The 115343-nt window shown below is 74.2% G+C and carries 92 protein-coding genes, 2 pseudogenes and 2 riboswitches (2 of these 96 cut by a window edge); of the genes and pseudogenes, 58 read left to right on the forward strand and 36 right to left on the reverse strand.

The window, feature by feature from the left end:
• From ACFWIC_RS09860 to ACFWIC_RS09885, 6 genes are all read left to right on the forward strand, one after another.
• Positions 1-7590, forward strand: partial view of a ricin-type beta-trefoil lectin domain protein gene (locus ACFWIC_RS09860; protein ID WP_380517422.1) — the 3' portion only. 225 nt of this gene lie to the left of the window's left edge; only the last 7590 of its 7815 coding nucleotides appear in the window; its start codon lies beyond the left edge, outside the window; it ends in the stop codon at positions 7588-7590.
• A gap of 43 nt (positions 7591-7633) precedes the next feature.
• Positions 7634-9076 carry a WD40 repeat domain-containing protein gene (locus ACFWIC_RS09865; RefSeq protein ID WP_380517425.1) on the forward strand — a complete coding sequence of 481 codons (1443 nt, stop codon included), beginning with the start codon at positions 7634-7636 and terminating at the stop codon, positions 9074-9076.
• A 294-nt stretch (positions 9077-9370) separates the two neighbouring features.
• A riboswitch (cobalamin riboswitch) is annotated at positions 9371-9576 on the forward strand.
• Positions 9577-9595: 19 nt separating this feature from the next.
• Positions 9596-10660, forward strand: coding sequence for an ABC transporter substrate-binding protein (locus tag ACFWIC_RS09870; RefSeq protein ID WP_380517428.1), 1065 nt, complete (start codon positions 9596-9598; stop codon positions 10658-10660).
• The gene (locus ACFWIC_RS09875) at positions 10657-11736 is read left to right on the forward strand and encodes a FecCD family ABC transporter permease (RefSeq protein ID WP_380357609.1); all 1080 of its coding nucleotides are present in this window, start codon (positions 10657-10659) and stop codon (positions 11734-11736) included. The genes ACFWIC_RS09870 and ACFWIC_RS09875 overlap by 4 nt, the downstream gene beginning before the upstream one ends.
• Complete coding sequence (locus ACFWIC_RS09880; RefSeq protein ID WP_380357606.1) at positions 11733-12551, forward strand: ABC transporter ATP-binding protein; 819 nt, start codon at positions 11733-11735, stop codon at positions 12549-12551. Before ACFWIC_RS09875 ends, ACFWIC_RS09880 begins: the two co-directional genes overlap by 4 nt.
• Entirely contained in the window at positions 12548-13288 is a 741-nt protein-coding gene (locus ACFWIC_RS09885) for a ferredoxin (RefSeq protein WP_380517433.1), read from the forward strand. The genes ACFWIC_RS09880 and ACFWIC_RS09885 overlap by 4 nt, the downstream gene beginning before the upstream one ends.
• Positions 13289-13447: 159 nt before the next feature.
• Here the strand turns inward: ACFWIC_RS09885 and ACFWIC_RS09890 are convergent, their stop codons facing one another.
• On the reverse strand, positions 13448-14308 hold the full coding sequence (locus tag ACFWIC_RS09890; RefSeq protein WP_355400393.1) for a CbtA family protein: 861 nt from the start codon (positions 14306-14308) through the stop codon (positions 13448-13450).
• Positions 14309-14325: 17 nt separating this feature from the next.
• On the reverse strand, positions 14326-14550 hold the full coding sequence (locus ACFWIC_RS09895; RefSeq protein ID WP_329875685.1) for a CbtB-domain containing protein: 225 nt from the start codon (positions 14548-14550) through the stop codon (positions 14326-14328).
• A gap of 61 nt (positions 14551-14611) precedes the next feature.
• Positions 14612-14698: riboswitch (cobalamin riboswitch) on the reverse strand.
• A 176-nt stretch (positions 14699-14874) separates the two neighbouring features.
• Between ACFWIC_RS09895 and ACFWIC_RS09900 the strand changes: the two genes are divergently transcribed.
• On the forward strand, positions 14875-15483 hold the full coding sequence (locus ACFWIC_RS09900; RefSeq protein WP_380357598.1) for a histidine phosphatase family protein: 609 nt from the start codon (positions 14875-14877) through the stop codon (positions 15481-15483).
• Positions 15484-15726: 243 nt separating this feature from the next.
• Here the strand turns inward: ACFWIC_RS09900 and ACFWIC_RS09905 are convergent, their stop codons facing one another.
• Positions 15727-17316 carry an FAD-binding oxidoreductase gene (locus ACFWIC_RS09905; protein ID WP_380517437.1) on the reverse strand — a complete coding sequence of 530 codons (1590 nt, stop codon included), beginning with the start codon at positions 17314-17316 and terminating at the stop codon, positions 15727-15729.
• Positions 17317-17678: 362 nt separating this feature from the next.
• On the opposite strand from ACFWIC_RS09905, the gene ACFWIC_RS09910 reads away from it, so the two are divergent.
• The 5 genes from ACFWIC_RS09910 to ACFWIC_RS09930 all read left to right on the forward strand — a co-directional run bounded on the left by ACFWIC_RS09910 (position 17679) and on the right by ACFWIC_RS09930 (position 25806).
• On the forward strand, positions 17679-18200 hold the full coding sequence (locus ACFWIC_RS09910; protein WP_329875677.1) for a MarR family transcriptional regulator: 522 nt from the start codon (positions 17679-17681) through the stop codon (positions 18198-18200).
• A gap of 211 nt (positions 18201-18411) precedes the next feature.
• Complete coding sequence (locus tag ACFWIC_RS09915; protein WP_380517440.1) at positions 18412-18879, forward strand: hypothetical protein; 468 nt, start codon at positions 18412-18414, stop codon at positions 18877-18879.
• 86 nt (positions 18880-18965) lie between these two features.
• A complete protein-coding gene (locus tag ACFWIC_RS09920) occupies positions 18966-19832 on the forward strand; it encodes an NmrA family NAD(P)-binding protein (protein WP_380517443.1) in 867 nt (288 codons plus the stop codon).
• Positions 19833-20201: 369 nt separating this feature from the next.
• Complete coding sequence (locus tag ACFWIC_RS09925; RefSeq protein ID WP_380517445.1) at positions 20202-24275, forward strand: Pls/PosA family non-ribosomal peptide synthetase; 4074 nt, start codon at positions 20202-20204, stop codon at positions 24273-24275.
• 145 nt (positions 24276-24420) lie between these two features.
• Positions 24421-25806, forward strand: a complete 1386-nt coding sequence (locus ACFWIC_RS09930; protein ID WP_380517593.1) for a M1 family metallopeptidase — start codon at positions 24421-24423, stop codon at positions 25804-25806.
• A 97-nt stretch (positions 25807-25903) separates the two neighbouring features.
• Here ACFWIC_RS09930 and ACFWIC_RS09935 read toward each other — a convergent pair whose 3' ends face one another.
• Positions 25904-27226: a DUF3533 domain-containing protein gene (locus tag ACFWIC_RS09935; protein ID WP_329951721.1), complete on the reverse strand. Its 1323-nt coding sequence runs from the start codon at positions 27224-27226 to the stop codon at positions 25904-25906.
• 161 nt (positions 27227-27387) lie between these two features.
• The gene (locus ACFWIC_RS09940) at positions 27388-29058 is read right to left on the reverse strand and encodes a carbohydrate binding domain-containing protein (RefSeq protein ID WP_380357586.1); all 1671 of its coding nucleotides are present in this window, start codon (positions 29056-29058) and stop codon (positions 27388-27390) included.
• Between the two features lie 388 nt (positions 29059-29446).
• Between ACFWIC_RS09940 and ACFWIC_RS09945 the strand changes: the two genes are divergently transcribed.
• From ACFWIC_RS09945 to ACFWIC_RS09965, 5 genes are all read left to right on the forward strand, one after another.
• On the forward strand, positions 29447-30826 hold the full coding sequence (locus ACFWIC_RS09945) for a serine hydrolase domain-containing protein (protein ID WP_380357583.1): 1380 nt from the start codon (positions 29447-29449) through the stop codon (positions 30824-30826).
• 436 nt (positions 30827-31262) lie between these two features.
• Complete coding sequence (locus tag ACFWIC_RS09950) at positions 31263-32156, forward strand: GNAT family N-acetyltransferase (protein ID WP_380517449.1); 894 nt, start codon at positions 31263-31265, stop codon at positions 32154-32156.
• The gene (locus ACFWIC_RS09955) at positions 32153-33007 is read left to right on the forward strand and encodes a lysophospholipid acyltransferase family protein (RefSeq protein WP_380517452.1); all 855 of its coding nucleotides are present in this window, start codon (positions 32153-32155) and stop codon (positions 33005-33007) included. Before ACFWIC_RS09950 ends, ACFWIC_RS09955 begins: the two co-directional genes overlap by 4 nt.
• A 228-nt stretch (positions 33008-33235) precedes the next feature.
• A complete protein-coding gene (gene pip / locus ACFWIC_RS09960; protein WP_329951725.1) occupies positions 33236-34189 on the forward strand; it encodes a prolyl aminopeptidase in 954 nt (317 codons plus the stop codon).
• Between the two features lie 213 nt (positions 34190-34402).
• Entirely contained in the window at positions 34403-36001 is a 1599-nt protein-coding gene (locus tag ACFWIC_RS09965) for a lipase family alpha/beta hydrolase (protein WP_380517455.1), read from the forward strand.
• Between the two features lie 60 nt (positions 36002-36061).
• Here ACFWIC_RS09965 and ACFWIC_RS09970 read toward each other — a convergent pair whose 3' ends face one another.
• The gene (locus tag ACFWIC_RS09970) at positions 36062-36682 is read right to left on the reverse strand and encodes a MarR family winged helix-turn-helix transcriptional regulator (protein ID WP_380517457.1); all 621 of its coding nucleotides are present in this window, start codon (positions 36680-36682) and stop codon (positions 36062-36064) included.
• 94 nt (positions 36683-36776) lie between these two features.
• Between ACFWIC_RS09970 and ACFWIC_RS09975 the strand changes: the two genes are divergently transcribed.
• The 4 genes from ACFWIC_RS09975 (at position 36777) to murQ (ending at position 40967) form a co-directional block, all read left to right on the forward strand.
• On the forward strand, positions 36777-38033 hold the full coding sequence (locus ACFWIC_RS09975) for an MFS transporter (protein WP_380358208.1): 1257 nt from the start codon (positions 36777-36779) through the stop codon (positions 38031-38033).
• An 86-nt stretch (positions 38034-38119) separates the two neighbouring features.
• Complete coding sequence (locus ACFWIC_RS09980) at positions 38120-39121, forward strand: YdcF family protein (protein ID WP_380358205.1); 1002 nt, start codon at positions 38120-38122, stop codon at positions 39119-39121.
• A 100-nt stretch (positions 39122-39221) separates the two neighbouring features.
• A complete protein-coding gene (locus ACFWIC_RS09985; protein ID WP_380517460.1) occupies positions 39222-39902 on the forward strand; it encodes a DUF6445 family protein in 681 nt (226 codons plus the stop codon).
• Positions 39903-39974: 72 nt separating this feature from the next.
• Positions 39975-40967 carry an N-acetylmuramic acid 6-phosphate etherase gene (murQ, locus tag ACFWIC_RS09990; protein ID WP_380517463.1) on the forward strand — a complete coding sequence of 331 codons (993 nt, stop codon included), beginning with the start codon at positions 39975-39977 and terminating at the stop codon, positions 40965-40967.
• Positions 40968-40975: 8 nt separating this feature from the next.
• Here the strand turns inward: murQ and ACFWIC_RS09995 are convergent, their stop codons facing one another.
• From ACFWIC_RS09995 to ACFWIC_RS10020, 6 genes are all read right to left on the reverse strand, one after another.
• Positions 40976-41488 carry an isochorismatase family protein gene (locus ACFWIC_RS09995; RefSeq protein WP_380358198.1) on the reverse strand — a complete coding sequence of 171 codons (513 nt, stop codon included), beginning with the start codon at positions 41486-41488 and terminating at the stop codon, positions 40976-40978.
• 185 nt (positions 41489-41673) lie between these two features.
• On the reverse strand, positions 41674-41910 hold the full coding sequence (locus tag ACFWIC_RS10000) for a hypothetical protein (RefSeq protein WP_329875645.1): 237 nt from the start codon (positions 41908-41910) through the stop codon (positions 41674-41676).
• Positions 41911-42103: 193 nt separating this feature from the next.
• Positions 42104-43378 (reverse strand): sugar ABC transporter permease, encoded by a 1275-nt coding sequence (locus ACFWIC_RS10005; protein WP_329875643.1) that lies wholly within the window; start codon positions 43376-43378, stop codon positions 42104-42106.
• Positions 43375-44163, reverse strand: coding sequence for an ATP-binding cassette domain-containing protein (locus ACFWIC_RS10010; protein WP_380517468.1), 789 nt, complete (start codon positions 44161-44163; stop codon positions 43375-43377). Before ACFWIC_RS10010 ends, ACFWIC_RS10005 begins: the two co-directional genes overlap by 4 nt.
• Positions 44164-44432: 269 nt before the next feature.
• Positions 44433-45527 (reverse strand): substrate-binding domain-containing protein, encoded by a 1095-nt coding sequence (locus ACFWIC_RS10015; protein ID WP_355408976.1) that lies wholly within the window; start codon positions 45525-45527, stop codon positions 44433-44435.
• 339 nt (positions 45528-45866) lie between these two features.
• Positions 45867-46952, reverse strand: a complete 1086-nt coding sequence (locus tag ACFWIC_RS10020; RefSeq protein WP_380517471.1) for an AraC family transcriptional regulator — start codon at positions 46950-46952, stop codon at positions 45867-45869.
• 212 nt (positions 46953-47164) lie between these two features.
• On the opposite strand from ACFWIC_RS10020, the gene ACFWIC_RS10025 reads away from it, so the two are divergent.
• Positions 47165-48079, forward strand: coding sequence for an MBL fold metallo-hydrolase (locus ACFWIC_RS10025; RefSeq protein WP_380358185.1), 915 nt, complete (start codon positions 47165-47167; stop codon positions 48077-48079).
• An 88-nt stretch (positions 48080-48167) separates the two neighbouring features.
• Here the strand turns inward: ACFWIC_RS10025 and ACFWIC_RS10030 are convergent, their stop codons facing one another.
• Both ACFWIC_RS10030 and ACFWIC_RS10035 read right to left on the reverse strand, forming a co-directional pair.
• On the reverse strand, positions 48168-49007 hold the full coding sequence (locus tag ACFWIC_RS10030) for a hypothetical protein (protein ID WP_380517474.1): 840 nt from the start codon (positions 49005-49007) through the stop codon (positions 48168-48170).
• 134 nt (positions 49008-49141) lie between these two features.
• The gene (locus ACFWIC_RS10035) at positions 49142-49927 is read right to left on the reverse strand and encodes an NAD(P)-dependent oxidoreductase (RefSeq protein WP_380517477.1); all 786 of its coding nucleotides are present in this window, start codon (positions 49925-49927) and stop codon (positions 49142-49144) included.
• A gap of 71 nt (positions 49928-49998) precedes the next feature.
• Between ACFWIC_RS10035 and ACFWIC_RS10040 the strand changes: the two genes are divergently transcribed.
• Entirely contained in the window at positions 49999-50895 is an 897-nt protein-coding gene (locus ACFWIC_RS10040) for a LysR family transcriptional regulator (protein WP_380358179.1), read from the forward strand.
• A 472-nt stretch (positions 50896-51367) separates the two neighbouring features.
• Positions 51368-55264 (forward strand): amino acid adenylation domain-containing protein, encoded by a 3897-nt coding sequence (locus ACFWIC_RS10045; protein WP_380517480.1) that lies wholly within the window; start codon positions 51368-51370, stop codon positions 55262-55264.
• A gap of 176 nt (positions 55265-55440) precedes the next feature.
• On the opposite strand, the pseudogene ACFWIC_RS10050 reads toward ACFWIC_RS10045, so the two are convergent.
• From ACFWIC_RS10050 to ACFWIC_RS10060, 3 genes and pseudogenes are all read right to left on the reverse strand, one after another.
• A pseudogene (locus ACFWIC_RS10050) lies at positions 55441-55779 on the reverse strand (ArsR/SmtB family transcription factor); the annotation flags it as partial.
• Positions 55776-56219, reverse strand: a complete 444-nt coding sequence (locus ACFWIC_RS10055; protein WP_329875623.1) for an SRPBCC domain-containing protein — start codon at positions 56217-56219, stop codon at positions 55776-55778. The pseudogene ACFWIC_RS10050 and the gene ACFWIC_RS10055, both read right to left, overlap by 4 nt.
• Positions 56220-56322: 103 nt before the next feature.
• Positions 56323-56697, reverse strand: coding sequence for a hypothetical protein (locus ACFWIC_RS10060; RefSeq protein WP_380358168.1), 375 nt, complete (start codon positions 56695-56697; stop codon positions 56323-56325).
• Positions 56698-57059: 362 nt separating this feature from the next.
• Here ACFWIC_RS10060 and ACFWIC_RS10065 point away from each other — a divergent pair, with 362 nt between their 5' ends.
• Positions 57060-58712, forward strand: coding sequence for a ubiquinol-cytochrome c reductase cytochrome b subunit (locus tag ACFWIC_RS10065; protein ID WP_329951742.1), 1653 nt, complete (start codon positions 57060-57062; stop codon positions 58710-58712).
• Between the two features lie 80 nt (positions 58713-58792).
• On the opposite strand, the gene ACFWIC_RS10070 is transcribed toward ACFWIC_RS10065, so the two are convergent.
• Positions 58793-59206: a cytochrome C oxidase subunit I gene (locus ACFWIC_RS10070; RefSeq protein ID WP_329875617.1), complete on the reverse strand. Its 414-nt coding sequence runs from the start codon at positions 59204-59206 to the stop codon at positions 58793-58795.
• 330 nt (positions 59207-59536) lie between these two features.
• On the opposite strand from ACFWIC_RS10070, the gene ACFWIC_RS10075 reads away from it, so the two are divergent.
• From ACFWIC_RS10075 to ACFWIC_RS10120, 10 genes are all read left to right on the forward strand, one after another.
• Positions 59537-59974 carry a hypothetical protein gene (locus tag ACFWIC_RS10075; RefSeq protein ID WP_355404557.1) on the forward strand — a complete coding sequence of 146 codons (438 nt, stop codon included), beginning with the start codon at positions 59537-59539 and terminating at the stop codon, positions 59972-59974.
• On the forward strand, positions 59971-61068 hold the full coding sequence (locus tag ACFWIC_RS10080; protein ID WP_380517485.1) for a polyprenyl synthetase family protein: 1098 nt from the start codon (positions 59971-59973) through the stop codon (positions 61066-61068). The genes ACFWIC_RS10075 and ACFWIC_RS10080 overlap by 4 nt, the downstream gene beginning before the upstream one ends.
• Before the next feature lie 126 nt (positions 61069-61194).
• Positions 61195-61863, forward strand: a complete 669-nt coding sequence (locus tag ACFWIC_RS10085; RefSeq protein WP_329875611.1) for a cupin domain-containing protein — start codon at positions 61195-61197, stop codon at positions 61861-61863.
• Positions 61860-63089 carry a hypothetical protein gene (locus ACFWIC_RS10090; RefSeq protein ID WP_380517488.1) on the forward strand — a complete coding sequence of 410 codons (1230 nt, stop codon included), beginning with the start codon at positions 61860-61862 and terminating at the stop codon, positions 63087-63089. Before ACFWIC_RS10085 ends, ACFWIC_RS10090 begins: the two co-directional genes overlap by 4 nt.
• Complete coding sequence (locus tag ACFWIC_RS10095) at positions 63086-64219, forward strand: hypothetical protein (protein WP_380517491.1); 1134 nt, start codon at positions 63086-63088, stop codon at positions 64217-64219. Before ACFWIC_RS10090 ends, ACFWIC_RS10095 begins: the two co-directional genes overlap by 4 nt.
• A complete protein-coding gene (locus ACFWIC_RS10100) occupies positions 64216-65070 on the forward strand; it encodes a hypothetical protein (RefSeq protein ID WP_380517494.1) in 855 nt (284 codons plus the stop codon). The genes ACFWIC_RS10095 and ACFWIC_RS10100 overlap by 4 nt, the downstream gene beginning before the upstream one ends.
• Before the next feature lie 40 nt (positions 65071-65110).
• A complete protein-coding gene (locus tag ACFWIC_RS10105; RefSeq protein WP_329875603.1) occupies positions 65111-65656 on the forward strand; it encodes a hypothetical protein in 546 nt (181 codons plus the stop codon).
• A 48-nt stretch (positions 65657-65704) separates the two neighbouring features.
• Complete coding sequence (locus ACFWIC_RS10110; RefSeq protein WP_380517497.1) at positions 65705-67471, forward strand: asparagine synthetase B family protein; 1767 nt, start codon at positions 65705-65707, stop codon at positions 67469-67471.
• A 96-nt stretch (positions 67472-67567) separates the two neighbouring features.
• Complete coding sequence (locus tag ACFWIC_RS10115; RefSeq protein WP_380517499.1) at positions 67568-68911, forward strand: aldehyde dehydrogenase family protein; 1344 nt, start codon at positions 67568-67570, stop codon at positions 68909-68911.
• Positions 68912-68982: 71 nt separating this feature from the next.
• Positions 68983-69315 carry a hypothetical protein gene (locus ACFWIC_RS10120; RefSeq protein WP_380517502.1) on the forward strand — a complete coding sequence of 111 codons (333 nt, stop codon included), beginning with the start codon at positions 68983-68985 and terminating at the stop codon, positions 69313-69315.
• A gap of 31 nt (positions 69316-69346) precedes the next feature.
• Here ACFWIC_RS10120 and ACFWIC_RS10125 read toward each other — a convergent pair whose 3' ends face one another.
• Positions 69347-70996, reverse strand: coding sequence for a PQQ-binding-like beta-propeller repeat protein (locus tag ACFWIC_RS10125; RefSeq protein ID WP_380517505.1), 1650 nt, complete (start codon positions 70994-70996; stop codon positions 69347-69349).
• Positions 70997-71156: 160 nt separating this feature from the next.
• Between ACFWIC_RS10125 and ACFWIC_RS10130 the strand changes: the two genes are divergently transcribed.
• Positions 71157-71798 carry an NAD(P)-binding domain-containing protein gene (locus tag ACFWIC_RS10130; RefSeq protein ID WP_355404538.1) on the forward strand — a complete coding sequence of 214 codons (642 nt, stop codon included), beginning with the start codon at positions 71157-71159 and terminating at the stop codon, positions 71796-71798.
• Positions 71799-71955: 157 nt separating this feature from the next.
• On the opposite strand, the gene ACFWIC_RS10135 is transcribed toward ACFWIC_RS10130, so the two are convergent.
• Together ACFWIC_RS10135 and ACFWIC_RS10140 are read right to left on the reverse strand one after the other, a co-directional pair.
• A complete protein-coding gene (locus tag ACFWIC_RS10135; protein ID WP_380517508.1) occupies positions 71956-77496 on the reverse strand; it encodes an amino acid adenylation domain-containing protein in 5541 nt (1846 codons plus the stop codon).
• Positions 77493-82703 (reverse strand): amino acid adenylation domain-containing protein, encoded by a 5211-nt coding sequence (locus tag ACFWIC_RS10140; protein WP_380517511.1) that lies wholly within the window; start codon positions 82701-82703, stop codon positions 77493-77495. Before ACFWIC_RS10140 ends, ACFWIC_RS10135 begins: the two co-directional genes overlap by 4 nt.
• A gap of 487 nt (positions 82704-83190) precedes the next feature.
• On the opposite strand from ACFWIC_RS10140, the gene ACFWIC_RS10145 reads away from it, so the two are divergent.
• Positions 83191-83628, forward strand: a complete 438-nt coding sequence (locus ACFWIC_RS10145; protein ID WP_329951756.1) for a YchJ family metal-binding protein — start codon at positions 83191-83193, stop codon at positions 83626-83628.
• Positions 83629-83661: 33 nt separating this feature from the next.
• Here the strand turns inward: ACFWIC_RS10145 and ACFWIC_RS10150 are convergent, their stop codons facing one another.
• Both ACFWIC_RS10150 and ACFWIC_RS10155 read right to left on the reverse strand, forming a co-directional pair.
• The gene (locus ACFWIC_RS10150; protein WP_380517514.1) at positions 83662-84633 is read right to left on the reverse strand and encodes a polysaccharide deacetylase family protein; all 972 of its coding nucleotides are present in this window, start codon (positions 84631-84633) and stop codon (positions 83662-83664) included.
• A gap of 443 nt (positions 84634-85076) precedes the next feature.
• A complete protein-coding gene (locus ACFWIC_RS10155) occupies positions 85077-85736 on the reverse strand; it encodes a TetR/AcrR family transcriptional regulator (protein WP_380361913.1) in 660 nt (219 codons plus the stop codon).
• A gap of 187 nt (positions 85737-85923) precedes the next feature.
• On the opposite strand from ACFWIC_RS10155, the gene ACFWIC_RS10160 reads away from it, so the two are divergent.
• Positions 85924-87042, forward strand: coding sequence for a serine hydrolase domain-containing protein (locus ACFWIC_RS10160; RefSeq protein WP_380361915.1), 1119 nt, complete (start codon positions 85924-85926; stop codon positions 87040-87042).
• Between the two features lie 341 nt (positions 87043-87383).
• On the opposite strand, the pseudogene ACFWIC_RS10165 reads toward ACFWIC_RS10160, so the two are convergent.
• Positions 87384-87554: pseudogene (locus ACFWIC_RS10165) on the reverse strand (MerR family DNA-binding transcriptional regulator); the annotation flags it as partial.
• A 313-nt stretch (positions 87555-87867) separates the two neighbouring features.
• On the opposite strand from ACFWIC_RS10165, the gene ACFWIC_RS10170 reads away from it, so the two are divergent.
• The 9 genes from ACFWIC_RS10170 (at position 87868) to ACFWIC_RS10210 (ending at position 93234) form a co-directional block, all read left to right on the forward strand.
• Positions 87868-88122 carry a hypothetical protein gene (locus ACFWIC_RS10170; RefSeq protein WP_355404528.1) on the forward strand — a complete coding sequence of 85 codons (255 nt, stop codon included), beginning with the start codon at positions 87868-87870 and terminating at the stop codon, positions 88120-88122.
• Position 88123: 1 nt separating this feature from the next.
• Positions 88124-88645, forward strand: coding sequence for a DUF6879 family protein (locus tag ACFWIC_RS10175; RefSeq protein ID WP_329951761.1), 522 nt, complete (start codon positions 88124-88126; stop codon positions 88643-88645).
• Positions 88646-88654: 9 nt separating this feature from the next.
• Positions 88655-89503, forward strand: coding sequence for a helix-turn-helix domain-containing protein (locus ACFWIC_RS10180; protein ID WP_380517518.1), 849 nt, complete (start codon positions 88655-88657; stop codon positions 89501-89503).
• A gap of 159 nt (positions 89504-89662) precedes the next feature.
• On the forward strand, positions 89663-90097 hold the full coding sequence (locus tag ACFWIC_RS10185; protein ID WP_380517521.1) for a hypothetical protein: 435 nt from the start codon (positions 89663-89665) through the stop codon (positions 90095-90097).
• A complete protein-coding gene (locus ACFWIC_RS10190) occupies positions 90094-90750 on the forward strand; it encodes a hypothetical protein (RefSeq protein ID WP_355404520.1) in 657 nt (218 codons plus the stop codon). The genes ACFWIC_RS10185 and ACFWIC_RS10190 overlap by 4 nt, the downstream gene beginning before the upstream one ends.
• The gene (locus ACFWIC_RS10195; protein ID WP_380517524.1) at positions 90714-91556 is read left to right on the forward strand and encodes a hypothetical protein; all 843 of its coding nucleotides are present in this window, start codon (positions 90714-90716) and stop codon (positions 91554-91556) included. The genes ACFWIC_RS10190 and ACFWIC_RS10195 overlap by 37 nt, the downstream gene beginning before the upstream one ends.
• Positions 91553-92101 (forward strand): GNAT family N-acetyltransferase, encoded by a 549-nt coding sequence (locus ACFWIC_RS10200; protein ID WP_380517527.1) that lies wholly within the window; start codon positions 91553-91555, stop codon positions 92099-92101. Before ACFWIC_RS10195 ends, ACFWIC_RS10200 begins: the two co-directional genes overlap by 4 nt.
• Before the next feature lie 7 nt (positions 92102-92108).
• Positions 92109-92720 (forward strand): GNAT family N-acetyltransferase, encoded by a 612-nt coding sequence (locus ACFWIC_RS10205; protein ID WP_380517530.1) that lies wholly within the window; start codon positions 92109-92111, stop codon positions 92718-92720.
• Positions 92707-93234, forward strand: coding sequence for a 2'-5' RNA ligase family protein (locus tag ACFWIC_RS10210; RefSeq protein WP_329951768.1), 528 nt, complete (start codon positions 92707-92709; stop codon positions 93232-93234). Before ACFWIC_RS10205 ends, ACFWIC_RS10210 begins: the two co-directional genes overlap by 14 nt.
• Before the next feature lie 48 nt (positions 93235-93282).
• On the opposite strand, the gene ACFWIC_RS10215 is transcribed toward ACFWIC_RS10210, so the two are convergent.
• A complete protein-coding gene (locus tag ACFWIC_RS10215) occupies positions 93283-94185 on the reverse strand; it encodes a carbohydrate kinase (RefSeq protein ID WP_380517533.1) in 903 nt (300 codons plus the stop codon).
• A gap of 499 nt (positions 94186-94684) precedes the next feature.
• On the opposite strand from ACFWIC_RS10215, the gene ACFWIC_RS10220 reads away from it, so the two are divergent.
• The 4 genes from ACFWIC_RS10220 (at position 94685) to ACFWIC_RS10235 (ending at position 98596) form a co-directional block, all read left to right on the forward strand.
• Positions 94685-96226, forward strand: a complete 1542-nt coding sequence (locus ACFWIC_RS10220; protein WP_380517536.1) for a M1 family metallopeptidase — start codon at positions 94685-94687, stop codon at positions 96224-96226.
• A gap of 630 nt (positions 96227-96856) precedes the next feature.
• Positions 96857-97378, forward strand: coding sequence for a SigE family RNA polymerase sigma factor (locus ACFWIC_RS10225; protein WP_329879245.1), 522 nt, complete (start codon positions 96857-96859; stop codon positions 97376-97378).
• Positions 97365-98255, forward strand: coding sequence for a hypothetical protein (locus ACFWIC_RS10230; RefSeq protein WP_380517539.1), 891 nt, complete (start codon positions 97365-97367; stop codon positions 98253-98255). Before ACFWIC_RS10225 ends, ACFWIC_RS10230 begins: the two co-directional genes overlap by 14 nt.
• A gap of 92 nt (positions 98256-98347) precedes the next feature.
• A complete protein-coding gene (locus ACFWIC_RS10235; protein ID WP_329879247.1) occupies positions 98348-98596 on the forward strand; it encodes a hypothetical protein in 249 nt (82 codons plus the stop codon).
• Positions 98597-98763: 167 nt separating this feature from the next.
• On the opposite strand, the gene ACFWIC_RS10240 is transcribed toward ACFWIC_RS10235, so the two are convergent.
• From ACFWIC_RS10240 to ACFWIC_RS10250, 3 genes are all read right to left on the reverse strand, one after another.
• The gene (locus ACFWIC_RS10240; protein WP_380517542.1) at positions 98764-100398 is read right to left on the reverse strand and encodes a sigma-70 family RNA polymerase sigma factor; all 1635 of its coding nucleotides are present in this window, start codon (positions 100396-100398) and stop codon (positions 98764-98766) included.
• Between the two features lie 213 nt (positions 100399-100611).
• Positions 100612-101655, reverse strand: a complete 1044-nt coding sequence (locus tag ACFWIC_RS10245) for a CAP domain-containing protein (protein WP_380517545.1) — start codon at positions 101653-101655, stop codon at positions 100612-100614.
• A gap of 139 nt (positions 101656-101794) precedes the next feature.
• Positions 101795-102718, reverse strand: a complete 924-nt coding sequence (locus ACFWIC_RS10250) for an RNA polymerase sigma-70 factor (protein ID WP_380361930.1) — start codon at positions 102716-102718, stop codon at positions 101795-101797.
• Between the two features lie 300 nt (positions 102719-103018).
• Here ACFWIC_RS10250 and ACFWIC_RS10255 point away from each other — a divergent pair, with 300 nt between their 5' ends.
• Positions 103019-103444 carry a dihydrofolate reductase family protein gene (locus ACFWIC_RS10255; RefSeq protein ID WP_380517551.1) on the forward strand — a complete coding sequence of 142 codons (426 nt, stop codon included), beginning with the start codon at positions 103019-103021 and terminating at the stop codon, positions 103442-103444.
• A 66-nt stretch (positions 103445-103510) separates the two neighbouring features.
• On the opposite strand, the gene ACFWIC_RS10260 is transcribed toward ACFWIC_RS10255, so the two are convergent.
• Entirely contained in the window at positions 103511-104005 is a 495-nt protein-coding gene (locus ACFWIC_RS10260) for a GNAT family N-acetyltransferase (RefSeq protein WP_380517554.1), read from the reverse strand.
• Between the two features lie 336 nt (positions 104006-104341).
• On the opposite strand from ACFWIC_RS10260, the gene ACFWIC_RS10265 reads away from it, so the two are divergent.
• The 5 genes from ACFWIC_RS10265 to ACFWIC_RS10285 all read left to right on the forward strand — a co-directional run bounded on the left by ACFWIC_RS10265 (position 104342) and on the right by ACFWIC_RS10285 (position 108737).
• Positions 104342-105886, forward strand: a complete 1545-nt coding sequence (locus tag ACFWIC_RS10265; RefSeq protein WP_380361934.1) for an ATP-dependent DNA ligase — start codon at positions 104342-104344, stop codon at positions 105884-105886.
• Between the two features lie 235 nt (positions 105887-106121).
• Positions 106122-106367, forward strand: a complete 246-nt coding sequence (locus tag ACFWIC_RS10270; protein WP_329879252.1) for a ferredoxin — start codon at positions 106122-106124, stop codon at positions 106365-106367.
• A gap of 142 nt (positions 106368-106509) precedes the next feature.
• Positions 106510-107724, forward strand: coding sequence for a cytochrome P450 (locus tag ACFWIC_RS10275; RefSeq protein WP_380361937.1), 1215 nt, complete (start codon positions 106510-106512; stop codon positions 107722-107724).
• 340 nt (positions 107725-108064) lie between these two features.
• Positions 108065-108226, forward strand: a complete 162-nt coding sequence (locus tag ACFWIC_RS10280) for a hypothetical protein (protein ID WP_329879254.1) — start codon at positions 108065-108067, stop codon at positions 108224-108226.
• Positions 108227-108335: 109 nt separating this feature from the next.
• Positions 108336-108737, forward strand: coding sequence for a hypothetical protein (locus ACFWIC_RS10285; RefSeq protein WP_380517559.1), 402 nt, complete (start codon positions 108336-108338; stop codon positions 108735-108737).
• A gap of 219 nt (positions 108738-108956) precedes the next feature.
• On the opposite strand, the gene ACFWIC_RS10290 is transcribed toward ACFWIC_RS10285, so the two are convergent.
• The 4 genes from ACFWIC_RS10290 to ACFWIC_RS10305 all read right to left on the reverse strand — a co-directional run bounded on the left by ACFWIC_RS10290 (position 108957) and on the right by ACFWIC_RS10305 (position 110956).
• Positions 108957-109844, reverse strand: a complete 888-nt coding sequence (locus tag ACFWIC_RS10290) for a hypothetical protein (protein ID WP_380517562.1) — start codon at positions 109842-109844, stop codon at positions 108957-108959.
• A 103-nt stretch (positions 109845-109947) separates the two neighbouring features.
• Positions 109948-110232 (reverse strand): DUF427 domain-containing protein, encoded by a 285-nt coding sequence (locus tag ACFWIC_RS10295; protein ID WP_329879257.1) that lies wholly within the window; start codon positions 110230-110232, stop codon positions 109948-109950.
• Between the two features lie 98 nt (positions 110233-110330).
• Positions 110331-110567: a DUF6296 family protein gene (locus tag ACFWIC_RS10300; protein WP_329879258.1), complete on the reverse strand. Its 237-nt coding sequence runs from the start codon at positions 110565-110567 to the stop codon at positions 110331-110333.
• A gap of 152 nt (positions 110568-110719) precedes the next feature.
• Positions 110720-110956 carry a DUF2277 domain-containing protein gene (locus ACFWIC_RS10305; RefSeq protein WP_380517566.1) on the reverse strand — a complete coding sequence of 79 codons (237 nt, stop codon included), beginning with the start codon at positions 110954-110956 and terminating at the stop codon, positions 110720-110722.
• A 145-nt stretch (positions 110957-111101) separates the two neighbouring features.
• Here ACFWIC_RS10305 and ACFWIC_RS10310 point away from each other — a divergent pair, with 145 nt between their 5' ends.
• Positions 111102-112364 (forward strand): MFS transporter, encoded by a 1263-nt coding sequence (locus ACFWIC_RS10310; RefSeq protein ID WP_380517569.1) that lies wholly within the window; start codon positions 111102-111104, stop codon positions 112362-112364.
• A 50-nt stretch (positions 112365-112414) separates the two neighbouring features.
• Here the strand turns inward: ACFWIC_RS10310 and ACFWIC_RS10315 are convergent, their stop codons facing one another.
• The 3 genes from ACFWIC_RS10315 to ACFWIC_RS10325 all read right to left on the reverse strand — a co-directional run.
• Positions 112415-112966: a gamma carbonic anhydrase family protein gene (locus ACFWIC_RS10315; protein WP_355407326.1), complete on the reverse strand. Its 552-nt coding sequence runs from the start codon at positions 112964-112966 to the stop codon at positions 112415-112417.
• Between the two features lie 191 nt (positions 112967-113157).
• Complete coding sequence (locus ACFWIC_RS10320; protein WP_380361523.1) at positions 113158-114507, reverse strand: serine hydrolase domain-containing protein; 1350 nt, start codon at positions 114505-114507, stop codon at positions 113158-113160.
• Between the two features lie 280 nt (positions 114508-114787).
• On the reverse strand, positions 114788-115343 hold the 3' portion of the coding sequence (locus ACFWIC_RS10325) for a DJ-1/PfpI family protein (protein WP_380517573.1). The gene runs 11 nt beyond the window's last position; only the last 556 of its 567 coding nucleotides appear in the window; its start codon lies beyond the right edge, outside the window; it ends in the stop codon at positions 114788-114790.

The raw sequence follows: 115343 nt of genomic DNA on the forward strand, positions 1-115343 counted from the left end.
TGGCCGGTCGAAGCCTCGGCCACGGTCCGGCTCGGTGCCGCCGGTCCGGCGGGCACGCGGCCGGCCCCGCCGCGCTCCGCCGATGCCGGGGACAAGGTGCGGGCCGGCTCCACTCCGGTCCTCGTCGGCCCGGCCCCGGCCCCGGCCGGTGAGCGGCCGAACACCGCGGCCGAGGCGCAGGCCGGCGCAACCGGTACGGACCGTACGGACGGCGCCGCAGGTACGCCGTCCTCGGTCGACGTCAGGGTCGCCGATCGGGCGAAGACCCAGGCGGCCGGCGTCGACGGCCTGCTGGTCGGCCTGGCCCGGAGCGACGGCCGCAGCGAAGCGGGCGACGTCTCGGTGAGCCTGGACTACGCTTCGATCGCCCAGGCCTACGGCGGCGGCTGGTCGTCCCGGCTGCGCCTGGTGGCCCTTCCGGCCTGTGCCCTGACGACGCCCCAGGTCGACGCCTGCCGTGTCCAGGCCCCGGTCGAGCACACCAACGACCCGGCCGCCCGGAGGATCAGCGCGACGGTGACCCTGCCGGCCGCCGAATCCGGGACCGGTTCCGCCGCCCGCAACACGACCGCGTTCGCGGCGCCGTCCTCGGACCAGGCCGGCCCGGCCTCCTCCCCCGTGGTGCTGGCGGCCGTCTCCGGCACGGAGGGCTCGCAGGGCTCGTACAACGCGACCTCCCTGTCGTCCTCGGGGTCCTGGGCCCAGACCGGGTCCGGAGCGTTCACCTACGGCTACCCGGTCGCCATGCCCCCGTCGCTGGCCGGTCCCGTTCCCTCCGTCGGTCTGTCGTACAACTCGCAGGCCGTCGACGGACACACCTCCGCCCGCAACTCCCAGGCCTCCTGGATCGGCGACGGCTGGTCGTTCAGCCCCGGCTACATCGAGCGCTCGTACAAGGCGTGCCGCAACGCCGGCGTGGAGGACTCCTCCGACCAGTGCTGGGCCGGGTGGAACGCCACCCTGTCGCTCGGCTCGCGCAGCGGCGAACTGGTCCGCGACGCCAACGGCGTGTACCACCTGCAGAGCGACGACGGCACCAAGGTGGAACGCCTCACCGACGCGTCCAACGGCCTGTGGCAGGGCGAGTACTTCAAGGTCACCACGCCCGACGGGACCGCCTACTACTTCGGTCTCAACCACGCGCCCGGCACCACGGCCGACAGCGCCACCAACAGCGCCTGGGGCGCGCCCGTCTACCACCCCAACAGCGGCGACCCCTGCTACACCGCCGCCAAGGGCAAGAACTCGCTGTGCGGCCCCAACCAGGTCGGCTACCGCTTCAACCTCGACTTCGTCGTCGACCCGAACGGCAACCTGCAGCGGTTCGACTGGGCCACCGAGACCAACCACTACAACCGGGGCTACGGCCAGGCCCTCCACGGCGGGGGCACCGGCGAGCTGACGCCGTACACCCGCGGCGGGTACCTGACCAGGATCTCCTACGGCTACAAGCTCGACGACGCCAAGGCCGGCCGCGAGCCCTCGGCCCGGGCGGTCTTCGACACCGCCGAGCGGTGCGTCGTCTCCGACACCACCTGCCGGCCCGAGAACCTCAGCACCGGCACCGCCACCAACTGGCCGGACGTGCCGTACGACCTGGCCTGCCAGTCGAACTGGACGACCAGCGGCACCGGCGCCAACGTCTGCAAGATCGGCTCGCCGACGTTCTGGTCGACCAAGCGCCTCGCGAAGATCACCACCGAGGTCCGGACCGCCGCCGGCTGGCGCGGCGTCGACCGGTACGAGCTGAAGCACCTGTTCTCCGACGCGGGCGGCAGCATCGACCCGGTCACCGGTGCCTCCGGCGACCCGAAGAACGCCGGTGCCGTGCAGTCCGTGATGTGGTTCTCCGAGGTCAGGCACACCGGTCTGGACACCACCGCGGGCGGCAGCGGCGAGGCCCCCCTGGACCCGGTGGTCTTCACCGGCAAGGAGTTCGACAACCGCGTCGACGGCCCCTCCCCGGCCGCGCCCGCACTCTACCGGCCGCGGATCGTCGCCGTCCGGACCGAGAGCGGCGCGTACATCACGGTCACCTACCGCGACCCCGAGTGCTCGCGGGTCAACGGCACCATGCCGGCCTCGGCCGCCGACAACACCAAGGCGTGCTACCCGGTCCACTGGAACACCCCCGGCTCCTCCGAGCCCACGGCGGACTGGTTCCACAAGACCCTGGTCTCCAAGGTCACCGTCAACGACATCACCAACGCCGGCTCCCTGCCCCAGGTCGTCCAGTACGCCTACGGCCCCGCCGCCTGGCACCGGGACGACTCGGACCTGACGGACGACCGGTACCGCACCTGGAACGACTTCCGGGGCTTCCGCACGGTGACCACCACGTCCGGCGCCGCGCCCGACCCGGTCACCAAGAGCGTCACCGCCTACCTGCCGGGCATGGACGGCGACTACACCTCCGTCACCGCCACCCGGCCGCCGGCCGACATCAGGAACTCGCTCGGCGAGCGAATACCCGACAGCCCCTGGCTCGCGGGCATGCCGCTGGAGACCTCCACCTACACCGGCGCCGACGGGACGGTGATCGCCAAGTCGCTCCCGGACGCCCCCACCACGGTGCCGACCGCGAACCGCAGCCGCACCGCCTGGACCTCCAGGAAGCCCGCTCCCGGGGAGACCCCTCCCCCGCTGTCCACCCTGCCCGACCTGGTCGCCCGCAAGGTGAAGACCACCGGCGGCCGCAACCTGTCGCTGCTGTCCGACGGCGTGACCTGGCGGACCACCCGGAGCACCACCGAGTTCGACGACCTCGGCCGCCCCTGGAAGGTCAACGACAAGGGTGACGTCAGCGTCCCCGCCCACGAGACCTGCGCCACCACCACCTACGCACCGGCCCCCGCGGCCAACCCGGCGTTGATCCTCGCCCCGAGCGAGAGCGTCAGCGTCTCCGGACCGTGCGCCACCGCCACCAGCGCCAACACGCTCAGCCACAAGCGCTTCGTCTACGACGGCGGCGGCGACATCAACGACCCGGGCGAGTACGGCCGCCTCGGGCAGAACGGCACCACGCTGGGCATGGTCACCGCCACCCAGTCGGTCAAGTCCTACGACGGAGCCGGGCGGCCGGTCTTCCAGACCCTCTCAACCGAGAGCGTCGACGGGTACGGCCGGGTGGTCGGTCACCGGGACACCGCCGGAAACCTCACCACCACCAGCTACACCCCGGCCACCGGCATCCTGCCGACCGAGGTGTCGACGACCAACCCGCAGAACTGGACGGCGACGAGCACCGTCTCCCCGTCCCGCGGGCTGATCACCCGGGCCGTCGACGTCAACCACCGGATCACCGACTCCGCCTACGACGCGCTCGGCCGCCTCACCCGGGTCTGGCTGCCCGGCCGCAAGAAGGACGACGGCAAGAGCCCCGACCGCACGTTCGAGTACGCGATCCACGGCACCGGGATCAAGCCTGCCGCATCCAGCGTCACGACCCGGACGCTGCGGGAGAACGAGACCTACGACGTCTCCGTCACCATCTACGACGGGCTCCTGCGTCCCCGGCAGAGCCAGAGCACCCCGGTCGACGACAGTCTCGGCCGTCTGGTCTCCTCGACCCGGTACGACAGCCACGGCTGGCCGGTCATCAGCATCCCGACCTGGTCGGACCCGAACACCGCGCCGGGTTCCACGCCGTTCCAGGAGGTCGAGAACACCCTTCCGGCCGAGTACATCACCGTCTACGACGGCCTCGGACGCCCGGTCGCGCAGCAGCAGCACACCAAGGGGCGGCTGCTGTGGGAGTCCACCACCGCGTACCGCGGCGCGGACCGGACCGACCGGACGCCGCCGCAGGGCGCCTCGCCCAGCACCGTCCACACCGACGCCCTCGGGCAGACCACGTCCTCGGTGATCCACGCCGGGGGCACGATCGGTGACGTCACCACCGGCTACACCTACAAGCCCGGCGGCCAGATCTCCACCGTCAAGGACAACGTCGGCAACACCTGGTCGTACGAGTACAACCTCCGCGGCCAGCTGACCTCGAAGACCGACCCCGACAGCGGCACGGCCACCACCGTCTACGACGACCTGGGCCGGCCGGCGACCGTCACCGACGGGCGCGGCGAGTCCCTGTCCTTCGTCTACGACACCTTCGGCCGGCAGACCGCCAAGTACAGCGGCACCAGTACGACGGACGCCTCCAAACTCCTGACCACGGTCGAGTACGACTCGTTGGAGAAGGGCTACGTCACCTCCGCCACCCGCTACGTCGGCGGAGCGGCCGGCGACAAGTACGTCCAGAAGGTCAACGGGTACAACACCGCCTACCAGCCGACCGGTTCGACCACCACGATCCCCGCCTCCGAGGGCAAGCTCGCGGGCGACTACACCATCGGCTCCACCTACACCGCCAACGTCGGTCTGCTCGCAAGCAACACGTACAACGGGGAAGCGGGCCTGCCGGCCGAGAGCGTGGGCTACGGCTACAACCTCCAGGGCCTGCTCCTCCAGAGCGGCACCGACACCAACCAGTCGCTGCTGGCCCGGGCGAACTACAACGAGCGCGGCCAGCTGCTCCGCTCGACCTACGGCACGGGCGGCGAGCTGCTGCGCACCTCGCAGATCTACGACGACGCCACCGGGCGGCTGGTCAACCACCGGGTCGCGCTCCAGGAGTCCTCGGCCAACCCCCTTTCCGACAGCACCTTCGGGTACGACCAGGCCGGCAACGTCACCAACGTCTCCGAACTGCAGTCCTCCGGCGGGGCGGACCGGACCTGGGACGTGCAGTGCTTCCGCTACGACGGCCTGAGCCGGCTCGTCGAGGCCTGGACGGACACCTGGGGCGTCACCGCCGCGGGGGCCGGCCAGACCTCCCGCTGCAACAACGACAACCCCGGCCCGGCCAGCATCGGCGGCCCCGCCCCCTACTGGCAGAGCTGGGAGTACAACACGCTCGGCGACCGGACCCGGCACGTCCGGCGCGACGTCACCGGGGACACCTCCCGGGACGTCATCCAGTCCAGCAGCTACCCCGGCGAGGGCCGCACCCCCGCCGCCAAGCCCAACACGGTCACCGCGGTCACCACCTCCACCGGGCCCGCGACCAGCAAGCTGGTCTCGGCCATCCCGACCGGCGGGACGGCGCTCTGCCTCGACGTCGAGGGCAACCGGACCGCCAACGGCACCGCCATCCTGTCGTTCACCTGCAACGAGGGCGGCGGCCAGCGGTGGACCAAGGCCGCCGACGGCACCGTGCGCTCGCTCGGCAAGTGCCTGCGTCCGGCCAACGGCGCTACCGACCCCGGCGTGGCGCTCGAACTGTGGGCGTGCGACGGCACCACCGGGCAGAGGTGGCAGGAGGGTGCGAACGGCGCCCTCGTCCACACCGCCACCGGGCTCTGCGCCGACGTGCCCTGGGCAAACGCCAACCCGGGCACCCCGGTGACGCTCTGGTCCTGCAACCAGAACGTCAACCAGCAGTGGCCCGCGACGACGAACGCGCCCACCGGGCCGTCCTACACCGCCACGCTCACCCCGCAGTACGACACCGCCGGCGGCACCGTCTCCCGGTCCGCCACCAGTGCCGGATCGATCGCCTCCGGCATCGCCACCGGCTCGGCCACCCCGCTGTGCCTGGACGACGACCACGCCTGGACCGCGGACGGCACCGCCATCCTCTCCTTCACCTGCAACGGGAACACCTCCCAGCAGTGGACCCTGGAGACCGACGGCAGGCTGAGGACCGGCGGCAAGTGCATCCGCCCGGTCGGCGGCGTCGCCGAGCGCGGCCGGCAGGTGGAGCTGTGGACCTGTGACGGCAGCGCCGCCCAGGAATGGCGGTCCGGCCCGAACGACTCGCTGGTCAACGTCGCCTCCGGGCAGTGCCTCGACGTGCCCCACGGGAACACGACCCCGGGCACCCGCGTCGGCCTGTGGGACTGCAACCAGGGCACCAACCAGAGGTGGCTCTCGGCCGGCGGCACGCCGCCGACCGGCGCCACCCAGTCCTTCACCTACAACGCCGAGGGCCTCACCGCCACCGTCACCACCCCGAGCGGCGGGACCACCCGGACCTCCGGCTACCTGTACGACGCCGGCGGCAACCTGCTCATCCAGCGCGGACCCGACGGCACCGTCCTCTACCTGTTCGGCGGGACCGAGCAGCTGATCCTCGACAAGACCGGTACCACCGTCACCGGCAAGCGCTACTACTCCAACCCCGACGGCACCGTCATCATCCGCACCGGCAACGGCGGACTGACCTTCCAGCCGACCAACCCGCAGGGCACCGCGAGCCTCCAGGTCGACGGCACCACACGCACCGTCACCCGGCGCGCCTTCGACCCCTACGGCAACCCCCGTGGTCCCGTGCCCACCACGTGGGCCGACAACCTCGGCTACCTCGGCCGGCCCGCCGACGCCACCAGCGGCCTGAACCTGCTCGGCGTCCGCGCCTACGACCCGGTCCTCGGCCGCTTCCTCTCCGTCGACCCGCTCTTCCAGGCCGGCGACCCCAACCAGATGGGCGGCTACACCTACGGCGCCGACAACCCCACCTCGGGCAGCGACCCGACGGGGTTCAGCTGGCTCAGCAGCGTCAAGAACTTCGTCAACAAGGTCATGGACGACCCCAAGGCCGCGGCCAACCAGGCCGGAAGCTACGCCGGCGGCGTCGTCGACTCCTACGTCGGCGACTTCTGGACCGCCGGGGTCAACGGCGCGCTGAACATCTACGACGGCGCCCGCAACATGAGCTGCATCGCCAATCCGTTCGGCTGCACGGTGTACCAGCACGAGAAGTACACCAACGACTCGCCGACCGCGACCCTCTTCAACATCGACACCAACTCCAGCGCGTACCAGGCCGGCCGCACCACCGGTGACTACGTCGGGATCGCCACCAGCGTCAAGGGCCTCCTCAAGGGAGTCTCCAAGGGCGTCCGGACCCTGATGAAGTGGCGCTCGGGAACGAAGCTCGCCGACGACCTCCCCACCCCCACCCCCGCCAACCCCGCCCCCGCCCACCCGGTCAAGCCCACGACCCCCGACAGCCCGGGCACCGGCACCAGCACTCCCAAGGGCGGATCCGGCTCCGGCAAGGGCTCGGCCGGCGGAGGTTCGTCGGGCGGGGGTTCGGCCGGCAAGGGTACGTCGGGCGGATCCCCGGAGATGCGCGGACGCGGGCCCACTACACGGGGCGGCGTCAAGACCAAGATCAAGAACCCGGCCGTCGTGAAGACGGTCGCCGCCGAGGAGGGCTGGACGGTCGAGAGTCAGATCGCCAAGGCGCGGGACATGCTCCACGAGGTCATGGCCGCCGACCACAACCAGCCCGTCCGGCGTACCTGGAGCGCCGGCGTGAACACCGAAAGCGGCACCATCGCGGTCGCGTCCTCCGGGACGCCGAAGGTCCCGGGGTGCGGATACTGCGCCGAAGGAAACGTGGTGAACGCCCTGGGCGGCGACCACCGGCAGGTGCGGTTCACCATGTCGGCGAGCAAGACGAACCTGAACCCGCTGACGATCGACGGCAACATCCCCATCTGCGACGACTGCATCCTGGACTACGACCCCCGGCAATTCCCGTCCGGCACGAAATGGGGGCAGGAGAACCCGAGGATCCTGGAGTGAGTCTTATGATGCCCGCACGGCAACCCTGGAATCGGAGCACGGCATGAGCGGAAGTTCACTGAACTCCTCACCGGAGCTGATAGCCCTCAGCGCCGACGGGGAGTTGGTGGCCGAGGTCGTCCACCGCGGACCGTGTCTCGTCTGGCACCGCGCGACGGGGGCCGTGGTGGCCTCGGTCGAGACCCCCGCGCACGCCACCGCCGTCGCGTTCGACGACGACCGGTCGGCCCACCTCCTGGTGATCGGTGACGAGGCCGGCGGAGTCCACACGTGGTCGCAGCACGGTGGGCACGTGCCGCTCCACTCGGACCACGGGTGTCGCGTCACCGCCGTCGCCCCCGGCCCCGGCGGGCTGGTCCTGTCCGGCGACGAGAACGGGTCCGTCAGGGTGTGGAACACCACGGCGGGCGCGCCGGGGCGGCGGATCGACCTGGAGCTGCCCGAGCAGTTCGGGAAGCAGGTCACGTCGTTGACCGCCCGTCCGGACGGTGAGCGGTTCGCCGCGGGCACGGCGAGCGGCCGGATGTTCCTCGGCGACGTCCACTCACCGGAGCCGCCGCGCCTGGTGTTCAAGGACGGACCGAGGCTGCAGTCGGTCGCCTTCGCCACCCGGGCGGAGGCGATCCTGGCAGCCGGCGGAACGTCCGCCCAGCTGTGGGATCCGACGACCTTCGGGACGTGGTCCCTCCTCCACGACCACCGGGGGACGGTCGTCGCCGCCGCGCTCGACCCACGCGCCGCACGGGTCGCCACGGGCGGGACCGAACGGATCGTCAGGATCTGGGACACCTCGACCGCCGAGGTCGTCCACCGGCTGACCGACCTCAACGGATGGGTGCTCGCGCTGCGCTTCGTCGCCGACGGCACGCAACTCGTCGCCGTGGACGGCGACGGCGAGGCGGGCCTCTGGGACGTCCGGACGGGCGCGCTGCTGGCACGCTCCCACCGGCTCGGTTCCCGGTCGGAGACGGGCGCAGCACCCGGTGCGCCGGCGGCCCCCTGGCAGCAGGAGGCCGCCCGCCACGACTGGAGCCGCATCGCGTGCTCCTGTCGTCGGGGAGCCCGCCACGTCCCGGAGGACTTCGCACGGCTCATGGCCGCGCGGACGCCCGAGGAGGCGTCGGGACACGGGCTGGTGGGCGACGTCGAGTCCCAGGGCTTCCTCTCCGAGGCCTCCCTGCCGATGGCCTCGATGCTCCTCCTGGCACTGGAGCACGAGCAGCTGTCGGCGCCGGCCCGCTACCGGGTGCTCGACCTGCTGATGGCGTGCGTGGAGGGTGAAGCCGACCTCAGCGCCTCGGCGGCCGGCCACCCCGACATCGAGGAGGAGTGCTGCGACGCGGTGCGGCGCGGGATCCCGCTCTTCTACGAGGAGTTGGCCGCCGGGAGCACGCCCGGTGCCGGCGAGCCCGCCTACCTCATCCTGCGTGCCCTCGGCGAGGACACGGAGCGGCTGGACGGCATCCGGAAGGCCGGTCTCGGGTAGGCGTTCCCTGAGGTGTGCCTCGTGATCCGGGGGCCGGGCGGTGATGCCGACCGGCCCCCGGATCATGTTCGAGCGGTCCCGCCAGGTGGCCGCCGGCCGATCCCGGACGCGGCCCGGAAGGCCGGGTGGGAGACGAAGGGCAGCGCCCCGGGCACCGGGGCCGACGCCGACCACGAGCCCCGGAAACTGATCGGCGACGCCGACCGACCGTTCTCGGCCACCCGGGCGCGCTCGCCGACGAACCATCCGAACGATCGCCCCAGGTACCGACCGACACCGACCTGACCACGCCTGATACCTTGCAGTGGCCATGGTGTTCGGGAAACCGGTCTGAGTCCGGTGCGGCCCTCGCCACTGTTGCCGCGGAGTGCCGCGGCCCTCGCTGACCGGCTCTGCCAGCGGTCAGGGCCACTGGGTCGGCTGGAAGAGCCACCCGGGAAGGTCGGCTGCGGCGTGTCGATGCGGAAGCCAGGAGACCGGCCACGGCGCGACATGTTCCACGAGGGTTTTGGAGAACACGTGCCCAGCGCTCTGCCGTACCCGTTCCGTTCCATACGTTCCGCACGTCCCGTAGGTGCCGTAGGTCCCACAGGTCCGGTACGCGTCGGCCGCGCGGTCGCGGCCTTCCTGTTCACCGGTGTGCTCGGCGCCTGCGCGGGCGCCCCCGCACCCGACACGCCCAGTGCGACGGCCGGCAGTGCCGGGCCGGTCACCGTGAACAACTGCGGGACCACCGTGACGGTCGGCGCGCCGCCCGAGCGGCTGGTGACGCTCAATCAGGGTGCGACCGAGGTGGCCCTGGCCCTCGGCCTGGAGTCCCGCATGGCCGGTACCGCCTATCTCGACAATGCCGTCCCGGAGAAGTGGAAGGCGGCCTACGACTCCGTGCCGGTGCTCTCCAAGGACTACCCGACGAAGGAGAAGCTCCTCGCGGCGCGGCCCGACTTCCTGTACGCCTCCTACTCCAGCGCGTTCACCGACAAGGTCGCGGGCACCCGGGACGAGCTGGGCGGCCAGGGCATCCCGTCGTACCTGTCCCCGTTCGGCTGCTCGGACAAGAGCCAGGTGCCGCCGCCGACCTGGCAGGCGATGTGGGGCGAACTGAACGACGTCGCCAGGGTCTTCGGTGTCACGGAACGGTCCGCCGCGATCCAGCGGCAGCAGGAGCAGCAGCTGGCCCAGTTCACGGCGACGGCCGCGGGCAAGGGCCTGAAGGTCCTGTGGTTCGACTCGGACACCAAGGCACCGTTCGTCGGCTCCGGCCACGGCGGGCCTCAGCTGGTGCTCGACGCCGTGGGGGCCCGCAACGTCTTCGCAGACCTGCCCGGTGCCTGGCAGAACGTGAGCTGGGAGAAGGTCGTCGCCGCGGACCCGGACGCCATCGTGCTCGCGGACGCCGACTGGGACACGGCCCAGTCCAAGATCGACTATCTGCAGGGCGACCCGGTGCTGAGCAAGCTCACCGCCGTGCAGCGCAAGGCCTTCGTGGTGGTGCCGTTCTCCGAGTCGACCCCCGGTGTGCTGCTCGCCGACGGTGCCGCCCGGGTGTCGGCGGGACTGGGCCGACTGCACCCGGGATCATGACCGCCACGTCCCCTCCCGCCGTGCGGCTCACCGGTCCGGGCCGCACGGCGGCGGCCCTGGCCGTCGCCGCAGCCCTGCTCCTGGCCACCGTGCTCCTCGGTCTGGCCGTGGGCTCGCACCACGAGCCGGTCCGGACGGTGATCGACGTCGTGGTGCGCCGTCTCGGGCTGGGCGACCCGCACGTGACGCTGCTGGACGACCAGATCGTCTGGCAGTTGCGGCTGCCCCGGGTTCTGGGAGCGGCTGCCACCGGCGCCGGTCTCGCGGTCTGCGGTGCCGTGCTGCAGACGCTGACCGGGAACGACCTGGCCGATCCCTTCCTGCTCGGGATCTCGGACGGAGCCGCCGCCGGCGCGGTCACCGTGATCGTCCTCGGGGTCGGCGTGTCCGGCGCCGTGGGAACGGGCGCGGTGGCGACGGCGGCGTTCGCCGGCGCCCTGCTCGCGGCCGTCGTCGTGCTGGCCCTGGCCGGTGCGCGCACCCGGACGCTGCCGACCACCCGGACCGTGCTCGCCGGCATCGCCGTCGGGCAGATGTGCGGGGCCTACACCTCGTTCGCCGTAATGGTCCTCGGGGACCGCGACGCGGCGCGCGGTGTCATGGAGTGGACGCTGGGCTCGGTCGCCGGCGTGCGGTGGCCCACCGCCGTCTTCCTGACCGCGGTCGCGCTGGCCGGGGTCACGGTCCTGGCATCCTCGGCCCGCGACCTGGACGCCTTCGCCTTCGGCGAGACCGCCGCCCGCTCCCTCGGCGTCCACGTCGAGCGGACCCGCTGGGTCCTCGTCGCCGTCGCTGCGCTGGTGACCGCGTGCCTGGTCGCCCACACCGGCGTCATCGGGTTCCTCGGCCTGGTCGTACCGCATGTGGTCCGTCTCGTCTGCGGCCCGCGCCACGCCGTCCTGCTGCCCGTGTCGGCGCTGACGGGTGCGTCACTCCTGGTGGGCAGCGACATCCTGGCGCGCTCGGTCCTCCCCGACCGGGAGATTCCCGTCGGCGTCATCACGGCCGGGCTCGGAGCACCCTTCTTCGCCTGGCTGCTGTGGCGCCAGGGCCGGGCCGACGGGAGGGGGCGGTGACGGTGACGCACCCCGTCGAACTGCGCGCGGAGGGACTTCGTGTGCGCATCGGCGGAGCCACCCTGCTGGACGCGGTGTCGCTCACGTTCGGCCCCGGCCGGATCACGGCCCTGCTCGGGCCCAACGGCGCCGGGAAGTCCACCCTGCTGCGCGCGGTCGCCGGACTGACCCGTCCGAGCGCCGGTCGGGTCCTCCTGGACGGCGAGGACCTCCACGCGCTCACGGCCCGCCGACGGGCCCGACAGGTGGCCTTCCTGGAGCAGCAGGCGGACACCCGGCTGTCGCTGCCGGTCCGTCAGGTCATCGAGCTCGGCCGCACCCCGCACCGCAGCCGCTGGCCCGTGCCGGCGAACACAGCCGCCGACGCCCACGAGCGGGCCGTGTTCGCCGACGCCGTGGCCGCAGCCGACGTCGGCCATCTGCTCGACCGCTCCTGGCCGACGCTGTCGGGTGGCGAGCGGCAGCGGGTCCAGCTCGCGCGGGCGCTGGTGCAGGAGCCCGGCGTGCTGCTGCTCGACGAGCCCACCAACCACCTCGACCTGCGCCACCAACTCGGCTTCCTCGAAACCGTCCGGGGGCTGGGCATCACCACGGTGGCGGCCCTGCACGACCTCGAACTCGCCGCCGCCTACTGCGACGAGGCCGCCGTCCTGCTCGACGGCCGCCTGGTCGCCCACGGGACCGGTCCCGAGGTGCTCACCTCGCCCATGATCGCGCGCGTCTACGGCGTCGACGCCACCGTGGAACGCCACCCCCGGCACGACCGACCGCACATCCGGTGGAACGGACTGCTCCACGAGAGGAAGACGCCATGACCTCCCCGGTCCCCGAAGCCAACGCCCGCCGCGGCGCCGTACTCCTGGTCGGCATGTCGATCGCGGAAGCCGTCCGCCGTGACGAACTCCTCAGGACAGCGGCCTCGCACCGGGCCTCGATCGCGTTCCTGCAGCAGGCCGACCCCTCGCTGTCGGCCGAGCTGACCAGGCTGGCCGACGCGGGCACCGAGACCGTGGTCGTGATCGGCGTCCGGCTCACGGCCTCCGGCCCGGCCCAGTCCTGGCTGCGGCGGATCGCCGCGCACTGGTGGCGCGAGCGCGCGGGCCACCGCCCCGAACTCCTCGTGGCGACCCGCCTCGCCGCTTCGCCCGACGAGGTCGCCGCGGTGGCCGCGACGACGAAGGCCGTCACCGGCAAGGAGCCCGGCCTCACGTCCGCGGCCTGGGAGGACGTCACCGGCCACCGGCACCAGGTCCTGGTGTGCCGCGGCCCGCGCTGCGCGGCCCGGGGTGCCGAGGAGGGCCTGCGCGCCCTGGTGCAGAAGCTGACCGAGCAGGGTCTCGGCGACGACGACGTGCTCGTGACCCAGACGGGATGCCAGTTCCCGTGCAACCAGGCACCCGTCGTCAGCGTGCAGCCCGACGACGTCTGGTACGGCGGGGTCGACCCGGCTGTCGCAGACCGCATCGTCACCGAGCACCTCGCCGGCGGACGACCGGTGGAGTCCAACCGGCTCCCCCGCCACCGGAAGGAGCAGACGGGCCACCACGGCTGATCGCGATCACCGGCGCGGGAGCGGAGCCGCGCCCGCGCAGAGCCCCCCGAAGGCGTGGGCGAGCGTCGCGCCTGCGGCCCCGCAACGCAGCCGCGCACGACTCGACCCCGCCTGCGCGCCTTCGGCGGGGTCGAGTCGTGCGCGGCGGGGAACTGCCCGTCAGACCGCCGGAGCGGGGACGGCCGTACGGTCCTCGGCAGGCGCGGCGGGGGTGAGGGCCCGCTGTGCCAGGGCTCCGAAGACCAGGGCGAACCCGGTCCAGAGCACGACCTGCAGACCGATCGAGGCGAGCCGGAAGTCCCACATCAGCCCGGCCGGGAAGCCGTCCGGGATCGCGTCGTCGTTGGACGGCAGGACGACGGCGAGCACGGCCATCACCACGGCGTAGCCGAGACCGGCCGCGACAACGGCGTTCCACGTGCCCAGACGCGGGGCCAGGCGCTTGCCGAGGATCACCGCGGCGACGCCGATCAGCACGCTGAGGGCGATCATCAGGAAGAACAGCGCCGTGCGCTTCCCGATGGTGTCCGGATTGCCGACCGCCGGCGGCATCGCCGGGTACTTGAGGAACGGCACCAGGTAGATCGTGGTGAACGCGGCGCCCGCGACCAGCGCGGCGGTGGCCCGGGGGCCGAACCGGCCGATCCGGCCGAGGGCGAAGCAGAACGCCAGCGCCGCGACGCCGCCGACGGCGACGCCGTACACCAGCACCCCGGTGGCGAGGCCGGCCGTGGACTGCAGGTCGCGGCTGACCAGCTCCTCCTCCTCGTCACCGGAATCGGCGGTGCCGGCGGCCTCGTGGGAGTCCTCATGGCCGGCGGCGGGTTCGGCCTCGCTCCCGTGGTGGTGCCCGGCCGGGGCGGACTGTGACTGCTCCTGGGCGATGGCGTCCGAGACGGGGCCCTCGCCGACGGTGTAGGCGAAGAGGAAGGCCACCAGCCCGGCGAGCAGGCCCGCGAGCAGGCCGCGCAGCAGCAGCTTTCCGACGGTGCCGGAGGAGACGGTTGCGGAGTTGTTCATCGGTGCTCGGTCTCCGGTCAGTGGCACGGGAAGCCGAGCAGGTGGCGGCCGTCGTGCACCCACTCGTGCACGGTGGCCCCGGAGAAGACCGAGGTGGCGCCCTGTTCGGCACCGACGAAGTACAGCAGGACCAGCATCAGGGTGCCGAGGAACAGCGCCCAGGGAAGGATGGCGCGGATCGGCAGCGTGGCCGGGGCGGAACCGCCCACGGGCAGGCTGGGAGAGAGTACGGACTGGGCCATGGCAGGACCTCCTGGGGGAAACACGCGTCCCGTTCGGTGGAGCTCTGACGACGGCGGTCGGGTCTGACTTGCCGGACCCCGCCGTTGCGTGAGGCGGCCGGTTCCGGCTTACAGTGGCGCGACCGTGCCGGATTCCCACCGGACTTCCGTCTCGCCGTCGTCTTCAGTTGTCGCAGCAGACCGTAGCGCCCGGGCGGCGGCGGCGCCAAGGGCGTGCACCGAATCGTTGCCGCGCGGTCACCTGCGCATTTGTCCGCGGGCGGGCGCGGAACGCGGTACTCCGAGGGGCTCCCAAGGGTGACAGGTGTACGAAGGGGGAAGGACATGACGGTACGGGTGATCTTCGTCGCACCGGCGATCGGACCCGAGCTGCGGCAGGCCCGGTTCGTCGGCGAAGGATCCGCGGACGGGGTCGATCCGCTCGACGCCGCCGGGATACGCGCCGCCCGCGCTGCCGCACCGGGCCTGCCGGCGGCCGCCCACCGGTTCGTCTCGCCCACCGCCCGCTGCCGCCGCACCGCCGAGAACCTCGGCCTGCCCGACGCCGTGGACGAGCCCGCGCTGCGCGGCTGCGCGACGGGCCGATGGAGCGGGCGGACCCTCGACGAGGTCGCGGCCGAGGAGCCGGCGGCCGTGATGAAGTGGCTGGCCGATCCGGCGGCCGCGCCGCACGGCGGCGAGTCGGTGCGGCAGTTGTGCGCCCGGGTCGGCGCCTGGCTCGACGGCACCGCGGCCGCGCTGGCCGGGCGGGTGCTGGTGATCGCCGAGCCGGACGTGGTCCGGGCCGCCGCCGTGCACGCCCTCGGCATCCCGGACCACGCCTTCCGCCGGCTCGACGTGCCACCGTTGGCGGGCGTCGAACTGACCGGGCGGGCGGACCGCTGGAACCTGCGTCTGGGCCTCGTCCGGCCCATCACGGATGGAGCCGGATGACGGGGGCAGCTCCTGCGACCGCGCCGGGGCGCCCGTCACAGCGTTCGCCCAGTGACCGGGTGCAGCTCTACGACCGACCGGCCGACGCCCGGTGGGCCCGCACGGCCACCTCGACCCGGACGGCGTCCGCGGCGGCCCCGCACCTCGTGGCCGCGCACCGCCCAGGCGCTCTGAGCCGCGGCTCCACTCACCCCACCGGCATCACCCGATTACCGGATGGTCGACACGCCTCTGCGTGCTCGGTCAGGACGGCAGGGTGATCGACTGGGCGTGGTGGAAGACGTTCTTGGGATCCCAGGTCTTCTTGGCCTTCTGCAAGCGGCTGTAGTTCTGCTTGTAGTAGAGGCGCTGGTAGGCGGGCCGGTCGTCGCCGGCCACGCCCAGGTCGATGTCCGGGTAGTTGACGTAGGCGCCGTCGGTGTCGGTACCGATCTCGGGAACGCCTCCGGTCGCCCGGTACGCGTCCCGGTAGAGGCCGCGGAGGAACGCCAGGTGGTCGGCGTCCGCGGCCGGGTCCGTCCAGTACGTCTGGTACTGGAGCTTCATGACCGAGTCGCGCTGGGGTGCGGCGGTCTCGGTGGGCCCGCGGTCGTTCACCCGGCAGCCGTAGGAGTCGATCTGGACCAGCGTGTTCGTCAGGTCGACACCGGGGACCTCCCTGGTCAGCCACGTCCAGAACGACTCGATCTGCGCCGGGGTGAAGGGTCGCCGGTGATAGGCCGACTTGTACTTGCCGCGCTGGTTGGCACCGGAACCGTTGACCGTCATCGTGGCCTGGAACCACGGCAGCCGGCGCCGCTTGTCCGGGTAGGGCAGGTAGAGCCTCCCCGCGCTCCGGGTCTGGACGGTCGACCTGGTCCTCATCCCGGACTCCACCAGCGCGAGGAACTCGTCCAACGGCGCCGGATCCTCCTCGTCCCACTGGCTGAACAGGACGACGTTCCCGTTCGACCGGTGGGTGAGGTGGAGGATGGAGAACAGTCCCTGGTACACCGTCTCCTTCCGGCCGCTGTAACGGGCGAAGAAGGCACCGAAGTTGTCGAGCAGGGTCCGGAAGTCCTCCGGGCGCCGGACCAACGCGTCCCACGGCCAGGCGACACTGCTCAGCCACACCTGCGGCGGCGGCTTCGGCAGGGCGTGGGCGAAGTGGTAGCGCAGGACGATGCCGAAGTTCCCGCCGCCGCCCCCGGTGTGCGCCCAGAACAGCTCACGCTCCGGCGAGCCCTCCGGATCACCCCGGTGGGCCGTCGTCACCTCCACCCGGCCACCCCGGACGGTGACCACGTCGACCTGGACCAGGTGGTCGACCGTCAGCCCGTGGCGCCGGGAGAGCAGCCCGTACCCGCCTCCGCTGATGTGACCGCCGGCTCCGACCGAGTAGCAGGAACCCGCCGGGATCGTGACGCCGTAGGTGCGGAAGAGGGTGGTGTAGACGTCCCAGTTGGTGGCGCCGCCCTCGACGCAGTAGGTGGCCGCGCCGAACTTGTCGGTCCCCGTGCGGACCCCGCGCAGGGTGCTGAGGTCGAGGATGACGCCCTTGTCGTTGTCGACGAATCCCTCGTAGCAGTGGCCGCCACCGCGGACCGTCGGCCGCAGCCCGCGGTCGAGCGTCGTCCGCAGCTCCGCCACCGCGTCGGCCTCGTTGCCGACCAGCCGGATGTGGTTCGGCCGGCTCCGCCAGCGCTGGTTGAAGCCCTGGCTGAGCGTCTCGTAGCGGGAGTCCGAGGGGAAGACCGTCCGCCCCTCCGGGAGCTCGACCGGATCGGCCTCCGCACGGCCGGCGGCGCCGGCGGTCAGGCCCAGCGAAGCCGCGGAGACGCCGGCGGCGGTCATTCCGGTGCTGCCGAGAAAACCTCGACGGGAGAATTCACGGCTCATCGACCACCCGCTTTTCCGACTCCGATATTCCGGCACGGGAAAGCTACCACCGGTTCCTGATGATGTGAATCCCTGCACGAACTAGTGTGACTGTATATTCTTCCCGACCTCTTTCCGGAATCGACTCGGGACTCCACCCGGCAACCCCGGCGACACCGCCGACCGGCACTCCGGGAGGTCTCGGCGGACGCACGCCGAAGGAGAGGGGCACTTCGGCGACGCCGACCGCACCACCGCGAAGGCCGCACTCCGAAGACCCGCCGCACCGCCGGGAACCCGACTTGACGAGCCATCTAGTTAGGCACCATATTACTGCCATGACCCCACACCACGAGGTCGACGGCGGCGCACCGACGCTCGACCAGGCACGCAGACAGCTCTCCCGGTACGGCCTGGCGGCCGATCCGCAGGCGGTCCTGGTCGCTGCACGCCTGATGGCCGCCGCCTCCCGACTGGGACAGGCCGGCGAGGCGCACTTCGCGCGGTTCGGCCTCTCCACCGGGCGGTACCGACTGCTGGCCGACCTGGAGGACCACGGCGGCGAGAAGTCCCCCTCCCAGCTGGCCGCTTCGCTCGGCGTCTCCCGGGCGACCGTGACCGGCCTGGTCGACGGCCTCGAACGCGGCGGCCTGGTCGCCCGCCGACCGTCCACCGAGGACGGCCGGGGCAACGTGGTGGTCCTGACCACCCGCGGATCGGAACGCCTGCGCGACATGGCGCCGGAACACTACGAACGGATGCAGGCCATGGTCGGCGGCCTCTCGATCGAGGAGCGCACGGTGTTCCTCGACCTGCTGGCGAGGCTGGTCGAGGGCATGGAGGCCCTGACCGCCGACTGACCGGCCGCGGACCGACCGGCTGCCGACCGGCCGCCGACCAGCCAGGGCCTCCGACCGACCGACGGCCGACCCCGCACCGGTCGGCCACCCCGACAACAGCGCGCAGCATCGGACCGCCCGGCGAGAGTCGGCGGCCCGACCGCTCCACGGCCACATAGTTAGTTACCTAATCACTAATACTTAGCCACCTAAGTATATCTCGGGAGTTTCCATGCCCAACAGGCAGAACATGCCCACCGATCCGGACGACGCCCGGCCGCCGTTCGTCCTCTGGCGCGAGGTCCTGGTCGCCTACGCCATGCCGGCCGCCATGGCCGGAGCCGGCGGCCTGGCGACCGGGCAGTCCCAGCTGCTGATCGCCGCCGCGACCACCATCGCCGGCACCTCCGCCGTCGTGGCCGCCCTGGTCGGCGCAAGGCTGCGCCGACGTCCGGCCGATTCGTGGAGCACCCATGCGCCGCGCACGCTCCTCGCGGCCGGCGCCGGACTCTGCGCCGCCGCGATAGGCCTGGCCCTCGGCTGGTCGGGCGCCCACTGGCTGCCCCGGGTGCCGGCCCTCGCGGACAGCCCGTGGCCGGACCGGCTCCGGATCGACCTGCCGGTCTCCGCGGCCATCGCCGCGACCATGATCACCTGGCGCTGGCGCAGCACCCGCCCGCGCCGCCGCCGGGCGCACTGAGAACCGTCCGCCCCCTTGACCCGCGCGGCACGGGCACCCCGCCGCGCGGACCGGTCCCACCCACACCCACGGAAAGAGATCCAGAGATGATCGTCATCATGGGCGCCACCGGCGCCACCGGCGGAGCCACCCTCCGCAGCCTGACCGCGCGGGACATCCCCGTCCGCGCCCTCAGCCGCGACCCGGCCCGGCTGCTGGCCGGACTCGACGACCGCACCCGCCCGCTGGTCGACGCGGTCGCCGCCGACGCCGGCGACCCGGAGTCGCTGGCCGCCGCCTTCAAGGGCGCCCGACAGCTGCTCCTCACCATGGCCAACGGCCCCCAGCAGGTCGAGCACGAGCTGCGGACCGTCGACCTGGCGGCCAGGAGCGGTGTGGAGCACATCGTGAAGATCTCCGCCCCGGCCGCCGAGCCGGACTCCCCCGTCGCCGTCTCCCGGGGCCACCACCGGATCGAGGAGCACCTGCGGGCCTCCGGTGCCACGGCCACCGTCCTGCGCCCGTACGCGTTCATGCAGAAGCTGCTGCTGCTCTCGCCCGGCATCGCGGCCGCCGGGCTGATCCACGGCGCGACGGGCAGCGCCCGCTGCAACTACGTCGACTGCCGGGACATAGGCGACGTCGCGGCGGCCGTCCTCACCGATCCCAGGGCCGCGGGCGGCGTCCACGAGCTCACCGGTGGACGGGCGTACAGCCACCAGGAGATCGCCGAGCTGCTGAGCGCGCTGCTCGGCCGGCCGGTGCGGTACATCGACCTGGCCCCGGCCGAGCTGCACGCCCACCTGGTCTCACGGGCCGGGATGCCGGACTGGCTCGCCACCCACGTGGTGGAGATCCAGCGGCTCGCGGTGGAGCGGCCGGAGTCGCCGACCGACGCCGCCACCAGGCTGACCGGTCGCGCTCCGCGTACCCTGGAGGCATTCCTCCGCGAGCATCTCCACCGGTTCCACTGACCCCTGCCGGACACCCCGACGGGCCCGCCGATCCCCGGACGGCGGGCCCGTCGCCCCGAAAGGAGCCAATCCGATGTGGCGTGGGTCACGACCGGAAAACACATCTGACGGTCCGTCAAAATGACTGATTGGCCGTCACATCAATGAGCCGGTCGCGCAGTTGTTGACTGACGGACAGTCAGATTCGGTCATTTCAGCGCCAGTTGGGAAGAGTGTCGGTCGGTACGCCGTTCATCACCCGGGGCTACCATCGGTCGGGTTGTCCGCTCCGGCCCCGGAGTGGGGTCACCCCGTCAGGCGGTTGCTCCCACCGCCCCCAAGGGTCGAGCATCGGTCGGGACGGGGCAGGACAAGGAGCGCACGGCTGTTATGACAGCTGAACCGAACCAGACGGAGGCGGGCGACACGGCTGCGAGCCGGACGGCCGCGGACCACACGGACCCGGCGACCGCGGACCGGCCCTCGCCGGAGCCCACGGCCCCCGGACCGCACCCCGGCGACGGACCGCACCCCGGCGACGGGCCGCACGCCGTCGACGGACCGGACACCGACGGCAAGCACGCCCGCTACCCGGGCCGCCCCGCGCCCGCCCCGCGCACCCTGATCGACATCCTCGACGCCAGCGTCCGCGACCACCCGGCCGAGCCGGCCCTCGACGACGGCCACACCGTCCTCAGCTACCGCGCGCTCGCCGCCGAGGTCGAGCAGCTGCGCCGCCGCCTGGCCGCCGCCGGCATCCGCCCCGGTGCCCGGGTCGGCGTCCGCGTGCCCTCCGGCACCAACGACCTCTACGTCTCCATCCTCGCCGTCCTCGCGGCCGGGGCCGCCTACGTCCCGGTCGACGCCGAGGACCCGGACGAGCGCGCCCAGCTGGTCTTCGAGGAGGCCGCGGTCGCCGCGATCCTGGGCGCCGACCGCTCGCTCACCATGACCGCGGGCGCGGCCACCCCCGAGGCGGCCACCGCCGGCACACCCGGATCCGGAACGCCCGCCGCCGACCTGCCCACCGAGACCCGCCCCTCCCCCGCCGACGACGCCTGGATCATCTTCACCTCGGGCTCCACCGGCCGCCCCAAGGGCGTCGCCGTCACCCACCGCAACGCCGCCGCCTTCGTCGACGCCGAGGCCGCGCTCTTCCTCCAGGACGAGCCCATCGGCCCCGGCGACCGGGTGATGGCCGGGCTCTCGGTCGCCTTCGACGCCTCCTGCGAGGAGATGTGGCTCGCCTGGCGCTACGGCGCCTGCCTGGTGCCCGTCCCCCGCTCCCAGGTGCGCAGCGGCGCCGACCTCGGCCCCTGGCTCGCCGAGCAGGAGATCACCGTGGTCTCCACCGTGCCGACGCTGGCCGCGCTCTGGCCGGCCGAGGCGCTGATCGAGGTCCGGCTGCTGATCTTCGGCGGCGAGGCCTGCCCGCCCGAGCTGGTGCAGCGCGTCGTCACCGAGGGTCGCGAGGTCTGGAACACGTACGGCCCCACCGAGGCCACCGTGGTCGCCTGCGCCGCGCTGCTCACCGGTGAGGGGCCGGTCCGGATCGGCCTGCCGCTGGACGGCTGGGACCTGGTCGTCGTCGACGAGGCCGGCGAGCCGGTCGCGCCGGGTGGCACCGGCCAGCTGGTGATCGGCGGCGTCGGTCTGGCCCGCTACCTCGACCCGGAGAAGGACGCCGAGAAGTACGCGCCGCTGCCGTCGGTCGGCTGGGACCGCGCCTACCGCAGCGGCGACCTGGTGCAGGCCGACCCCGAGGGCCTGCTCTTCCTCGGCCGCGCCGACGAGCAGATCAAGCTCGGCGGGCGCCGGATCGAGCTGGGCGAGGTCGACGCGGCGCTCCAGGCCCTGCCGGGCGTGGCGGGCGCGGCGGCGGCGGTCCGCACCGCGCGCGGCGGCAACCAGCTGCTGGTGGGCTACCTGGTGACCTCCGAGGGCTGGGACCGCGAGCAGGCCGTGGCGCGGTTGCGGGCCGAGCTGCCGGCCGCCCTGGTCCCGTTGCTCGCGACGGTCGACACGCTGCCCACCCGGACCTCCGGCAAGGTCGACCGGAACGCGCTGCCGTGGCCGCTGCCCGGGCTGCAGCCCACCGGCCCGACCGAGGAGCTGTACGGCACCGAGGCCTGGCTGGCCGAGCAGTGGACGGAGATCCTCGGGGTGCCGGTGAGCGGCCCCCGGGAGGACTTCTTCGCGATCGGCGGCGGCAGTCTGGCCGCCGCCCGGCTCACCACCCTGCTCCGGGCCCGTTACCCGAGCGCCGCGGTGCTGGACATCTACCAGAACCCGACGCTGCGCAAGCTCGCCCGGCACCTGGAGCGCTCGGCGGCGGAGCGCAACGAGGTGCGGACGATCGCGCCGGTCCCGACCCGGGCCAAGGTCCTGCAGTTGCTCCTGCTGGTCCCGCTGTTCACGGTGGTGGGGCTGCGCTGGACGGTCGCCCTGCTGGCGCTCGGCAACCTGCTGTCGCACCTCGACGGTTTCGCCTGGGCCCCGACCGCCTCCTGGTGGGCGGTCGGGGCGGGGGCGCTGGCGCTGTTCAGCCCGCCCGGACGGCTCACGGTCGCGGCCGGCGGCGCCCGGCTGCTGCTGCGCGGCCTGCACCCGGGCAGCTACCCCCGTGGCGGTTCCGTGCACGTGCGGCTCTGGGCCGCCGAGCGGCTCACCGAGGTGAGCGGGGCGACCACGCTCTCCGGGGCGTGGCTGGTCCGGTACGCGCGGGCCCTCGGCGCCAAGGTCGGTCCGGAGGCGGACCTGCACTCGCTGCCGCCGGTGACCGGTCTGCTCAAGCTGGGCCGCGGCTGCGCGGTGGAGGCCGAGGTCGACCTCTCCGGGTACTGGCTGGACGGTGACCGGTTGGAGGTCGGGCAGATCAAGATCGGCGCGGGCGCCGTGATCGGCACCCGCTCGACCATGCTGCCCGGTGCCCGGGTCGGCAAGCAGGCCCAGGTGGTGGCCGGGTCCAGCGTCACCGGGCAGATCCCGACCGGTCAGCGCTGGGGCGGCGCGCCCGCCGTCAAGCTGGGCCGCACCGAGCGGTTCTGGCCGAAGGGGCGCCCGGTCCGCCACGCGCGCTGGTCCGCGCTGTACGGGGCCAGCGGCACGGCCCTCGGCCTGCTGCCGCTGCTGCCGGCCGTGGCCGGTGTGGCGGTGCTCTCCCTGTTCGTCGATCCCGCGGACGGTCTGGGCGGGGCGCTCGGCGGCGCCCTGCTGGGCCTGCTGCCCGCCACCCTGGCGTACGGCGTGGTGTACGCGGCGCAGCTGGTCGCGGCGGTGCGGCTGCTCTCGATCGGCCTGGTCCCCGGGGTCCACCCGCTGCACGGCCGGGTCGGCTGGCAGGCCTGGTCGGTGACCCAGCTGATGGACCAGGCGCGCGAGATCCTCTTCCCGCTGTACGCGGGGCTGGTGACGCCGCTCTGGCTGCGGGCGCTGGGCATGCGGGTCGGGCGTGGCGCGGAGGTGTCGACGGTCCTGGCGCTGCCGAGCCTGACCACGGTCGGCGACGGTGCGTTCCTGGCCGACGACACCCTGATCGCGCCGTACGAGCTGGGCGGCGGCTGGGTGCGGCTGGGCGAGGCGAAGGTGGGCGAGCGGGCGTTCCTCGGCAACTCGGGGATGACCGCTCCGGGCCGTTCGGTGCCCAAGCGGGGGCTGGTGGGCGTGCTGTCGGCGACGCCGGCGAAGGCGAAGAAGGGCAGCTCGTACCTGGGCATGCCGCCGATGCGGCTGCCCCGGGCGGCCGACAAGGCCGACCAGAGCCTCACCTACGAGCCGCCGGCCCGGCTGCTCTGGGCGCGCGGGCTGGTCGAGGTGGGCCGGCTGCTGCCGGTGCTGGCCTCGGGGGCGCTCGGCGCGCTGATGCTGGCGGCGCTCTCCTGGGTGGCGGTCGAGTGGTCGCCGCTGGCGGCGGCGCTGCTGTCCGGTCTGCTGCTGCTGGCCGCGGGCGGGGTGGCCTGCCTGGTCGCGGTGGCGGCGAAGTGGCTGCTGGTGGGGCGGTTCCGGGCGGTGGAGCATCCGCTGTGGAGCGGTTTCGTCTGGCGAAACGAGCTGGCGGACACCTTCGTCGAGGTGCTGGCTGTACCGTGGCTGGTCGGCGCGGTGCCGGGCACGCCGCTGCTGAACGTGTGGCTGCGGGCGCTCGGTGCGAACGTCGGGCGCGGGGTCTGGTGCGAGAGCTACTGGCTGCCGGAGGCGGACCTGGTCACCCTCGGGGACGGGGTGTCGATCAACCGGGGCTGCGTCGTGCAGACCCACCTCTTCCACGACCGGATCATGCGGATGGATACTGTCGTCCTTGGCGAGGGCTCCACCCTGGGGCCCGGCGGCATCGTGCTGCCCGGCAGCTCGGTGGGTGCGCGCAGCACACTGGGCCCGGCCTCGCTGGTGATGCGCGCCGAGTCGGTCCCCGCGGACACGCGGTGGCTCGGCAATCCCATCGAGGTGTGGCAGACCACCTCCTGACCACCGTTTCCCCCGCCCGCCGCCACGCCGCCCCCCTCCCCCTGTCGCAGGAGCGTACGACCCGGTGAAACCCCGCCCGGTGCAGTCCCAGCAGTCCCCGCAGATCCCGCAGCCCCCGGGTCCTCCGGCCGCCCCCGCGGCGCCGGTGGGCTCCGTGAACGGTGTCCACCGGGGCCCGGCGGCGGCGCCCGCCGCCGGGCCGGACCCGTACTTCCCGAACAGCGGGGACCACCGGTACCGCGTCCACCGCTACGAGCTGGCGCTCGACTACCGGCCCGGCCCGAACCGGCTGGGCGGCACGGCCCGGCTCAGCGCCGTGGCCGTGACCGCGCTGCCCGAGTTCGCACTGGACCTCGCCGAGTTCCGGATCGGCCGGGTGCTGGTGGACGGCCGGGCCGCCCGGTACACCCACCGGGCCGGCAAGCTGCGGGTCCGTCCGGCGAAGGCGCTGACGGCGGGTGCGGCGTTCACCGTCGAGGTGCACTACACCGGCAACCCGAGGCCGGTGCGCAGCCCGTGGGGCGGCCTGGGCTGGGAGGAGCTGACCGACGGCGCGCTGGTGGCCAGCCAGCCGGTCGGGGCGCCGTCCTGGTTCCCGTGCAACGACCGGCCGGCCGACAAGGCGACGTACCAGGTAGCGGTCACCACGCCCTCGCCCTACACGGTGGTGGTCGGCGGCCGGCTGCTGACCCGGACCACCCGGGCGTCCAGCACCACCTGGGTGTACGAGCAGTCCGCGCCGACCTCGACGTACCTGGTGACGGTCTCGATCGGCCAGTACCTGCCGGTGGTGCTGGCGGAGCGCCCGAACGTGCCGCAGACCGGGTTCGTGCCGGAGCGGCTGGCCGGTTCGTTCGCCGCCGACTTCGGCCGGCAGCCGGCGATGATGGCGTACTTCGAGGAGGTGTTCGGCCCCTACCCGTTCGGCGAGTACGCGGTGGTGGTGGCCGACGAGGAGCTGGACGTGCCGGTCGAGGCGCAGGGCGTGGCGACCTTCGGCACCAACCATCTCGGGGGCGGCTGGGAGCGGGAGCGGCTGATCGCCCACGAGCTGGCCCACCAGTGGTTCGGGAACAGCCTGTCGGTGGGCGACTGGAGCCACATCTGGCTGAACGAGGGGCTGGCCAAGTACGCGGAGTGGCTCTGGTCGGAGCGGGCGGGCGGACCGTCGGCGGCGGCGAGGGCCGCCTCCGCGCACCGGCTGCTGGCCGGGCTGCCGCAGGACCTCCGGCTCGGCGACCCGGGCCGGAAGCTGATGTTCGACGACCGGCTGTACCAGCGCGGCGGGCTCACCGTGCACGCCCTGCGGCAGGCCCTCGGGGACACCGCCTTCTTCCGGATGCTGCGGGACTGGGCGGGTTTCCACCGGCACGGGACGGTCACCTCCGCCGACTTCCTGGCGCACACCGCCCGCTACACGCAGGCGCCGTTGGAGGGGCTGTTCGAGGCCTGGCTGAGGCGGCCGGAGCTGCCGCCGCTGCCGCCGGGCTCACCCGGCTCGACGGTCCGGGCCTGGTCCCCGCCGGCCTGACCGGCCCGGCCGGCCCCCGCCGGCCGTTCCCGGCGGTACGCGGCCGGGCCCGCCCGGACGACGTGCCGGGGACGTTGCCGCACCACCGTGCCCGGGCTCAGGAGAGCTCGGGCACGGTGCGGTGCAGCCCCTTGCGGTCGTAGTAGCGGGTCATCCCGAAGCCGAAGAGCAGCGCCGCCACCGTGCCGATCCCGATCCAGACCCACGCCCTCGTCAGGCCGGCGTCCGCCTGCGCGTCGAAGAAGAGGATGGCGCGCACGCCGTCGGTGAGCTGGCGCATCGGCTCGAACAGCGCCAGGAACCGGTAGAACGACGGCAGGGCGTCGAGCGGGATCGTGGCGCCGGAGGACGGCAGGCCGAGCACGATGAAGACGAACATGCTGATCAGCAGGCCGATCCCGCCGAAGGCCGCGTTGATGGCCTGGACCCCGAGCCCGACGGCGCTGGTCGCGCAGACCGAGAAGACCCAGAGCAGCGGCAGGTGGGCGGCGTCCATGTCGAGGACCACCACACTCGCGAACATGATCAGCGAGGAGGTCAGCAGCGAGAGCACGACGGACATCGCGCACTTGACGGCCAGGGTGCCGGTGCGGTCGATCGGGACGACCGGGTGGCGGGCGCGCCAGGGACCGATCTCGTTGTCGGCGTAGCCGAGGGCGACGTCGACGCCGTTGCCGATGATGTTGGCGCCCATGAAGCCCGCCAGGACCAGCAGCAGGGTGTAGTAGAACGCGGTGAGTCCGAGCCCGCTGCGGCTGCCGATGGGGTGGCCGACGGCGGTCGTGACGGTGATCGGGTCGGCGATCAGCAGCCGGGCGGCGTTGTCCAGGCCCTGGGTCCCCGGCAGGGCGGTGAGCGTGCCGCCGAGCCGCAGGGACGCCTCCCGGACGGCCTGCTGGCCGATCTGCGCGGCGAGCGAGGAGCCGAGACTGCCGACGCCCGGGTTGGTGTACTGGACGACGGTCGGCCGTGCGGGTTCCGCACCGCCGCTGCTGCCGAGGGCCGCGACCGCCGCGGTGAAGTCGGGCGGCACCTGGAGGACGCCGTACAGCTTGCCGGAGGCCAGCTGTTCCTTGGCCGCGGCCTCGTCGAGGCGGCGCCAGGAGACCGTGTCCCCCTGGCCGGGGGCGGTGGCGATGCCGGTGACGACCTGCTCGCCGAGGTTCCGCTGCTGTCCGGCGACGGTGGCGCCGCGGTCGGTGTCGACCAGCCCGATCGGGATGTGGTGCAGGTCGGCCCGCGGGTCGAGGATCCCTCCGAGGTAGAGCAGCGACATCAGCAGGCTGAGCAGCCCGACCAGGACGGCGGGGATCACCCAGAGCCGGGGGTTGCGCAGCACCTGCCGGGCGCGGACGCCGGTCGTGGGCGCCGTGGTCGGCGGCGGGGGCTCGGGGAGGTTCGGTTCGGGGACGTCGGGCATGAGTCTCCGTACGTGGTCGGCGGCCCGGCCGACACTAGGAGCGGCGTTCGGCGGGCGCACGCCGCCACGCCGCCGGGTCACCCGCCCGCGCGGCCCCGGACACGGACCGGCCCGGCCCCCCGTGGGTGCGGGGGGCCGGGCCGGTCTCCGCCGGGGTGGCGTCAGCCGGTGAAGCCGGCCGTGATGGAGGTGAACTGCCAGTCGTTCTGGGCGATGCCGGAGCAGGTCTCCTGCAGGCCGCCGCCGGGGCAGCCGCGGTCCCGGTTGACGGACCAGAACGCGAGCCGGGCGATGTGGTGGCTGTTGGCCCAGTCGCGGATCGCGGTCCAGTTCTGGACGGTGGTGACCTCGTTGTTGTCGCTGAGGCCGTTCATGCCGGAGATGCCGATGTGCGCGTAGGCGGTGGCGTCGTCCCAGCCGAAGGTGGACCTGAGCTTGGTCTTCAGACCCTCGGTGGCACTGACGGTGGCGGCGTACATGTCGGTCGAGGCGTTGCCGAAGTCGAACGGCATGATGGTGAAGACGTCGATGTCGGCGTTGAGCGCCTTGGCCTGCTCGATCAGCCGGTTGCCGTGGGAGGTCGGGCCGCTGGTGGCGGTGCCGAAGGTCAGGATGGTGCGCAGACCGGGGTTGTTCTGCTTCACGATCTTGAGCGCGCCGAGGATGCGGTCCTGGACGGCGTAGTTCTCGAACTCGTCGGTGTTCTCGATGTCGACGTCGATCGCCTTGAGGCCGTAGGCGTTGATCACCTTCTGGTACGCGGCGGCGAGGTCGGCGGTGGTGGCGCAGTTGGGGCCGAGCTTGTTGCCGCTCCAACCGCCGATCGACGGGACGATGTCGCCGCCGGCGGCGCGGACCGCGTTGACGGTCGCCTGGTCGACGCCGTTCAGCAGGGGGCGCTGGCTGTCCCAGGTGGGGTTGCAGCCGTTCTGGGCGAGGATGAACGCCATCGTGAACCACTTGATGCCGGTGGCGTTCATGACCGTGGTGGCGGCCGGCGGGTTGCCCCAGCCGTTGTACAGGTAGGGCGCGGCCTGCTTGAAGCCGGTCGGGGTGCCGCCGCCCGGGTCGGTGGTGACGGTGAGCGCGGTGGAGGCGCCCGAGGTGTTGCCCGCGGCGTCGCGCGCCTTGACCGTGAACGTGTACGCGGTCGCGGCGGCGAGGCCGCCGACGGTGGTGGAGGTCCCGGTGGCGGTGGCGACCTTGGTGGCGCCCTGGTAGACGTCGTAGCCGGTGACGCCGGTGTTGTCGGTGGCGGCGTCCCAGGCGAGGTTGACGCTGGCGGCGGACTTGCCGGTGGTGCGCAGGTTGCCCGGGACGGTGGGCGCCTGGGTGTCGGTGGGGGTGCCGCCGCCGGGGCCGTCGAGGCTGAGGTCGTCGGCGTAGTAGGTGCCCTGGCCGTACCAGCCGTTGACGTAGACCTCGGCGCTGGTCTGGGTGGCGCCGGTGGTGAAGGAGACGCTCAGCCGGGTGTAGTCGGCGGCGGAGGTCCAGGCGGAGGTGCCCCCGGTGACGCCGAGGTAGACGTAGCTGCCGCGGACCCAGCCGGAGAGCGTGTAGGCGGTGTTGGGCTGGACGGCGACGGTCTGGACGCACTTGGCGTTGTCGCCCGCGGTGGCGGCGCCGGCGAGCGCCTTGGTGCCGCCGTGGACGGGGGTGGTGACGACCGAGCCGAGGCCGCCGGAACAGTTCCAGCCGGACAGGGTGCCGGTCTCGAAGCCCGGGTTGGTGAGCTGGTTCGCCGCGTGGGCGACGGTGGGTGCGCCGAACGCGGCGACGGCAGCGAGCAGAGCGGCCGCGCCGGCGGCGGGCAGTCGGGTGCGCTTGTGCACCGGTGACCTCCAGTGGGGGTGTGGGGGTGGAGGTGCGGGGAGGAGCCCAAAATGGACTGGACCAATTGACCGTGTCAAGGACCGTCCGCCGAACGGACGGTGAAGGCGCGTCGGGCTCCGGGGTGCGCGGCCGACCGCCGGGCCGGGCCCGTTGCCGGGCTCGCGCCGGGTCCGCGCCGGGTCCGCACCGGGCCGCTCCCAGGTACTTCCCAGGTCCGTCCCGGGTTCCGTCCCGGACCCGGCGACGGGCCCGGACCGGCCGGATCCTGCGACATTCCAGGACGTCCGGGAAAAACCGGTGGAAGGCGACCGCGCTCCCAACTAGCGTGGGCACGCCGTGCCGTCCGCGGCGCATCGATCGCACCATCGATATCAATCAGAGGATCAGATGACCGACCTGTCCGACGAACTGCTCCCCTCCACCCGCCGTGCGCTCACGCACCGGATCGCGGTCGCCCAGGCCGAGGGCCGCACGCCCTCCATGGTCGCCGCCGTGGTCCGCGACGAGCGGTTGGTGTGGAGCGGCTCCCGCAGCATGATCGACGGCCACGCCCCCACCGCCGACGTGCAGTACCGGATCGGTTCGATCACCAAGACCTTCGTCGCCGTCCTGGTCCTGCGCCTGCGCGACGAGGGCCTGCTGGACCTCGCCGACCCGATCGAGCGTCACCTGCCCGGCACGCCCGCCGACGGCGCCACCGTCGCCCAGTTGCTCTCCCACTCCGCCGGCCTCGCCTCCGAGACCCCGGAGCCGTGGTGGGAGCGGACGGACGGCGCGCTCCGCCCCCGCCTCGCCGACATCCTGGAGCAGGAGCGGCCGCGCCGCCACCCGGCCGGCCGGCGGCACCACTACTCCAATCCCACCTACGCCCTGCTCGGGGCCCTCGTCGAGCAGTTGCGCGGCGAGCCCTGGGGCGAGGTGCTGCGCCGGGAGGTCCTCCAGCCCCTCGGCATGGACCGCACGACCCTGCTGCCCGAGCACCCGCACGCCGGGGGCTTCGCCGTCCACCCCTGGGCGGACGTCATGCTGCCCGAGCCGCTCACCGACACCGGCCTGATGGCGCCGGCCGGCCAGCTCTGGTCCACCGTCACCGACCTCGCCCGCTGGGCCGCCTTCCTGGCCGGCGGCCACGAGAAGGTCCTCTCCACCGACACGCTCGCCGAGATGCGCGAACCCGCCGTCGGCCCCGAGGCCGGCGAGTGGAGCGAGAGCTACGGGTTCGGGCTCCAGCTGATCCAGCACGAGGGCCGCTCGCTCTACGGACACTCCGGCTCGATGCCGGGCTTCACGGCGGGCCTCTGGATCAGCGACACCGACGGCCTCGCCGCGATCGCCCTCTCCAACGCCACCAACGGCTCCCGTACGCCGCTGGTCGCCGCCGAGCTGATCGCCCTCACCGCGCAGCACGAGCCCCGGATCCCCGAGCCCTGGCGTCCGCTGCCCGACGTGGACGAGGAGCTCCTCGCCCTCACCGGCCCCTGGTACTGGGGCGCCGCGCCCCACACCCTGCGGCTCAGGGCCGACCGGATGCTGGAGCTCTCGTCGCTCGGCCTCACCGGCCGCGGTTCCCGCTTCCGGGCCGAGGCGGACGGCACCTGGACCGGTCTCGACGGCTACTACGCCGGCGAGACCCTGCGGGTGGTCCGGGCGGGCGACGGATCGGTCAGCCACCTCGACATCGGCACGTTCGTGCTCACCCGCGAGCCCTACGGCCCCGCCGAGGTCATCCCCGGCGGCCTCGACCCCCAGGGGTGGCAGGCGTTCTAGGCCCTCCCCGGCCTCCGCTCCCCCCTCTCCCCCTGTTCCCCGCCGCCGTCCCCCCGCAGTCCTTCCGGGGGGACGGCGGCGGGCCCGTCTCCGGCGCCGCCCCGGCCCGGTGGACGACCGGACCTCCCGGACCTCCCGGGCCGCCGACGAGCCGCCGAGGAGCCGCCGGGCGACCGCCGTCACGGCCGGGCCCGCGTCCGCCACCCCGTCGAGCCGAGCAGCGGACGGCGTCCTGGTGCCCGACAGGTGTCCCGCACACGACGGGTGACCGCATTCAGCAGGTGCACATCTGCTCTCCGCCGAACCGCAACGTGGACGCCAGCCGACTTGGAGAGACATACGGGTGCCGGTCAGCATGCCCGCCGAGGACGCGGGCCTGCCCGGTGCCACGGAGTTCCGTGGCTGCCGTCGTCCGTGCTGCCCTGGAGGGTCCGCCATGACCATCGTCCCCACGTACGCTCCGCCCGCAGTCACCCCCGTCCACCCCACCGCGGTGCCCGCCCCGCGCCCGGCCGTGCCGTCGCCCGCCGTCTACACGGTCGCCCTCGCCCGGGACGAGGACGACGTCCGCGCCGCCCAGCGGCTGCGTCACCGCGTCTTCGCCGCCGAGCTCGGCGCCACCCTGCACAGCCCGGTCGCGGGGCTGGACGTCGACCCGTTCGACGAGTTCTGCGACCACCTGCTGGTCCGTGAGGGCGAGGACGGCACCGTGGTCGGCACCTACCGGCTACTGCGCCCCGAGGCCGCCCGCCGGGCCGGCCGGCTCTACTCGGACGGCGAGTTCGACCTCCGCAACCTGGCGCCGCTGCGCGACGGCCTGGTCGAGCTGGGCCGCTCCTGCATCGCCCCCGAGCACCGGGGCAACGGCGCCGTCATCAACCTGATGTGGGGCGGCATCGCCCGCTACCTGGCCGACACCGGCAACACCTGGGTGGGCGGCTGCTGCTCGATCCCGCTGGACGACGGCGGCGCCGCCGCGGCCCGGGTCTGGGACACCGTCGGCGCCAAGCACCTCGCCCCCGAGGAGTACCGGGTGGCGCCGCACCGGCTCTGGGACGCCACCGGCGTACCGCGCGCCGAGCGGGCGGCGCTGCCGGCCCTGCTCCGCGGCTACCTGCGGCTGGGCGCCTGGGTCTGCGGAGCGCCCGCCCACGACCGGGACTTCGACACCGCCGACCTGTTCGTGCTGCTCTCGCTGGAGCGGACCGACCCCCGCTACCTGCGGCACTTCCTCTCCGGCGTGGGCGGGGTGACGGCCGGCACGGCGGCCACCGCACCGGCGGCCTCCCTGGCGGGCGGCACCGAACCCGCGGCAGGACCGGTCTCATGAGCGTCTGGCTGCCGACGGCGTCCTGCACACCCGAGTCCTGCCTCACCGACCCGGCGCCGACGGTCGCCCTCCCCCGGCGGGTGCTGCGGCTGACGGCCTGCCTGCTGGTCCTGGCGACGGGACTGGCGCTCACCCGGCCGGCGAGCACCCTGCCCCGGGGGCCGCGCGACCTGCTGGCCCGGTTCTGGGCCCGCACACTCCTCGGCTCGCTCGGGGTGGCGGTGCGGATCGCCCCCACCCCGGACGACCGCCCGGACGACCGCCCGGACGACCGCCCGAACCCGCAGCACTCCGGTGTGCTCCTGGTGGCCAACCACGTGTCCTGGCTGGACATCCCGCTCATCGCCGCCGTGCGGCCCGGCCGCTCGCTGGCCAAGACCGAGGTCCGCCACTGGCCGGTGCTCGGCCGGATGGTCTCCTGGGGCGGCACGGTCTTCCTGGACCGCGACCGGCTCCGCACCCTTCCCGGGACGGTCTCCGAGGTGGCCGCCCTGCTGCGGGACGGCCACCCGATGGTCGTCTTCCCGGAGGGGTCCACCTGGTGCGGGCGCGAGAGCGGCCGGTTCCGCCCGGCCTTCTTCGAGGCCGCCGTCCGGGCGGGCGCCCCGGTCCAGCCGATGACGATCCGCTACCGGCTGGCCGACGGGCGGGCGACCAGCGCGCCGGCGTTCGTCGGGGAGGACGGGCTACTCAACTCGCTCGCCCGGGTGGTCGCGGTGCGGGGGCTGGTGGCGGAGCTGACCTTCCGTCCGCCGATCCCGGCCCCGGCCCCGCAGCCCGGCGGCGGCCTCCGGCAGGCCCGCCGCGAACTGGCCCACGCCGCCCAGGCATCGGTGGAGGGCGTCCGCTGAGGGCGGCGGAGCGGCCTGGCGGCGGTCGTCCCGGCCGGCCGCCGGACCGCTCACGTCCGCCACGGCAGCAGGGCGACCGCCCCCGCCCGCCCCGACCGCTTCCCGCCCGCCCCCGCCCGTCCCCCGTGCGGCGGCCACCGGCGGTCGGCCGCCGAAAACCGTTCGACTACCGCCGTCCCGGCCGCTAGCCTCACGGGCACCCCGTCCCCTGCCCGAGGAGGCCGCCGCATGTCCGAGTTCCATCCGATCGGCACACCGTACGCGGAGGGGCTGCTCGACGTCGGCGACGGCAACCGGATCCACTGGGAGGCGTCCGGAAACCCGTCGGGCAAGCCCGCCCTGGTGGTGCACGGCGGGCCGGGCTCCGGACTCAACGCCGGCAACCGGCGGTTCTTCGACCCCGAGCGGTACCACCTGATCCTCTTCAGCCAGCGCGGCTGCGGCCGGAGCGAGCCGCACGCCGCCGACCCGGCCACCACCCTGGAACACAACACCACCGCGCACCTGATCGCCGACATGGAACGGCTCCGCGAGCACCTGGGCGTCGAGAAGTGGCTGCTGTACGGCGGCTCCTGGGGATCCACCCTGATCCTCGCGTACGCCCAGGCCCACCCCGAGCGGGTGTCCGAGATCGTGATCAGCGCCGTCACCATGACCCGGCCCGAGGAGATCGACTGGCTCTACCGGGGCGTCGGCCGGCTGTTCCCCGGCCCGTGGGAGGCGTTCCGCGACGCGCTGCCGCCCGAGGACCGCGGCGGCGACCTGGTGTCCGCGTACAGCCGGCTGCTGAACAGCCCGGACGAGGCCGTCCGGCGCAAGGCCGCGAACGACTGGGCGACCTGGGAGGACGCGGTGATCTCCCACGAGTCGCTGGGCACCCCGAACGCGTACTCCGACCGCCCGACCGACGCCCTGATGGCCTTCACCCGGATCACCGCACACTACTTCTCCCACCAGGGCTTCCTGGAGGACGGCCAACTCCTGCGCGACGCACACCTGTTGGCCGGCATCCCCGGCGCCCTCATCCACGGGAAGCTGGATCTCGGCTGCCCGCTGGACACCCCCTGGTCGCTCGCCAAGGCCTGGCCGGACGCCACGCTGACCGTCATCGACGAGGCGGGGCACACCGGCACCCCGGTGATGCGCCGGGCCGTCCTCGACGCCCTGGAGCGCTTCCTGTAGCCGTCCCGGCACGCCCGGTGACGCGCCGGGCGCACCGGGCACCCACCGCCCGCCCGCCGGAACGGTCCGGCACGGATGGTGACGGGCCATCAACGGTCCGCACTCGGGGGGTGACAGGTCGGCTCCGGACTCCGACACTGGAGGGGAGAAGCTCCCACGCCAACGGGTCGACCGGTGCCGGCCGGTGCCGGCCGCGGAGAGGGCAGGCCGGCCATGAGTACGCCGTCCGCCAGACTCCCGATCATCTATGTCCGGGGCTACGCCGGAGGCACCCCCGGGATCGAGAAGGCCGTGACGGATCCGTTCTACGGATTCAACGAGGGCTCGACGCACATCCGCGTCGGGCGTGAGGACGACCCCGTCTTCTACCAGTTCGAAAGTCCGTTACTGCGCCTGCACCTCGACGAGGGCTACCACATCCTCGTCGAGGGCAGCCAGGAGAACTACCTGGAGAACCACGACGAGATTCCCCCCGACAGCATCTGGATCCACCGCTTCTACGACCGCTGCGCCGGCGCCTGGGGAGCCGGGCCGCAGCGGTTCGACCTGGAGACGGCCGCCGCCGACCTGCTGGACCTGATCGAGAAGCTCCAGGCCAGGACGGGCGCGCCCCAGGTCCACCTGGTCGCCCACTCGATGGGCGGGCTGATCTGCCGCTGCCTGCTGCAGAAGGTCATCCCGGAACGACGCCCGGGGCGGCGGGCCGCCGACTACGTCGCGAAGCTCTTCACGTACGGGACGCCGCACGGCGGCATCACCTTCGACGTCGGGTTCGGCGTCCCCGAGGCGCTGCGGGACATGGTCAACTTCAACGGCGCGGACGTGTTCGGACCCGCCCGGATGTACCGGTACCTGACCCCGGCCGGCCGCCGGGACGAGGCCGGGCCGCCGGTGGGCTGGCGGGCCGTCGACATGCCGGACGACGACGGCACCGGCTCCGCCGAGGACGCGGCCGGAAGCTTCCCGCTGAACCGGGTGTTCTGCTTCGTCGGCACCGATTCCGCCGACTACGACGTGGCCCACGGCGTCTCCTCGGCGGCGGTCGGCCCGCGCAGCGACGGGCTGGTGCAGATCGAGAACGCCCAGGTCACCGGAGCCCACCGCGCCTTCGCCCACCGCAGCCACAGCGGGCGGTACGGGCTGGTCAACTCCGAGGAGGGGTACCAGAACCTGCGCCGCTTCCTGTTCGGCGACCTGCGGGTCCGCGCCGACCTGGTCGGCCTGGAGCTGCCGGAGGACGACCCCGACGTCACCTGGCAGGCCGAGGTGGAGCTCAAGGTGCGCGGGCTGCCGGTGCTGATGCACGAGCGGGTGGCACCGCACTGGTGCCCGATCCAGCTCTCCGACCCCCGGCGCAACGGCCGGCGCGGGCGGGACCCGGACGGCGACCGCGCCGACGGGGACGGCGCCGACGGGGACAGCGCCGTCCCCCTGGCGACCGCGTTCCTCTCCACCGCCCTGCCGCGGCCGGGGGCGGCGCCGCTGCGCTACGCGCTCGACCTGCGGGTGCTCTCACTGCGCGAGCACAAGGGGTTCTTCGGCTTCGGCGACCACCTGGAGCAGACCGCCGACTTCGCGGACACCCTGATCGTCGACGTACAGGCCGCCGGGCCGCGCCCGGCGGCCTGGGCGCACTGGAACTCCGAGGTCACCGGCACGATCAAGGACCTCCACCCGGAGGACGAGCGGCCGCTGCCGGACGAGGACCCGCAGGCGGACTCCTGGGTCGCCCGGGTCCGGCTGCCGTCGACCACCGCCCCGATCCTCGGCGAGGGGGCCAGGGTCCGCCTCACGGTCGGCCGCTGGAACTGACACCCCCGCCGCTCCCCGCCCGGGGCCGCGGCGCGCGGGCCCGGGCCGGGCCCGCCGCGGTCAGTGGCCGTGCCCGCCTGCGGCCGCGGACCTCCCCGGCCGCTCGGGCCTGCCCGGCCGGTCCGGCGCGGGCGCCTCGGCGGCCAGCAGGACGCGGCGCAGCAGGTCGGAGAGCCGGCGCCGTTCGTCCGGCGTGAGGACGCCGAGCAGGCGCCGTTCCTCGCGGCCGACCACGTCCAGCGCCTCGCGCCAGGCCGCGCGGCCCGTCTCGGTGAGCCGGACGTCGACCCGCCGCCGGTCCCCGGTGGAGGGGGTGCGGACGACGAACCCGCGCCGTTCGAGTGCTTCGAGCCGGCCGGTCACCGAGGCCGGTGCCAGGTTGAGGTCGTTCCGGAGCTCGGACGGGGCGGCGTGGCCGCCGCGCCCGGCCAGCTCGTGCAGGGTGTCGAACTCGTGCTTCTGCAGGCCGTAGTCGGCCACGCCCTGTTCGCGCACGCGGCCGAGGTGGCGGGAGAGCTTGCTCATCCGGGTGACGGCGCCCTCGATGTCCGGGTCGAGGTGCGGCAGGACCGGCTGCCAGCGTTCGACGTGGCCGTCGGTCCAGTCGCGGAGCTCCTCCGCCCGGGCCTCGTCCGGGGGCTGCCGGTCGGCCGGTCGGTCGGGGCGGGGGGCGCGCGTCATGGCACGAGTCTAGGCGGCGGCACGTCACGGCCTGTCACGTCGGACCCACATTATTTCGTTGCCGAAATTTCGGTACCGAAATATAGTCCCGTCCGTGACCCACCCTCTGCGACTCCGCGACTTCCGCCTGCTCTTCCTCGGCCGGGCGGTCTCGACCCTCGGCGACGCCGTCGTCCCGGCCGCGCTCGCCATCGCGATCACCCGGGCGACCGGCTCCTCCTCCGCGCTCGCCCTGGTCCTGGGCTGCGCCATGGTGCCGCGCCTGCTCCTCCTCCCGCTCGGCGGCGTCGTCGGGGACCGCTTCGATCCGCGCCTGATCGCGCTCACCACCGACCTGGTCCGGGCCGCCGCCCAGATCCTCGTCGGCCTCGAACTGCTCGGCGGCGAGCCCCGGTTGGCGCACATCGCCGTCGCCGAGGCGGTCGGCGGCATCGCCTCCGCCTTCGCCATGCCGACCGCCTCGCCGCTGATCGCGGCCACCGTCGAGGGCCCGCTGCGGATGCGCGCCAACGCCCTGCTCGCCTCCGCCACCAACGCCGCGCGGCTCGGCGGCCCCGCACTGGCCGGCCTGCTGGTCTACACGGCGGGCGCCGGCTGGGCGTTCGTCCTGGACGGCGCCTCGTTCCTGGTCAGCGCCGCGCTGATGTCGCGGCTGAGGGTCCGCCACACCCCGGGCGGCCGTCGCCCGCTGCGCGCGGACCTGGCCGAGGGATGGAGCGAGCTGCGCGCACGCGACTGGTACTGGACCAGTCTGATCGGCCACGGCGTCTGGAACGGCGCCAGCGCCGTCCTGCTGACCCTCGGCCCGCTCATCGCGGCCCAGCGGCTCGGCGGTGACGGCGTGTGGATCGCCATGACCCAGGCCGCCGCCTTCGGGGTGCTGGCCGGTTCGCTGATCGCCGGGCGGGTCCGGCCGCGACAGCCCGTCCTCGTCGCCAACCTGGGCCTGGCCCTGTACGCGCTGCCGCTGACGGCCCTCGCCGTGAGCGCGCCCGCACCGGTCACGGTGACCGCCTACGCGCTGGCCATGACCGGGCTCGGCTTCCTCAACCCGGTCTGGCAGACCGTCGTCCAGCAGGAGTTCCCGGCCCAGGTGCTGGCCAGGGTCACCTCCTACGACTGGCTGCTCTCCCTCGCCGCCGCACCGCTCGGCTACACGCTGGCCCCGCTCGCCGCCGACGCCTGGGGCAGCACCGGGCCCCTGCTCGTCACCGCCGCCCTGGTGGCGCTCGCCTGCGCGGGCACCGCGGCGGTACCGGGCGTGCGCCGGATCGGGCGCATCGGACCGAAGGACGGGGCCTCGCACGAGGGGCAGGAGCGGCCCGCACGGCCGGAGCCGGCGCGCCCGTAGTCGCCCCGCCCGCCGGTGCGCACGCCGGCGGCGGCCGATCCGGAGGCTCCCGCCGGCCACCCCGGCCGGGCCCCTACGATACGAACATGATCGCCTATACCCCAGCGGCCTTCTTCTTCCTCCTCTGCGGGATCGGAGTCCTGCGGGACCGCCGCCAGTTCAGCAACGCCGTCCTGCTCGGCCTCGCCATGTCCTTCCTCGCGCTCGCCCTGATCGCCGAGCTGCGCAAGGCGCCGACGCTGGTGGCGGAGCTGGCGGCGGTCGCGATCATCCTGGTTCCGGCCACCGGCACCCTGGCCCTGATCGGCTTCCTGATCTCCAACGGGCTCACCATGGTCCGCAAGGAGGGGTGGCGGCTCGCCAACCTGCTCTCGCTGCTCGCCGGACTCGGCATCCTCGCGGTGATCGGCCTGCTCGTGGCGGCGCTGGCCACCCACTCGGTCCGGCTCGGCATCGTCGCCGGAACGGCCGTCCTGGTGGTCGGCTACGTCTCCTTCCTGTTCGTCTGCTTCGTCGGCTACGCCTTCCTCTACGGACGCCACCGCCCGCGCCGCGACGTCGACTTCGTGGTGGTGCTCGGCTCCGGCCTGATCGGCGGGGAGCGGGTGCCGCCGCTGCTCGCCAGCCGGCTCGACCGGGGCCGCCAGGTCTACGACCGGCAGGCCGCGCGCGGCAACCCGCCGATCCTGATCGCCTCGGGCGGGAAGGGGTCGGACGAGAAGGTGGCGGAGTCCCACGCGATGGCCGGCTACCTCGTCGAGCGCGGCTTCCCCCCGGAGCACCTGGAGCAGGAGGACCGCTCGCGCACCACCGAGGAGAACCTGGTCTTCAGCAAGGTGATCATGGAGCAGGCCCGGCCCGACTACCGCTGCGTCATCGTCACCAACAACTTCCACGCGTTCCGCGCCGCGCTCATGGCCCGCAAGACCGGCGTCAACGGGCAGGTCTTCGGCTCGCCGACGGCCGCGTACTACTGGCCGAGCGCGACCATACGCGAGTTCGCGGCGGTGTTCCTCGCCCACAAGCTGGTCAACTTCGGGATCTGCGGCTTCCTGGCGGTCTGCGGACTGCTCGCGGCCACCTACTGACGGGCCGCGCCGCCCGTCCGGACCCGCCCCCGACGCCTTTGACGAAAGGTTGACCTGCTCACGGCAGAACGTTGGGGGCCCCGAATCCTATGGTCGGCGCATGCCTCCACTGCCCGCCGGGAGGACCGCCCTGCCGGTCCTCCCGTACCGCAAACCCACGCCCGGACGCGACTACTGGGTGATCGACGACGTCCTGCCCGACCCCGACGCCGTCCGGCGGCGCTGCCTCGACCGCGGCGACTGGACCGAGGGCCACCCCTACCGGCCGGAGTCCTGGCCCGGGCTGCGGACCATGCCCGGGCTCGAACCCGACGAACTCGCCCGGGTCGAGACCCTGGTCCGCAGGGCCACCGGCGCCCGGCGGCTCTGGGTCCGGAGCACCCCCGCCGGCGGCACCCTCAACCACAACTGCGTCCAGGTGGTCGGCGCCGGGGAGTCGCAGCCGCGCCCCCACACCGACTCCCGCGCGCTCTGCCGCTTCGCGGCCGTGCTCTACCTCAGCCCCGGCGCCCCCGGGGACGCCGGCACCGGCTTCTACCGCCAGCAGTTCCCGGGAGGGCGGCTCGGCGGCAACCTCGTCACCGCGCCGCACCACAACCTGGTCGAGGCCCTCGGCACCCGGCGCGTCCCGTCCGACGCGTTCGTCGAGGACGTGCGCGTGCCCAACCGCTACAACCGGCTCCTGCTGTACCACGCCAACCTCATCCACAGCGCCACCGGCTACTACGGCCTCACCCCGGAGGACCGGCGCATGACGGCGGTCTTCTTCTGGATGGCCTGACCGCCGGGCGTCACCGCCCCCCCACCCGCCCGCGCCGGATTGGCAGCGGTCCGGCGGGGGGAGGTGGGGCGTATGGAGAGTGCGCACCCGTCCGACCCCGCCGCCGCGACCTCATCGGCCGCACCGCCCCCGCCTCCTCCCCCGCCGCTGCCGCGACCGGTGACGGAAGCGGTGCGGCCGGAGTGGGGCGGGATCGACCGGCTGGCGACGCTCGACCTGCTGCGGCTGATGAACGCCGAGGACCGGACCGTCGCCACCGCGGTGACCGGCGCGCTGCCGCGGATCGCCGCCGTGGTGGACGCGGTCGCCGCCCGGATGGGCCGGGGCGGGCGGCTGGTCTACGCCGGCGCCGGGACGGCCGGGCGGCTCGGCGTCCTCGACGCGAGCGAGTGCCCGCCGACGTTCAACACCGGGCCGGGCCGGGTGGTCGGGCTGATCGCGGGCGGACCGCAGGCGCTGCTGCACGCCGTGGAGGGGGCGGAGGACCGCCCGGAGCGGGCCGTCGCCGACCTGGACGCGCTGGCGCCGACGCCCGACGACACCGTGATCGGGCTGTCGGCCTCGGGCCGCACGCCGTACACGGTGGCGGCCGTCCGGCACGCGCGCACGGCCGGGGCCCTGTCCGTGGGGCTGTCCTGCACGGCGGGCTCACCCCTGATGGCCGCGGCCGAGCTGGGCATCGAGGTGGTCGTGGGGCCCGAGGTGGTGGCCGGTTCCACCCGGCTCAAGGCGGGGACGGCGCAGAAGCTGGTGCTGAACCTGATCTCCACGGCGGTGATGGTCCGGCTCGGCAAGACGTACGGGAACCTGATGGTCGACGTACGGACCGGCAACGCCAAACTGCGTGACCGGGCCCGCCGGATCGTCACCGAGATCACCGGAGCGGACGAGGCGACCGCGCGGCGCGCACTGGCCGCGACCGGCGGCGAGGCCAAGGACGCCGTCCTGGTCGTCCTCGCCGGGGTCGACGCACCGGCCGCCGCGCAGTTGCTGGCCGCCTCCGGCGGGCGCCTGCGCGACGCCCTGGAGCTGGCCCGGCGGCCGGTGAGGACGGCGCAGGAGTAGGCCGGAGGTCAGCCCAGGCGGACGGCCGCCCGCCCGACCACCTCGCCGAAGCGGGGCAGGTTCAGGCCGACCGCCGCCCGGTGCTCCTCCTCGGTCAGGGCGGCCAGCGCCTCCTCGACGAACAGCAGCGCGTAGCCGTGGTCGGAGGCGGCGCGGGCGGTGGACTCGACACCGAGGTTGGTGGCGATGCCACCGAACACCAGGGTCTCCACCCCGCGCGCCCGGAGCAGCTCGTCCAGCCCGGTGCCGTGGAAGCCGCCGATCGTGCGTTTGACCACGACCTCGTCGGCGGCCTCCGCCACCTCGGCCACCAGCTCGCTCCCCGGCGGCTGCTCGACCGCGCCCGGCCGCTCGACGCGGATCGCGATCACCGGCGCGCCCGCGGCGCGGAACGCCTCCGCGAGGTCCAGCGAGGCGGCCACCACCTCGGCACCCGTGCGCGGGGCCAGCGGCAGAGCGGCGATCCGGGGCATCAGATCGACCAGGACGAGGGCGGTGCGGGCGGGATCAAGGGTCTGCATGGTCGCTCACGCTAGCGGAACGGCGTCGCGCCCCACCCGCCGCACCCGCCGCACCAATCTCCGCCCGCTCGGCCCGCTCGGCCCCGCGTCCGGCGGGGACACGAGGACACGAGGACACGGGGCCGGAGCGGAGCGGGAGTGCCGCGCCGCAGCCCGGGGGCCGAGCGACCGGCGCGCGGCGCGCCTCAGGCCTCCTGCGTTTCGAGCCAGTGCAACAGCACGGCTCGCTCGGCGTCGGTGCCGACCGGCTGGGCCGGATCGAGCGCCCACGTGCGGATCCGCCGGACGGTCTCCGCGTCGAGGTCCAGGTAGAGGCGCCAGTGGGAGCGCGGGTGGCAGTCGGAGTCACGGGGTTCGCCGCACTCGTGGCAGTGGGTGAAGAAGGCGTCGACCAAACGGTGCACGATCGTCTCGGCGGACATGGACGGCGGTACTTCCTCACATACTCGGCTCGCGCCGCCGGTCTCCGCGGACCGGCGGGCCCGCACTCCAGGGTGCGGGCCCGGACGGACGGACGGGAGGGACCAACGTCCCGCGCACGGCGGAGGCCCGGTCCCCGTGGGGGTGGGGACCGGGCCGTTCGGGAGGGCCGTTCGCCGGGGAGGCGGCCCCGTCTCAGCCCCGGCCGGCGGACTTCTGCGTGCGCCGGGAGACCGAGTCGAGCACCACCGCGGCGAGCAGCACCGCGCCGGTGATCATGTACTGGATGGCCTGGGCCGCGTGCACCATGTCCAGCCCGGTGGTGATCGACTGGATCACCAGCATGCCGAGCAGGGCGGACCAGGTGCTGCCGCGCCCGCCGAAGAGGCTGGTCCCGCCGATGACGGCTGCGGCGATGGCGCTCATCAGCACGTTGCCCCCGCCGAGGAGCTTGTCGGCCGAGCCCTGCTGGGAGGCGATGAAGAGCCCGCCGAGACCGGCCAGCGCGGCGGAGATCATGAACACCGAGATCCGGATCCAGGCGACGTTGATGCCGGCCCGGCGGGCGGCCTCGATGCCGCCGCCGACCGCGAAGATCTGGCGTCCGTAGGAGGTGCGCCGGAGCACGAAGTCGGTGAGGACGACCACCCCGACCAGCACGACCAGCGGCAGCGGCAGGCCGCTGTCCTGGTTGAGCGTGTAGGCGCCGACCAGGGCGACGAGGGCCAGGCCGCCGGTGCGCAGCGCGATGTCGCCCGGCGGCCTGGCCGGCAGGCCGGCCGCGGTGCGGCGCCGGGCGGTGAGGAGCTGTGCCGCGAGGAAGCCGCCGATGGCGAGGACGGCGAGCAGCCAGGCGAAGGAGATGTCGCCGTCGCCGAGGAAGTAGTTGTCGAGGTGGGCGACGACGCCGTCGTTGATGTTGTTGACGGTGCCGAGCCGGCCGAGCACGTAGTCCTGGAGGCCGCTCCAGGCGAGCATGCCGGCCAGGGTGACGACGAAGGCGGGCACGCCGATCTTGGCGAAGAAGAAGCCGTGCAGGGCTCCCATCGCGGCGGCCGTGAGCAGGGCGATCACGATCGCCAGCCACTCGTTCACGCCCTGCCGCACGGCGAGGACGGAGGTGACGGCGGCGCAGACGCCGGCGACCGAGCCGAGCGAGAGGTCGATCTCCCCGAGCAGCAGGACGAAGACGACCCCGACCGAGATCAGGCCGTAGCCGGCGATCCACTTGGTGATGTTGGTCAGGTTGTCCGCTTGGAGGAAGTGGCCGGTGACGCTCTGGAAGATGACCGCGATCAGGATGAGGCCGATCACGACCGGCAGCGAGCCGAGGTCACCGCTGCGGATCTTGCGGCGGAACTCCTCGGCGTACCCGGCGAAGCCGCCCTGGCGGACCAGCAGGCGCGGGTCGGTCGCGGTCGCACTCCCGTCGGTGGGCCCGGCGGTGGGGGTGGTCTGGCTGGTGGTCACTTCGCTTCCTCCGCGATACGTGCCTGGCGCCGGGTGACGGCGTTGTCGGTGGCGCCGGTGATGGCGGAGATGATCTCCTCGGGCGTGGTGCCGGCGACCGGGAAGACGCCGTTGTTGCGGCCGAGCCGCAGGACGGCGACGGTGTCGGCGACCGCGCGGACGTCCGCCATGTTGTGGCTGATGAGGATGACGCCGAGGCCGCGCTGGCGGAGCCGCTCGACCAGGTCGAGGACCTGCGCGGTCTGTTCGACGCCGAGCGCGGCCGTGGGCTCGTCGAGGATGACGATCCGCGGGTCTCCGACCAGGGCGCGGGCGATGGCGACGACCTGGCGCTGTCCGCCGGAGAGCGCGGCGATCGGGATCCGCACGCTGGGGATGCGGATCGACAGGGTGTCCAGCAGCTCCTTGGCCCGGCGCTCCATGGCGACCTCGTCCAGCGCGCCGCGGCGGCGCAGTTCGCGGCCGAGGAACAGGTTGGCGACGACGTCGAGGTTGTCGCAGAGCGCGAGGTCCTGGTAGACGGTGGCGATGCCGAGCGTCTGGGCGTCCTGGGGCCGGGCGATCCGGACCGGGCGCCCGTCCCAGGTGATGGTGCCCTCGTCGATGGGGTGGACGCCGGCGATCGTCTTGACCAGGGTGGACTTGCCGGCGCCGTTGTCGCCGACCAGGGCGAGGACCTCGCCGGCGTGGACGTCGAGGTCGACGTCGGTGAGGGCCTGGACGGCGCCGAAGCGCTTGGAGACCGCGCGCAGCGCCAGTACGGGTGCGCCTGTCACGTGAACCATCTCCTGCGTGGGTGTGCGTGGCGGGGGTGGGTGGGCGCTCGCGGGGCTGTGGGACCCGCGAGGGGGTGGTGCTCGCGACGTGGTCGTGTCGCGACGGGGCGCGTCCGACCCGGCGGTGCCCGCGACGCGGCGGTGCTCGCCGGGGTGCTCGCGCGGTCGGGGGTGCCGGTCGGCGGGCGAGCGGCCGGGCCTCGGGCCGGCGCTCCCCGGTGGGCCGGGGAGCGCCGTGGCGGTTCGCCGGAGCCGGTCGGACGGCCCTGCGGGAACTGCTAGTTGATGCCGGCGGCGGTGCAGCCGGCGGCGTAGTCCGCGGTGCAGATGTCGGCGGGCTTGTAGAGGCCGTCGGCGATCACGGTGTCCTTGATGTTCGCCTTGGTGACGATCTTGGGCTGCAGCAGCTTGGCCGGGATGCCCTTGTCGGTCTCGCTGTCCACCGTGGTGGAGGCGACGGCCTTGACGTCCTTGCCCTGCAGCAGGCTGACGGCCAGTTCGGCGGCGTTGTCGGCAAGCGGCTTGTAGGCCTTGTAGATGGTGTAGGCCTGGTCACCGGCGACGATCCGCTGGACGGCGTCGAGGCCGGCGTCCTGACCGCCGACCGGGACGGTGATGCCGGCCGCCTTGAGCTGGGTGATGATGGCGCCGGCCATGCCGTCGTTGGCGGAGTAGACGGCCTGGAAGCCGTCCTTGCCGAGCTGGGTGATGGCGGCGCCGGTCTTCTGGCCCGCGACGGTGGGCTTCCACTCGCCGGACTGCTCGTAGACCACCTTCTTGATCTTGCCGTCGAGCACCTTGTGGGCACCGGACTTGAAGAGGGCGGCGTTCGGGTCGGCCTCGTCACCGTTGATCATCACGATGTTGGCGTCGGCGGCCCTGCCGCCGAGGGCGTCCAGCAGGGCCTGGCCCTGGAGCTCGCCGACCTTCTCGTTGTCGAAGGAGACGTAGGCCGCGACCGGGCCGGTGGCCAGCCGGTCGTAGGCCACGACCTTGACGCCCTTTCCGGCCGCCTCCTTGACCCACGACTGGGTGGACTTGGCGTCGAAGGCGTCGAGGACGATCACCTTCACGCCCTCCGCGATCAGGGTGTCGAACTGCTGCTTCTGCTTCGCGGCGCTGCCCTCGGCGTTGCTGTAGCGGACCTTGCAGTCCGGGCAGAGGGCGGTGACCTTGGCCTCGATGAACGGGCGGTCGAAGGACTCGTAGCGGGTGGAGGATGCGTTCTCCGGCAGGAGCAGGCCGATGGACTTGGTGTCCCCGGAGCTCGCGCTGTCCTTCTTGTCTCCACCGGCCTTGCCGCAGGCGGCCATGGACAGGGCCAGTGAGACCGCGGCGGTGCCGACGAGGACGCGACGCATCGTTGCGTTCATGGGGGGTGCCTCCGTGACAGGTGCCGCAGCGCTGCGGCGAGGTGGGAGGAGTTAACCCGGCCCCGTCAGCTGGCGTCAATAAGTAAATTCAAGCTCTCCTCAATCCCGACTCTTTCGTTATCTTCATGAACGCCCACTCGGGATTGAAACCTGGAGATTCCTCCGAGTCGAGCTATGACAGGACATGACAGAACGGACGAATCCCTCCAGAAAATGGGCCCCACCTGGTACGGACCTGAGGGAAAGCCGAGCGGAGCGCGCACGGACCGAGCCCGAGCGACCATCCGAGGCCCTCTTGACAGGAACAGGGCAGGTCTACTCAAGCGTTCAAGAGTTTGATCAACCGTCAGAGAGAAGGGGCGACGTGCGAGCCCGGTAGCGGCCGGGCGTCGTCCCGAAGAGCCGGTTGAAGGCGTGCGAGAGCGCGTACGGGGTCGCGTATCCGACCCGGCGGGCGATGACGTCCAGCGGCTCGGCGGTCTGCTGGAGCAGCGCCGCCGCGCGCGTCATCCGCCACCAGGTGAGGTAGGCCATCGGCGGACGGCCGACCAGCCCGGTGAACCGCCGGGTGAGGGTGGCCCGGGAGACCCCGGCGTGGGCGGCGAGGTCCTCGGTGCTCCAGCCCCGCGCAGGGTCCTCGTGCAGGGCCCGCAACGCGGCGGCGACGACCGGGTCACCCAGCGCGGCGGACCAGCCACCGCCCCGCGCCCCCGACGGCCCCGGCCCTCCGGTGGCGGCCGGACCGTCCGGCGCCCCGGCTCCGCCCCCGTCGGCAGCACCACCTGCACCGCCCGCACCACCTCCACGGCCCGGACCGGCGCCGGGCGGCCCGGCCAGCCAGGCGCGCACCATGTAGACCAGCAGCAGGTCGATCAGGCTCGGCACGGCCAGCGCCGCACCGGCCTCGTCGGCGGCCAGCTCTCCCCCCAACAGGTCCACGGCCGAGCGCAGTTGCGGGTGGCCGCCGACCCGGTTCGCCAGGTGGACCACGTCCGGGAGTTCCAGCATCAGCGGGTGCGTCCGGCTGTGCTCCAGGCGGTACTTGCCGCAGAGCAGCTCGACCGCCGCCCCCGTCCCGGAGCCGGGGGCGGACTCGTACGAGGCGGCGGGGCCGAGCGGCGGCACCGGCCGTCCGGGGCCGAGCAGCCGGTCGATCGGTACCGCCCGCGCCGCCTCGGCCGGCTCCAGCGGCGCGCTCGCGAGGACGTGGCCGGTCCCGTGCGGCAGCAGCACCGCGTCACCGGCGCCCAGGGCCACCGGCGCGCCACCGTCGGGCAGCAGCCAGCAAGCGCCCTCCAGCACCACGTGGAACCCGGCCCCGTCGTACGGGGGGATCCGGGTGGACCACGGTCCGACGACCCGCAGCCGGACCGAGGAGGGCCGGCCGATGCGCACGGCCGCGATCGCGTCGCTCACCACGTCCATCCGGTCATCCTACGGTGGCCGGCCACGCACCTGTGAGCCGATCGCGTATCCGATTGATCTTCTGAAGCATTGAGCCGCTCAGCCGGCGCCTCCTAGGCTCGACACCGGCGGCGTACGGAAGTGGCGCCCTACGAACCAGCCGCACAGCTGTACAGCTGTGCGGCTGAACAGGTGCACAACCACACGGGTGCACAACGACACGGGGAGGAACCATGGAGCGGATCGTGCTCGGCGACGCCGAGATCATCAGGGTGGTCGAGTGGGAGGGGCCGTTCGTCCCGGCGCAGAGGATCGTGCCCGGTCTGCCGGCCGGGGAGTGGGAGCGGAACGCGGACTGGCTGGCCCCCGACCACTGGGACCGGGCCGGGGACGACTACCGGGGGGCGCTCCAGACCTGGGTGGTCCGCCACGGCGGTCGGACCGTCCTGGTCGACACCAGCGTCGGGGACGGTCGGCAGCGCCCGCACAGCCCGCACTTCCACGACCGGCGGAGCGACTTCCTCGACCGCCTGGAAGCGGCCGGGGTCCGTCCGGAGGACGTCGACGTGGTGGTCAACACCCACCTGCACGCCGACCACGTCGGCTGGAACACCGTCGCCCGGGACGGCGAGTGGGTCCCCGCCTTCCCCAACGCCACCTACTACCTGCCGGCCGCGGACCACGCCGCGATCGATCCGGACGGGCCGGAGTCGGGACCGGCCCCGGCGGACGCCGACGCCCGGGTCTGGCGGGAGGAACGGCGGCTGATGTTCGCCGACAGCATCGCGCCGGTCGTCCGCTCCGGACAGGCCGTGCTCTGGGAGGGCGGTCACCGGCTCGACGAGGCACTCACCCTGGAGCCCGCGCCGGGTCACACCCCCGGCTCGTCGGTGCTGCGGCTCGCCTCACGCGGGGAGCGGGCGGTGTTCGTCGGCGATCTGCTGCACAGCCCGGTGCAGTTGCTCCACCCGGCCTGCAACAGCTGCTTCTGCGAGGACCCGGCCCGGGCCGCCGCCAGCCGGCAGCGGGTGCTGCAACGCGCCGCCGACACGAGGGAACTCGTGGTCCCCGCCCACTTCGCGGGCGCGGGCGCCGTCGAAGTACGGCGTGCGGGAAGCGGATTCGCGGTCTCCCGTTGGGCCGCCTGACCGGCCCGGGATCAACCGGGCTCCGCGAGCAGCAGCGGCGTCTCCCCCGCGGCACCGCCGTCCGGGAACCGCCACTCGCCCCGAACGGCTACGGCCGCTCGAAGTACTGCACCACTCCGCCGGCCGAGAAGCACAGCGCGCCCGCGAAGGTCCCCCAGTTCGCGATGTCGGTGTTGACCGGGCTCCCGGTCTCCGGACGGGTGAACGCCGCCACCGCCGAGAGCAGGAAGAGCACGGACCCGATCTGGTTGACCAGCACGATCCACCACCCGATGCCGCGCGCGTGCACGCACCAGCGGCCGTGGCAGACCTCGACCAGCGCGAGGTGTCCCGAGATCAGGAACAGCACGCACCCCACCATGTCCGGGGCCCAGACCAGCCGGTCCGCCTGCCGGACCGAGAGGCCCTGGAGGAAGGAGTCCAGCAGGTTCACACCGAACACCAGGGTCCCGGCGAACAGGACGAACGTGCTGAGCCAGTCGATCCGCTGAGGTTCGTAGCTCCACCAGCGCCAGGCCCGGGTGACCGGTGCATCCGTCCCACCGGAGCGGCGCGGGGCATTGACCGCCTGGAGCAGCGAGGCGTAGCCGCCGGTGTTGAAGAACAGGCCTCCCACGAAGAAGACCGAGGCGATCGCCGTCGGGCCGACGTCGGTGACCGCCGCGAGGAGGGCGCCGAGCGCGAACAGCCCGCCGCCGATCACGAACGCGACGGCGGCGACGGTGTTGAGTGTGCGCAGGCGGTGCAGTGCCCGGCCGTCCGCACGGTGCGGCGCCCCCTCGGCTCCCGACTCTGCCAGCGTCCTGAACACACCGCGTTTGCGGGCCGGCCGGGATTCCCAGACCGCCAGGCCGCCCTCGGCCCTGCGCCAGGTGACCCGGGTCGTGAACGGTCCAGCGCCCTCGGCGCGCTCGTCGCGGCGAACCATGGCACGAGCCTAGACCGGAGCGGGCCGTCACCCGCCCTGCGCGGCAAGGCGTGTCCCGACCGGAGTGCGGGAGGAACCACCGGCCTGCCTCCCCGGCCCGGCCACCCGTCCGGCGGGCCGGGCGGCCGGGCTTGTCAGCCGGCCCGGACCGCGTCCACCCAGCGGGCGAGGTCCTGTTCGGCGAGTTCGGGGTGGTCGAGCAGCCGCTCGCGCACGGCGGTCAGGACGGGCCCGCCACCGGCCAGCGCGAGGTCCTTGGCGGCCAGCCGGACCGGGAAGTCGGCGTCGTCGGAGCGGGCCCGGCCGACCGCACCACCGAGCGGTCCGCTCGCCAGCGCGCCCAGGGCCAGTTCCTCCGGGAGGCCGAGCGAGTCGGCCAGGGCGAGTGCCTCCGCCACCACGGCGACTCCCCCGATCACCGCGCCGATCACCACCAGCTTCAGCGCCGCGCCCGACCCGGGACCGCCGCAGTGCACCACCGAACCGAGCGTCTCCAGTACCGGCCGGACCCGGTCGAGGTCGGCGGGCTCCCCGCCCGCCAGCACGGTCAGCCCGCCCGACGCGGCCGGGCCGACGCTGCCGAGCACCGGCGCGTCCACCAGCCCCACGCCGTCCGGCAGTCGTCCGCGCAGGGCGGCCACCGCCGCCGGACCGACGGAGGACATCTCGGTCCAGATCGTGTCGGGCACCAGTTCCCCCACGAACCGCTCGGCCACCGCCGCCAGCGCCTCCGGGTCGGACAGCATCGTGACGACGACGCCCGCCCCGCGCACCGCCTCCGCCGGATCGGCGGCCTCCGGGAGCCCCTCGGCCCTCCCGGGCGTGCGGTTCCACACCGTCAACGGGTAACCGGCGTCGGCGAGTCGGCGGGCCATCGGTCGACCCATCCGGCCGAGGCCGAGAAATGCGATCTTCTCCATGGCCTCCACGCTAGGAACCATCGAGCCAGGCGACAAGCGAATGTCTCGCATGGTAGCCATGCGGAATGGACATGGCCTGGCTCGAAGTCTTCCGCACCGCCGCCCGACTGGGCTCGTTCACCGCCGCCGGCGAGCGGCTGGGGTTCACCCAGTCCGCGATATCCCGTCAGATCTCCACCCTGGAGGCCGAGTTCGGTGCGCCGCTCTTCGACCGACTGGCCCGGGGCGTGCGACTCACCGAGCACGGACGCACCCTGCTGCCGCACGCCGAGGCGCTGCTGGAGCGGCTGGACGGCACTCGCCGCGACCTGGCGGCGCTCACCGAGCTGAACCTCGGCAGGCTGCGGGTCGGCGCGTTCGACAGCGCCAACGCGGCGCTGGTCCCGGACGCGCTGGCAGCCTTCCGGGCCGCGCACCCGCTGGTCGGGGTCTCGCTCACCGAGGGGCTCTCGTCCGCCCTGCTGGACCGGCTCCGGGACGGCGCGATCGACCTCGCGCTGGTCTCCGCCTATCCCGAACACCCTTACGACACCGAGCTGTTCGACCTCCGCCCGCTGGTCGACGATCCGGTCCTGGTGGCTCTTCCACCGGACCACCCGCTGGCGGGCCGCGCGTCGGTGCAGCTGGCCGAGCTCGCCGGGGAGCACTGGATCGCCGCCAGTCGGCGGGCCGAGTCGACCCTGCTGGCCGCCTGCGTGCGCAGCGGCTTCCGGCCGCGGATCGAGTACGAGGTGGCCGGGTGGCCCGCCAAACTCGGCCTGGTGGCCGTCGGGTTGGGTGTCACCCTGATCCCCGCCCTGGCCGCCCGCGCCGCCCGGCCGGACGTCGCCCTCGTCCCGCTCCACCCGGACGACACGCCCGTCCGCCTGGTCCGCACCGCCACCCTCAGGGACCGGTCGGTCCCGCCGGCGGTCACCGCCTTCCTCGGCCACCTCGCCGCGGCGGCGGAGCCCACCACCCGGGGCTGACCGCCCGACCCGGACCGGAGCCCCGGCCGGGGTCCTGCGCTCCGGTCGGCGGCGCAGGGTCGGCAGGGGGCCGGTCCCCGCGCCGCCGTCCAGCGGCAGAGCGCCCGCTCCGCAGTGCCGACCAGGACTTCGACCACCTCCTCGACCGGCAGGGCGCGGCCGGTCCGGAGCCGGCGGACACCGGACACCGGACACCGGACACCAGACACCGGACGGCGAGCGGGCGAGCAGGGACGGGGCAGGGGCCGGAGCAGGGACGGGGCACCGGTCCCGGCGCGGGGCCGGAGGCCCGGGACGGGGGCGGGCGGAACCGGGCCCTGCCCGGGCCGGTGCCCGACACGGGCCGGGCACCGGATCGGGCCAGGAGGCGACCGCTGCCCCAGGCGTCCGGGACGGCGGGCGGCGGACCTTGGAAGCCACGCCCGGCCCGCGCCGGGCGCACCGATCCGCACCCACCCACGGGAACCCCCTCATGACCGCACAGTCCGCCCTGTCCGCCGCCCTCCTCGACGCCCGCCGCTCCGTCTGCCTGCCCGACCTGCTCCGCGCGCAGGTGGCCGCCCGGCCCGACGCCACGGCCGTGACCGGCGACGGCGGCCGGCTCAGCTACCGCGAGCTCGGCGAGGCCGCCGGCGCCCTCGGGGCCCACCTGCACCAGCTGGGTGCGGGCGCCGACGACTGCGTCGGCCTCTACACCGAACCGTCCCTGGAGCTGATGACCGGCGTCTGGGGCATCCTCTGCGCGGGCGCCGCCTACCTGCCGCTCTCCCCGGAGTACCCGGAGGAGCGGATCCGCTACATGATCGAGTCCAGTGGCACCAGGGTGATCGTCGCTCAGGACCACCTGCGGCACCGGCTGGCCGGGCTGGCCTCGCCGGGCGTCCGGATCGTCACACCCGCCGACCTCCGCGAGGCCGCCGGCACGCACCCCATCCCGCACCAGAGCCGGGGACCCGGCGACCCGGCCCCCGGCCCGACCCCGGACGCGCTGGCGTACGTCATCTACACCTCCGGCAGCACCGGCCGGCCCAAGGGCGTGATGATCGAGCACCACAGCATCGTGTCGCAGCTGCGCTGGCTGACCGACGCCGGCCACCTCGGCCCGGACACCACCGTGCTGCAGAAGACGCCGATGAGCTTCGACGCCGCGCAGTGGGAGATCCTCGCGCCCGCCGCCGGCGCCCACGTCGTGATGGGGGCGCCGGGCGTCTACCGGGATCCGGACGGGCTGATCGACGCGGTGCTGGAGCACGGCGTGACCGCCCTCCAGTGCGTCCCCACCCTGCTCCAGGCGCTGCTGGAGACCGAGCGGTTGCCCGGCTGCACCACGCTGCGCGCGGTCTACTCGGGCGGCGAGGCGCTCTCCGTCCGGCTCGCCCGGGCCCTCACCGCCGAGCTGCCCCGGGCCTCGCTGGTCAACCTGTACGGACCGACCGAGTGCACCATCAACGCGACCGCCCACCGGGTCGACCCGGAGGCCCTCGGCGAGGGCTCGGGTTCGGTGCCGATCGGCCTGCCGGTCGACCGCACCCGCTGCTTCGTGCTGGACGCGGAGCTGGCCCCGGTGGAGGTCGGCGCCACCGGCGAGCTGTACGTCGGCGGCGTCCAGCTGGCCCGCGGCTACCTGAACCGGCCCGACCTGACGGCGGAACGGTTCGTCGCCTCGCCGTACCTCCCGGGCGAGCGGCTGTACCGCACCGGCGACCTCGCCCAGTGGAACCCGGACGGCACCCTGCAGTGCGCCGGCCGGACGGACAGCCAGGTCAAGCTGCGCGGGTACCGCGTCGAGCTGGACGAGATCGCACTCGCGATCGAGGACCACACCTGGGTGCGCCGGGCCGCCGCCGTGGTGACCGACGACGCGCGGACGGGACACCGGAACCTGGTGGCCTGCGTGGAGCTGAACCCCAAGGAGGCGGCCCTGATGGACCAGGGCAGCCACGGCGGGCACCACCGGTCCAAGGCGAGCAAGCTCCAGGTGAAGGCGCAGCTGTCGAACCCGGGTCTGCGGAGCCCGGGTCAGCTGGCCGGCCGGCCGGTGGTCGGGCTTCCGGGGCGGCAGGAGAGCGGACGGCAGCGCCGGGAGGCGTTCGCCCGCAAGACCTACCGGTTCTTCGAGGGCGGCCCGGTGACCCGCGACGACCTGCTGGCCCTGCTCGCCGCCCCGCACCCTGCGGACCGGCCGGACCACCACCGGACCGCCCGCCGGGACGGCGGCGTGACCCTGGCCGAGCTGGGCGGGATCCTGCGGTGGTTCGGACAGTTCCACAGCGAGGAGCGGCTGCTGCCGAAGTACGCGTACGCCTCCCCCGGCGCGCTGTACGCCACCCAGCTGTACCTGGAGACGAACGGCTCCGAGGGCCTGGCCGCGGGCGTCCACTACTACCACCCGGTCGAGCACACCATGGTCCGGGTCGGCGACGCGGCCGACGGCGCCGCGCCCCTGGCCCTGCACTTCCTCGGCCGGCGCAGCGCGATCGAGCCGGTGTACCGGAACAACATCCAGGAGGTGCTGGAGTTCGAGACCGGGCACATGCTCGGTGTCCTGGAGGAGGTGCTGCCCGCGTACGGGCTGGCGGTGCGGCCGCTCGGTCACGAGCCGGCCGTCCGACGGCGGCTGGACGTCGCCGACGAGGACCTCTACCTGGGCAGCTTCACGGTCGTCCCGGAGGACGGTCGGCCGTACCGGGACGACACCGAGCTCTACGTCCAGGCCCGGCCGGGCCGGGTCGAGGGCCTTCCGGCCGGCACCCACCGGTACGAGGACGGCGGGCTGACGCTGATCTCGGACGAGCTGGTGGAGGCCCGGCACGTCATCGCGATCAACCAGCAGGTGTACCGGCGGGCGGACTTCGGCATCTCGGCGGTGAGCCGGGCGGCGGAGCCGTGGCTGGAGTACATCGGCCTGGGCACCCGGCTGCACCACCTGCAGCGCAACGGACTCGGCTTCGGGTTCATGTCCTCGGGCTACAGCTCCAGGACCGGGCACCCGCTGCCGGCCGCCCGGCGGCTGGACGCCGTCCTCGCGTCGTGCGGGATCGCGCCCGGGCCGTCGTACTTCTTCCTCGGCGGGCGGGTCAGTGGCGAGCAGATCCGCAGCGAGGGCATGCGGGAGGACGCCGTGCACATGAAGGGCCCTGCGGAGATGATCCGGGACGAGCTGGCCGCCGCGCTGCCCGACTACATGGTCCCCAACCGGGTGCTGGTCCTGGACGAGCTGCCGCTCACCGCCAACGGGAAGGTCGACGTCAGGGCCCTCGCCGCCGGCGAGCAGGTCCGGGACGCCGGAACGGGCGCGCCGTTCGTGGCGCCGTCGACGCCGACCGAGCGCCGGCTCGCCGAGGTCTGGGGCGCCGCGCTGAAGTACGAGGCCGTCTCACTGGCCGACGAGTTCTTCGCCGCGGGCGGGAACTCGCTGATCGCCGTGGCGCTGGTCAACCGGGTCAACCGGGAGTTCGGCACCCGGCTGCCGCTCCAGGTGCTGTTCGAGAGCCCGGGACTGGCCGGCCTCGCGGAGCGGATCGACCGCTCCGGCGCCGCCGGCGGTTCCGGCGGGCCGGCCTCCCGGCTGGTGCCGCTGCACCGCGGGGGCGCCGGTGACCCGGTGTTCTGCTGGCCGGGGCTGGGCGGCTACCCGATGAACCTGCGGCCGCTCGCCGGCCGGGCGGGCCGGCCGTTCTACGGCGTGCAGACGTACGGCATCAACCCCGGGGAGACGCCGTACCCGACGATCCGGCAGATGGCCGCCGCCGACGTGGCGGAGATCCTCCGGATCCGCCCGGAGGGTCCGTACACCCTGTGGGGGTACTCCTTCGGCGCCCGGGTCGCCTTCGAGGCCGCGTGGCAGCTGGAGCAGGCGGGCCGGCGGGTGGACGACCTGCTGCTGATCTGCCCGGGCAACCCGGAGCTGCGGAAGGCCGGCGGCGAGCGGTACGGACGCGAGTACTCCTACCGCAACCCGGCGTACCTGACCATCCTGTACTCGGTGTTCGCGGGCTCGATCAGCGGGCCGGGGCTGGACCGGTGCCTGGCCGAGGTCCGGGACGAGGACGGCTTCGCCGCCTTCGTCCACGGGCTGATGCCGGAGCTGGACTTGGAGGTCGTCCGCCGGATCGCCCGGATCGTCGGGGAGACCTACGAGTTCGACTACAGCTTCCGCGAGCTGGCCGAGCGGCGGCTGTCGGCGCCGGTGACCGTGTTCAAGGCCACCGGCGACGACTACTCGTTCATCGAGGAGAGCTCCGGCTACTCGGCGACGGCGCCGACGGTGATCGAGCTGGCCGGCGACCACTACGGCGTGCTGAAGGAGCACGGCGTCGGCGAGCTGGTGGCCGCGGTCCGGTCCCGGTCCGGGGGCCTGAACCGCTGACCCGCCGTTTCCCGGCCCGTCCCGGCCGGGCGGGACGGGCTGGGACAGGCCGGGCGGGGCGGGGTGGTTCAGCCGCGGGTCCGGTCCGGCGGCTGCGGCTCCGACACCGGCCCCGCGCCTCCCGGCCCTCCCGCGTCCGTCCCGGCGGACTCGGCCGCCTCCGCGGACTCCGCGGACTCCGCGGACTCCGCCAACAGCTTGATCCGCGCCAGCCGCCGGTCCCAGTCCGCCGCGAGCGAGGCCATCCACCGCGCGGTCGCGTCCAGCGCCTCGGGCCGGACGGCGTAGCGGACCTCGCGGCCGGCCCGACGGCCGGTGACCAGCCCGGCGGTGTCCAGGACGGCGAGGTGCTTGACCACGGCCTGCCGGGTGACGGGCAGTCGCCCGGCGAGCGTGGTCGCGGTCGCCTCGCCCTGGGCGGCGAGCAGGTCGAGCAGCCGGCGCCGGGTCGGGTCCGCCAGCGCGCCGAGCACGCCGTCGACGACCTCGGCGCCGCCGCTCCGCCGCTCCGTCACGCCGACCGCTGCTCGGCCCGCGTGCGGAGCGCGTCGAACACCTGGGGCCAGCCGCCGCTGTTGTCCCGGACGGCCTGGCTCCGCCGCTCCTCGGAGACGGCCAGGGCCGCGAACCCGCTCTCGACGACCCGCAGGCGGGTCTTGTCGCCCTCCTCGGTCAGGGTGAACTCCACCAGCGTGGTGTTGTCCTCGCGCAGTTCCTCGCCGGGGAACGCGCTGGCCCAGCGGTAGGCCAGGTAGGTCGGCGGCTCGACCTTCTCCACCCGCACGGGGAAGTCCCCGTACTCGGCGCTCCGCGCCACGGTCGACTCGCCCTCGCGCGCCACCGTGCCGGCCACGCTCTGCGCGTCCACCCAGAACCCGGGCTGGGCCACCAGTGCCCAGACCCGGTCCAGGGGGGCCGCGATCAGGGTCTCGCGCTCGATCCGGTCCTCGCTCATGGGATGCTCCTCCGTCGTCACCAGTGAATGCAACCCCATGGTTGCACCTGGCCCCGCCCGGGCGCAACCGGAGAGTTGCGCCCGGGCGGCGGAGCCGCACCGGTCAGCCCCACCACTGCTCCGGAACGGCGACCTCGTCGCGGGCCGGCCCGGCCGGGGCCTCGACGGCCCGCGCGGGGCCGGCGGTGACCAGCAGCTCGTCCCGCCCGGTCGCGGCCACCTGGTAGCCGGACTCCCGCAGGACCACGGCGACCGCACCGGTGACCGCCGCCCTGATCCCCTCGACCGGCGGCGGGTCGGCCCGCTCCACCTCGCCGGACCCGCCCGCCCCGTCGGCCGGGTCAACCGGCCGCCAGTCCACTACCACCCCCTGGGGGCGGTGACCGATCCGCAGGCCCGACGGCCCCCGTCCGGTGTCGAACCCGGCCCGGGCCAGGTCGGTCGTCACGTCCTCGAAGAGTTCCCGGTGATCCACCATTGGCGCAGCGTAGGCCCGCCGCCACGCCCTCCCCGGGCACGGCGCGCACCAAACGCTCCGGCGCCCCGGCACAGCACCCGGGCGCAGCATCCCGGCCGCCGGAGGCGACGGGGGACCCTCGGGCGAGCCGACACGAGCGGCCGGACGGGCCGATGGACGTGCACAGTCGGCGCGGTGCCGACAGCATGTCAGAGTAAGCGCTCCATCACTTTGAGCAACGGGGGCGGCGGGTCGGCGGATCCGCGCGCCGGCGTACCCGGCTCCCCCGCATCGAGAGGTCCGATGATCACATCACTCCGCCGGCCGGCAGCTCAGCGGCCGGGCGTCCAGGACGTTCCGCAGCGGACACCGGGGAGCCCGTCGTGAGAGCCGGTCAGCAGCCGAGCCCGGCACCGGCCACCAGCACCCGTGCGGCACCGGCCAACAAGGTCGAGGCGTTCGCCGACTGGGCCGACGGGCGGCTCGGCATCTACGCCCTGTCCAGGTCCAACCTGCGCAAGATCTTCCCGGACCACTGGTCCTTCATGCTGGGCGAGATCTGCCTCTACACCTTCATCATCATCATCCTGACCGGTGTCTGGCTGACGCTGTTCTTCATCCCGTCGATGGGCGAGGTCATCTACGAGGGCTCGTACGTGCCCCTCAGGGGCGTCCCGATGTCGGAGGCCTTCGCCTCGACGATGGAGATCAGCTTCGACCTCCGCGGCGGCCTGCTGATCCGGCAGATCCACCACTGGGCCGCCATCGTCTTCGTCGCGGCCATGTTCGTGCACATGATGCGCGTCTTCTTCACCGGGGCGTTCCGCAAGCCGCGCGAGATCAACTGGATGTTCGGCGCGCTGCTGCTGTTCCTCGGCATGTTCGACGGCTTCATGGGCTACTCGCTGCCCGACGACCTGCTCTCCGGCACCGGCATCCGGTTCATGGAGGGCGCGATCCTCGCCGTGCCGATCGTCGGCACGTACCTCCAGTTCTTCATCTTCGGCGGCGAGTTCCCGGGCGTGGTCATCATCCCGCGGCTGTTCACCGTGCACGTCCTGCTGATCCCGGGGATCATGCTGGGGCTGCTGGTGGCCCACCTGATCCTGGTCTTCTACCACAAGCACACCCAGTTCGCCGGGCCCGGCCGGACCAACAGGAACGTCGTCGGGATGCCGCTGATGCCGGTCTACATGGCCAAGGCCGGCGGCTTCTTCTTCCTGGTGTTCGGCGTCATCTCGGCCATGGCGGCGATCGCCACCGTGAACCCGATCTGGGCGTACGGCCCCTACCGGCCCGACCAGGTGTCCACGGACGCCCAGCCCGACTGGTACATGGGCTTCTCCGAGGGCCTGATCCGGATCATGCCGGGCTGGGAGATCGGGCTCTGGGGCCACACCCTGAACCTGGGTGTCTTCGTACCGCTGATGATCTTCCCGCTGGTGCTGGTGGCGATCTGGTCCTACCCCTTCCTGGAGGCCTGGATCACCGGCGACCGGCGCGAGCATCACATCGCCGACCGGCCGCGCAACGCCCCGGTGCGCACCGCCTTCGGGGCCGCCTGGATCAGCCTCTACCTGGTCCTGCTGGCCGGCGGCGGCAACGACCTGCTGGCCACCCACTTCCACCTGTCGATCAACTCGATCACCAACGCGGTGCGGATCGCGTTCTTCGTGGCGCCGGTCGTGGTCTTCGTCATCACCAAGCGGTGGTGCCTGGGCCTCCAGCGACGGGACCGGGAGAAGGTGCTGCACGGGCGCGAGACCGGCGTCATCAAGCGCCTCCAGCACGGCGAGTTCGTCGAGGTGCACGCGCCGCTGCCGCCCGGACGGCTGTACACGCTCACCTCGCACGACCAGCCGCAGCCCGTCGAGCTGCCGGCCGAGGTGGACGAGAACGGGGTGGCCCGCAGGACCGGGCTGCTGACGCGCACCCGCGCCAAGCTCTCCCGCGGCTTCTACGGCGGGGGCGGCCAGATCGCCAAGCCGACCGCCGAGGAGCACGAGGAGATCACCAGCGGCCACGGGCACCACTGACCCGGACGCCCCCGCGCGACCGGGGCCCGCCGCACACCTTCGGGGTGTGCGGCGGGCCCCGGTCGCGCAACCGGCGGCCGTCAGCCGTGCAGGGCCGCCGGGAGGGCGGCGAGCAGCGCCGCCGCCAGCGCCACGGAGAGGCAGACGGCCGCCCACCGCGCGCAGATCCGGCGGCACTCGGAGCGGTAGCGGGCGGCGAGCTGCCGGCACCGCTCGACCGCCCGGTCCACGACCTCTTCGGCGTACCGGAGGCGGTCGTCCGCGTAGGCGCGCTCCAGCGCCTCCCGGTCGTCGGGCGAGAGCCAGGGGAACCGGTCGGCGAAGGCCCGGGCGTCCCGTTCGGCCGCCGCCACCTCCGCCTCCCAGGCCAGGTAGCCCTCCAGCCGGGCGATCTCCACCCGGGCGTCCACCGCCTGTCCGCCCGCCTGCGGGCCCGTCGCCCGCCTGCCGGGACGCGCGTTCCGCGCCTTCGGCGGGCGCTCTCTGCCACCCATGACCGCTCCTCGTGCCGTCGTCGTCCAGCACCCCCCGGGCGCGGACCGATCCGCGACCACGCAACTACTACCAGTGACCGGAGGCGGTCGGCGCCAGACGCGCCGGGCCGCCGGCCGCCCGGCCCGCAGGGCACCGGCGCGCGGCGCACAACGCGCGCCGGGGAGGCTCCGGCGCACGTCGGCACGGGTGCGCACGGGCGCGGTGACACCGGAGGACCACGGACACGCTCCGCACATGGCCGTGTACCATCAGCCATCGAGACCGGCGCCCTGCTCCGCGTCGGCCCGGCCCGCCCCGGCCCGCCCGGGGCGCGAACCAGGAGGTCAGCCATGCCCGACGCCGGTCGGTTCAGCGAGTTGGGCGAGCAGGGCTCGCGCGCCGTCATGGAAGCCGCCGCCGTCCTGGAACGCGAGCTCTCCGCCGGACTGGCGGACGCCAAGGCGGCCACCGCCCGGCTGACCGGCGAGCACCGCGTCGACCAGGAGGAGTTCGACCAACTGGTCCGCCGGGTCTCGGAGAACACCCACCAGCTGATCGACGCGGTCAGCACCCGGGTGCTCGCGGCCACCACCGGCGAGGTGTCCGATCAGGCCGAGCGGCTCGCCACCAACGCGCACGACGTCCTCGACCTGCTGCTCAACCTGAGCAGCCTCGCCCCCGGCTTCGCCAACCGCACCATGCAGAGCGCCTTCGGTCCGCAGCGCGGGCCGACCGGCGGGGCCGGGGACGCCACCGGCGACGGCTCCTCCGCCCGGCCGAACGGGTGAGCACGGCGGCCGGTCCGACGGCCGTCGGGGCGCCGCTGGTCGAACGGGTCCTCGCCCGGTACCGCGAGCGGACCGTCACCGAGCTGCTCCGCCACATCCCCGAACAGAGCCCGCCGTACCTCTACGAGCTCACCGCCGACTACCCGGCCCGCCCGTGCAAGGGACTGCGCGCAGCGCTCTGCCTGGTCACCTGCACCGCGTTCGGCGGCTCCGCGGAGCGGGCGCTCAACCCGGCGGTCACCGTCGAGCTGTTCCACAACGCCTTCCTGATCCACGACGACATCCAGGACGGCAGCGAGCTGCGCCGCGGGTCGCCCACGCTCCCCGCCCGGTACGGCGTCGAGGTGGCACTGAACGTCGGCAACGCGACCAACCTGCTCGGACTGCGCCGGGTGATGGCCAACCGGCGGGCGCTCGGCGGGGAGCTCGCCTGGCGGCTGTTCGAGGAGACCGAGCTGATGTGCCGCCAGTCGCTGGAGGGACAGGCGCTGGAGATCGGCTGGATCCGGGACAACGTCTGCGACCTCACCGCCACCGACTACTACCGGATGTGCCTCAAGAAGACGTCCTGGTACACCTTCCTCTACCCGTGCCGCTCCGGCCTGCTGGTCGCCGAGGGGGCCTCCGCGGACGCGTCCCGGCTCGACCGGTTCGGCTGGTACCTCGGCGCCGCCTTCCAGATCCAGGACGACGTGCTCAATCTGGTCGGAACGGCCGAGGAGTACGGCAAGGAGATCGCCGGGGACCTCTGGGAGGGCAAGCGCACCCTCATGCTGATCCACCTGCTGGAACGCGCCACCCCCGCCGAACGGGCCCGGGTCGTACGGTACCTGAGCAGCACCCGGGCCCGGCGCGGCCCCGACGCGGCCGACGACGTCCACTGGCTGCTCGACCGGATGGCGGCGTACGACTGCGTGGCCGGCGCCCAGGAGGCCGCCGCCGGGCTGGTCGCGGCCGCCGAGCGGGAGATCGAGGGCATCGTCGCGGACCTGCCCGAACCGGCCGGCGAGGACGCCGACGCGGTCGAGCGGACCGTCGAGGCGCGGGAGTTCCTGCTGGCCCTGCCCGGATTCGTGGTCGCCCGCGGACGCTGACCCTTGCGCGTTCACCCACCCTGCGTAAGATCCACAAGGCCGGCCCCGGAGGACGGGAACCGGTCACAGGTCGGTCGACGTCACCGGGGATGACGTCGCTGCGGTCAACGTGGGGGTGGGTGGCCGATGTCCATAGAATCCGGGCTGCGCGAGCTCGAACGGCTCGCCGGGCGGCTACCGGCCGGGGTCGACCTGTACCGGCTCCGCCCGGACGGTCGCGTCCTGCTCGCCGACCGCGAGGGCGCACGGGAGTTGGGCCCGGACACCGTGCACGGGCCCGCCGGTGAGGAACTGCTCCGCTTCATCGACGAGGGCCAGTTCGCCCACTACCTGGTCGGCGACGCCAAGACCTCGCCCGAGCGGCCGTCGAACGCCACCTACAAACTCGGCATCGTCGCCCCGCGCAGCGCCTTCACCCCGCACGCCCACGGCGGTGAGCACCTGGTGCTCAGCCTCGGCCACGCGGCCTGCGGCCTGTACGACGCCGAGCGGCGCCGGGTGGTGGACGTCCCGCTGACACCCGGGCTGCTGATCCGGATCCCCGAGCTGATGCCGCACTCCTTCGCCAACCGGGGCACCGAACCGCTCAACATCCTCGCCGCCAACACCGGTTACGGCATCGATCACGAGGACTACGCGATCACCGCCGCCGAGGCGGAGCGCCGGCAGGACACCGAACTCGCCGAGGCGCTGCGGGCCGTGGAACGGGGACAGCAGGTGGGCGGGGTCAGCGCCCGCGAACGGCTGGCCGCCCGGCTGCGCCGCCTGGCGGCCGCCCTGGAGGTGCCGCGGTGATCTGCCCGCACTGCCGGCAGCGGCTGCTGCGGCGCGAGCGCACCGACCGCCGCTGCGCCCGCTGCCGGCGCCGCTTCGCCCTGGAACCGAAGCTCGACCAGGGCCTGACCGACCTCCGGCTGCGGCAGCACGCGGACCGGCTCACGGACGGCGGCCGGCTCGTCTGCACCACCGACCAGCTCCGCTGGTCCGTCGTGACGCGGCAGCTCCCCCGGGCCGAGCAGGCCCGCCCGCCGCAGGCCCCGCCCGAACCCACCGCCGACGCGGACAGACCGGGCTGCGCGACGGCCGGCGCCGTCGTCCCGCTGGCCGCCGCCGTCCTCTGGGCCGTCCTGGTGCCCGGGCACCGGCTCCTCGCCCTCGCGCCGGCCGCGCTCGGCCTCTGGTTCCTGTTCGGCCTGCTGGTCATCGTGCAGGAACGCCGCAAGCTCCCGCGCCTGCGGCGGGAGTGGCAGCGCTCGCACGACCGGTGGACCGAGCAGCTCCGGACGTGGCAGGACGAGCAGCGCCGCTGGACCGATCCCCTCCTGACCCCCGTCAACTGGACGGCCCGGCGGTTCCGGGACTCGGTCCTGGCCTCCTGGACGAGCACCTACGGCGCCCTGCCCACGGGCGTCGTCGACGACGCCGCCGTCCTGCCGGTCCGCCCGGCCGGCACCCCGGCTCTCGCGGTGCTCTGCCCGGACCCGACGGTGACGGCCTTCCTGCACGCCAACGACTTCCCCGGACGCCACCGCGCCCTGCTCGTGGGCCGTCCGGAGGAGATACCCGCCGGGCTGCCGGTCGTGGTCCTGCACGACGCCTCCCCGCAGGGCTGCCTGCTGGTCGCCGACACCCGCGCCGCGCTGCCCGGCCGCCGGGTCGTCGACGCCGGGCTGTCGGCGCGCACCGCCCTCGCCGGGGGCGAGCGGACGGTGCAGCTGTACGAACGCCGGCAGCGCGAGCCCCTCGCGGAACAGCTGGCGCGGCTCCCGGGACTCACCCGGGAGGAACTCGCCTGGTACACCGCGGGGCTGTGGAGCCCGATCGCCGCCCAGCCGCCCAAGCGGGTGCTGGCGGCGGCCGAGCAGGCCGCCGAGCGGGCCGTGGCGAAGACCTTCGACAAGCGCCCCGGCCCGGCCGACGAGCCCGCCGACGCGCGCGCGTCGGCCTCGGACCTCGGGTTCCTGAGCTGGCCCGACCGCCCGACGGACCCGGACACGGCGACCCCGGAGGTGCCCCGATGATCTGCCCGCACTGTGCGAAGAGCCTGCGCCAGCGCGAGCGCGGCGGGCACCGCTGCTCGTACTGCCGCAAGGACTTCGCCCTCGACCCGAAGTCCGAGGGCACCGGGCTCAACGACCTGCGGATCCGCAAGCTGACCGCCAAGCTCACCCTGGACGGCAGACTGGCCTGCACCGTCGGCCAGTTGCGGTACGCCCTGCAACGGCGCGGCCGGCCCGAGCCGACCTTCCTCGGCAGCCGGGGCGGCGGCTCGTGCCTGGGCGTGCTCGGGATCGCGGCCATGGTCGTCGGCCTCGCGCTGAACGGCTCGCTCACCGTGCTGCTGGCACTCGGCGGGATGGTCCTGATCGGCACCGGCGTCCGCCAGTTCTGGCTCGCCGACACGCCCGCGCCGCCCGCACCGGTCGAGCTGCGCTGGGACGCCGACGACTTCCGGCGCACCGTGGTCGACCGGTGGAAGAAGGTCTACGGGACGCTGCCGTCCGGGCTGGTGGAGGACGACCTCGTCCGGCCCGGCCCGCCGCCCGCCGAACCGGCGTTCGTCCTGCTCTGCCCGGACCGGACGGTGACCACCTTCCTCCAGGCCAACGACTACCCCCGCCGCCACCGCGCGCTGCTCGTGACCGACCTGCGCGCCGTCCCCGCGGGCCTTCCCGTGGTGGTGCTGCACGACGCCTCGCCGCAGGGCTGCCTGCTGGTGGCCGACGCCCGAGCCGCACTGCGCGGCCGGCGGGTCCTCGACGCGGGCCTCCCGGTCCGCACGGTGCTCGTCGACCAGGACAAGTTCGTCCTGCTGCGCGACCCGCACCGCTCCGAGGAGTTGCAGGCCCGCCTGGAGCGGACGGTGCCCGGACTCACCGGCGGCGAGCGCGCCTGGTTCGCCGAGGGCTGGTGGAGCCCGCTGGCCGCCCTGCCGCCGAAGCGGCTGCTGGCCGTCGCCGTCCGGGCCGCCGAACGGGCCGGCGGGCGGAGCACCGCCGGCGGCCCCGCCGGGATCCCGGCGCCCCGGCGGCCCGACCGGCCCGAGAACCCGATCGAGACCCGCCGGCGAGCTCTGGCCGTCGGCTTCCTGACCTGGCCCGAGGAGCAGCCCGGCCACGGGCCCGGGCCCACCCGGAAGGGCACCGCATGACCCTGCGTCCGCTGCTGGACGGCGCACTGACCCTCGCCGCCGAACGGGCCGGGGCGCCCGGCGGCCTGCGCTACACCGAACGCCAGCTCTACTACGAGCTGTGCCGCGTGCTCCAGCCGCTGCACGCCGGCCCGCGCCGGATCCCGTACACCCTGGCGCCACCGGTGCGGTACGGCCGGTTCGCCGCCGCCCTGGCCACTCGGCGTGACGAACTGCCGGGCCTGCTACCGCCGTTGGATCCCACAGCGGCCGTGACCCCCGGCACCCGGACCGCCGCCGAGGGCGACCTCTACGACTACGGGCTGCCCCGGCTGCTGGTCTGCCAGAGCCCCGCGATCGCCGCCATGCTGGTGGCCAACGACCTGCACCTGGAGGCCGCCTGCCCGATCGTCGCCGCCGACGGGCTGCCGCTCGACCCGCGGCTGACGGCGGCCCTGGAGCGGGCGGGCGACGCCGTGGTCCACGTGCTGCACGACGCCAGCCCGGCCGGGCTGGCCTGCTTCGAGCGGGTCCGGGCGGAGTACGGCAGCGGCGGCGCGGTGGACGGGCCCGCAGGTGTCCGGGTCCGCTCGATGGGCCTCGTCCCCCGGCACGCCACCGCCCTCCACCTCACCACCGGCCGCGGCCCGCACGCCTACCGGGGCCTGCTCCCCGCCGGGCTGCGCCCCGAGGAACGGGCCTGGCTCGGCGGCGGCCGGACCGTGGAACTGGCCGCCGTCGGACCGGCCAGGCTGCTGCACACCGTGATCCGCCAGGTCCGGGGCGGCGCCACCGGCCCGCGCCGCACCCCGCTGCGGAGCCGGGTCCGCACCGCCCGCGAGGCCGGCTTCCTCAGCTGGCCCACCCCCTGACCGACCGACCCGCCCCCCGACGTGTGAGGACCCCTCGACCATGAGCAACGCACGCCACCTCGGCTACCGCGACGAACTGCTGGCCGACGGCCAACTGCACCGGCGGTACGAGGACGGCCGCAGCGAGTGGCGCCGGCGCGGCGCCGGCCACCTCGTCCACTGGCAGGACAGCCTCGGCCGGTCCGGCACCGACGAACGGCTCGGCCGGGACCTCGTCAAGCGGCTCCACACCGACGGCACCACCGAGTACGGCCGCGACATCGGGTACGGGCGCACCGTCTGGGCCGGCGGACACGTCACCGTCAACCGGACCTCCTTCAGCGGCCGGCTCGGCGTGGTGGTCGGCGCCCTCGGCGTGGCCGGCGCCGCGGCGATCACCGCCGCGCAACTGCCCCCCGAGACGCTGTCCGAGGCGGAGGAGGAGGCGCTGCGCCAGGCCGCCCAGCGGCAGCAGACCTCCGACGGCGGCGGGGGCGGGGGCTCCGACGGCGGCGGGTCCGACACCGGGTCCGACGCGGGATGGGACGACACCGACAACGGCTGGGACGACTCCGGCGACGACTGGGACGGCGACGACTTCGGCTGACCCGCCGCGCCCCGCCGCCGGCCCCTCGACGAAAGGCACCACTCCCCCATGCCCCGCTGCTGCGCCTGCGCCGGCCCCGACGCCGACCGGGCCCGCGCCCACCTCGCCTCGCTCACCGGCACGGCCCTCCCCGAACCCGGAGCCCCGGCGGGCGGGGGCGGCCGGGACGGCCAGGCCGCCCTGATCCACGGCGAACCCGGCTTCGCCACCGGCCCGTTCACCGTCGACGGCACCACCGCCGTCGGCGAGGTCACCCTGCACAACCGGCCGGAGCTGCACTCCGCCCTCGCCGCCGCCGGCGCCCCCGCACCCGGGACCTGCCCGGACGGCGAACTCCTGCTGCGGCTCTGGCTCCGGCTCGGCTCCGACGGCGTCCGGCGCGCCGACGGGATGTTCGCCCTCGCCGTGGTCGACGGCCCCGACCTCGTCCTGATCCGCGACCACGCCGGCGCCCGCACGCTCTTCTACGCCCGCGCCGACGGCTGCTGGGCCGCGTCCACCTCGCTGCGCACGCTGCGCCACTGGCCCGCGCTCGACACCGGGCTCAACCTCGCCGCCGTCCGCTCCTTCCTCACCTTCGCCTACCTGCCCGGCGACGAGACCCTGGTGCGCGGCGTCCACGAGGCCCTGCCCGGGCGGGTCCTGCGGCTCGCGGCCGACGGCTCCGCCCGCCAGGAGCCCTACTGGGAGCCCGCCGAACTGCTCCCCGACGACGGGCTCGTCCCGCCCGCCGGGTACGCGCAGGAGCTGCGGTCGCTGCTGGAACGGGCCACCGAGCGGCGGCTGCCGGCCGGCGAGGCGGTCGCGGTCCTGCTCTCCGGCGGCGTCGACAGCTCCCTGGTCACCGCGCTCGCCGCCCGGCTGCACGACCGCCCCGTGCACACCTACTCGATCAGCTTCGGCGACGACCTCCCCAACGAACTCGGCTACTCGGGCCTGGTGGCGAGCCACTGCGGGACGACCCACCGGGTCCTCACCGTCTCCGGCACCGAGGTCGCCGCCCGGCTCGCCGACACCGTCGCCCTGCTCGACAGCCCGGTCGGGGATCCGCTGACCGTCCCCAACCTGATGCTCGCCGAGGCCGTCTCCGGCGACGGGATCACCGTCTCGCTCAACGGCGAGGGCGGTGACCCGGTGTTCGGCGGCCCGAAGAACCTGCCGATGCTGGTCCACGAGATGCACCGGGACGACCCGGACCCCGAGGCGCGGGCCGAGGCGTACCTGCGGTCCTACCGCAAGTGCTACGAGGACCTGCCCCGGCTGCTCACCCCGGAGGCGCTGCGCGCGCTGGCCGGCGAGCCGCAGCCGCGCCGCTTCGTCGCCCCGTACCTGCGGCCCGGGCCGATGCACACGCTCCTCAACCAGCTGCTCCACTGCAACCTGCGGACCAAGGGCGCCCACCACATCCTCACCAAGGTCGAACGGCTGACCGCCTCGCAGGGCGTCCAGGGCCGCTCCCCGCTCTTCGACCGGCACGTCGTCGACCACGCCTTCGCCACCCCGCCGACGCTCAAGCTCCGCGGCACGGTGGAGAAGTGGGTGCTCAAGGAGGCCGTCCGGGACCTGCTGCCGGGGGCCGTCGTCGACCGGCCGAAGAGCGGCATGCGGGTGCCGGTCCAGCAGTGGCTGCACGGCCCGCTGCGCGACCTCTCCGGCGACCTGCTGCTCGGCCGCACCGCCCGCGAGCGCGGCCTGGTCCGCCCCGACACCGTCCGTACCTGGATGCGACGCGAGGGCACCCTGCTACCGCGTCAGGGCGGCAAGCTCTGGCTGGTGCTCACGCTCGAACTCTGGCTGCGCGCCTACGACCTGTGAGACCGCCCGCCACCGGACCCGCCCCGCGCCGGTGAGCGCCCCGCCACCACCGACCGCTCCGCAACCCCCTGCTGCCCCGGCCCGGGAGGCCCACCCATGGAACCGTCCACCGAACCCTCGATCCACCTGACCGACCCGCGCACCGGCCACCCCCGCGGCACCCTGGTGCCCGCCCGCGCCGGGAGGGTCACCGAGACCGTCGCCCGGGCCCGCGCCGCCGGGGCGCGCTGGCGCGCGCTCACCCCGCGCGAGCGCGAGCGCCGCCTGGACGCGCTCGCCGACCTCGTCGAACGGCACCTCACCGAGTACACCGTGCTGGAGCAAGCCGGCACCGGCAAGCCCGAGGCGGAGGCGACCGGCGAGATCCTGCAGGCCGCCGACCTGTTCCGGTTCTACGCGGGCGCCGCCCGGACCGACAGCGCGCCCGCCGCCGGCCGCTACCTCCCGGGCCACGAGAGCTGGGTGCGCTGGGAGCCGGTCGGCGTGGTCGCCGCCGTCGTCCCGTGGAACTACCCGCTGCTGATGGCCGCCTGGCGGGGCGCCCCGGCGCTGGCCGCGGGCAACACCGTCGTGGTCAAACCGGCCGAGACCACCACCGAGTCGGCCGCCCTGCTCGCCGCCCACGCCGCCGAGGCGCTCGGCGAGGACGTGCTCACCGTCCTGCCCGGCGACCGGGACACCGGACGGCTGCTGGTCGCCGGCGACGTCGACCTGATCGCCTTCACCGGCAGCGCCGCCGCCGGCGCCGACGTCACCGCCCGGGCCGGTCACCGCCGGGTCAGCCTGGAACTCGGTGGCAACAGCCCCGTCCTCGTCCTGCCCGACGCCCCCGCGCACACCTGGTCCGCGCTCGCCGAGGCGTGCACCTACAACGCCGGCCAGAGCTGCGCCGCCCCCGCCCGGGTGATCACCCTGTCCGACCACTACGAACACGTCCTCGCCGCGCTCACCGCCGCGTTCGCCGAGCGGCGGGCCGGCCGGGACTTCGGCCCGCTCAACAACCCCGACCAGGCCGCCCGCTACGACCGCATCGTCGCCGCGTCCGCCGCCAAGCGCTCGCCCGCCGCACCCGGCCGGACCGACGGCCTCTGGCGCCCGGCCCGCCTGCTCGCCGACCTCCCGGACGACGACCCCGCCGTCCTGGAGGAGGTCTTCGGCCCGCTGCTCACCGTCCAGCACGCCCCCACCGTCGAGGCCGCGCTCGCCCTCGCCAACTCCGTCCCGCACGCCCTCGGGGCGAGCGTCTGGACGCGCGACCTCCCCACCGCCCTCGACCTCACGGCCCGCCTGGACGCAGGCGAGACCTGGATCAACTGCCACCTCGTCCAGACCGCCGAACTCCCCCACGGCGGTCGCGGCGCCTCCGGCCACGGCACCGACCTCTCCGTCCTCGCCCTCCAGGAGTACCGGCGCCCGAAGACGGTCACCGCCCGGCTCTGAGTACCATCGCGCACGGGAACTGAGTACCCGTGCGCTGACGGGGCGGCGGTGCGGCCGGGCAGGATCCGGCCATGAGGAGAATCGCGGGCCGGGAGCGGACCGGGTGGTGGCTGGTGCCGGTGCGCTCGACGCTGGTGACGGGAGCGTGCCTGCTGTTCGCGCTGCCCCTGCGCGGGGTGGCGGAGATGACGACCGACCCGTGCTTCGAGCCCGGATCCTGCCCGGAGACCTACGCGGGACTGGCCCTGTCGGACCGTCTGCTGCTCACGACCGTGGTGCTGCTGGCGGTCCAGTGGCCGCTGGCCTACCTGGTGCGCCGGGCCCGCCTGTGGGCGGGCCTGGCGCCGGGCGCCGCACTGGTGGCGGCGGTGGCCGTGCTGTTCTCCGTCAGGCCCGGCACGTGAGGCCGGGCGGACGCGGGGCAACGGCCACCGCTCAGGCGAAGGCGCCCGGGCGTCCGAGGGCGACCAGGCGGTGGTCCTTGGTGCCGACGTAGATCCGTCCCTTGTCGGTAGCCGGGACGGAGAACTTGCTGACCGTGCCGAGCGGGAAGGAGCGGCGCAGCTTGAGGACGCCGTCGACCGGGACGGGGTCGTAGGCGCGCAGTTCGCCGCCCTCACCGTACTGGCCGGTGCCGGACCAGATCACCCAGACCAGGGCCGAGCCGGAGCGGGTGCCGTCCGAGGTGACCACGGGCGAGCCGGACATCTTCAGGAAGTCCCCGGCGCTGGTGCCGGCGCTGCTGAGCTGCGGGCTGCCGGCGGCCGTGACCGAGTACTTGAGGGCGCGCAGCTTGCCGAAGTTCTCGACCGTGTAGACGTAGCCGCCGTCGCCGCCCCAGACCGCCGGGTGGCCCCAGACACCGCCGTAGGGGCCGGTGAGCCCGACCACCCTGTCGGTCCCGCCGGGGCCCTGGCCCATGCCGCCCAGGTCGTCGCGGTCGAGCAGGAAGATCCGGCCGTCCTTGCCGACCTGGACGAGCAGGCGGGGGTGGGTGGGGGTGCCGAAGGAGGACGGCAGGGCGACCGGGCCGCCGGAGCCGAGGTCGGTGTCGCGCTTGTCGAGGGTGGCGTTGTTGGTGGGGCTGAAGAAGTCGGCGGGCGCGAAGCCGCCGTCCGCGTCGACGGCGAAGCGGACCACCGACTCGCCGAGGCCGCCGGGCGGCCGGTTGCCCGGGCCCACGGCCGGCGAGGCGCCGGAGCCCTGGCCGTTGGCGGTGGTGAGGAAGAACCGGCCGGGGCCGTCCGAGACGAGGCCGCTGCCGGCCATCCAGATCGAGGCGCGCTGGGTGTCGGAGCCCGCGACGGTGGAGAACAGGGTGAGCTTGCGGGTCCGGGTGTCGAGGCCGGCCAGCGTGCCGATGTAGTCGCCGATGCCGCAGAGCGAGCCGAAGCCGAAGTAGAGCCGGCCGTCGAGGAGGAGCAGCCCCGGGCGCTGGAGGGAGCGGTAGGCGTTGAACGGCTTGCCGGGCGCGTTGACCGGGTCACCCTGGACGGTGACGGGCCAGCCGCTGCGTTCGGCCCCGGTCTGGGCGTCGACGGCGTGCACGTAGTAGTGCGGGTGCTTGTCGTCGGGGCCGTCGTCGACCTTGCTGGTGAGGTAGACGGTGCCGGTGGCGGGGTCGTGGACGGGGGTGGAGGTGGTGCCGACGTTGGGGCCGGGGTCGGAGCAGCCGATGGCCGCCGAGGCCCAGGCGGGGCCCATCTCCCGGTGCCAGGTGATCTTCCCGGTGCCTGCGGCGATGCCGTAGACGTGGTTGGTCTCGGTCGCGACGACGACGGTCGGGCCGATGACCAGGGGCTGGGCGAAGACCTGGCCGTCGAGCGGAGTGGAGAAGCGGACGCCGAAGTCGGACTTGCCGACCTCGGCGGGGCTCAGCGCGGGTTCGTCGCGGTCCCAGGCGGTGCGGTCGGCGGAGAAGGAGACGGTGCTGACGTCGGCCCGGGCGGTGCCTGCGGCGGCCGGGGCGAGCAGGGCGAGGCCGGTGAGCACGGCCGCGGCGCGCGGCAGGCGGCGGGTGCCCGGGCGGCGGGGCGGTGTCGGGCCCCGGAGGGCGGTCCGGCACGGGTGGGTGGTTCGGTTCATGGCGCCCATGGTTCGGCGGGGCGGGTGGGGCCACCAGCGGAGGTGGTCCACTCGGCGGTCGGCCGTTCGCGGCGTTCACCGGACAGGCCGGGCGGGCTGCTCTATGTTCGTCGCGGCAGGTTTCCGAGTGACGGGTGGTGCGGTTGTGCGGTACGGGGTCATGGGTACCGGTGGGGTGGGCCGGACGATTGCGGACAAGCTGGTGGCACTCGGTCACGAGGTGACGATCGGTTCGCGTTCCCGGGGGAACGAGAACGCGGTGGCCTGGGCCGAGCAGGCCGGGCCGACCGGGCACGCCGGCACGTTCGCGGACGCCGCGGAGTTCGGCGAGGTGGTGGTGAACGCGACCGCCGGGACGGTGTCGCTGGACGCGCTGCGGGCGGCGGGTGCGGACCGGCTGGCGGGGAAGGTCCTGATCGACCTCTCCAACCCGCTGGTGTTCTCCCCCGAGGGCGCGGTGACGCTGGACCCGGTCAACACCGACAGTGTCGGCGAGCGGATCCAGCGGGAGTTCCCGCGGACCAGGGTGGTGAAGGCGCTCAACACCCTGACCGCGCCGCTGATGGTGGACCCGGCCCGGCTGCCGGGCGAGCACAACGTCTTCGTGGCCGGGGACGACGCCGACGCCAAAGCCGAGGTCGTGGCGGTGCTGGCGGAGTTCGGCTGGCCGGCGGGCTCGGTGATCGACCTCGGGGACATCGCGGGGGCCCGGGCGCTGGAGATGACCATGCCGTTCTGGATCCGGCTGATGCAGTCCTTCGGCACGGCGGAGTTCAACTACTCCTTCACGCGCGCGAAGTAGGCGCCACGCGGACGCCCCCGTCCTCCCGCTCGTCGCAGCGGGAGGGCGGGGGCGTCTTCCGGGAACGCGCCTTCCGGGAAGGGGAGCCTCCTTCGGGAGCGGGCGCGTCCGCCGGGGTGAGGCCGCCGGTCGGCCCGGGGGGCCGGCCCGGTGGCCGCTAGCGGCGGGCCGTGGAGGCGGGGACCCGGTCGGCCGGATCGTCCTCGACCGGCTCGGGGGCACCGGCCGGTCTCGGTACCCGGGCACCGGTGAGACGCCCGGTGCGGCCGGTGCGCCCGGCCCGGGCCGCCTCGGTCTGGGCGAGCCGGCGGTCGGCCTCGGCCTGGATGGCGTCCTTGTCGCCGATCTCGGCGTCCGGCAGCGCGTCCGGGAGGAGGTCCTCCAGCAGCCGCAGCGGCCGGTAGGCCAGTCCCAGCACGCCCCAGACCGTGAGCACCAGGCCGACCACGACGAGCAGCAGTCCCGCCCCGCGGCCCGGTCCGGTGCCGAGGACCAGGCCCACCGAGTCGGCGAGCGCGCCGCCGGGGCGCATCAGCGGCTCGAAGACGTGGTCCGAGAGCGGCCCCGCGGTGAGGAAGCCGAGCGGCATCATCGACATCGCGAGCATCTGGTTGGTGGCCAGGACACGGCCCTGGAGCTCCATCCCGACCTTGGTCTGGATCAGCGCCATCCAGTGCGAGTTGAGGATCATCATCGCGGCCCAGAGGACGAAGAGCCCGCAGGCGGTGAGCGCGGCCTCGGGACGGCTGCCGGTCAGGACGGCGGCGAGACCGACCACCGAGGTGAAGCCGATCATGCCGAACGTGCGTCTGCGGGTGCCGCCCCAGAGGGCCATGACCAGGGCGCCGGTCATCGCCCCGAGCCCGCCGAGCGCGGTGATCACGCCGAGCTGGACCGCCGAGCCGCCCGCCAGCACCATCGGGGTGATGAGCACGGTGGCGACGGCGAACAGGTAGTTGAACACCACGAAGAAGACCACCATCGCGACCAGGCTGTGCCGGCGCACGATGTACCGCCAGCCGGTCACCACCTCGCGGAGCAGCGGCTCCTCCTGCCGGTCGAACATCGCGTCCGGGAAGCGCACCAGCAGCAGGCAGGTGACGCCGGTGAGGAAGGTGGCCATGTCGAACAGCACCACCCCGTGCAGGCCGATCAGCGAGACCAGCACGCCGCCGCCCAGGACGGCCATCATGTCGCCGGCGCCCGTGCCGAGCTGGGCGAGGCCGTTCGCCTGGCCCAGGTAGCGCTTGGGTACCAGCTGGGTGATCGCGGCCAGGTAGGCGGGGCGCTGGAAGGCCGAGCAGACGGCCCCGGTGCAGGCGACCGCGTAGATGTGCCAGACCTGGAGGAGGTCGGCCCAGAGCAGCGCGCCGAGGCCGAGCATGCCGGCGGCGGCCACGGTGTCGGTGACGATCATGATGCGGCGGCGGTCCACCCGGTCGGCGAGCGCACCGGCGATCGGCAGCAGCAGGACCGCAGGCAGCACCGCGACCACCGCGATCATCGCGAAGTCGAAGGCCGAGCCGGTCTGCTGGTAGACCCAGACGCCGAGCGCGAAGGTGGAGAGGCTGGTGCCGATCATCGAGACGAACTGGCCGATCGCCACCTTGGCGAAGGTGGCGAGTTCGGCGCGGGCCGCCGGCCGCCGGGCGTCGGCCCGGTCCGCGGCCGAGACCGCGCCGGTGGCGGCGAACTCGACCAGCACGCGGGCGAGTTCGCCGGCCTGGTGCTTGAGGAAGTAGTGCCCGGCGCGGGGCACGACGGCGAGGTCGACGGTCTCGCCGAAGTGCTCCCACTCCGTGTACCGCTCCTGGTACAGGAGGGTGGCCCGGTCCTTCTCACCGACGACGCAGAGGATCGGCGCCCCGATCGCGACCGGGCGGGCGTCCCCGTAGGCGCGGGTGTAGAAGTCCTCGGCCTGCCGGACGTCGTGCCGCAGCGCCCGGACCAGGAAGTCCTGTTCGGCCTGGTCGTAGACGTCCGTGAACCCGCCCATCGCCCGCAGGTAGTCGAGGTAGGAGCGGTTGGAGAGCATCCGGTCGCCGGGGAGCCTGCGGGCCATCCACTCCGCGAACCGGCCCGGCAGCCGGGCGGCGGGGAAGGTGCCGCCCAGCGCGACCCCGCGCAGGTCGGCGCCGGCCGCCTCCAGCCGGGAGCCGAGCGCGGTGGCGAGCGCGCCGCCGAGGCAGTGCCCGTAGAGCAGCACCGGACCGTCGATCCGCTCGCGGATCTGTGCGGTCAGGGTGTCGGCCAGCGCGTCGAGCTCGACCAGGTCGTCGTCGGGGCGGCTCGGGTCGTGGCCGGGCAGCTCGACGGCGTAGAGGCGGTGGCCGGCGGGCAGTGCGTCGGCGAGCGGCTGGAAGGTGATCGGGCTGCCGCCGCCGTACGGGACGCAGACGACGTTGACCGTCGCCGGGGCGTTCCCGCGGGTGAGCTTGTGCAGCAGGGTGCGCGGGCCCTCGTCGGCGGTGCCGCCGGCCCGGGCGTCGAGCAGCGCGGCGAGTTCGCGCACGGTGGGGTGCTGGAACAGGTCGATCACCGAGAGGCCGCGGCCGATCAGCCGGACGGCGTGCACGGCGGAGAAGGAGTCACCGCCGAGGGCGAAGAAGTCGTCGGCGGCACCGACCTCCTCGGCGACCAGCACCTGACGGTAGGCGGCGGCCACCGCGTGCTCCGTCGCGGTGGCCGGCTCACCGCCGCCCGCCGGGACGGGCCGGGTGGCGACCGGCTCGGGCAGCGCGGCCCGGTCGACCTTGCCGTTGGCGTTCAGCGGCAGGGCCGCCAGCACGACCAGGGCGGCCGGCACCATGTAGTCGGGCAGCCGGGTGCGCAGGGCCGCGCGCAGCGTGCCCGGGTCGGGGGCGGCGGCCGGATCGGCGGGGACGAGGTAGCCGACCAGGGTGCGGGCGGCGCCCTCGCCCCGGGCGACGACGACGGCCTCGCGGACCTCGGGCCGGGCCGTCAGCTCGGCCTCGACCTCGCCGATCTCGACCCGGAAGCCGCGGATCTTGACCTGGTGGTCGATCCGGCCCAGGAACTCGACGGCGCCGTCGGGGCGGCGCCGGACCAGGTCGCCGGTGCGGTAGCAGCGGCGGCCGGCCACCTCGGTGAAGCGCTCGGCGGTGAGGTCGTCGCGGCCGAGGTAGCCTCGGGCCACTCCGGCGCCGGAGACGTACAGCTCGCCCGGGACGCCCACCGGAACGGGACGGCGGAGGGCGTCCAGGACGTGCGCCCCCACGTTGCCGAACGGCCGGCCGAGCGGGGCGGTCGCGCAGTCCCCGAGGTCGGCGGGCACGGGTGCGCCGAGCATCGAGACGGTGGTCTCGGTGGGACCGTAGTGGTTGTGCAGCGTCAGGTCCGGCCGGGCGGCGCGGATCCGGGCGACCAGGTCGGGCCGTAGGGCCTCGCCCGCGCAGATCAGCAGCCGGGCGGGCAGGATCCCGCCGAGGCCGGTGCCGTGCGCGGCGAGTCCCTCCAGGTGGCTGGGGACCAGCTTCATGGCGTCGATCCGGTGCTCGGCCGCGTAGGCGGCGAAGGCCTCCGGATCGGTCGCCTGATCGCGGGTGAGCAGGTGCAGGCAGCCGCCGCCGGTGAGCGCGCCGAACACGTTGGTGATGCCGAGGTCGGCGGCGAACGTCGAGACCAGCGCCCAGTTCCAGCCGTCCTGGTCACCGCCGATCCGCTCCCGCAGGCCGTGCAGGTAGTTGCGGACGTTGCGGTGCTCGACGGCGACGCCCTTGGGCGTGCCGGTCGAGCCGGAGGTGAAGACCAGGTAGCAGAGGTGCTCGGGCCGGACGTCCACCTCGGGGGCCTCGGCCGTGGCCGAGCCGTCCGGGACGACCGCCGGGATCCCGGCGGGGAGCCGGTCGCGGAGGTCCTCGGTGGTGACGACCGCGGCGGCCCCGGCCGCGGCGAGCAACCCGTGGATGCGCTCGTCCGGGTAGACCGGGTCGATCGGCAGGTAGGCGCCGCCCGCCTTGAGGATGCCGAGCATGCCGACCACCAGCGCGGCGGAGCGCTCGACGAGCAGCCCGACCGGGCGGTCCGGCCCGACGCCGAGCGCGCGCAGCCGGTGGGCCAGGGCATTGGCGCGGTGGTCGAGTTCGGCGTAGTCGAGGACGCCGTCGGCGCCGCGGACGGCGGGCGCGCCCGGGGTGCGGCGGGCCTGCTCCTCGACCAGGCCGTGCAGGGTGCCCCCGAGGTCCCAGTCGCGCGCGGTGTCGTCCCAGTCCGCGATCTGCCGCTGCTCGGACGGGGTGAGCAGAGGGAGACCGGAGAGCGGGCGGTCGGGGGTCTCGGCCATCGCGTCGAGGACGGTGGTGAGGTGGCCGAGGACGCGCCGGACGGTCGGCTCGTCGTACAGCTCGGTGCGCCAGACGAGGTCGGCGACCAGCTCGCCGCCGGTGTCGACGACGGCCACCGACAGGTCGAACTTGGCGGTGTCGGTGCCGATCGGCCGCCAGTCGACGGCGTGGCCGGGCAGCCCCGGCCGGGCCTGCGCCTGGTTGTGGACGTTGAGCAGGACCTGGAACAGCGGGGTGTGGGCCAGTTCGCGCTCCGGGCCGAGCGCGTCGACCAGCCGCTCGAAGGGAAGGTCCTGGTGCCCGAAGGCGCCGAGGGCCGACTCCCGTACCCGGTCGAGCAGCCGGCGGACCGTCGGGTCCCCGGAGAGGTCGGTGCGCATCGCCAGGGTGTTGACGAAGCAGCCGACCAGCGGCTCGGTCTCGCTGCGGGTGCGCCCGGCGACCGGGGTGCCGACGGTCACGTCCTCGCTGCCGGTGTAGCGGCCGAGGACGGTCTGCAGGGCCGCGAGCAGCACCATGTACACGGTGGTGCCGGTCTGTTCGGCGAGCGCCCGGATCCGGCGGGTGCGCTCGACGCCGAGCTCGGCGGTGAACCGGTCGCCGGCGGTCCCGGCCACGGCCGGCCGGGGGCGGTCGGGGGGCACCGTGACGGTGGCGGTCGCGCCGCGCAGCCGTTCCTGCCACCAGGTCTGCTGCCGGTCGAGTTCGGCGGCGAGCCCGGTCTGCTGCCAGTACGCGATGTCGGCGTACTGGACGGGCAGCGGCGGGAACCCCGGGGCGCGGCCCTCCCGCCGGGCCGCGTAGGCGGTGGCGAGGTCGGTGAACAGGACCCCGATCGACCAGCCGTCGGCGGCGATGTGGTGCAGCACCAGGCTGAGCACGGCGCCGTCGCCGGTGCGCAGCAGGGCGGCGCGCAGCGGCAGGTCGGCGGCGAGGTCGAAGGGGCGGTGGGCCTCGGTCTCCAGCCAGGCGTCGACCCGGTCGGCGGGGACGTCGGCGACGGTGAGGGCGAGGCGCTCGGCGGGCAGCGGCTCGGGGCGGACCTCGCCGTCGACGGTCGGGTAGACGGTGCGGAGCACCTCGTGCCGGGCGAGGACGTCGGTGAGGGCCGCCCCGAGGACGGCCGGGTCGGGCGCACCGTCGATGTGCAGGGCGAGCGGGATGTGGTACGCGGCGCTGTCGGGCTCGTACTGGGCCAGGAACCACATCCGGCGCTGGGCCGAGGAGAGCGGCACGGGGGTGCCCGCGGGGCGCGGGGTGACGGCGTAGCGGTCGGCGGCGCCGCCCGCGGCGGCGGCCTTGGCGGCCTTGGCCTTGGCGAGGCGGCGGCGGAGCAGTTCCTGCCGTCGGGCCTCGGCGTCCGGGGCCGGACCGGTGGTGGGCTGGTCGGTCATGCGGTCTCCCCCGTCCGGGCACCGGTGGTGCCGTCGGCCGTGCGGTCGTGCGGGACCCCGGGCGCACCGGGGCGGTTCCGGCCGTTCTGGCCGGTCGGGCCGTCGAGGTCGTGCCGGCCGTTCTGGCCGTTCTGGCCGTTCTGGCCGGCCGGGCCGTTCTGGCCGGTCGGGTCGTCGAGGTCGTTCAGATCGCCCAGTTCGTCGATCTCGGCGAGCATCCGCTCCTCGATGCGGCGGGCCAGCGTGGCCAGCGTGCGGGCCTCGAAGATCGTGCGCAGCGGAAGTTCGGTCTCGAAGGTGTCGCGCACCTTGGTGAGCAGCCGGGTGGCGAGCAGCGAGTGCCCGCCGATGGCGAAGAAGTCGTCGTGCCGGCCGACCCGTTCGACGGCGAGCACCTCCTGCCAGAGGTCGGCGAGGAGTTCCTCGCAGTCGCCCTCGGGCGGGGAGCCGGCGCCGCCGAACCGTGGCGCGGGCAGCGCGGCCCGGTCGACCTTGCCGCCGGGGGTCAGCGGCAGCGCGTCGAGCAGGACGAGCGCGGCGGGCACCATGTAGTCGGGCAGCCGCTCGGCGAGGGTGATGCGCAGTTCGTCCTCGGTGAGCGCGCTCCGGGTGGACCCGGCGTCGACGGACCCGCGGCCCGCGGGCTCGGCGCCGGTGACGACGTACCCGGCGAGGACCGGGCCCGCCGGGGTCCCGACGAGCCGGACCGCGCCCGCGGTGACCCCGGGGATCGCGGTGAGCGCGGCCTCGATCTCGCCGAGCTCGATGCGGAAGCCGCGGAGCTTCACCTGGGCGTCGGCGCGGCCGTGGTACTCCAACCGGCCGTCCGCGCGGCGGCACGCGAGGTCGCCGGTGCGGTACATCAGCGCGCCCTCGGGACCGCCGGGCTCGGCGGTGAACCGTTCGGCGGTGAGCTCCGGACGGCCGTGGTAGCCGAGGGCGACGCCCGCGCCGGCGATGCAGAGCTCACCGACGCCGTTGACCGGAACGGCGCCTCCCGCGGAGTCCAGCAGGTGCAGCCGGGTGTTGGCGACGGGCGCGCCGAGGGCCACCACCCCGCCGTGGGCCGCGAGTTCGGGGGTGACCCGCTGGACGGTGGACCAGACGGTGGTCTCGGTCGGCCCGTACAGGTTCCACAGCGCGCCGACGCGCGGGAGCAGCGCCTCGGCGAGGTCCGCGGTGAGCGCCTCGCCGCCGCACAGGGCGGTCAGACCGGGACGGCCGGACCACCCGGCCTCCAGCAGCATCCGCCAGGTGGCGGGGGTGGCCTGCAGGTGGGTGACGCCGCGGGACCCGAGCCAGCCGGCCAGCGCGTGGCCGTCGGTGGCGGTGGCACGGTCGGCGATCTCCACCCGGGCGCCGGTGACCAGCGGCAGCCAGAGCTCCAGACCGGCGATGTCGAAGGTGACGGTGGTGACGGCGGCCATCACGTCCCGCCCGGTGAGGCCCGGCTCGCGGCCCATCGAGGTGAGGAAGTTGACGATCGCGCGGTGCGGGACGGCGACGCCCTTGGGGCGGCCGGTGGAGCCGGAGGTGTACAGCAGGTAGGCGGGGTCCTCCGGGCCGACGGTGACGGCCGGCGCCGCGGCGGGGGCGGCGGCGTGCTCGGGGCCGTCCACGAGCACGGCCTCGCGGCCGTGCAGCAGCGGGTCGCCCGCCGTCGCGCTCTCGGCGACCAGCAGGGTGACACCGGCGTCGTCGAGGACGCCGCGGTTGCGGGCGAGCGGCTGCTCCACGTCGAGCGGCAGGTAGGCGGCCCCGCTGCGCAGCACGCCGAGCAGGGCCGCGGGCAGCAGCCGGCCGCGCCGGACGGCGACCGCGACCACGGCCCCGGGCCCGGCACCGCGCGAGGCGAGCAGGTGGGCCAACCGGTCGGCGGTGTCGTCGAGTTCGGCGTACGTGAGGGCGCCGTCGGTGGCGGAGACGGCGACCGTGCCGGGGGTGCGGGCCGCCTGGTCCGCCACCAGCCGGTGCAGCGGGGCGTCGGGTATCGGCGCCTCGGTGCGGTTGACCGGATCGTCGGCGGCGAGTTCGGCGGCCGAGAGCATGGCCAGCTCGCCGAGCGGCCGGTCGGGTTCGGCGACGGCGGCGGAGAGCAGGGCGACCAGGTGGTCGAGCACGGCCCGGACGGACCGCTCGTCGTAGCGGGAGGTCCGGTACTCGGCGGAGAGCAGCGGTCCGTCGGCCGGGAACTCCAGGAAGATCGAGAGGTCGGTCTTGGCGGTGCCGTTGCACACCTCGGCGACGAACCGCAGGCTGAGGCCGGGGAGTTCGACGGCGGCCACCGGGTGGTTCTGGACGGCGAGCAGCACCTGGGAGACCGGCGAGGCGGTGAGCCCGGCCGAGCGGCCGAACCGGCGCGCGTGGTCGACGAACGGGTGACCGCTGTGCTCGGCGGCTTCCAGCACCGCCGGGCGGACCCGGGCAACCAGGTCGCGGAAGGTGTCGGTGCCGGCCACCTCCAGGCGGATCGCGACGGTGTTGATCAGCGAGCCGAGGACCTGCTCCAGCTCGGGGACGGGCCGCACGGCGAACGGGCTGAGCACCGCGAGGTCGGTGCGGCCGGTGTAGCGGTGCAGGACACCGCCGAGCGCGGCCAGCACGGCCATGTAGAGGCTGGCCCCCTCCTGGGCGGCCCGGCGTTCGACGGAGCGGACCAGGTCGGCGTCGATCCGGCGGGCGATCCGGCGGCCGGCGATGTCCTGCGGGTTGGGGTGCGGGCGGTCGCCCGGCAGGTGCTGTTCGGCGTCCAGACCGCGCAGTTGCAGGCCCCAGCGCCGGGCCGCGTCACGGCCCGCCGCGACGGCGCGCTCCTCCCAGCGGGCGACGTCGGAGAGCTGGAGGGCGGGTTCGGGCAGTTCGCCGTCCCGGTGGGCGCGGGCGATCTCGTCGAGCAGCAGTCCGGCGGCCCAGCCGTCCATCGCCGCGTGGTGGACGGTGAGCAGCAGCTCGTGCCGGTCCTCGCCGGTGCGCACGGCGAGGGCGCGCAGCAGCCGGCCGGTCGTCAGGTCGATCGGCCGGGCCGCCTCGGCGCGCAGCGCGGCGTCGATGGCCTCGTCGTCGGCGCCCGTGAGGTCGAGCAGCGGCACGTCGACGGGGTAGGGCGCGACGATCTCCGCGGTGACCTCGTTCTCGTCCTCGCCGAGCGGGTCGGCGACGCCGCGCAGCGCGGTGCGCAGCACCTCGTGCCGGCGGACCACTTCGGTCAGCGCGCGGCCGAGGGCCTCGCGGTCGAGCGCGCCGTCCGCCCGGACGCGCAGCGGGACGTTGTAGAGGGAGCTGCCGGGCTGGATCGACTCGTGCAGCCAGAGTTCGCGCTGGAAGCCGGTGGCGCGGGCCGGCAGGTGGGCCTCGCGTTCGGGCGGGGCGACGGAGCGGCGTCCGCCGCCGCCGTTGGCGACCCGGACGGCCAGCGCGGCCACGGTCGGCGCGGCGAAGAATTCGGCGAGCGGCACCCGGGTGCCGAACTCCCGCTCGATCCGGCCCAGCAGCCCGGCGGCGAGCAGCGAGTGCCCGCCGAGGTCGAGGAAGACGTCGTGCACGCCGACCTCGGGCACGCCGAGCAGGCCCTGCCAGAGTCCGGCGATGCGGGTCTCGACGGGGGTCCGGGGTGCGACGAACAGCTCGTGGCCCGCGCGACTGCGGGCGGCCGGCGGCAGTGCCTTGCGGTCGGTCTTCCCGTTGGGGGTGAGCGGCAGGTGCTCCAGCACGGCGACCGCCAGCGGCACCATGTACCCGGGCAGGGCCGTGGCGCAGTGGGCGCGCAGGTCGGCGGGGGCCGGTTCGGCGAGGCCGGGCGCGGGCTGGACGAAGGCGGCCAGGTACTCGCCGGCCTCGTCGCGCTGGACGACGGCGGCGGCGGCCTCGACCGCGGGGTGGGCGGCGAGCACCGCCTCGATCTCGCCGAGCTCGACCCGGAAGCCGCGGACCTTCACCTGGTGGTCGACGCGGCCGTGGTACTCCAGGTCCCCGTCGGGGAGCCGGCGCACGAGGTCGCCGGTGCGGTAGCAGCGCACGCCGTCGACGGTGACGAACCGCTCCTCGGTGAGGTCGGGCCGGCCGTGGTACCCGCGGGCCAGGCCCTCGCCGGAGAGGTACAGCTCCCCGATGCCGCCGTCCGGCACGGCCGCCCGCCGCTCGTCGAGGACGTGGGCGAGGGTGCCGTCGAGCGGGCGGCCGATGACCGGCTCGCCGTCCTCGTGGCGGCCGACCAGCGACCAGGTGGAGTAGACGGTGTCCTCGGTGGGGCCGTAGAGGTTGTAGAGCCGCTCCACCTTGGGCTGGGCGTACACCTTGTCGGCGAGGTGCCGGGGCAGTGCCTCGCCGGCCAGGTTGACCACCCGCACGCCGTCCGGAAGGCCGTCGCCGCGCAGCAGCGCGGCCATGGCGCTGGGCACGGTGTTGACCAGGGTCACCTCGTCGCGGGCCGGCAGCTCCGGCAGGGCGAGGACGTTCTCGGCCACCACGACCGTGCCGCCGACGGCGAGCGGGAGGAAGAGCTCGTACACCGAGATGTCGAAGCAGACCGAGGTGCCGAAGAGCACGCCGGCCAGGTCGGCCGGGGTGTAGGTCCGCGCGGCCCAGCGGAGCATGGCGTTGACGCCGCGCCGGGTGACCGACACGCCCTTGGGGCGGCCGGTGGAGCCCGAGGTGTAGAGGACGTAGGCGAGCGCGTCGGCGGGGGCGACGGGGTCCGCCGGGTCGACGGCGGGGCCGGTCGGAGCCGGGGTGGCGAGGCCGGGGGCCGAAGGAGCGGCGGGGCCGGGAACGGCCGGGGCGGCGGGGACGTCGGGGGCGTCCCCGCCGGTGTGGAGGAGGGTGGCACCGGCGCCGGCCAGCAGGTGTTCGTGCGCACGGTCGGTGGCCACCACGGAGGCCCGGGCGTCGCCGACGACCAGTTCGAGGCGGTCGCGCGGGTAGGCCGGGTCGAGCGGCACGTACGCGCCACCGGCCCGCAGGACCGCCAGCAGGGTGATCACGAGGTCTGCCGTTCGCGGCAGGCAGACCCCGACCAGGGCCTCCGGACCGATCCCGGCGGCTGCCAGCCGGTCCGCCACCGCCTGTACGGCGAGGTCTAACTGGCGGTAGGTCATCCGACGGTGGCCGTCGATCACGGCGAGGGCGTCGGGGGTGCGTTCGGCCTGAGCGGAGAACAACTCGGCCGGCGATGCTGCCGGGTCCAGCGGTGGATGTCCCGTCGAACTCATCAACTCTCCTGGGGGGTGATGCTGCTCCGACTTGTGGCCGGGGGGAAACGGGCGGTGTGCCCTCGGAGATGCTGGGGTAAAGATCTTCGAATGACCAGCACATTTCCGTCACTCGTTCGATATGCCGGAAAGATCACCTCCGTCGCGCTCGCCATCGGCGCGAAAGTGTGACGGTTCGTCGGCGATTTCGGACAGATTGTCAGGACCCTTGGCATCACGGCCCAGTGGCGCTACGGTCGTCGCCAACGACCCGACGAGGGGGCGTGGCCGCGATTCCGCCGGCGACCCGGCAGAGCCTCTGACCTCCACGTTGTCAGATACCTGACACCCCCTGGAGCGCACGGAACCCCCGCCCCGGAGGGCCCGCCGGTCCGCCCGGAGCGCCCCCCGGTCCGCCCCGGAGGGCGCTGCTCCGGGCACGACGGGCGGGAGCCGTCCCGAGCAGGGTGGGCGGGGGCCGCCCCGGGCAGGGGCCAGAATGTACGCCATGTCACGACGACGCCCCGCGCCCCGCGCCGCCGCGCCCGCGCCCCGCCTGCTGCCCTCCTCCCCCTGCCCGTGCGGCCTGCCCGGCACGTACGGGGAGTGCTGCGGCCTCCTGCACCGCGGGCAGGCAGCCGCCACCACCGCCGAGGCCCTGATGCGCTCGCGGTTCAGCGCCTTCGCCGCCCGCGACGAGGCCTACCTGCTGCGCACCTGGCACCCCGACACCCGGCCGGACTCGGTCGAGTTCGACGCGGGGCTGCGCTGGGTGCGCCTGGAGGTGCTCTCCGGCTCCGAGGGCGGGCCGTTCCACAGCGAGGGCACGGTCGCCTTCCGCGCCCACTACGTCGAGGGCCGGGAGGAGGGGGTTCTCACCGAGCACAGCCGCTTCGTCCGGCACGAGGGCGCCTGGGTGTACCTCGACGCCCTCTCGCTCGACTGAACCGCCCACCCCGGGGCGGGCGGGCCCGCAGCGCTACAGGTAGTCGTCCAGCCGGGCCAGCGCGAAGCCCTGCGCGGTGACCTCGTCGACCACCTTGCGGAGCAGGTCGGTCATGGTGCCCGGCCACAGGTCGGTGCCCCGGAAGTGGGTGAGGATGATGTCGCCCGAGTGGAGCCGCTGGTCGAGCTGGCGGTACTCCATCCGGTCGGGGAACGCCTCCTCGTTCCAGAGCGGCACCGCCTCGATGCCGCAGGAGGCGGCGGCCCGCAGGGTGTCCTCGTTGTACTCCCCGTACGGGGGCCGGAACAGGCGTGGACGGGCGCCGATCTGCTGCTCCAGCTGGTCCTGCTGGCGGCAGATCTCGTCGCGCTGCGTCTCGTACCCGAGGACCTTGAGGTTGCGGTGGTTGATCGTGTGGTTGTTCACCGCGTCACCCTGGGCCGCGAGCTGGCGGAAGTAGCCGTAGTCGGAGCGGGCCAGGTAGTCGGCGACGAAGGTCGACAGCGGGATCCCGAGTTCGGCGGCCATCCGGTTGAACTCCGGGTCCTTCTCGGCACCGTCGTCGACCGTGAGGAAGACGATCTTCTGCTCGGTGGGCACCCGGTACACCACCGGCGGCAGGCCCTCAGCGAGCTTCACCCCCTGCCCGGCGCGCAGCTCCGGGCGGCCGGCCGGGCGCGGCGGAGCGGCCAGCGGCGGGCGCTCCAGGCCCCAGCGGCGCGCGGTCTCCAGCGCGGTCCGGACCGTCGCGGCCTTGCGGGCCACGGCCTCGCTGCTGGTCTCCTCCTCCGCCCGCGCCGGCCCCGGCAGCGACAGCGGCACGGCGGGCGGGCGCGGTCCGTCCCGGTCGGCCGCCGCACCGGTCCCGGTCACCGCGCCCGCCCCGGCCACCGCGGGCTCCGGCGCCGCCGAACCCCCGGCCGGCCCGCCGCAGCCCGCCGCCACGACGGCCGCCAGGCACACCGCGGCGGCCAGCCCCGCACGGCTCCGGTGACGCCCGGCCAAACCCTCGCTAATACGACAATCTGATGGTCTGTCCATAGCCCCACTGCTCCCCCGCCACGCCCACACCCCAACCCCCCCATCACCCGCCCGGAGCAGCGGCGGAGCGGCGACGGAGCAGCGGCGGAGCCCGGCCGGCTGCCCCGGGACCCGGCCCGGGGCAGCCGGCAGACGCCCGCGGCCTGTTCATCCAGGGGACCCGCCCGTCCGGCGGGCAGCCGGCTTGCGGCCTCGGGGATCAATCAGCCGTGGAGGGAGCTCTCCCTGCCGGATTCTCGTCGGATCAGCGCGGTGCCGGGCGCCCGGTCGGGCGTGCCGGCGGACCGTCCTCGTACCGGCTCGTACGTGGATGATTCGCCGATGCGTGCAGGTGGGAGCACCTCCCCCGGCCGGAGGCCGGGGGGGCTGCCCAGCCTCGTGCACCCGGCAGGATCCGACGGGAAGGGCTAGCTCGGGCCGACTGCGGCCTCGATGTGGGCGAGCTGGGCGGCGAGGATCTCTTCGAACGCGGCGCGGCGGTCCGCCCCGAGAGGGCGGACGTCGCGGGCGAAGTGGGCCAGGGCCGGGAAGCGTTCGGGGTCGGCGCCGAGTACCGCGACGCGGAACAGCTCCATGCCCTGTTCGTACTCTTCGGGGGTGACGGTGCTGACCCCGGCCTCGGAGGCGATCAACGCGGCGATGAGGACCGCGATCCGGTGGTAGCGCGCCGGGATCTCCTCGTCCGGCAGTCCCGACGCGCGCAGAGCCTCCAGCACCTCTTCCATGACCAGCCGGGAACCGGTGCCGCCTGACGCATAGCGTCCCCAGACCGCGGCGAGCTGGGGCTGCCGACCGAAGGCCTCTCTCACGCGCAGGGCCAGGGCGGTGATGCGCTGCTTCCAGTCACCCTCGGGGCGGTGCCCGTCCATGGCCTCGAGAAGGATCCGGTCGGCGACCGCGCGCAGCAGTTCGGTCTTGCTGCGGAAGTGCCGGTAGAGGCTGGAGGAGTCGGTCCCGAGGGCCGCCGCCAGCTTGCGCACGCTGAACGAATCCGCGTCGCCCGTGCGCAGCAGCTCCGCCGCCGCATCCAGGATCTCTTCGGTCGACCAGCGCCTTCGGCCTGCCATCTTGCTCCTCTCGCCGAATCTCAGCCTAACCCATGCACTTGGTGTTGCACGCACCGCGTGCATAATGAGGACATGGATATGCCGCACGGCCCGGCAGGAGACGGGCCGGTGTGCCGTGCGTGCCTTGTCATCCGGGTCGGGCGGCCGGTGCGGCGCTCACCCCGAGGAACACGAAAGGACGCATGACGTGAAGAACCCACTGGATTCCGCGGCCTTGGACGCCGCCATCGAGGACGTCCACCGCGCCGGGATGCCGGGCCTGTTCGCCGAGGTGCGGGACGACGGCCAGGTCTGGCGCGGCGCCGCCGGGGTCGCCGATGTCACCACCGGCCGCCCCGTCACCGCCGGCATGCGGCACCGCGTCGGCAGCATCACCAAGACCTTCACCGCCGCCGCCGTCCTGCAGCAGGTCGAGAGCGGTCACCTCGGCCTCGACACACCGATCGGCCGGTACCTTCCGAAGCTGGTCCCCGGCGAACGCGGTGACGCCATCACGGTCCGGATGCTGATCAACCACACCAGCGGCCTCGCCGAGTACCTTCCGTACGCCTATCCCTCCCTCAAGGCGCTCCCCGCCCTCGCGGACACCGGACCGCAGAGCCTGGACGACCATCGCCTCACGCGGTTCGACCCCGCTGAACTGATCGAGATGGGGGTCGGCGCGCCGGCCGTCGGTGTCCCGGGCGGCACTCCGGGCGTGTACTCCAACACCAACTACCTGCTCCTCGTCCAACTCCTGGAACAGGTGACCGGCACGACGGCCGAGCGGTACATCACCCGGAACGTCATCGAGCGCGCCGGGCTCCGGGACACCGAACTCCCCGCCGGGCCGCACGTCACCGGGCCGCACTCGAAGCTCTACGAGGCGTGGTTCGGCATGATCGACCCGCCGCGCGACTACAGCGTCTACGACATGTCGTGGGTGGGGCCGTCGGCCTCGCTGATATCGACCGTCGCGGACCTCAACCGCTTCTACGGCATGCTGCTGGCCGGGAAGATCGTCAGCCCGTCGTCGCTGGCACAGATGCAACACACCGGTCCGGTCATCTCCCAGGAGGGGAAGACGATCGACTACGGCCTCGGCCTGTACCCGGTGGAGAGTCCCGGTCAGGGCACCTTCTGGGGCCACGGCGGCACGGTCTGGGGTGGCGGGGCACTGGCCATGATCCGTGCCGACGGCAAGCGACAGATGGCGGTCGCGGTGAACATGCAGAGGTGGAACAGGCTCGACTCCTCCGGCAGGCCGCAGCCTCACCCCATCGACGACGCGCTTGCGACGCTGTACCGGATCGCGATGTACGGCTGACCGAAACCGCCCGCGACCTCCGGGTGGGCATCAACCAGTTGCCCCCGCGCATCGAGCCCCACCCTCGTGATCGGCGGCAACCGGGTCCTCACCGTCCCGGTCGAGCACAGCCGCGCCCTCCGCGTCGAGCTCGGCCAACCCCTTCGCCGAGCTCGACGCGCGCCACGCGCTGTTCCACGAGCTGGAGGACGCGTTCGTCCGGCTCGCGCCCGACTTCACGGACGTCCGAGACGTCCGAGACGTACGGCGGTTCAGGCGATGAGCAGGCGCAGGCCGAGCTCGGCCGCGTCGAGGGCGACGAGGTCGCGGTTGCGTTCGGCCCACCGGCCCGAGGAGAGGTCGTCGCGGAGTCCGAAGCCCAGCCGACGGGAGGCGAGCACCTCCCGCAGCCGCTCCGCGTCCGCCGCCGCGTAGGCCCGGTACCCGGCCCCGGTCCGCGCGGACGGCTGCACGAGGCCGATCTCGTCGTAGTGGTGCAACGTGCGGACACTCACGCCGGCCAGCTCGGCCACACGCCCCACGGTCAGGTGCTCCTCCACGCCGCCGACGATGCCGCATGACGCCGCGTGAGGGTCGAGCACCCCACTCCCGCCCCCGCAGCCACCCCGCCATCCAGGGTGATCGCGGTCCCGGCTCCCCGCCCTTCCTCGGGGGACACGAGGGACGGGGTCCTACCTCCGGCAGCTCGGGCCGCGGCCGTGGCGAAGCCCCGGCTGTCGAGCCGGCACTCCATCAGAACGAACCGCCTGACAGGTCCGCCGTGCACGCGCCAGGATGGGCCCACCGGTTGTGCATCTACACGGAACTCAGTTCACAGGGAGCATCGTGCAGCCTCTAGAGTTTCTGGGAATCATCCCGAACACCCCGACCGAGGACTCACCGACCATCTGGCGCGACCCGGAGAACGGGGACCTCCTCATCCAGTCCTACAAGGCGGGCGAGGAAGATCTGCGCCGGTGCGAGGAGGTCGGCTCGATCCCCGGCCACTCCACCAAGGTCCCCGAGCACGAGGCCGTGATCCGGCTCCCCGAAGTCATGATCCAGTTCATCCTCGCCCTGGGCGAGGGCGCAAAGGAGTGACGTGACATCGCCCACCCGTGAAGGGCTGGCCAAGGCCACGCGAACAGCCGTCCACCTGGAGATGCGTGACGCCTACGGTGCGAGCGATCCCGAGTTCCAGAGGTGGCGGCAGGGCCACCGCTACACGCCCGAGGACCGACCCGAGTGGTTCCGGACGTGGGGGGCTGCGGTCCAGGAGGCGGTGTCCCGGGGTGTCGCCGTGCAACGGCTCCGAATCGTCTCCGAGCCGGTCACCGACTACGTCAAGTACGAGCACCACGTCACCTACCTCAACGTCGCGGTCGGCGAGCAGGTCCGCTGGCTCCGGCGCGCGAGGATCAGGGCCACGGCCCTTCCCGCCAACGACTTCTGGCTGTTCGACGGCGCACAGGCCGTCGTCAACCACTTCACCGGAGACGGCGAGATCAGTCGTCGCGAGGTTGTCGGCGAAGCCGAGGAGCCGGAGCTGGTGCGCTTCTTCGCTTCGGCCTTTCGTTCACTCTGGGACCTCGCCACCCCCCACCAGGAGTACGAGCCAGAGTAGTCAAGTGTCATGCGAACCTCTCGCTCATCGAGCGTCCAGCAGGCCCGGAAGGTACTGGCCGACCGGCTGCGCGAACTTCGCCGGCAATCCGGCCTGACCGGACTCGCCCTGGCCGCACGCTGCGGTTGGCACAAATCCAAGGTGTCCCGCATCGAGAACGCCATCACGGCGCCGTCCGAACAGGACATCCGTGACTGGTGCCACGCCTGCAATGCCGATGACCGGACGAACGACCTGGCCGCGAGCCTCCAGTCCGTCGAGGGCATGTTCGTGGAGTGGAAGCGGATGGAGCGCACGGGACTCAGGAGGGCACAGGAAGCCGTCCTCCCCCTGTTCGAGCGGACCAGTCGCTTCCGCTGTTACCAACCGGGCATCGTCCCGGGCTTGTTGCAGACGCGCGCCTACACAACGGCGATGCTCCGTGCCACGCAGAGGCGGCGGGTCGCCGTGGACGACGTCGAGGCCGCTGTCGAGGTTCGTATGGACCGGCAACTCCTCCTCGGCGACCCTCAACGGACCTTCGCCTTCCTGATCGAAGAGGCGGTCCTGCTGTCGGGCCTGGCGGGTGAAGCGGCCGCTGCCGAGCAGCTCGGGCACCTGCTGGCGCGCGCGTCCCTCCCGAACGTGAGCCTCGGAATCATTCCTCATCGCCGCGACCGCGTGTCCATGCACGTCGAGGGCTTCTGGCTCTTCGACAACGCCCAGGTCAATGTCGAGCTTGTCTCCGGGTACCTCACGATCACCCAGCCGTCAGAGATCGCCCTGTACGCCGAACGGTACCGGGACCTCTCCGCTTCCGCCGTGTACGGGCCGGCCGCTCGTGAGTTGATCAGACGGGCTACAGACACCCTCGGGTGATCGGCGTGCAACTGTGTGCAACTCGCTGGAGAGCGGTCGTACGCAACTCCTACGGTCTATCACGCACCCCCCGAGCGGATCTGACGGGCCGGGCTGCTCCACCTCGCACCTCTGCTCGCCCACCTCGGGCGAGCAGAGCCAACCCGATCGGAGAGGCACATGAGCACCGCCACCATCGAGCCCAGCGCCGAGCTGGCCGAACTGGGCAGGTTCTTCACGATCGCCGCACGCCGGATCGATGCGGGCGAGACCGCGCCGGAGATGTTCTCCGCCGCCATCGACTCCGCGTGGCACACCCTCGTCGCGGACCCGGCCGCGCACGACGCGTTCGTGCTCCAGCACGCCGGCCGCAGGCTCGAACACGTCGAGACCAAGGGCTTCGGTCCCATCACGTGGGTGGCCGCGTACGAGGAGGCGTACGGGCCGCTGCCGGAGATCTGGTTCACGAGCGCCGACGGCACCGTGAACACCGCAGCCCTCACGCAGTACCGGGAGACCGGAACCGTCGTCGCCGAGTGGGACTGTGGCCCCGAGCCCGGCGACGGCGACGACCTGGCCCCGGACGACCTGGCCCCGGCGACGCCCCACCAGTGATCACAGCACCACGTGACGGAGCATCCCGGCCGACCGCCGGGGCGCTCCGCCTCACCGAAGCCCGGACGGAGAACCCGACCGGCATCGACGTGGACGCCTACCTCACCGGGCTGTACGAGCACTGTCCGTTCCTGCGCCCGTCCACCCGACGGGGCATGACCGGGTGGACCGTCTACGAGATCGCCCCCGGCAGCCACCGGTACGCCGTGGAAGCCGAGTTGTTCTACGCCGGAGTGCAGGCCGCAGAATGGGTCCGCCCGCTGATGGGGCGCCCGTACGGCGTTCTCACCTGCGAGAACGTGGTGCTGGTCGGGCACTGCGAGGGCGCGGACCACCGGGAGCTGACGGCCTGGCCGCACTGGGCGCTGAAGAACCTGTACGGGCCGGTCGGGGTCATGTTCGGCAAGTTCACCCAGGGCGCCGCCGAGACCGGCCGGCGCGGCCGGAGCATTCCGCCACCGTCCTTCTCATTCCTCCCGGTACGGGCCGGGGTCCGGCCTCTGGACCCGAGGTTCCTGGAGGCTACGCCCGACCTCGCGACGGCACTGTCCGTGGCGGTCGACGACGGGCGAAACGTCTTCGAGCACATCCCTTGCGAATGGAAGGCAGTCAGAGAATGGGCGAGTTCACTTCCGATGCCGCAGAGGCGCTGACGGTCGCGGAGGCGATCTGCGGTCCCCTGAAGCTGGAAGAGATCAGTGATCGGCGGGGCTCGGCGGTGTGGAAGGCCAGCGGCCCGCGCGGGGTGGTGGGCATCAAGCTCGGCGTCGGCGAGGCCGCCGAGGTCACCGCCCGCGAAGCCTCCGTACTGGACCAGATCCCCGGCTACACCGTGACGGCCGGCCGCTTCGACGGCGGGGTGTGGTACGTCACCCCGTGGTTGGTCGGGCCGTCCACCTGGGACGTGTTCCGGCCTGTCCGCAAGGGCACCGGAGGACGGGACAAAGCCCTGGAAGCCGCGGTCGCGCTGTGCCGCGCCGTCGCGGACCTGCACCGGGCCGGTTGGGTGCACGGCGACCTCCAGCCCCAGCACGGTATTCACACCGAGGGCGGTGTCCGTCTCCTGGACTTCGCCTGGTCCCGGCAGGTCGGTATCACCCCGTGGCGGACGTTCGGCGGAACGATGGTCCACCTCACCGCCCCTGAACTGGCTGCCCGGATCCTCGACGGCCCGCAGCCCGTCAACACGACCCGACCCGCCGACGTGTACGCCCTCGCCGGCACCCTGTGGACCTGCATCACCGGGGAGTGGCCACTGGACTACGAGGCCGGCGGAGTCGACAAGGACGCCCCGGTCGAGGAAAAGCTCAGGGCCATCGCCCGTCGAGCCGTCCCGATGTCCACCGTGATGCCGTGGCCCTCCCTCCAGGCCCGCCTGCGGTACGTCCTGCTCGCCGGTCCCGACGACCGGCCGAGCGCCGCCGAACTGAAGATGCTTGTCGAGGCGGTCGGCGGGTGATCGCCCTACGGGAGCTGATCCCCGGCGACGCCGACGCGGTCCGGCTCGTCTACGGTCCCGAATCGGTCAGGTTCCTGGGACGGGGACCGATGAACACCTCCGAAGCCCGGGAGTACGTGGCCTGCGCCCTGACGGCGGCAGAACGCCGCCCACGCGGGCTGTACACACTCGGCCTGGCCGAGGACGGCGACCTTGTCGGGATCGTCAAACTCCACCTGGACCGCCCGACCGCGACCATCAGCTACATCCTGCGCGCGGACGCTCGGGGACGGGGCCACGCCACTGAGGGTGTTCGGAGGATCCTCGCCCTGGGGCTCGGCCACCTGGGACTGCCGGAGATCCACGCCAAGCACCGACCGGACAACCTCGCCTCCGGCCGGGTCCTCCGCAAGGCGGGCTTCACACCCACCGGGGTCCACACCGAGTTCGCGACCTACGCAATTCGGTCTCCCCAGAGGGGCGTCATCCCCACCATGTCCAACCGGGCGTCCGGTGTCCGGCATGATCGAAAACGGCTCGCAGCCGGGGCCGCGGGGCACCGATAATGCGCGCATGACGAACAGCACGCCACGCGGCACCGCGGAATCCTGGACCGTTTCGGCCGCCGACGTCGGCTCCCCGGAGGCCCTGGCGCTGCTGCGGGAGTACTACGAGGACGTCGCCAACCGGTACTACCGGCTCCACCTCGGCCGGGAGGGCACCGCGCAGGAGATCGAGACCGGGCTGGCCGACTCGCCCAGCGACGACCTCGCCCCGCCCACCGGGGTGTTCCTGCTCGGGCGGTACGACGGCGCGGCCGACGCCTGCGCCGGCCTGCGTGTGCTCGACCCCCGGACGGTGGAGCTGACCAGGGTGTACGTACGCCCCTCGCGGCGCGGCACCGGCGGGGGCGCGCAGCTGCTGGCCGCCGTCGACGAGGCGGCCCGGGAGCTCGGCGCCGCGCGGGTCGTGCTCGACACCCGTCTCGACCTGGTCGAGGCCCGCACGCTGTACCTGCGGCACGGCTACCGGGACATTCCCGCCTACAGCACCAGCCCCTACGCCGAGGTCTGGTACGGCAAGGACCTCGCGCCCGGCCGGACGGACGGCGCGGCCGGGGGCTCCGCCCCGGCCGGACGCAGCGTGCCGGCACCGGCCGTCGGCGGGCACCGTGCAGACCGTTGAGCTGCTCTGCGACGCGCCGTTCGACCGCGCCGTGCGGACGGTCTGGCAGCGGCTGGCGGACGGCGGCGTGGACAGCCTCGCGCACAACACCCACCCCGGTCACCGCCCGCACCTGACTCTGGCCTCGTGCGCCCGGATGCCCGACGGCGCCACCGAGCGGCTCGACCGGCTGCTCCGCGACGCCCTGCCCCTGACGGTCCGGCTGACCGGCCTGCTCTCGTTCAGCGCGCGCAGCCGACGGCGGGTGCTGAGCCTGCCGGTGGTGCCGACCCTCGATCTGGTCCTGTTGCACCACCGCGTCTGGGAGGCGCTGGACGGGGCCGAGGACCCGGACCAGCACTACGTGCCGGGCCGCTGGTCCCCGCATCTGTCGCTCACCCGCCGCCTCACCCCCGAGGACGTCGCCCTCGCCCACACCCTGCTCGGCCGTCACCCCGACCACGTCGGCAGCTTCGACGCGGCCCGCAGCTTCGACTCCGAGACGCAGCTGGCCCGCCCACTGGGCGCGGGGTGAGGACCGGATCGCCGAACGCCACGCGATCCGCGCCTACCTGACGTACCGTCAGTTCGGCGCGGAGGCCGGGGCCTCCAGGGCTGCCGCGAGTTCGGCGGCGTCGGGCGGGTTGGCGCCGGGGCGGGAGACGGTCAGCGCCGCCGCGGTGGCGGCCCGGGTCAGCGCCTCGTCGAGACCCGCGCCGGTGTGGCGGGCGTGGAGCAGCGCGGCCGTGAAGGCGTCGCCGGCGCCGACGGTGTCGGCGACCTCGACCGGGCGGGCCGGCACCTCGCTGCGGCGACCGTCGGAGGTGACGGCGAAGGCGCCGTCGGGCCCGAGCGTGACCGCGACGGTGGCCGGGCCGAGGCCGAGCCAGTGGCGGGCGACGTCCTCGGGGTCACGGCCCGGGTAGAGCCAGGCGAGGTCCTCGTCGCTCGCCTTGACGAGGTCGCTGAGCCCGACGCACCGTTCGACCCGGCGGACGGCCTCGTCGCGCCCTCCCAGCAGCGCGGGCCGGACGTTCGGGTCGTAGCTGACGCCCGCACGGCCTCGCCAGTGCTCCACCAGCGCGAGCACCGAGGCCGCGCCGGGCTCCGTGACTGCGGCGATCGAGCCGATGTGCAGGTGGCCGGGCGGGTGCGGGAGTTCACCGGCCGGGAGGGTCCAGCCGATGTCGAAGGTGTAGCGGGCCCGCCCCTCGCCGTCGAGCCGGACCACCGCGGAGGGGGTGCGCAGCCCCTCCGCCGGGCCGGCGAGGACGGCGACGCCGGCCGACTCCAGGTGGGCCCGGATCAAGCCGCCGTAGGGGTCGTCGCCGAGCTGGGTCAGCAGGGCGGTCGGCAGCCCGAGCCGGGCCAGCCCGTACGCGACGTTGGCCGGGCTGCCGCCGGGGTGGACGGTGTCGGGCGCGCCGTCGGTGCGGACGACGTCGGCGACGCATTCGCCGATCACCACGAAGTGCGGGCTGGTCACGGGGCTGCTCCTGCCGGTCCGGGGCACCGGCGGGGCTGCTGGGCGGCCGGCACGGCTGCCCAGCCTACGAGGCGGCGGACCGGCGCGGTCCGGCGCGGACGGCGGGCGCGCGGACGGCGGCTGCACCACCGGCGGACGCGGCCCGGCCCGGCGGGAGCAGCGGGGTGGTCGGTCGGGGACGGCCGCAGGGGTGCGGCCGGGGAGCGCGGGTGCGACCGTAGGCATGAGTACGGCCGCCGGACCTGGCCAGGATCTCCGGCGACCGTGGCCCCGCCCGTCAGGGGGTGGGGCTCTTCGAACCTATGACACTGCGCAGCCGCTCGGCTACCGCACTGGTCCGTCCGAGGGACGGCCGCGTGTCGTGCGGCGGCGGCAGGGTCGACGGGAGCGAACGGACTGGGGGTTGTCGGACCCCTCTGCTACGTTCCGTGTCCGGAAGGTCGCTCTGCGGGACCGGGTCGCGCCCGGGCCGTGGAGCGCGCCGTACGACACGAGAGAGGTGATCACCTTGTCGAGGTGCCGCTCCGCCCTTGCCGCCGCCCTCGCCCTCACCGCCACCGCCCTGCTCGGCCTCGCCCCGCCGGTCTCGGCCGTCCCGGTACCGGGCGCGGACGTGGGAGCGGAGGCGACCGCGGGCACCGGGGACCCGGTGTTCCCCTCGCTCGGCACGACCGACTACGACGCGCTCGCCTACGACCTCGCCCTCACGTACCGGGCCGACACCCGCACCGTGGACGGCACCACCGTGCTGACCGCCCGGGCGCTCGCGGCGCTGCGCAGCCTGGAGCTGGACGCCCTGGGGCTGACCGTGCACGCGGTCCGGGTCGACGGCCGGCCGGCGGAGTTCCGCACGCACGACGAGAAGCTGACCGTGGTACCCGCCCGGCCCGTGCGGCGCGGCGCGGCCCTGCGGGTGGAGGTCGCCTACACGGCCGATCCGCGGGCCGCGCTGCCGCACACCGGCTGGGTGGTGACACCCGACGGCTTCGCGGTGGCGGGCCAGCCGGACGGCGCGCACACCGTCTTCCCGTGCAACGACCGCCCCGGCGACAAGGCCCGCTTCGCCATCGCCGTCACCGCGCCGGACGGTCTGTACGGCGTGGCCAACGGACTGCTCGCCGCCACCGAGCCGAACGCCGACGGCACCACCACGCGGCGCTACCGCTCACGGGAGCCGATGGCGACCGAACTGGTCCAGATGTCGGTGGGCCGGTACACGGTGCGTGAGAGCCGGGGCCCGGGCGGGCTGCCGCTGCGGGACGTCGTCCCCACCGCGCGCGCCGCCGCGCTGGAGCCCGCCCTCGCGCTGACCCCCGGACAGCTCGCCTGGGCGGAGGCGCACCTCGGCCGGTTCCCGTTCGAGACGTACGGCCTGATGCCCGCCGACACGGACGACCCGGCGGCGTTCGACTTCACCGGGCTGGAGACGCAGACGCTCACGCTCTACAAGCCGAACTTCCTCCGCCAGCCCGAGCACCTGATCGGCTCGCACATGGTGCACGAGCTGGTGCACTCCTGGTTCGGCAACAGCGTCTCCCCCGGCACCTGGGCCGACCTCTGGCTGAACGAGGGCCACGCCGACTTCTACGGCCTGATGTACCGCTACGAGCGCGGTTGGCCGGACTCGTCCGGCTACACCACCCTCGCGGACCGGATGCGGTCGGTGTACGCCAAGGGCGACCAGTGGCGCCACGACTCCGGCCCGGTCGCCGCCCCGACCGCCGCCACCCTCTTCGACAGCCAGCGGTACACCGGCGGAGCGCTGGTCCTGTTCGCCCTGCGGGAGCGGGTCGGCGCCGAGGTGTTCGACCGGATCGAGCGGGCCTTCCTCCAGCGCCACCGGAACGGCAGCGCCACCACCGCCGACTTCCTGCGGACCGCCGACGAGGTCTCCGGGCAGCAGCTGAGCGGGTTCCTGACGGAGTGGCTGTACGGCGAGCACACCCCGCCGATGCCGGGCCACCCGGACTGGACGGTGGACCAGGTGGAACGCGCCGCCCGCCGGAGCACCGAGGCACCGCGCGGCTCCGGAACGCTCTGACACCCGGAGCGCTCTCCACACGGACCGCTCCGGACCTGGGCCGCGATGAAGCTGTGCCGCCCTGGACCTGGGCGGCTCTGAACCTGGGCGGCTCCGGATCCCCGCCGGTTCGGCCCTCCGAACCTGCGGCCCGGACCGGTCGGGCGGACCGACGCGCCGGGTCGGTGCGCCCTGGCGCCGTCCGCGCGCCCCTGGACGGCCCCGGCGGACGCGCGGATCGTGGTGTCCACGGCCCGCCCGCCGCCCGGCAAAGTCCCGGCCGGCTCGCGGGCCGTCCACCGTTCGGGAACGGACCACCGTTTCGAGAACCGGTCACCGGACGCGAGACCCACCGCCGCGCGGGACCGGGGGCGCCGTACGGGGCGGTTCCCGGTTCACCTACCGTGGAGCCGACCCCTGCCGGGTCGCAGCCCTACGTCCGGCCGACGGCGGAACGGACACCGCCCGTCCGGCCGGGGCTCGGAATGTCACTGCAGCGAGGCAACCGGAAGCCCGGTCCAACGCGTTCAGCAGCCGTGAGAACGACAGCGAGGACACGGCGGCCACGGCCGACCTGCAGGGCCTCCGTCGCCGGCACGGCGGCGGAGGCGACCGAGACAACGGCGGAAACGGCATGGCGGGGGCAGCAGGATGAGGGACGCGACACCGGACTTCGAGGAGTTCGTCGCCGCCCGCAGCCCTCGGCTGCTCCGGATGGCGTGGCTACTCACGGGCGATCCGCATCTGGCCGAGGATCTGTTGCAGACCGCGCTCGCCAAGGTCTGGCCCCGTTGGGAGCAGATCTCCATCGACCGGCCCGAGGCGTACGTCCGGCGGGTGCTGGTGAACTCGCACGTCTCCTGGTGGCGCCGACGCTGGCACGGGGAACTGCCGCACGACCGGCTGCCCGAGCCGCCGACCGACGCGGACCCGTTCGAGGACGTGGTGGTCGGCCAGGTGGTGGCCGCCGCCGTCCGGGCACTGCCGGCGCGGCAGCGGGCCGTCGTGGTGCTGAGATTCTTCGAGGACCTCAGTGTGGAGGAGACCTCCGAGGTGCTGGGTTGTTCCCCGGGCACGGTCAAGAGTCAGACGCACCGCGCCCTTCAAGCCCTGCGGGGCAAGATGCCCACCCGCGAGCTTCTGCTGCACGGAGGACACCGTGACGGGGCGTGAGGCCGACCCGGACGACGGCAGGCCGACCGGTCCCGAGGTCGAGGACGAACTGCGGATCCTGCTCCACCTGGCCGCCCCTCACCTGACGGCGCCCGACGACCGGATGGCCCGGGTCCGCGAGCTGGCCGCCCGGACCCGGCGGCGGCGCCGCACCGCCGCCCTCTCGACCGGGCTGGCCGTCGGCCTGACCGCCGCCGTGCTGGCCGCCGCCCCTGCCCTGGCACCGGGCCCCCCGGGTACGGCGCTCGCTCCGGGGTCCTCCGGACCCGTCGCGCCCGGCTCGGTGCCCCCGGGCGCGTCAGCGAGTGCGTCACCGGATGCCGCCCCGAGCGCGTCGCCGAGCCGCAGCACCGGATCGGACACCGGCGGGCCGGTCAGGTTCCCCGAGCTGGACGGGGTGATCATCGACATCCCGCCCGACTGGTACCGGCTGTCGGTCCCCGGCACCGACAACCGGAAGGACGACACCGCGTACGCGCGCGGCTACACCGCCAGCCAGCCCCTCGTCGGCGAGCTGGGGTGCCCGACCAGGAACGGGACCAGGGAACGGGTCTGCCTGGCCGACGGGGCGCTCGACGCCGGCGGGATGCTGGTCGGCCTCACGCTTGTCCGGGACCCGGTGGTGACGGGCGAGCAGAAGGGCCAGACGGGGCCCCTCTTCTACGCGGTACCCGAGAAGTCCTGTGTCGTCCAGGGCGGAACCCGTACGCTCCGGGGATACCGGACGGTGCAGGCGCCGTCCGGGCCGGCGGTCGTCGAGCTGACCGCGTGCCTGCGCGTGTCGGACGCCGTGTCGGTGCTGGCGGTGGAGCGGATCCTCGACTCGATCCGGGTGAACGGCGGGGCCGTGGACGCCCCGACCATCGCCCCCGAGTGACGGCGGGCCGGGGCCGGGCGGCCGGAGCGAGCCGGGGCGGGACAGCCGGGGGCGGCCCGTAACCCGAGTGGCGCAGCGTCGTTGGACAGGGCATGAAGAAGCGCAGCATGCTCGCCGTCGCCTCGCTCGCCGTGGGCGTCGTGGCCTCCCTGACCGCTCCCAGCGCCCACGCCTCCGCCGTCGGCGGGCAGGGTGACCTGGCCGGGCCGCTCCAGGGCGCGCTGCCGGCCTCGGCGCCGGACGCGCTGCCCGGCCAGGTCGGAGACGCCGGCGGGGTGGTCGGGGAGGCGACCGGGTACGTGACGGGCCAGGCGCCCGGGCTGGTCGGGCTGCCCTCCTGACACTCGACCTGACCTCGACCTGACACTCGACCTGACACTCGACCTGACACTCGGCCGGACGCTCCTGCGGACCGTGGGCGCAACGGTCGGTCACGCGGGCGCGGTCGCCCCGCCGATGACCCTGCGGGCCCGGTGGCCCTGGCCGGACCGCGTGGTCCGGCCGGGGATCAGCCGAGCGGCGCGCCGAGGTCCTGGGTCCAGTAGAGGCCGGCCGGGCCGCCGGCCACGCCGATGCCGACGTCCTTGAAGGCGCAGTCCAGCATGTTCGACTGGTGGATCCCGCCGTCCATCCAGCGGGAGAAGACGACGGCCGGGGCGCTCGGTCCCCGGTCGAGGTTCTCGCCCCACTGCGACCAGCGGTAGCCGGCCGCTCCCAGCCGGGAGTCCGCGCGGGTGCCGTCCGGACTGATGTGGTCGAAGAACGCGCGCGCCACCATGTCCTCGGAGTGCTTCTGGGCGGCCGCGTGCAGCTTGGGGTCGATCCGCAGCGGGCCGCAGCCGATCCTGGCACGCTCGGCGTTGACCAGGTCCACCAGCTGGCGCTCCGGGCTGGGCGGCGGAGTGGCCGAACGGCTGCTGCTCGGGGTCACCGTGGCCGGCGGTGTGCTCGGCACGGGCGGCTCGACGGGCGCGGGCACGGCAGCGGCCGTGACGGTCGGGGACGGCACCGCGCTCGGGGTCTCCGGCCGGGGCTCCGGCGGTGCGGGTATCGAGACCGTCGACGGCGTGTCGGGGGCGGCGGCGGGGGTGGTCGGTTCGGGCACGGTCTCGCCGGGCTGCGGGTGGTGGGGCCAGACCATGGCGAGTGTCGCCGCCGCCAGCACGGCCGCCGTTCCGCCGGCCAGGACGGTCTTCCGACGGGCGAACTCGGCCCAGCCGCCTTGCCCTCCGGCCGGGTCGGCCGGGGGCGCACCGGAGCCGCCGGGCGCCGTGGCGCCGGACCCGGTCCCGCCGGACCCGGTCCCTCCGGATCCGGCGGGCGGAGCGGCCGAGGCGGCGGAGGCGGCCTGAAGGGCGAGCCCGGTCGGGGAGTCCATCGGGACGGGGACCAGGGCCAGACCGGCCAGCAGTCCCTCGGCCGGGAAGAGGTCGCGGCCCAGTCCGTCGCAGGCGGCGCAGGCCCGGATGTGCCGGGCGATCCGCTTGCGCCAGACCGAGTCGGGCGCGCCGTCCCATCCTCCGGTGAGTTCGGCCAGTTCGGGGCACCGCGGGTAGGCGGTCAGCGCACGGACCACCACCCGGCCCGCCTCCAGTTGCTTCTTCATCCGCTGCACCCGGACGGCGGTGTGCTGGGGAGTCAGGTCGAGCGCGGCGGCCAGCTCGGCGCGGGTGAGTTCACCGCTCGCCTCCAGCCACCAGAGGGCGAGCAGTTCCTGGTCGTCCGGGTCCAGCCAGCGGGTGGCCTCGGCGACCTCCCGGCGCTGGCCGGAGAGGCCGAGCCGAAGGATGGTCAGATCGGTGAAGTCCGCGCGGGGGTCGGCCAGCTCCCAGGTCTCGTCGAGACCACCCACGGCGGCCTGCTGCTGCCCGGTCGACCGCCGACGGACCTGGTTCATGGTGATCGCGACCAGCCAGGAGCGGAACGCCTCGGGGTCGCGCAGGCCGTCCAGGCCGTCGAGGGCCCGGATCATCGTCTCCTGCGCGACGTCGTCCACGTCGGCATGGCCGTTCAGCGCCCGGCCGGCAACGTTGTAGACCAGCGGGAGCCAGGCGGCGACCAGCGCTTCCCGCGCCTGCGGGTCGCCCGCCTGGGCCGCGAGCACCAGGGTCGTCCCGGTCCTGCTCTGCACGTCAACGTTCATGGGTCCGCACTCCGTCTTGCTGTCGTCCGTCCGCCGCTGCCTCCTCGGAGACCTTCGGGGAGTGCTCAGATAACAACAATTCGCGCGGATTCGGAAAATCCGAGGTCAGCGGGGGTCCGCCCCGGTCGGCCCCGGCCCCGACCCCTGCCGCCGGGGCCGAACGCGGGACCGGATCCGGGACGCGGGACACGGGGCGCGGGACACGGGACACGGTCACGACGGTGAGGCGAAGACCTGCGTCCACCAGGGGCCGCCGGATCCGGTCCGGACGCCCACACCGATCTGCTTGAAGGAGCAGTTGAGGATGTTGGCCCGGTGCCCGGGGCTGTTCATCCACGACTCCATGACCGCCGCCGGGTCCTTCTGGCCGCGCGCGATGTTCTCGCCCCAGCTGCTCCAGCGGTAGCCGGTCGCCTCGATGCGCTGGTCGGCGTGGTTGCCCTCGGGGCTGGCGTGGTCGAAGTAGCTGCGGTTCGCCATGTCCTCGCTGTGGACCTGGGCGGCGGTGTTCAGCCGGGAGTCCACGGTGAGCGGCCCGCAGCCGGCCTGGGCGCGCTGGGTGTTGACCAGGTCCGCCACCTGCTGCGCGTACTGGCTGTTCGACCCGCCGGGGCCGGCGGTGGAGGTCGGCCGGGCGCTGGTCGCGGACGGCTTGGCGGGGGCGGTGGTGACGGTCGTGGCGGCGGGAGACTCCGGCTTCGCGGTGGCGGACGCGGAGGTGCTCGCGGCGGGGTTGCGCGGCGTGCCGGAGCCGGAGACGGGCGCGGCCGAGCCGGACGGACCAGGCACGGCCGCGGAGGCCGACGGCAACGGCGTCGTCGACGGTGCGGTGGACGTGCCACCGGTGGACGTGCCGCCGGTGGCCGGGGCCGCGGTCGCGGCGCGGGCCGGGTCACCGGCGGCCGGGGAGGCCGCGGCCACGGCGGCCGGGTCGACGGCGCCGGCCCCGGGGACCTGGATGCCGTCATGGTCGCCGGCCTCGGCCGCGATCAGCGCCTCGTAGGCCACGGCCTGCTGCCCGCCGTCGGTGCCCTTCTCGCCGCGGTACACCGCGAATCCGGCGCCGGCCAGCGCGGCTATCACCCCGGTCCCCGCGACGGCTGCGACCACCGCCACGATCGGTCCGAGGCCGCCGCGCCGCCGGCCGCGGCGGCCGGACCCGCGACGCCGTGCGGCGGCCCGCCGCGCGGCGCGTCCACCGACGCCGTCCTGGCGTCCGGTCGCGGGGAGGATGGTCGTCCGGTCTTCGCTGTTCACCTGCGCACGCTTCCTGTATCCGGGTCCGTCGGGAGGGTGCCGACACCTGGGAGACCCCGCGGCGGAGGGGGGATAACAGAAAGTACGAACGAATTTCCGAAGCATCTCGGCCAGGCGCGGCAAGAGTACGCGGTCGCGGTCAGGTCGCCCGTCGACGGGCCCGCTTCGCCTCGCGGTCGACCGCCCAGGCGTCGGCGACCGGCCCGAGGTGACCGAGCTTGTCGGGGTTGATCACGCTGCGGACGGTCTGGATCCGCCCGTCCAGCACATCGAGGACCAGGACGTACAGGACCCTGCCGTCGCGGTCGCGGAAGATCGCACCGGGCTGGCCGTTGACCTGGTGAGGTTCGAACGACACGTCGACCCGGGCCAGCAGGGGGAAGACCGTGCCCAGCAGCCGGGCCACGCTCTCCGCGCCGACGACCGCCCTGGCCAGCTGCGGGGCCTTGCCGCCGCTGTCCCCGACCAGTTGCACGTCGGCGGCCAGCAGATGCCGGAGCCCGCCCACGTCGCCGTCCTTCAGCGCGCCGAGGAACCGCGTCGCCAGTTCCCGACGCTCCCGGCGGTCCACGTCGAACCGCCGCCGCCCCGCCTCCATGTGACGCCGCGCCCGCACGAGGAGTTGCCGGCACGCCGTCTCCGAACGCCCGACCGCCGCGGCGACGTCGTCGAAGCCGAAGGCGAACACCTCCCGCAGCACGAACACCGCCCGCTCCGGTGGACTGAGCCGTTCCAGCAGCACCAGCGCCGCCATCGACACCGAGTCGGCCAGCTCCACCGACCGCGCCGGGTCCTCGTACGGATCGTTCAGCAGCGGCTCGGGAAACCACGGCCCGACGTACGCCTCCCGTCGCACCCGCGCGGAACGCAGCACGTCGATCGAGAGCCGGGTCACGGTGGCCGACAGGAAGGCCTTGGTCGACGCCGGCCGCGTCGCCGAGCCGTCGAACCGCAGCCAGGCGTCCTGGACGGCGTCCTCGGCCTCGCTCACGCTGCCCAGGATCCGGTACGCGATCGAGAACAGCAGCGGCCTCAGCTCCTCGAACTCCTCGACCTTGCCCATGCCGGCTCCCCTTCCCCCTGCACCCCTCCCGCCCGGCCTCGTCGGCGCAGGCGGCTTTCCATGATCATTCTGACCCCTGGTGCGACGGCACGGGCCCCCGACCCCCGAACCGCAGCCCCCGGGCCCTCCGCCGCCGGGCCGCTCGGCCGGTCCCGGCGACGGCCCCGCGCCACCCGGCCCGCGCCCTCCGCCACGCCGCCCGGCGCCGGTGCGCATCCCTCCGACGCGCACCCCCGTCCGGCGGCTCGACGGCCTGCCCTCCCCCACGTGCGGCGGGGCCGGCCGCGTGCCGCTACCCCCGTGGGGGTATCTGCGCCGAGGGCTCTCGGGTTCTGGCCCACCGTCCTCGACACGGAGGGGGCCGACCCGCGCGACGTGGGCTTCGCGAGGTGGCTCGTCGACACCGAGAAGGTGGTGCTCTCCTCCACGCTCCGCGAGGCGCCCTGGGAGCGCACGACGATCGTCGACGGACCGACCGCCGAGGTGGTCGCGGATCTGAGGTCCGCCGAGGGCGGCGACATCCGCGTGCTCTCCGGCGCGAGCGTCATCAAGGCCCTGCCGGCGGCCGACCTCGTCGACCGTCTGGCGCTCACGGTCTGCCCCGTCTTCCTCGGCGGCGGCCCCCGACTCTTCGACGACGGCCTGCCCACCGGGAGGTGGACACTCGCCAGTCAGGCCGCGGGCGAGCACGGCACGGTGGCCGTGGTCTACGACCGGGCCCGCTGAGTCGGGCGCCCGGCCCGCCCGGCCCGGCCACGGACCGGCGCCCCTGCGACCCGACGACCCGGCCGGTCAGTGCCCCGTCGCGGCGACGGAGGCCGCCGGGGGCATGTCGTAGGTGACGAACATCGTGCGGATGGCGACCTGGTCGTACTTGCTGCGGGCCCGGTGGTTGTCGTCGGCGGTGATCCACCGGACCGTGTTCCAGCCCCGTTCGGCGGCGATCGCGCGCAGGCGGGCGAGCAACGCGTCGACCGCCCCGCCGCCGCGGACGTCCGGGGCGACGAAGAGGTCGTCGAGGAAGCCGGCGACGGCGCCGTGCAGGGGGCGGACGAAGGGGCGGTAGTGGGCCAGGCCGACCGGGGTGCCGTCAGTGTCGCGGACCAGCAGGCCGTCCAGCTCATGGGCGGGGTCGGTGAGCCACGACCAGACCAGCTCGGCCTTCTCCTCCGGGCACGGGACCCGGTAGAACGCGCAGTACCCCCGGAACAGCTCCCGCCAGGCGGCGAAGTCCCCGCTGTCCGGGGCGTCCACGGTCCAACGGGCGGGGGCGGTCTCGGACGTCATGGCGGGCTCCCCGGGTAGCTGCGGTCCTGGTGCGGTCCTGGTGCGGTCCTGCGGTCGCGGGACAGCATGACGGACCGTCGGTTCGGAGCCGATCGACAGTCCGGCCAGGTACGGTCCCGCCCTCACTCCACCGCGGCAGCGGACAGGACGGCAGGGCGGCAGGACGGCAGGACGGCAGGGCGGCAGGGCGGCGCGGCACGGGGCAGCGCGACCGCCCGGCACCGCCGACCGGGAGCGGGACGGGCGGCAGCGGGGCGTGTCCGCCGCGCGCGATCGGTCCGCGTCGTCGATGCTGGACCCCGCCCACCCGTTCCCCCGTTCCCCGAGGAGCCCGCGATGCTGCTCCGGCACCTGGCCCTGACCTCCCGAGCCGTCGCGGCCGAGCCGGGCCGCCGGGCCAAGACCGAACTGCTCGCGGACTGCCTGCGCGGCCTCGGCCCCGAGGAGGCCCCGGCGGCGGTCGCACTGCTCTCCGGCGAGTCCCAGCGGATGCGGACCGGCATCGGACCGGCCGCCCTGCGCGATCTGCCGCCCGCCGGGGCCGAGCCCGTGCTCGGGGTCCGGGAGACGGAGCGGATCCTGGAGGAGATCTCGGCCGTGCACGGCACGGGCGCCCAGGCCGAGCGGCGCCGGCTGCTGGCGGGCCTCTTCGAGCGGGCCACCGAGGCCGAACAGACCTTCCTCCGCGCGGTCCTGATCGGGGACCTGCGCCAGGGCGCGCTGGACGCGGTGGTGGCCGATGCCGTGGCGCGCGCCGCCGGGGTGCCGGCGGCGGCCGTGCGCCGGGCGCTGATGTTCCGGGGCTCGGCGCGGGCGGTCGCGGCGGCGGCACTGAGCGGCGGCGTGCCGGCGCTGGACGCGTTCCGGCTGGAGGTGGGCCGCCCGGTCCGGCCGATGCTGGCGGCCTCGGCGCCGGACGTCGGGACCGCCCTGGAGCGGATCGACGGCCCGGCGGCACTGGAGTGGAAGCTGGACGGCATCCGGCTCCAGGTGCACCGGGACGGCGGCGAGGTGGCGGCCTTCACCCGCTCGCTGGACGACATCACCGCGCGGGTCCCCGAGGTGGTGGAGGCCGCCCTGGCCCTGCCGGTCCGGTCGGCCGTGCTGGACGGCGAGGCGATCGCGCTCGGCCCCGACGGCCGCCCGCGCCCCTTCCAGGAGACCGCCGCCCGGACCGCCGCCCGCCGGGACCCGGAACGCCTGCGCGCCGAGGTCCCGCTCAGCGTGCACTTCTTCGACCTGCTGCACCGGGACGGCGAGGACCTGGTGGACCGGCCCGGCCGGGAACGCTGGGCCGCCCTGACCGGGGCCGTCCCGGAGGACCTGCGGGTGGCGCGCGCCGAGACCGACGACGGCGACGAGGCGCTGGCCTTCTTCCGGGCCACCCTCGCGCGCGGACACGAAGGGGTGCTGGTCAAGGACCCGGCGGCCGGCTACCGGGCGGGCCGGCGCGGCGCCGGATGGATCAAGGTCAAGCCCCGGCACACCCTGGACCTGGTGGTGCTGGCCGCCGAGTGGGGCAGCGGGCGGCGGAGCGGCCTCCTCAGCAACCTGCACCTCGGTGCCCGCGCGGGCGCCGAACCGGGGCTGGGGCCGTGGGTGATGCTCGGCAAGACCTTCAAGGGGCTGACCGACGAGACTCTCGCCTGGCAGACCGCGGCGCTGCTCGCCCGTGAGGTCGAGCGGGACGCGTGGACGGTACGGGTGCGGCCGGAGCTGGTGGTGGAGATCGCCTTCGACGGTGTGCAGCGCAGTCCCCGCTACCCGGCCGGGCTGGCGCTCCGCTTCGCCCGGGTGGTGCGCTACCGGAGCGACAAGCCCGCGGCCGAGGCGGACACCGTGGCCGCCGTCCGGGAGATCGCCGCCGCCGAAGGGCTGTGAGGACGCCGCGCGACCGGGCCGGGCCACCCGGGCCGGTCGGCCCGCCACTCCGTCCGATCCGCAATCAAACGTCGGTTTTGCCACACGCGTTCACGAGCAGTGGCAAACCGGCCATTCTACGCAAGGCGGCCACGCACTCTTCGTGTGCGACGGGAACTGGGGCTAGGTTGACACCGACAGCGGGGGCGGCACGGCCCGGGCAGTCCGGTGCCACACCAGTGAGAGGTGTCCGACCATGCGCGTGAGTGTCGATCCGGACCGCTGCTGCAGCTCCGGCCAGTGCGTCATGACCGTGCCGGAGCTCTTCGAGCAGGACGACGCGGACGGGCTGGTGAGGCTTCGTCCGGTCGTCGTGGAGCTCTCCCGGTTCGCCGACGTCCGGCTCGCCGCCCAGCTCTGCCCGGGTGGCGCGATCACCGTCACCGAGGGCACCGGCCCCGCCGGGGGCTCCGACGGCCGGACGAGCGGCGACGCGGCGTAGGCACCGGCCCCTCCCCGCCCCTGAACCACCCCGTCGCGCCGCGCCCCGTTCGCCGCACCGTGCCGCGTACCCCGCCTCGCGCATCACTTCACGCATCACTTCGTCGACCTGTGCCCACGTCGTCATACGAGGAGACCTCACCTTGACGAGCACACCCACCGCCCCGGCCCCGCTGCTCCCGGCCCGCCACGACACCCGTTGCCCGTACAGCCCGCCGCCCGTGTACACCGAAGCGGCCGGCTCCGGCCCGGTCAGCCGGGCCGAACTGCCGGACGGCACCTCCTGCTGGCTGGTCACCGGCTACGAGGAGGTCCGCACGGTCCTCTCCGACCGGCGGTTCAGCGCCGACGCCCGCAGGCCCGAGTTCCCGTTCCTCACCGTCGGGCAGCGCGAGATCATCGCCACCAACCCGTCCTTCCTCCGTCTCGACGACCCCGAGCACGCCCGGCTCCGCCGGATGGTCACCGGCGACTTCCTGGTCAGGCGGGTGGAGGCGCTGCGGCCCGGCATCCAGCAGATCGTGGACCGGGCGCTCGACCGGATGACCGCCGAGGGCGCGCCCGCCGACCTGGTCGCCCACTTCGCGCTGCCGGTGCCTTCCCTGGTGATCTGCCTGCTGCTCGGGGTCCCGTACGCGGACCGGGAGGCGTTCCAGGAGCGCAGCCGGCTGCTGCTCACCATCAACGCCGCGAAGGAGGAGGTCGCCCGGGCGCAGAACGAGCTCCTCGACTACCTCGGCGACCTCGCCACCCGCAAGCGGGACCGGCCCGGCGACGACATCCTCAGCCGGCTCGCGACCCGCGACGACCTCACCCCCCGGCAGATCGCCACGACCGGGCTTCTGCTCCTGGTCGCGGGCCACGAGACCACGGCCAACATGATCGGGCTCTCCACCGCCCTGGTGCTGCGCCACCCGGAGCAGGCCGCCCGGCTGGCCGACCCGGCAACGCTCCCCGGAGCGGTGGAGGAGCTGCTGCGGCTGCTCACCATCGTGCACACCGGGGTGCCGCGGCTGGCGGTGGAGGACGTCGACCTGGGCGGCACGCCGGTCCGCGCCGGGGAGGGCGTGATCGCGATGCTGTCGACCGCGAACCGGGACGAGCGGCTGTTCGGCGGCGAGGACCGGCTGCCCACCGACGAGCTGGACCTCGGCCGGGACGCCCGACGGCACGTCGCCTTCGGTTTCGGGGTGCACCAGTGCCTGGGCCAGCCGCTGGCCAGGGCGGAGCTGCAGATCGCGCTGGCCACGCTGTTCCGGCGGCTGCCGGGGCTGCGGCTCGCGGTGCCGGAGAGCGAGCTGGACTTCCGCACCGAGGCGGTGATCTACGGGCTGAGGTCGCTGCCGGTCAGCTGGTGACCTCGGAGGCCGTCGGCCGGCGGGGCGGCCGACCGGGGGCGGGCGGGGTCCCGCGGAGCAGGACTCGGGGGGCGGCCGGGTCGGGCGGTCAGTTACAGGAATGCTCTTCGAAAGGCCGGGCAGCCTTCCCCCCGAAAGGTCGCCCGTGCGGCCTCCGTAGGGCCTCCGCACCGTCCTTCGCACGACCTCCCGCCGGCTTCCGGGCCGGTCCGGTTGGCCGTGGCGCGGGCGCGGAGGCAGGCTTGAGGGGCGAGAGAGAGCACGGCCGGTGTCCGTCCGGCACGGCGGCGTGTCGCGCCGGATCGGGGCGGCCCGGCCGGCCCGAGCAGAGGAGCCCGCGATGACCGACATGAGCGCACGCTCCGAGGTGGGCGCCGACCGGGACGAGGACGTCCGCGCGGCCGACCCGGAGGAGGGCATCACCTCGATGCAGAACCAGCACGCGCAGGACACCTCCCAGGCTGAGGGCGATTCCCTGGCGGAGCCGGGGGCGAGCGACTGACCGCTCCCGACGGGGGAGTGACGACGAGGCCGCCCGCTCCCACGGGCGGCCTCCGCGACCGACGGTGCCGCTCCGCGAGCGGTGGCGGACCGCGAGGGAGGATGGGCGCATGACCGAACAGCAGCAGGGCACAGCAGGGCGCGGTGCGGCCGGGCAGGGCCCGGCCGCACCGGAACCGGCCGGGACGCGCGGCGCCGGACCGGTGGATCCGCCGGTGGACCCCCGGGCCTCGTGGGCCACCTGGACCACCCAGTCGATCATCAGCGGACCGGGCGGAGTGACCACCGCGGAGGTCGGCCCGATCTCCGGCGACCTCACCGTGCACACCACGTGGGTGGACGGTGAGGCCCGCCTCACCGTGCAGTACACGGGGGCACTGGACTGGTACAGCGTGGCGGGAAGCCCGGTGCCGGCGTCCGACGAGGCCGCGGCGCGGGCCGTCCACCAGGCGATGGTCAACGGCGTCAAGTCCGGGCGGGGCGCCGGGGCGCCGTCACCCCCGGCGGGCTGACGGCACGGGCCGACGGCTCTCGGGGCTCCCTCGACTTCCCGGGCCCCGGGGGCTTCGGCCTTCCTCCCGCCACCGGGTCCGCGCACGGGTGGGTCCGCGCACGGGTGCCGCGGCCGGGTTCGGGCGGCGGATCCGCGTCGGGCCCTGCGTCCCGGCGGCGCCTGCCCGGCCCGGTCCCGCCGCCCCCGGCACCCCGTGCCCGGCGCCGGGGGCGAGCGGTCAGCCGCGCGACTCGCCCCGGTGCACCGGGGCGGCGGCCGACCAGTAGCCCGGGTCCACCGGGAGGCGGCCCTTCAGGTCCTCGCGGACCTCGCGGGCCAGCTTGCGGGTGTCGCGGCGGTTCACCGTGGCCCCGATCCCCGCGCCCACCAGCAGCGGTGTCAGGGAGGGCAGCCGGCGCAGCGAGCTGCGGGTGAGCCGACGGCGAACCTGCTGGCGCACCTCGGAGCCGAGGGCCATCGCGGCCAGGCCGGCCGGCTTCACGAGCAGGGAGCCGTCGATGCCGCGGCGGTTGGCCCAGGCGGTGACGTACGCGGCGGCCCGCTGGGCGGTGCTGCCCTGGGCGGGGACGCCGTAGACCTCGTGGAGTTCGGCGATCAGCTTGATCTCGACGGCCGCCACGGCGAGCGTCTCGGCGGCGATCTCCAGCGGCATCGCCGGGGGCACCGGGAGCATCGCTGCGGCGCCGACCCCGGCGCCGAGGGCGCTGGAGGCCCGGCCGGCGCCGACGATCAGCAGCTCGGCGAGCTTGTCGGGGTCGGCGGCACCGGGGTGCTGGGCCCGCAGTGTCGAGAGGCTGCGGACGGGGATGCGCGGCGCCGTGTGGATCAGTTGCTCCGCGAGGGCCCGGCCGCCGTACACGGCGCCCCTGGCCGCGGCCTGACCGCGGGTGCCGAGCCGACGGGCGATGTCGGCGACCAGCCGGGCACCTCGCCGGCGGCCGCGTTCGACGCCGGCGCCGTACTCGACGACCTGTCCCACGGGGCCGCCTGGGACTTCCGGGACGGGGCGTTCCAGCTCCTCGACCAGTTCGGCGAGTTCGTCGGCGACACGGTCCGGGGTCGGCTCGGGCTCACTCCCGCGTCCCGGCTTCCTGAAGATTGCCATGTTCTGCGGGTACCCGGTGGTGCGGCGCGGTACGCACCACCGGTGTCCGGGTCCTGTGACGGTCCCGCCACGGCCGCGTGCCGCCCGCCGCCGCCCCGCCGCGTCACCCGGTGATCTCGACCCCGCGCCAGAACGCCACCCGGTCCCGGACGTGCTCCGCCTCCGGCTTCGGGTCGGTGTAGTACCAGGCCGCGTCGGGGTTGGTCAGCCCGTCGACGTCGAGGGTGTAGTAGGCCGCCGTGCCCTTCCACCCGCAGACGGTGGTGGTGTCGGACGGGCGCAGGTACTCGGCGCGCACCGAGTCGGCCGGAAAGTAGTGGTTGCCCTCGACGACGGTGGTGTCATCGCTCTCGGCGATGACCGTGCCCTGCCAGCTCGCTGTGGTCATACCGCGATTCTGCCCGACGCCGTGCGCGGGGCCCGGCCGTCGGGGCGGGTTCCGGACAGTGGGCGGAGCCCGGTGGCGGCGGGCTCAGGGCGGCGGGCTCAGGGCAGCGGTTCGGCGTGGACCGGGAAGTGCGGCGTCTGGTGGCCTCCGCTGGCGAGCATCCGCACCTCCCCCGCGTCGCTGATCTCGGCCCGGACGATGCCGCTGGCGTCCTCGTACACCGGGTGGCCGCCGGGGCCGGTCGCGCTGGTGCGGGCGACCACCACGACGTCCTGCGGGGCCTGGGTGCCGGGGGTGCCGGGGAAGGTGAGTGCGTAACGGCTGGCTGAACTCATCGCCGGCCTCCTGGTCCCTGCTCGTCCTGCTCGTCCTGCCGGTCACTCCGGGTCGTTCCGGGTCACCGCCGGTCTGCCGTTGGTCGTCGCCTCTCGTCACGGCCCCGGGCGCTGGTCGCCGCCGCCGAGCCGGTGCGGGCCCGTGGCCGGTGCTAGGCCGAGGCTACGGCGGACCGTGCGACGGCGCCGCGGACCTCCAGTTCGTCGAGCAGCCGCCCGGTCGCCTCGGCCACGGCGTCCACGGCCCGGTCGAAAGCCTCCCGGTTGTGCGCGGCGGGGGCCCGGAAACCGGAGACCTTCCGCACGTACTGGAGGGCTGCCGCCCGGAAGTCCTCCTCGGAGGCGTCGGGCGTCACGGGTGGTCTCAGCGTCTTGATACTGCGGCACATGCTCCCAGTCTTGCGCGCGAGCGCCCGACTGGCGACCCCCGTACGTCACCGGTCCGCCATGACCGCCACACGGTGTGGTCATCAGACCGGATTAGGATTTCGGCCGAACAATCCTGACTCCTCCCGCTCGTCCCGGAGTATCCCCTTGCCTCTCGCGCTGGTCGCCCTGGCCGTGACCGCCTTCGCCATCGGAACCACCGAGTTCGCCGCCATGGGGCTGCTCCCCCAAGTGGCCGGCGACCTGGACGTCTCCATCCCGCAGGCGGGCTGGCTGATCTCCGCCTACGCCGTCGGCGTGGTGGTCGGCGCTCCGCTGCTCACCGCCCTCGCCGCCGGCCGGCCCCGGAAGACGGTGCTGGTCGCACTCGCCGGGTTCTTCGCCGCCGGAAACCTGCTCTGCGCGGTCGCCCCCGACTTCTGGTCCCTGGCCGCCGCCCGGCTGATCACCGGGCTGCCGCACGGCGCCTTCTTCGGCGCGGGCGCGGTCGCCGCGGCCGAACTCGTCGCCCCGCACCGGCGGGCCCGGGCGGTCGCCGTGATGTTCTCCGGCCTGACCGTCGCCAACATCGTCGGCGTACCGGCCGCCACCCTGCTCGGCCAGCACCTGGGCTGGCGGGCGACGATGCTGGTCGTGGTCGTGATCGGCGTGGCCGGGACGATCGCGATCGCGCGGCTGGTCCCGCACCTGCCCTCCCCCGCCCAGGCCGGCCTCCGGCACGAGCTGGGCGCGTTCCGCAGCGGCCAGCTCTGGCTGGCGCTGGCCACCGTGGTCTTCGGCTGCGGCGGGTTCTTCGCCTGCTACAGCTACATCACCCCGCTGCTCACCGAGGTCTCCGGGTACGCGACCGGGTCGGTGACCCTGGTGCTCGCCCTGTTCGGGGTGGGGATGACGATCGGCAACGTGCTCGGCGGATACGCGGCCGACCGCGCGCTGCGACCGACGGTCTGCGCCGCGTTCCTGCTGCTCGCCGCCGTACTGGCGCTGTTCGCGGTGACCGCACGCACCGAGTGGTCGGCGGCGGTGACGGTGGTGCTGGTCGGGCTGTTCGGCTTCGCGATCGTGCCGGCCGTACAGACCCTGGTCCTGCGCGAGGCCCGCGGCGCGCCGACGCTCGCCTCGGCGACCGTGCAGGGCGCGTTCAACCTCGCCAACGCCCAGGGCGCGTACTTCGGTGGGCTCGCCCTCGACGCCGGGCTCGGCTGGACCTCGCCGACGCTGGTCGGCTCCGGGCTGGCGGCCTCGGGGGCGGTGATCGCGGTGCTCGCCTGGGTCCTCGACCGCCGCCGGAAGGCACTGGCCGGGCCTGGCCCGTCGAGCGTTCCCGGCCCGGCTCCGGCCCCCGAGGCCGGCGTCCGCGCGGACGCCGGCGACCGGGTGGTGGGCGCCGGGGCCGGCGCGGGCTGCTGAGCGGTACCCGACCGGAGCCGCCCTGGCCGGGCCCGGCCAGGGCGGCTCCGCTACGCGGGCGCGCCGGGGGCGGGCGGGACGGGACGGAGGTCCCGGTGGCCCTCGGCCAGCAGGCGGTACCCCTCCGCGTTGACCTTGATGCCGGCGCGCTCGTCCTCGGTCAGCTCCCGCCGGACCTTGGCGGGGACGCCCGCGACCAGGGAACCGGGCGGGACCTCCGTGCCCTGGGTCACCACGGCACCGGCCGCCACCAGCGAGCCGGCGCCGATCCGGGCACCGTTCAGCACGGTGGCGTTCATCCCGACCAGGACGTCGTCCTCGATCACGCAGCCGTGCAGCACAGCGTTGTGCCCGACCGAGATCCGTTCGCCCATCACCAGCGGGAAACCGAGGTCGGCATGGAGCGTGCAGTTGTCCTGAACGTTGCTGCCGGCGCCGACCGTGATCGCCTCGGCGTCGCCGCGCAGCACCGCGCCGTACCAGACGCTCGCCCCGGCACCGAGTGTCACGCTGCCGACCACGACCGCGTTCGGCGCGACGAACGCGGTCGGGTCGACGGCGGGTGCCCGGCCCGCGACCTCGGCTATCAACGGCTCTGCCATGCTGCGTCCTCCCGGTGACGACCGCCCATCAGGTGCGGGCCATGATGGCATCCCCGGCCGCCGGACCGGCCGGGGGGCCCGAGCCTGCCGACCCGGCGCCGGCCGGGCCGGGTCGGTTCCGCTCCGGGTCCGCGCCGGCCGGTCCGGAGCGGCACTCGGTCAGGCGCCGGTCAGTTCCCGTCGGGCACCGGTCAGGTGCGCGGACCGTCCAGCACGCCCTCCACGGACGGCACGACGGTGCGGGGCGCACCGGCGGCGGGGGCCGGCGGCGGGCCGCCGCAGACACCGGTGTTGATCAGGTTGTCGAACGCCGCGTTGGTGGCCGGGAGGTCCGAGACGTCGTACGCGTTGACCGAGGCCGCGAACTGCCGGCGGTTGTCGGCGTCGCCGAACACGAACGTGTTGTAGCCCGGGATGCCACCGGCGTGGCCCCAGACGTCGCCGCAGGCGGTGGGCGTCCGCTGGAGACCGAGGCCGTACTGCGCCTCGCCGCTCTGCGGGGTGACCGCCTTCATCTCGGCCAGCAGGCGGGCGGGCAGCAGCCGGCCCCCGAGCAGGGCCTTGAGGAAGGTGGTGAGGTCGGCCGTGTTCGAGATTCCCGCGCCGGCCGCGTCCGCCATGCTCGGGTCCAGCTCGGTGACGTCGGCCGGGCCGGTGGGCAGCTTGTAGTAGCCGTGTGCGTGCGGACCGGGGACGGTCGTCGAGTGGATCGGCATCGAGGTGGCGGTCAGGCCGAGCCGCCGGACGATCCGGCGGTCCACCTCGTCGGCCCAGCTGCGACCGGTGACCCGCTCGATCAGCAGCCCGATCACGACGTAGTTGGTGTTGGAGTAGTGCCAGCCCTGCCCGGGCGCGAAGTAGGGCTGGTGGCCGTTGGCGATCGCGACGAGCTGCTCCGGCCGGTAGACCGTCCAGCGCCCGGTGTCGAGCCACTGCTGCATCGACTCGGCGCTCTCCTCGTGCGCGAAGGCGTCGTCCTCGGTGTAGTTGAAGAGGCCGCTGGTGTGGTCGAGCAGCTGGCGGACGGTGATGTCGCGTCCACCGGGGACGAGGCCGGGCAGGAAGCGCTCGACCCTGTCGTCCAGGCTCAGCCGGCCCTCGGCGACCAGTTGGAGAACCACCGTGGAGACGAACGTCTTGGTGACGCTGCCGATGCGGAACCGGCCGTCCGCGCCGGCCTTCCGTCCGGTGGCGAAGTCGGCGGTGCCCGCCGCGCCCTTCCACACCGACCGGCCGCGCTCGCTGACCCTCGCCAGCGTGGCCGAGGCCCCGCCCTGCTCCACCATCCTGCGTACCGCGTCGTCCAGCGCCTTCACGTCGACGCCCTTCCCGGCTCCCGCCACGACCACTCCGTCCCGCCCGGGCGCGCCGTGGGCACCGGCCGCCGGGGCGACCACGCCCACCAGGCCGGCGCCGGCCAGCGCGACCGCGAGCACGCGGACCGCCGCGCCGCGCCGGCGCCCGGGCCTCGCCACCCCCGCCCGGTCCGCGGTCTCGCCGCCGACCCCGCCGTCCACCGTTCCCCTGTACGTCCCGGCCATGATGCCTCCCGAATCAGCGCCGACGGGTGTCGACAACACCCTTGCCTTCCATGGCAGCTGACACTCTGCCAGCCGTACACGAAGGAGGCGTCAGCCCCTGGTCCGGACCTTCTCCGCCCCTGGTCCCATCCTTTGTCGCGTGTCGCTCACCCTCAGGTCGGCGGCGCCCCCGACGGGCCTCGGGGTGCGCCTCCGACCAGGGGTGGAGACGCCGGGACGGAGACTCAGGGGCGGAGACTCAGGGGCGGCGGCCGGGCGGCGGCCGGCACCGGCCTCGGGATCAGGCGACCGGGGCCTTCACCCGCAGCACCTCGACGAACGCCCGGAGCCACGCCGGGTGGTCGGGCCACGCCCGCGCCGAGACCACCACCCCGTCGACCACCGCTTCGCCGTCCACGTAGCTCGCGCCGGCCGCCCGCACGTCCGGCTCCAGAGCCGGGTAGGCGGCGCTGGTGCGCCCGGCCAGGACCCCGGCGGCGGCCGGAACCAGCGGGCCGTGGCAGATCTGCGCGACCGGCTTCTCGCTCTCGAAGAAGTGCCGGACGATCCGCTGCACGTCCGGATCGTTGCGCAGGTACTCGGGAGCACGGCCACCGGGGATCACCAGCGCCACGTAGTCGGCCGGGTCGACGTCGGCGAACGCGACGTCGGCGGGCCAGGTGTAGCCGGGCTTCTCGGTGTAGGTGTCGAAGCCGTCGACGAAGTCGTGCACGACGAACTGGAGCCGCTTCTTGGCAAGGGCCGCGATGTCGACCTGGTAGCCCTCCTCGCGCAGCCGCTGGTAGGGGTAGAACACCTCCAGTGACTCCGCGGCGTCCCCGGTGACGAGCAGGATC

It is taken from the genome of Kitasatospora sp. NPDC127035 (assembly GCF_042726075.1).
GTDB lineage: Bacteria > Actinomycetota > Actinomycetes > Streptomycetales > Streptomycetaceae > Kitasatospora.

What these genes read in the sequence shown, in the direction of transcription:
- ACFWIC_RS09865 (WP_380517425.1), top strand. Translation starts at nt 7,634, where the DNA reads ATGAGCGGAAGTTCACTGAACTCCTCACCGGAGCTGATAGCCCTCAGC.
- ACFWIC_RS09875 (WP_380357609.1), top strand. Translation starts at nt 10,657, where the DNA reads ATGACCGCCACGTCCCCTCCCGCCGTGCGGCTCACCGGTCCGGGCCGC.
- ACFWIC_RS09885 (WP_380517433.1), top strand. Translation starts at nt 12,548, where the DNA reads ATGACCTCCCCGGTCCCCGAAGCCAACGCCCGCCGCGGCGCCGTACTC.
- ACFWIC_RS09890 (WP_355400393.1), bottom strand. Translation starts at nt 14,308, where the DNA reads ATGAACAACTCCGCAACCGTCTCCTCCGGCACCGTCGGAAAGCTGCTG.
- ACFWIC_RS09895 (WP_329875685.1), bottom strand. Translation starts at nt 14,550, where the DNA reads ATGGCCCAGTCCGTACTCTCTCCCAGCCTGCCCGTGGGCGGTTCCGCC.
- ACFWIC_RS09900 (WP_380357598.1), top strand. Translation starts at nt 14,875, where the DNA reads ATGACGGTACGGGTGATCTTCGTCGCACCGGCGATCGGACCCGAGCTG.
- ACFWIC_RS09905 (WP_380517437.1), bottom strand. Translation starts at nt 17,316, where the DNA reads ATGACCGCCGCCGGCGTCTCCGCGGCTTCGCTGGGCCTGACCGCCGGC.
- ACFWIC_RS09910 (WP_329875677.1), top strand. Translation starts at nt 17,679, where the DNA reads ATGACCCCACACCACGAGGTCGACGGCGGCGCACCGACGCTCGACCAG.
- ACFWIC_RS09915 (WP_380517440.1), top strand. Translation starts at nt 18,412, where the DNA reads ATGCCCAACAGGCAGAACATGCCCACCGATCCGGACGACGCCCGGCCG.
- ACFWIC_RS09920 (WP_380517443.1), top strand. Translation starts at nt 18,966, where the DNA reads ATGATCGTCATCATGGGCGCCACCGGCGCCACCGGCGGAGCCACCCTC.
- ACFWIC_RS09925 (WP_380517445.1), top strand. Translation starts at nt 20,202, where the DNA reads ATGACAGCTGAACCGAACCAGACGGAGGCGGGCGACACGGCTGCGAGC.
- ACFWIC_RS09935 (WP_329951721.1), bottom strand. Translation starts at nt 27,226, where the DNA reads ATGCCCGACGTCCCCGAACCGAACCTCCCCGAGCCCCCGCCGCCGACC.
- ACFWIC_RS09945 (WP_380357583.1), top strand. Translation starts at nt 29,447, where the DNA reads ATGACCGACCTGTCCGACGAACTGCTCCCCTCCACCCGCCGTGCGCTC.
- ACFWIC_RS09950 (WP_380517449.1), top strand. Translation starts at nt 31,263, where the DNA reads ATGACCATCGTCCCCACGTACGCTCCGCCCGCAGTCACCCCCGTCCAC.
- ACFWIC_RS09955 (WP_380517452.1), top strand. Translation starts at nt 32,153, where the DNA reads ATGAGCGTCTGGCTGCCGACGGCGTCCTGCACACCCGAGTCCTGCCTC.
- pip (WP_329951725.1), top strand. Translation starts at nt 33,236, where the DNA reads ATGTCCGAGTTCCATCCGATCGGCACACCGTACGCGGAGGGGCTGCTC.
- ACFWIC_RS09965 (WP_380517455.1), top strand. Translation starts at nt 34,403, where the DNA reads ATGAGTACGCCGTCCGCCAGACTCCCGATCATCTATGTCCGGGGCTAC.
- ACFWIC_RS09970 (WP_380517457.1), bottom strand. Translation starts at nt 36,682, where the DNA reads ATGACGCGCGCCCCCCGCCCCGACCGACCGGCCGACCGGCAGCCCCCG.
- ACFWIC_RS09980 (WP_380358205.1), top strand. Translation starts at nt 38,120, where the DNA reads ATGATCGCCTATACCCCAGCGGCCTTCTTCTTCCTCCTCTGCGGGATC.
- ACFWIC_RS09985 (WP_380517460.1), top strand. Translation starts at nt 39,222, where the DNA reads ATGCCTCCACTGCCCGCCGGGAGGACCGCCCTGCCGGTCCTCCCGTAC.
- murQ (WP_380517463.1), top strand. Translation starts at nt 39,975, where the DNA reads ATGGAGAGTGCGCACCCGTCCGACCCCGCCGCCGCGACCTCATCGGCC.
- ACFWIC_RS09995 (WP_380358198.1), bottom strand. Translation starts at nt 41,488, where the DNA reads ATGCAGACCCTTGATCCCGCCCGCACCGCCCTCGTCCTGGTCGATCTG.
- ACFWIC_RS10000 (WP_329875645.1), bottom strand. Translation starts at nt 41,910, where the DNA reads ATGTCCGCCGAGACGATCGTGCACCGTTTGGTCGACGCCTTCTTCACC.
- ACFWIC_RS10010 (WP_380517468.1), bottom strand. Translation starts at nt 44,163, where the DNA reads ATGGTTCACGTGACAGGCGCACCCGTACTGGCGCTGCGCGCGGTCTCC.
- ACFWIC_RS10015 (WP_355408976.1), bottom strand. Translation starts at nt 45,527, where the DNA reads ATGAACGCAACGATGCGTCGCGTCCTCGTCGGCACCGCCGCGGTCTCA.
- ACFWIC_RS10020 (WP_380517471.1), bottom strand. Translation starts at nt 46,952, where the DNA reads ATGGACGTGGTGAGCGACGCGATCGCGGCCGTGCGCATCGGCCGGCCC.
- ACFWIC_RS10025 (WP_380358185.1), top strand. Translation starts at nt 47,165, where the DNA reads ATGGAGCGGATCGTGCTCGGCGACGCCGAGATCATCAGGGTGGTCGAG.
- ACFWIC_RS10030 (WP_380517474.1), bottom strand. Translation starts at nt 49,007, where the DNA reads ATGGTTCGCCGCGACGAGCGCGCCGAGGGCGCTGGACCGTTCACGACC.
- ACFWIC_RS10035 (WP_380517477.1), bottom strand. Translation starts at nt 49,927, where the DNA reads ATGGAGAAGATCGCATTTCTCGGCCTCGGCCGGATGGGTCGACCGATG.
- ACFWIC_RS10040 (WP_380358179.1), top strand. Translation starts at nt 49,999, where the DNA reads ATGGCCTGGCTCGAAGTCTTCCGCACCGCCGCCCGACTGGGCTCGTTC.
- ACFWIC_RS10045 (WP_380517480.1), top strand. Translation starts at nt 51,368, where the DNA reads ATGACCGCACAGTCCGCCCTGTCCGCCGCCCTCCTCGACGCCCGCCGC.
- ACFWIC_RS10055 (WP_329875623.1), bottom strand. Translation starts at nt 56,219, where the DNA reads ATGAGCGAGGACCGGATCGAGCGCGAGACCCTGATCGCGGCCCCCCTG.
- ACFWIC_RS10060 (WP_380358168.1), bottom strand. Translation starts at nt 56,697, where the DNA reads ATGGTGGATCACCGGGAACTCTTCGAGGACGTGACGACCGACCTGGCC.
- ACFWIC_RS10070 (WP_329875617.1), bottom strand. Translation starts at nt 59,206, where the DNA reads ATGGGTGGCAGAGAGCGCCCGCCGAAGGCGCGGAACGCGCGTCCCGGC.
- ACFWIC_RS10075 (WP_355404557.1), top strand. Translation starts at nt 59,537, where the DNA reads ATGCCCGACGCCGGTCGGTTCAGCGAGTTGGGCGAGCAGGGCTCGCGC.
- ACFWIC_RS10085 (WP_329875611.1), top strand. Translation starts at nt 61,195, where the DNA reads ATGTCCATAGAATCCGGGCTGCGCGAGCTCGAACGGCTCGCCGGGCGG.
- ACFWIC_RS10095 (WP_380517491.1), top strand. Translation starts at nt 63,086, where the DNA reads ATGATCTGCCCGCACTGTGCGAAGAGCCTGCGCCAGCGCGAGCGCGGC.
- ACFWIC_RS10100 (WP_380517494.1), top strand. Translation starts at nt 64,216, where the DNA reads ATGACCCTGCGTCCGCTGCTGGACGGCGCACTGACCCTCGCCGCCGAA.
- ACFWIC_RS10105 (WP_329875603.1), top strand. Translation starts at nt 65,111, where the DNA reads ATGAGCAACGCACGCCACCTCGGCTACCGCGACGAACTGCTGGCCGAC.
- ACFWIC_RS10110 (WP_380517497.1), top strand. Translation starts at nt 65,705, where the DNA reads ATGCCCCGCTGCTGCGCCTGCGCCGGCCCCGACGCCGACCGGGCCCGC.
- ACFWIC_RS10115 (WP_380517499.1), top strand. Translation starts at nt 67,568, where the DNA reads ATGGAACCGTCCACCGAACCCTCGATCCACCTGACCGACCCGCGCACC.
- ACFWIC_RS10120 (WP_380517502.1), top strand. Translation starts at nt 68,983, where the DNA reads ATGAGGAGAATCGCGGGCCGGGAGCGGACCGGGTGGTGGCTGGTGCCG.
- ACFWIC_RS10125 (WP_380517505.1), bottom strand. Translation starts at nt 70,996, where the DNA reads ATGAACCGAACCACCCACCCGTGCCGGACCGCCCTCCGGGGCCCGACA.
- ACFWIC_RS10130 (WP_355404538.1), top strand. Translation starts at nt 71,157, where the DNA reads ATGGGTACCGGTGGGGTGGGCCGGACGATTGCGGACAAGCTGGTGGCA.
- ACFWIC_RS10135 (WP_380517508.1), bottom strand. Translation starts at nt 77,496, where the DNA reads ATGACCGACCAGCCCACCACCGGTCCGGCCCCGGACGCCGAGGCCCGA.
- ACFWIC_RS10140 (WP_380517511.1), bottom strand. Translation starts at nt 82,703, where the DNA reads ATGAGTTCGACGGGACATCCACCGCTGGACCCGGCAGCATCGCCGGCC.
- ACFWIC_RS10145 (WP_329951756.1), top strand. Translation starts at nt 83,191, where the DNA reads ATGTCACGACGACGCCCCGCGCCCCGCGCCGCCGCGCCCGCGCCCCGC.
- ACFWIC_RS10155 (WP_380361913.1), bottom strand. Translation starts at nt 85,736, where the DNA reads ATGGCAGGCCGAAGGCGCTGGTCGACCGAAGAGATCCTGGATGCGGCG.
- ACFWIC_RS10180 (WP_380517518.1), top strand. Translation starts at nt 88,655, where the DNA reads ATGCGAACCTCTCGCTCATCGAGCGTCCAGCAGGCCCGGAAGGTACTG.
- ACFWIC_RS10185 (WP_380517521.1), top strand. Translation starts at nt 89,663, where the DNA reads ATGAGCACCGCCACCATCGAGCCCAGCGCCGAGCTGGCCGAACTGGGC.
- ACFWIC_RS10195 (WP_380517524.1), top strand. Translation starts at nt 90,714, where the DNA reads ATGGGCGAGTTCACTTCCGATGCCGCAGAGGCGCTGACGGTCGCGGAG.
- ACFWIC_RS10205 (WP_380517530.1), top strand. Translation starts at nt 92,109, where the DNA reads ATGACGAACAGCACGCCACGCGGCACCGCGGAATCCTGGACCGTTTCG.
- ACFWIC_RS10225 (WP_329879245.1), top strand. Translation starts at nt 96,857, where the DNA reads ATGAGGGACGCGACACCGGACTTCGAGGAGTTCGTCGCCGCCCGCAGC.
- ACFWIC_RS10235 (WP_329879247.1), top strand. Translation starts at nt 98,348, where the DNA reads ATGAAGAAGCGCAGCATGCTCGCCGTCGCCTCGCTCGCCGTGGGCGTC.
- ACFWIC_RS10240 (WP_380517542.1), bottom strand. Translation starts at nt 100,398, where the DNA reads ATGAACGTTGACGTGCAGAGCAGGACCGGGACGACCCTGGTGCTCGCG.
- ACFWIC_RS10250 (WP_380361930.1), bottom strand. Translation starts at nt 102,718, where the DNA reads ATGGGCAAGGTCGAGGAGTTCGAGGAGCTGAGGCCGCTGCTGTTCTCG.
- ACFWIC_RS10260 (WP_380517554.1), bottom strand. Translation starts at nt 104,005, where the DNA reads ATGACGTCCGAGACCGCCCCCGCCCGTTGGACCGTGGACGCCCCGGAC.
- ACFWIC_RS10265 (WP_380361934.1), top strand. Translation starts at nt 104,342, where the DNA reads ATGCTGCTCCGGCACCTGGCCCTGACCTCCCGAGCCGTCGCGGCCGAG.
- ACFWIC_RS10270 (WP_329879252.1), top strand. Translation starts at nt 106,122, where the DNA reads ATGCGCGTGAGTGTCGATCCGGACCGCTGCTGCAGCTCCGGCCAGTGC.
- ACFWIC_RS10280 (WP_329879254.1), top strand. Translation starts at nt 108,065, where the DNA reads ATGACCGACATGAGCGCACGCTCCGAGGTGGGCGCCGACCGGGACGAG.
- ACFWIC_RS10285 (WP_380517559.1), top strand. Translation starts at nt 108,336, where the DNA reads ATGACCGAACAGCAGCAGGGCACAGCAGGGCGCGGTGCGGCCGGGCAG.
- ACFWIC_RS10290 (WP_380517562.1), bottom strand. Translation starts at nt 109,844, where the DNA reads ATGGCAATCTTCAGGAAGCCGGGACGCGGGAGTGAGCCCGAGCCGACC.
- ACFWIC_RS10295 (WP_329879257.1), bottom strand. Translation starts at nt 110,232, where the DNA reads ATGACCACAGCGAGCTGGCAGGGCACGGTCATCGCCGAGAGCGATGAC.
- ACFWIC_RS10300 (WP_329879258.1), bottom strand. Translation starts at nt 110,567, where the DNA reads ATGAGTTCAGCCAGCCGTTACGCACTCACCTTCCCCGGCACCCCCGGC.
- ACFWIC_RS10305 (WP_380517566.1), bottom strand. Translation starts at nt 110,956, where the DNA reads ATGTGCCGCAGTATCAAGACGCTGAGACCACCCGTGACGCCCGACGCC.
- ACFWIC_RS10315 (WP_355407326.1), bottom strand. Translation starts at nt 112,966, where the DNA reads ATGGCAGAGCCGTTGATAGCCGAGGTCGCGGGCCGGGCACCCGCCGTC.
- ACFWIC_RS10320 (WP_380361523.1), bottom strand. Translation starts at nt 114,507, where the DNA reads ATGGCCGGGACGTACAGGGGAACGGTGGACGGCGGGGTCGGCGGCGAG.